This is a genomic window from Nonomuraea sp. NPDC059194 (assembly GCF_042754765.1).
Taxonomy (GTDB): domain Bacteria; phylum Actinomycetota; class Actinomycetes; order Streptosporangiales; family Streptosporangiaceae; genus Nonomuraea.
Genome location: NZ_JBHZBH010000006.1, coordinates 1 through 110,451 on the forward strand (window position 1 = coordinate 1; position 110,451 = coordinate 110,451).

Genomic DNA, 110,451 nt, shown 5'->3' on the forward strand with positions numbered 1-110,451 from the left:
GTCCCCCCAGAAGTCCCCCCAGAAGTCCCCCCAGAAGTCCCCCCAGAAGTCCCCCCTGAAGTGCCCCCTGAGATCTCCCCCGAAGCCGGGTCGTACGGTACCCGCACCGGACCAGACGGCGTCTCCACGATCCGCGACGGCAGTGGCCCCGACGGCGGGTCGAGCGGCGGCAGCAGGTGCGCGGGCGTCGAGTCCGACGGCGTCGGGATCGGCCCCGTCGAGCGCGGGGAGCCGCCGTGACTGGCCAGCATGCGTTCGAGCAGGTCGGCGACCTGCGCCGCGGTCATCCGTTCGGCCGGGTTCTTGCGCAGCAGCCCCTCGATGACCGGCAGCATGGCGCCGGCCCGCTGGGGCCTGATCGGCTCCTGCGTCAGCACCGCGCCGAGCACGGCGATCGCGTCGGGCCCCTCGTACGGCGGCCGCCCCTCCACGGCCGCGTAGAGGGTCGCCCCGAAGGACCACAGGTCGGCAGCCTGAGTGATGGGCTGTCCCGACAGCCGCTCCGGCGGAACGTAGGCGGGCGAGCCCATCAGCAGCCCCGTCTGCGTGATCGACACGTCGCCCTCGATGGCCGCGATGCCGAAGTCGGTCAGCACGACCCGGTCGGCGGTGAGCAGGACGTTGCCCGGCTTGACGTCACGGTGGAGTATCCCCGCCGCGTGCGCGTGCCTGAGCGCGTCGAGCACCCTGATGCCGATCTCGGCGGCCTGGACGACGGGCAGCGGGCCGCTCTGCCGTACGGCCTGCTCCAGCGACCACGCTCGGACCAGCTCCATCACGATCCATGGCCGCCCGTCCTCCTCGACCACGTCGTGGACGGTCACGATCCCCGGGTGGCCGAGGCGGGCGGCGGAGCGGGCCTCGCGCATCATGCGCCGGTGGGCCACCTGCTTGCCCGCGTGGTCGAGCCCGTAGGGAAGGATCAGCTCCTTCACCGCCACGGACCTGTCGAGCAGCACGTCGTGCGCGTGCCACACCATGCCCATGCCGCCCCTGCCCACCGGGGACAGCAGCTTGTACCTGCGTCCGATCAAACGACCCTGGCTCTCGGCGCCCCCCGGCACGCCAGGTCCCTCGGCAGGGACCTTTCCGAGCAAGCGGTCAGACATCTCCCGCCCCCTATTCCCTATGCCGAATTGCGAGGTTCGACACCATATCGGCATGCGATTAGTAAACGGAAGCCGACGTAATGAAACGGCCGGTTATGGCCAGGTGACGTGCGGGAACGCGAAAACAGCTAATTGATCACTTATCGAATGCGAGCGCGTTGAGCGCGGCAATGAAGGCCTCCGCGGGCGGACTCACCAGCCCGGCGCCCACTTGTCCCGTTCCCGGGATCTTGCCGGCGATGCCGGTGTTGACGACGGGAAGCAGCCCCGTCCTGGCGACGAGCGCCACGTCGATGCCCACGGGCGTGCCGCGGAAGCCGAGCCCGGGAATCTGGTAGGCGGGATGCTCGGCGAGCGTGATCTCGTACATCGAGCGGGTGGCCGTGATCGCGTCGCCGACCTCGCCGCCGACGAACCTGACGATGGCGGGCGCCCCGGCCATGGCGAAGCCGCCCAGCCCCGAGGTCTCGGTGATCGTCGAGTCGCCGATGTCGGGGTTGGCGTCGGCGGGGCCGTACGCGCCGAGATAGAGACCGTCGGGCACGCCCGCGGGCCCGGTGAACCAGCGCTCGCCCAGGCCGGAGACCTGCACGCCGAAGTCGGTGCCGTTGCGGGCCATGGCCACCACCAGCGAGGAGCCCGGCACGCCGCGGGCGGCGTCGGTGCTGACCTTGCAGGCGGCCATGGCGGGGTTGAGGAAGAAGTGGTCGTTGCCCCCGGCGAAGCGCAGCACCTCGGCCGCGCGCGTGGGCGCCGCCTCGACCAGCGCGGGCGCCAGCTCCCGCAGGAACAGCGAGGTGGCGGCGCGGTTGCGGTTGTGGAGCTCGTCGCCCATCTGCAGCGCCTGCGCGATGAGCGCGCGCAGGTCGATCGGGCCGCTGATCCGCAGCGCGTCGCGCAGGGCGGGGCCGAGCACCTCGCCCATCCAGCGCAGCCGTTCGAGCACCTCGGGGCCGTAGGCGCCGTAGCGCAGCACCTTGCCCAGGCCCTCGTTGAGCGAGCAGTAGGCGGTGCCGCCGTGCTCGGCGTCGCGCACCTCGAACACCCACATGGACGGGCTGACCACGCCCGCCATCGGACCGACCGTGCGGTGGTGGTGGCAGGAGTCGAGCGTGACCTCGCCCGCGGCCAGGGCGCGCTCGGCCTCCTCGACCGTGGTGGCCAGGCCTTCGAGCAGCATCGCGCCGATCAGCGCGCCGCGCATGGGCCCCGAGGCCCGCTCCCAGGTGATCGGCGGGCCCGCGTGCAGGAACGTCCCCCTGTCGAGGCCGAGCGCGTCGGCGGCCGGCCGTACGTCGACGAGCTGGGGGCGGGCGCTCAGCAGGCGGCCGACGGCGACCTCGTTGGCGGCGCTCCTGCGCGGGTCGGCCAGCACCGCGGCCAGCGCGGCGGCGGTGCCGGGCAGCGGGGGCCGCCAGTCGACCGCGGTCCTGGGTACGGCCTGGGCGTCCAGCGCCTCGCCGAGCAGGTCGGCGCCGACCGTGATGACGTGCGGATCGACGGGCAGCGGGCTCATGTGGCGCTCCCTGCGGCGTGACGTGCGGCGTGGGCGTTGGAGGTGAAGACGGCCGCGCCCGCCTCGTACAGCGCCGCGGCCTGGCGGCGCAGCCCCTGCGGGTCGCCCTCGGTGCCGACCAGGGCGATCACCACCTGGACGCCCCTGCCGGTCGCGGCCTCGATCGCGGGGGCCAGCCGCAGCGCAGGGTCGGGGTCGGCGCCGTGCCCGAGCACCACGTCCATCAGCGCCACCTCGCCCGGCTCGACCTTGGCGAGGGCTTCGAGCCTGAGCGTCGGGTCGATCATCGGGTGCGCCCTGCCCCTGGTGAACACGTCGTCGCCGTAGTCGACGAAGCCGCCGGGGGTGATCAGCGACGCCTCGGTGCACAGCGTGCCGCCGGAGTACAGGCCCCTGACGGGGCCGCGCGTGACCGGCCTGCTCCACGAGGGCCAGTCGGGCGGTTCGAGGCCGAGCGCGCGCAGCGCGCTCTCCGCTGCCGTGGTCAGGTCGCCGCCCGAGACGCCCAGCAGCGCCTGCACCACGGGCGTGCGCAGCTTGTCCACGACCTCCTGTACGGCACGCGCCACCTCGGGCGCGGGCGGCTTGGAGACCAGCACGATCAGCTCGGTCCCCGGATCGTCGTCGAGCCAGCGCAGCGCCCGCATCGCCGACAGCCCGCCCACCTGGGCGGACAGGTCTCTGCTCCCGACGCCGAGCACGTGGCTCACGCCGACCCCTGCCGCATCCAGCAGCGAGGTCACGTGCTGCGCCCCCGTACCGGAGGCGGCGACCACGCCGACGGCTCCTGGCCGCAGCACGTTGGCGAACCCCAGCCCGGCCCCGCCGATCACGGCGGTCCCGCAGTCGGGGCCCATGACGAGCCCGCCGCGCTCCTCTGCCAGCCGCTTGAGCAGCACCTCCTGCTCCACGGGCAGGTTGTCGCTGAAGATCATCACAGGCAGGCCCGCCTCGACGGCGTCGAGCGCCTCGGCGAAGGCGTGCTCGCCCGGCACGGAGACCAGCACCAGGTTCGCCTCCCCCGTCCTGGCCGCCGAGCGGGTGGTGCGCGGAGGGAAGTCCTCCGACGCCCGCGCGGGCGAGCGGCTCGACAGCTCGCCCAGCAGGCGGTCGAGCTCGCCCGTCGCGGCCGCCACGTCCCGCGCCCGCAGCGCCACCAGCAGCTCGGACCCTGAGGGCGCCGCCGAGGGCAGGTCGAAGCCCAGCTCCCTGGCCAGGTCGAGGTTGAGCGGCGTGGCCATGGCGACGACGGCCACCTCCACGCCCGGCGTCGTCATCAGCGCCTGGCTGACCCGCATCAGGCTCACCGAGTCGTGGTAGACGCCGGGGACCAGTTTCACCAGGGAGTTCATGAGTCCGCTCCGAGAGCCAGCACCGAGTCGAGGCCGATGCGCAGGCCCTGGGCGAGGTCGGCGCCCGAGGTGTGGCCCAGATGCAGCAGCCGTCTCAGCGCGGGCTCGATCGGCTGGGCGCCGGCGATGCCGCGCAGCACGCCGGTGACCTCGGGGCTGGCCTCTCCTCTGGCCGCGCAGTGCAGCAGCGTCGCCGAGATCGCGGTGGTGCGGGTGCCGGCGTCGAAGGTGACGGCGGCGGCCAGCCAGTCGGCCAGCCACACCGCCCGCTCGACCCGCGCGGCCGAGCCCAGGTGGCGCAGCGCCACCAGCAGGCCGGCGAGCACGTCGTCGCCGCTGGGGGTCAGGCCGGGCCCGAGGCCCACGAGTTGTTCGGCGGCGGTCACGGCGCGCACCAGCGATGCCTGCGCGCAGCCGGCCGCCAGCTGGGAGATGGCGGCGTTGTCCTCCAGGCCAGGTCGCCTGGAGGTCCTGGGCGACATCGCGGGCACGGCCTGGGCCAGCCGTTCGAGATCCACGCCGGGCAGCGCGGGCGCGGGGTCCCACCAGCGGCGGGCCCTGACCCGGTAGCGGCCCACCTCGATCACGCCGTCGCCGACGGCGGCCTCGTCGCCCACGTTCACCCGCGGCAGCTCGCCGGCCAGCAGCACCGAGTTGGGCAGCCTGGTCGCATCGCCGGTGATCATCGCGATCACGGAAGGCTCCAGCTGGGTCCGCACCTCCAGGTACACGCCCACGGACACCGTCGCCAGCACCCGCGCCGGCACCCTGGCCGACTCCAGCACAGGTCGGACGGCCGCGCTCGCCGCCCCCGTGAGGTGGATGCGCGGCTGGACCCTTCTCTGCGTGCCGAGCGTCATGGTCCCGACGGTAGAGCGGGGTTTCACCCCTCCGTACGGAGAAATGTGCCAACAGTCGGTCAAAAGGTTGGCTCTTCCTGACACACGGGTTCATCAGTCACAATCGCCTCATGGAGCCCCCTGTCCGCCTGGCCAGCACCGGAACGATCATCCACGGCGTCTCGGTGGGCGAGGTGCTGGGCGTCTCCACGCTCGCCAAGGCCACGCTGATCGCGGGGCGGTCCGGTCTCGACCGGATCGTCCAGCGGCTCAACGTGATGGAGGTCCCCGACATCCTGGCCTGGGTCAAGCCGCACGAGCTGCTGCTGACCACCGGCTACCCGCTGCGCAACACCCCCCAGTCGCTCGACCGCCTGGTCGCCGACCTCGACGAACGCGGCCTGGCGGCGCTGGCCATCAAGCTCGGCCGCTACGTCGACGAGCTGCCCGCCGAGATGGTCGCCCAGGCCGACAGGCTCGGCTTCCCGCTGATCGTGCTGCCCAACGACGTCGGCTTCGACGACATCCTCAACCAGGTGCTCACCGACATCCTCAACAGGCAGGCGGCCGTGCTCGTCCGCGCCGAGGAGGCGCACCGGGCGCTGGTCCAGGTGGTGCTGGCCGGAGGCGGGCTCGGCGAGGTGGCCACCGAGGTCGCGGCCCTGCTCGACGTGGCCGTCGCCGCCGTCGACGGCGCCGGCAGGGTGCTGGCCTGCGCGGGTCCGCCCGAGCACGTCGCCGCCCTGCGCCGTATGGCCGGTACGGCCGGCCGTACCGGCGAGGTCGTCTCGGTGCCGGTCGTGGCGGGCGGCCACCACCACGGCAGGATCGTCGCCCACAGCCCCGCGGGCCCGATCCGCGACAGCGACATCGGCATCCTGGAGCGCGCCGCCACCGTCGCCGCGCTCGTCATCACCAGGCAGGACGCGGTCAACGCGGTCGAGAGCAAGTACCGCGCCGACTTCCTGCGCGACGTGCTGACCGGCAGGGCGGGCTCGGCCGAGCGGATCGCCAACAGGTCGCGCGCCTTTGGCTGGGACCTCGAACGGCCGGTCACCGTCCTGGTCGCCGAGCTCGACCCCGAGTGCGACGAGCGCACCGCGCAGGACCGCCTGGTCGCCTCGTGGACCTCCGCCATGCGCCGCCACGATCCATGCGGCGCGGCCGCGGGCTTCTCCCACGAGGTGGTCGCCGTCGTCGACGCCCTCGTCGACAGCTCCAAGGTGGCCCGCGACGCGGCGGCGGCCTTCGCCGACGCCTCCTCCGTCGGCACCTTCTCCACCGGCACCAGCCGCAGCTGCCCCGGCGCCGACAGCCTGCCCGAGGCCTACGGCCAGGCGCTGAAGGCGGCACGGGTCGGCCGGCAGCTGCACGGCCCCGGCGCGGTCGCCCACTTCGACCAGCTCGGCGTCTACCGGCTGCTGTCGCTGGTCAACGACACCGCCGAGCTGCACGCCTTCGTGCGCGAGACGCTCGGCCCGCTGGCCGCCGACGACGACACCGAGAACGCCGACCTGCGCAGGACGCTGCAGGTGCTGCTGGAGACGAACCTGAACGTCGCAGAGACGGCCAGGCGCCTGCACTTCCACTACAACACGCTGCGCTACCGCATCGGCAAGCTCGAACGGCTGCTCGGCAACTTCACCGAGGACCCCCACCTGCGGCTCAACCTGACCCTGGCCCTGCACGTGCTGCGCATGCGGGGCATCTAGGCTGTCGTCCGTGGACCTGGACTTCGAGCTCAACTCCGACTACATCCCGCTGTGCGACCTGCTGAAATACTGCGGCGTCACCGAGACAGGGGGGATGGCCAAGCACCTGATCGCCGAGGGGATGGTGCTGGTCGACGGGGAGGTCGAGCTCCGCAAGACCTGCAAGATCAGGTCGGGGCAGGTCGTCAGCGGCGACGGGTTCACCATCCACGTGGCCTGACGTACCGAGCGCTCCCGCCCAGCCTCTAAGGTTCTCTCCGACATCTGGTAGGAGACATAACCGCAGGTTGGGAAGTGGTCCGATGGCGCTGGGGTGGAAGCTGCACGGCGAGGGGAAGGCGCTGGAGCCGGGCGAGGTGGTCAAGCCCGGCGAGCGGCTGACCTGGCCGCGCATGGTGGGCTTCGGCGCGCAGCACGTGATCGCGATGTTCGGCGCGACGTTCGTCTTCCCCCTGGTGATGGGCCTGGACGCGAACCTGGCCGTGATGATGTCGGGCGTCGCCACGATCATCTTCCTGTTGATCGTGAAGGGGAGGATCCCCAGCTACGTCGGATCGAGCGCCTCGTTCGTCGGCGCGGTCGTGGCGATCAGGGCCGCGGGCGGCGGCGACGGCACCGTGACGGGCGCGCTGCTGGCGGTCGGCGTCGTGCTCGGCCTGGCGGGCCTGGCGATCCACCTGCTGGGCGTGCGGATCATCCACCGCGTCTTCCCGCCGATCGTGACCGGCGGGGTCGTCATGCTGATCGGGTTCGGCATGGCCTACGTGGCGGCCGACGTCTACTGGCCGCAGGACCCGTGGGTGGCGCTCATCACGATGCTGGCGACGTTCGTGTTCATCGGCGTCCTGCGCGGCTTCCTCGGCCGGATCGGCGTGCTGCTCGGCCTGGTCTTCGGGTTCGTCCTGTCCTGGGTGTGGGACAGGACGGGCGGGCCGATCACCTCGCCCGGCGGCGACGGCAAGGTCACCGAGCACTTCAGGGTGAGCTTCGAGGCGGTCGCGCAGGCCGACTGGATCGGCCTGCCGACCCTGCACGGCCCCGTGTTCGAGGTGTCGGCGATCGTGCTGGTGCTGCCGGTGGTCATCGCGCTGATCGCGGAGAACGTCGGCCACGTCAAGGCCGTGGGCGAGATGACGGGCGCCGACGTCGACGCCTACATGGGGCGGGCGGTCATGGCTGACGGCGTCGGCACGGTCGTCTCGACCGCGGTCGGCGGCCCGGCCACGACCACCTACGCGGAGAACATCGGCGTCATGGCGGCCACCCGCGTCTACTCCACGGCCGCCTACTACGTGGCGGCCGTGATCGCGATCCTGTTCGGGCTGTGCCCGAAGTTCGGCGCGCTGGTGGCGGCCACCCCTGGCGGCGTGCTCGGCGGCGTGACGACCATCCTGTACGGCATGATCGGCCTGCTCGGCGCCAAGATCTGGATCGAGAACAAGGTCGACCTCAACGACCCCGTCAACCTGGTGCCGGTCGGCGCGGGCATCATCTGCGCCATCGGCCCCGTGGCCTTCCCCATGTCGGACACCTTCGCGCTCAGCGGCATCGCTCTTGGCACCATCGTCCTGCTGGCCGGCTACCACGGACTGCGCGCCGTCAACCGGAACTGACGACCCCGGTTGGGGTGGGGGTCTCCACGGCGGGGTACGGCGTGCGGTATCGGTTGGTCACCGAGGGCGCATGACCCGGCTTGCCGTACGGGATGACGAACGTTGGCAGATCATGCCGGTGAACGCCCGCCGGAGACGTCCTAATGTGCCCGCAACGGCCTGCGGGGCGGCCACCGAACCGATGGAGCGCGAACAGAGGGGCTCTCATGGTTTTGGGTTGGACGAAACACGGAGACGGCAAACATCTGGCCCCCGGAGAGGTCGTCAAGCCTGACGAGCGACTCTCCTGGCCCCGCATGGTGGGGTTCGGCGCGCAGCACGTGATCGCGATGTTCGGCGCGACGTTCGTGTTCCCGCTGGTCATGGGCCTCGACCCGAACGTCGCGATCATGATGTCCGGCGTCGCGACGATCCTGTTCCTACTGATCGTCAAGGGCAAGATCCCCAGCTACCTCGGCACCAGCGCCTCCTTCGTCGGCGGCGTGCTGGCGATCAGGGCGGCCTTCGGCGGCGACACGGCGGGCGTCGACGCCATCGTGACCGGCGCCATCCTCGTCGCGGGATTCGTGCTGTTCCTGGCCGGTGTGGCGATCCACGTGCTGGGCGTGCAGATCATCCACAAGATCTTCCCGCCGATCGTCACCGGCGCGGTGGTCATGCTGATCGGCTTCGGCCTCGCGTTCGTCGTCGCCGACGTCTACTGGCCGCAGGACCAGTGGATGGCGCTGGTCACGATGCTGATCACGTTCGTGGTGATCGTCGCGTTCAAGGGCTTCATCGGCCGGATCGGCATCCTCATCGGGCTGGTCGCCGGGTTCGTGCTGTCCTGGGCGGCCGACAAGGTCTTCGGGAACATCACCGCCTTCAACGCGGGCACCGGCAAGATCGACACCCATCCCCGGGTGAACCTCGACGCGGTCGCCCAGGCCGACTGGATCGGGCTGCCGAGCATGCACCTGCCCGACTTCAGGTTCTCCGCCGCGCTGCTGGTGCTGCCCGCGGTGATCGCGCTGATCGCCGAGAACATCGGCCACGTCAAGGCCGTCGGCGAGATGACCGGCACCGACGTCGACCCCTACATGGGCCGCGCGGTGGCCGCCGACGGCGTCGGCACGATGATCACCAGCGCGGTCGGCGGCTCGCCCACCACCACCTACGCCGAGAACATCGGCGTCATGGCCGCCACCCGCGTCTACTCCACGGCCGCCTACTACATCGCGGGCGTCATCGCGATCCTGTTCGGGCTGTGCCCGAAGTTCGGCGCGCTGGTCGCCGCCACGCCGGGCGGCGTGCTCGGCGGCGTCACCGTCATCCTCTACGGCATGATCGGTCTTCTCGGCGCCAAGATCTGGATCGAGAACAGGGTCGACTTCTCCGACCCCGTCAACATGGTCCCGATAGGCGCGGGCATCATCCTGGCGATCGGACCGGTCAAGCACGTGATCAGCAGCGAATTCGTTCTGGACGGCATCGCGCTCGGCACCATCGTGGTGGTGGGCGGCTACCACCTGCTGCGCGGGATCGCGGGCAGCCGAACACCGGCAGTGAGGGAGCGCACCGGGTGAAACCCGCCCCGTTCGTCTACCGTGCGCCCCGCGATCTCGGCGCGGCCCTCGAGGCCCTCGCCGAGGCGGGGGCGCACGGCAAGGTGCTGGCCGGGGGCCAGAGCCTGATCCCGCTGCTCAACATGCGCCTGGCCGCGCCCGAGCAGCTGATCGACATCAACCGGATTCAGGCCCTCGAACCCTTCGGGATCGAGGGGGCGGGCGTGCGCGTCGGCGCGCTGGCCCGCCACTCCCAGGTGGAGCGCTCGGAGGAGGTCGCGCTGGCGCAGCCGCTGCTGCGCCAGGCGCTCAAACTGGTGGCGCATCCGGTGATCCGCAACCGCGGCACCGTGGTCGGCAGCCTCGTGCACGCCGACCCCGCCGCCGAACTGCCCGCCGTGCTGGCACTGCTCGGCGGCACCGTACGGCTGGCCCGCCCCGAGGCCATGCGCGACGTGCCGGCCGGCGAGTTCTTCACCGGGCCGCTGGAGTCGGCGCTCGAGCCGGGCGAGCTGGCCGTCTCGGCCTTCTTCCCCGCGCTGCCCGAGCGGGCGGGCACCGCGTTCGTCGAGGTGGCCAGGCGGCACGGCGACTTCGCCCTCGCCGGTGTCGCCGCCCTCGTCGTGCTCGACGACGACCTGCGGGTGGCGAGCGCGAAGGTCGCGTGCGTCGGCGTCGGGCCCGTGCCGATCGTGGCCGACGTGAGCCAGGAGTGCGAGCGGCGGCCCGCCTCGACCGTCGACTGGGCGGGCGTGGCGCGGGCCGTACAGGACAGGACCGAACCGGACTCCGACATCCACGCGACCGCCGAGTACCGCAGGCACCTGGTCGGGGTGCTGGCGGTGCGGGCGCTGACAGAGGCGGCGAGAAATGCGGCATGACATCACGCTGGTCGTCAACGGCATCGCCCAACGGGTGAGCGTGCCCGCGCGCAGGCTGCTGTCCGACTGCCTGCGCCACGACCTCGGGCTGACCGGCACCCACGTGGGCTGCGAGCACGGCGTGTGCGGCTGCTGCACGGTGCTGCTGGACGGCGAGCCCGTGCGCTCGTGCCTGACGCTCGCCGTGACCGTGGACGGGAGAGAGATCACCACGGTCGAAGGGCTGGCGGGCCCCGACGGGATGTCGCCCGTGCAGCGGGCCTTCGCCGAGTGCCACGGGCTGCAGTGCGGCTTCTGCACCCCGGGCTTCCTCTGCACGGCCACCGCGCTGCTGAGGGACAACCCCGCGCCCACCGACGAGGAGGTCCTGGAGGGGATCTCCGGCAACCTGTGCAGGTGCACCGGCTACCAGAACATCATCAAGTCCGTCCACCGGGCGGCTGAGCTGATCGCGGAGGAGGAGGGCCGATGACGACGCGGCTGTTCGGCGAGCGGGTCCAGCGCAAGGAGGACCCCCGCCTGCTCACCGGGCAGGGCCGCTTCCTCGACGACCTCGGTCGCGACGCGCTGGCCGTCGCCTTCGTGCGCTCCCCGCATGCGCACGCCCGCATCCTCGATATCGACGTCTCAGGGGCGCTCGACATCGAGGGGCTGGTCGCCGTCTACACCTGGGAGGACCTGCCGGGCCGCGTCGCCGAGCCGCTCCCGCTGCTCATCCCGCATCCCGCGCTCACCCACGGCCGCACCGCCTACGCCCTGGCCAAGGAGTTCGTCAGACACGTCGGCGAGCCCGTCGTCATGGTCGTCGCCGAAGACCGCTACCTCGCCGAGGACGCCTGCGCCCGGATCGAGGTCCACTACGAGCTGCTCAAACCGGTCGTCGGCATCGAGGAGGCGGTCCAGGGCGCGGCGCTGGTCCACGACGACGTGCCCGGCAACGTCGGCGCCCACCTGGTGCAGGAGGTCCCGTCGCGGGCCGGGCAGCACGCCCGCGAGGCCATCGAGGCCGCCCCGCACACGCTGACCTTCCGGCTCGACATCGAGCGCAGCGCGTGCACCCCGCTGGAGGGGCGCGGCGTCCACGCCCGATGGGACGGCACCGACCTGCGCGTTTACTCCTCCACCCAGACCTCCACCAGCGTCAGGATGGCCATCGCCGCCAAGCTCGACCTGCCGCTCCCGCACGTCGAGGTGATCGCGCCCGACGTCGGCGGCGGCTTCGGCGTGAAGATCGTGCACCCGTGGCCTGAAGAGATCCTCGTGCCATGGGCCGCGATGCTGCTCGGCCGCGAGCTGAAGTGGACCGAGGACCGGCGCGAGCACTTCATCTCCTCCGCGCACGAGCGCGGCCAGGTGCAGCACGTGCGGGTCGGCTTCGACGACGAGGGCCACGTCCTCGGCCTGGACGTCACGATCCTGCACGACCACGGGGCGTACACGCCGTACGGGATCATCGTGCCGATCATCACCTCGACCCAGCTGCTCGGCCCCTACAAGATCGGCGCCTACCGGGTCGAGTTCAGCTCGATCTACACCAACACCGTGCAGGTCACGCCGTACCGGGGCGCGGGCCGCCCGCAGGGCGTCTTCTGCATGGAGCGGACCATGGACAAGATCGCCCAGTACCTCGGCAAGGACCGCACCGAGGTGCGGGCGGCCAACTTCATCCAGCCGGACGACTTCCCCTACGACCAGGGCATGATCTTCCAGGACGGCCGGCCGCTGATCTACGACAGCGGTGACTACCCCGCCATGCTGGCCATGCTGAAGGACCTCATCGGCTGGGACGACTTCGAGAAGCGGCCCGGCCTTGGCATCGGCATCGGCTGCTACGTCGAGGGCACCGGAGTGGGCCCCTACGAGGGCGGGCACGTGCAGGTCACCTCCGACGGGCGGGTGCACGTGTCCACCGGCCTCACCTCGCAGGGCCAGGGCCACGAGACGGTGTTCGCGCAGATCGCAGCCACCGAGCTCGGCGTGCCGATCGAGCGGGTCTCCGTGGTCACCGGCGACACCCGCAGGTTCGGGTACGCCGTGGGCACCTTCGCCTCCCGCGCCGCCGTCCTCAGCGGCAACGCGATCGCCCTGGCCTGCAGGAAGGTGCGCGACAAGGCGCTGCGGATCGCGGCAGAGGCGCTGGAGGCCGACCCGGGCGACCTGGAGATCACCGACGGGCTCGTCCACGTCGTCGGCGCGCCGTCGGCCGCCATCCCGCTGTCCACGGTCGCGGTGCTGTCCAACCCGCTGCGCTACTCCTTCGACGCCGAGACGGCCAAGGCGACGCAGTTCACCGGCGCCGCCGCCTACGACAAGCCGCCCGTGGCCGAGGGCGACGAGCCGGGCCTGGAGGGCCGCGACTACTACTCGCCGCTGCGCTCCACCTTCGCCGCCGGCATGCACGCCGCCATCGTCGAGACCGACCGGGACACCGCCGAGATCCGCATCCTGCGCTACGCCGTCGTCCACGACTGCGGCAAGCTCATCAACCCGATGATCGTCGAGGGGCAGATCCACGGCGGCGTCGCGCAGGGCGTCGGCGGGGCGCTGTACGAGCGGATGGCCTACGACTCCCACGGCCAGCTGCTCAACGCCTCGTTCATGGACTTCCTCATGCCGTATGCAACGGAGGTCCCGCACATCGAGACCGACCACCTGGAGACGCCTTCGCCACTCAACCCGCTGGGCCTGAAGGGCGCGGGCGAGGCGGGCGTCATCCCGGTCGCCGCCGTCATCGCCGGCGCGGTCGAGGACGCCGAGGGCCTGCCGATCGACCGGATGCCGATCTCGCCGTCGGAGCTGTTCCACCTAAGATCCGGTGGGTGAGCGAGCTACGAGCACCCGCGGCGGGCGCTGAACCTCGCCCACGGGGGCTGCGTACCTTCCGGCGTGATGACCTATCTCCGCACAGCGGCATTCGTGCTGGTGCTCGCGGCCTGCTCCCCGGGAGACGGCGGCTATGGCGCCGCCTCCGGGCCGATGACCGTCGAGCAACTGGCCGCCAAGGCCGGGTGCACGCCCCACATCCAGATCGACGCCCGCGAGCTCAGGCAGGGCCACTGCGAGACCGGCGACGGCGAGTTCTTTCTCACCACGTTCGCCACCCAGCAGGGCAAGGACGCCTGGATGGACACCGCGCCCGAGTACAACCCGCACCTGGTCGGCCCCCTCTGGACGGCCCTGTCCAGCAGGGCGGTGCTGGAGCGGGTGCAGCGCAGGCTTGGCGGTGACCTTCACCTGAAGGACCACAGGGTCAAGGGCTGAGCGGCTCCGGCAGGTCGCGCATCTTCCGCAGCGGCGACAGCAGCAGCGGGATCACCGCCAGCGGCATCAGCGCGCAGGCGATCCACAGCGCGGGCACCACGCCCAGGTGCTGGCCCAACGTGCCGCCGATGAGCGCGCCCAACGGCAGCGTGCCCCACACGATGAACCGCATCGTCGCGTTCATCCTGCCCAGCAGGTGGTCGGGAGTGATCGCCTGGCGGAAGCTGACCTGCGACACGTTGTAGACGACGATGCCCGCGCCGACGACGAACCAGGCGAAGGCGTACAGGCCGAGCCGCCAGCCCTGCGCGGCGAGCGGCACCAGTAGGACGAACGGCGTGGTGAGCAGGACCGACAGCCAGATCGTTCTGGCCGAGCCCACCCGCCTCGACATCGGGCCGACCAGTGCCGCGCCCGCCAGCCCGCCGACGCCCGCGACCGAGAACAGCAAGCCCATCATGCCCGGCGTGACGCCGACGACGTTGACGAGGAAGAGCACGGCGAGCGCGTTGTTCATCGCGTGTGCCAGGTTGGCGCTGGCCGTACAGGCGGCGATCATGCGCAGGATGGGGTGGCGCAGCACGAACGACAGGCCCTCGCCGATCTCCCTGACAAGGCCGCGCCGCTCGTCGCGGGCCGGGACGTCCCTGTCGGACCTGATGCCCGCCAGCAGCAGGCCCGACACCAGGAAGCTGACCGCGTCGACCAGGATCGCCACCGGCGCGGTGACGAGCTGCACCAGCCATCCGGCCGCGCCGGGACCCGCCACCTGCGCGCCCGAGCGGACGATCTCCAGCTTCGCGTTGCCCTCCACGATCTGCTCGCGCTCGACCAGCGACGGCAGATAGCTCTGGTAGGCGATGTCGAAGAACACGGTCGCCACGCTGACGCACAGGCCCACCACGTAGAGCTGCGGCATCGACAGCACGCCCAGCCACCACGCCACCGGCACCGAGGCCAGCAGGACGGCCCGCACCAGATCGCCGGTGATGAGGATCGGACGGCGGCGCAGCCGGTCCACCCACACCCCCGCGGGCAGGCCGATGAGCAGGAACGCGGCGGTCTCCGCCGCGACCAGCAGACCCATCTCGAACGGCGAGGCGCGCAGCGCCATCACCGCCACCAGCGGCAGCGCCACCATGCTGACCTGCGTGCCGACCTGGCTGATGGTGTCCGCGCCGAACAGGAGCAGGAAACCGCGTTGCCGTAAGAGACTCATCCCGGCATCCAACCAGACCGCCGAGCGACCTAGTGGCTCACCTGGGCGCGGGCGGGGGCGGCGATCCGCTTCCTGAACACCCAGTACGTCCAGCCCTGGTAGACCAGCACGAACGGCAGGACGGCCAGGCCGATCCAGGTCAGCACGCCGAGCGTGTACGGGCCCGAGGCGGCCTCGGCCAGCGTCAGCCCCGGCAGCGGCCTGGCCGCCAGCATCCCGAACAGCGCCGCCGAGGTCAGCACGATCGCGCCCGCCGTGGCGGCGAACGCCCAGCCCTCCCTGCGCCGCCAGATCAGCGAGCCGCCCGCGGCCAGGAGCGCCATGGCGCCGCCCGAGGCGAGCCACACCGGGAGGTCGCCGTCGCCGGGGACGGCCGACAGGGCGAAGCTCGCCAGCGGGATGACGGCGCAGGCGGCGCCCATGGCGGCGGCGCGGGCGCGCCGCCGTACCTGGCCCTCGGTTCTGAGCGCCAGGAACACCGCGCCGTGCAGCACCGCGACCGCCAGCGAGAACGCGCCGCCCACCAGGGCGGCCACGCCGCTGTTCAGCAGCACGTCGGCGAAGACGGCGCCCCAGAGGAAGGCGGGCAGCGCGCTGCCGACCAGGATGCCCACGTCGGCCCAGGCGCGGTCGGAGGCGTGCTCCAGCTTGCCGCGCCACTCCAGCGACACCCCGCGCACGATCAGCCCGGCCAGCACGAGCGTGAGCGGCAGGTAGAAGGAGCTGAGGAAACCGGCGTACCAGGCGGGGAAGGCGGCGAACATCGCGCCCACCGCGGTGATCAGCCAGACCTCGTTGCCGTCCCACACCGGGCCGATGGTCTGCAGGATCTGCTTGCGCTGCCCCTCGTTCCTGGCCAGGAACGGCGACAGCATGCCGACCCCGAAGTCGAAGCCTTCAAGGACGAAGTAGCCGGTCCAGAGGAAGGCGATGATGACGAACCACAATTCGATCACTGTGCTCTCCTCAGTACATGAGCGAGGGTTCGCGCACCGGCTCGCGGGCCGGCGCGGGAAGCTGTTCTGGACCCTTCTTGACGCTCCTGACCAGCAGGACGGCCTCGGCCACCGCGAGCACGCCGTACAGGAGGGTGAACAGCGTCAGCGACGTGGCCACCTCGGCCAGCGACACCCCGGGCGAGACGCTGGAGGCGGTCAGCAGCTCTCCGGCGACCGTCCACGGCTGCCGCCCGATCTCGCTGAGCAGCCAGCCCGCGATGACGGCCAGCAGCGGCAGCGGGAGCGCCAGCACCAGCGCCCTGGCGTACCACGGCGGCACCTGCCTGCGCCTGCGGGTCAGCCACAGGCCGAGCACCGACAGTGCCACGGCCGACAGGCCGAAGCTGATCATCACCCGGTAGGACCAGAAGACGACCTGCTGGTCGGGCCGGTAGTCGCCGGGGCCGAACTGCTTTTCCAGGCGACGCTGGATGTCCTCGGTGCCCTGGACGGTGGCCTCGAAGTCGTTGGCCGACAGGAAGCTGAGCAGCTTGGGGATCTCGATGCCGGGCAGCACGTGGAAGGGCGCGCCCTTGGTGTCGTGCGTCAGTCCCTCTGCGGCGGCCAGCTTCATCGGCTGCTGTTCGTACATGAGCTTGCCCGACATGTCGCCCGAGCCCGCCACGACGGCCCCGGCGATCGCGGTCATGACCAGCGCGCCGCGCAGCGGGCTCCTGAAGGTGGTGTCGCCTTTGAGCAGCCGGTAGCCGCTGACCGCCAGCACGAACCCGCCCGCCACGATGAAGCTCGTGGCGATCACGTGCGGCACCTGGGCGAGCGCGGTGGAGTTGGTCAGCACCGCCCACAGGTCGGTCATCCGCGCCTTGCCGTCCACCACCTCGTAGCCGACGGGGTGCTTCATCCACGCGTTGGCGGCGAGGATGAAGTAGGCGGACAGGTTCGAGCCGATCACCGCCGCCCAGATGGTGGCCAGATGGACGCGCTTCGGCAGCTTGTCCCACCCGAAGATCCACAGGCCCAGGAACGTCGACTCCATGAAGAAGGCGAGCAGCGCCTCCAGCGCCAGCGGGGCGCCGAAGACGTCGCCGACGAACACGGAGTACTCGCTCCAGTTCATGCCGAACTGGAACTCCTGCACGATGCCCGTCACCACGCCCATCGCGAAGTTGATCAGGAACAGCTTCCCGAAGAACTTCGTCAGGCGCAGGTAGTGCTCCTTGCCGGTGCGGTGCCAGGCGGTCTGGAGTCCGGCGACGAACACCCCGAGACCGATCGTCAACGGTACGAACAGAAAGTGGTAAACGGTGGTCACCCCGAACTGCCACCGTGCCAGGTCTAGCGCGTCCATTTTCCCCTCACGGGCTTGGAGCTCTACGAGTTGTAGTTCTACTAAAAGTAGTACTACGAGCTGTAGAGCAAAGCGACGGGGAGGTGCTGCGATCTTCGTCACAGACATGCTCAAGGGGTGCGAGGCCGCACACCTCGCACCCCTTGAGAGCCCCCTGGAGTTCCCCCCTCCGAGGTCAACGATCGCCGGTCGGGGGGCCGCCGCGCGTCACCCGTGCGGCTGATCCGCCCCTACTTCGCCCGGCGGAGGGCCGCCTTCAGATAGGCGTCCAGGTTGCCGAGCTCGTAGCCCCTGCGCCTGATCTTGGCGACCAGGATCGCGAAGTCCCTGGCCAGGTTGGGCCGGAAGTGCAGCAGCAGGATGTCGCCGGGGCGCAGCCGCTTGTCCGGCACCTGGTAGGCGATCTTCCCGCCCGGCTGCACGGTCGCCGTCCAGAGCAGCAGCGCCTCGATGCCGCACGCCTTGGCGGCCCGCAGGGTGTCGGCGCCGTAGTTGCCGAACGGCGGCCTGAACAGCGTCGGGCGGGCGCCGATGTGCTTGCGGATCAGCTTGGACGACCCGCAGATCTCGGCCTTCTGCGCGGTGTAGCCGAGCGTGCGGAGGTTGGGGTGGGTGAGGGTGTGGTTCTCGATCGGCACGCCCGCCTCGCGCAACTGCCGGACGTAGCCCCACTTGCCGCGGCCGACGTACTTGCCCTCGCCGCCCGCGGGATCGGGCGCGCCCAGCGCCTCCACCGCGTCGCGCGTGACGAACGCGGTGATCGGGATCCGCTGCTCGCGCACCTGCCTGACGAAGCCGGGATCCTGCTCCCAGCCGTCGTCGATGGTCAGGAACACCACCTTGCGCCTGGTGGGGATCGAGCTGATCACCGGCAGGACCGAGCCGTCCGAGGGGATCTCCTTCACCTCGCCGGGCCGGGGGAGCACGCCGGGCGGGCCCTCCTCTCGAGGCTGCGGCGCCGCCGTCGAGGCGGGCGGCGACGGCGGGGACCCGCGCTCCTGCGCTGCCGTACACCCTGCGACCAACGCGGCCGCCGTTATGCCCGCTGACACGCGCTTTGCCCCGAATCGCCCCCTGACCATGGGGCCCCATCCTGCCATGGATCTTGGGACATTCTCGGCGTGAGTTGCCATGAGGAAGGGGCCCGGTCCTGCCTAGAGTGGCCTTTGTGAAGGTCGCAGGCAGTGCGGTGCTCGGCATCGGCAGAGATCGTGTGTGGGACGCGCTCCAGGACCCGGCGGTGCTGGTGCGCACCATCCCGGGCTGTGAGCGCCTGGAGGAGACGGGCCCCGGCACCTACCGGATGACGGTCAGCGCCGGCGTCGCCTCGATCAAGGGTGTCTACCAGGGCGAGGTGGCGCTGTCGGAGCCGCTGCCACCCGAGCGCTTCGTGTTGCGGGCGCGCGGGCAGGGCGCGCCCGGAACAGTCGATGCCACCGTGGAGGTACGGCTGGCCGAGGTCGAGGGCGGCACCCGGATCGACTACGACGCCGAGGCGGTGGTCGGCGGGATGATCGGCGGGGTGGGGCAGCGGATGCTCGGCTCGGTCGCCAAGCGTACGGCGGGCGACTTCTTCAGCGCCGTCGAATCCCACCTGGTCGCGGGCGTCCCCGCCCTCGCGGGTCCTTCTCAGGGGCACGCGATCGCCGTCCCCGCCCAGGCGGCCCCCGTCGGCGTTGCGGGCCTCTCCGGCCCCGCCGTCGGAGATGCGGGCCCCGCCGTCGGCCCCGCGCACGGCATGGCGGCTACGCCCGAGCTCCGAAGTGCGACGTCAGGCCAGGTCTTCGAGCGGCCACGCCCGGAGAAGGCCCACACCGAGACCCGCCCGTGGGTCATGCTGGCCGCCTTCGGCATGGGCGCGGGCATCGCCCTGGGCAGCGCGGCGATCGGCTGGGTCCTGGGCCGAGCAGGCCGCCGCTGACACCCCCATCCGGCCCGGTGGCTCCTGGCCGGGTGGTCCTGCCGGTGCTCAGGCGGGGTCAGGCCGGGGCTGACGGCCCCTGATCGAGGTCTCGGGGTGCACTGGCCAGGTGCGGGACAGTTCCTCGGCCAGCGTCGCCGTCAGCGCCTCGACGTCGGCGCGCGCCGTCGCGTGCATCGCCTCCGCGACGATCAGGACGGCGCTCGTCGAGTCCCTGACGGCCGACAGGCCGCTCTGCCTGTTCGACCAGCGGCGGGCGTGCGCGCGCCCCTCCTCGTCGGCGAAGATCACCTCGCCGGGCTCGGGCCGCTCGGTCTGGCCGCCGAAGGTCAGGTAGGTCTCCTCCCCGCTCGCGTAGCGAACCTCCATGCTCCCCGCGACGTGGGCGCGGTCGAAGACCGCCACGGGGATCGCATACGCGAGCGAGATCGCGTTGCACAGGTCGATCAGCGGGTGGATGCGCGGCAGCGACCCCTCCTTCCTGAAGCGCCGCAACAGCGACTCCGACGCGCACCGGTACTGGGTCGGCTTCAGCCCCATCGCCGAAAAGGTGCGCCGCCAGGCCTGGATCTCGGGGAAGTCCGCCTCGGTGCCCGCCGCGAGCCGCTCCTTGGCGACGGCGGTGAACCTGTCAAGATCGGGCGTGGCGTCGGCGGTGATCCCGTCCGCGAGGAGCACGCCCGCCGCGAGTGCGGGGAAGTCCGCCCAGATCCGGGGCGCATGCTGGAAGTCCATGGGTGTTCCTAGAGGTCGACGAAACTCACCCGTCCACCTTGCCGCGACAATGGCCCGGTGAACAGGTCCAAACACGGCGCGTCCGACAGGTCCATAAGCACGGCTCCGACTTCCTTCAGCTGGACGTCGGCGACGCGCCCACGGGCGGCCTGTCCGACTGGCTGGCGCAGCGGCTCAGGCTCGCCATGGCCGACGGCCGCCTGCCCGCCGCGCTGGCCCGCGGGGTGAAGGTCCAGCCGCTGTCGTGGCACAGCCAGCGTCCTGGCTCGCAGGGGCTGGTCATGGGTTACGCCGCCAGGACGCCCGCGGAGATCGGCGAGGGTGTGGCGATCCTCGGCGACCTCCTGCGCCTCTAGACAGGCAACTAAATGGTTGCCTATTTTGTGGATGTGGACGCGGTGTTCAAAGCCCTCGCCGACGCGAGCCGCAGACAGCTGCTCGACCGGCTCAACGAGCGCAACGGGCAGACGCTGCTGGAGCTGACCGAGGGGCTCGACATGAGCAGGCAGGCCGTGAGCAAGCATCTGGCGCTGCTGGAGGCCGCCAACCTGGTCAGCACCGTGCGGCACGGCAGGGAGAAGCTGCACTACCTCAACCCCGTGCCCATCCACGAGCTCGCCGACCGCTGGATCGGCCGCTACGAACGACCCCGGCTGTCGATCCTGGCCCAACTCAAGCAATCGCTGGAGGAACCATCCATGAGCAAGCCCGAGTTCGTCTACGTGACCTACATCCAGACCACCGCGGACAAGCTCTACCAGGCCCTCACCGATCCCGAGATGATCAAGATCTACATGGGCGGCATGGGACCGGAGTCCACCTGGGAGATCGGCTCGCCGGTGCGGTGGAAGTCCAGCCCCGACGGGGAGTTCGAGGAGCTGGGCCAGCGGGTCCTGGAGGCCGAGCCGGGCAAGCGGCTGTCGTTCAGCTGGCACACGCTCCAGCCCATGCACCGTCAGCTGTTCGACTCCGACGAGGCGTTCGCCGAGGCGCTCAAGGAGCGGTCGCGGGTGACCTTCGAGATCGAGCCGGCCGAGGTGCCGGTGATGGGCATGAAGCTGACGATCATCCACGACGGCTTCGACAGCCCGGAGAGCAAGATGCTCGAGGGCACCAGCCTGGGCTGGATCATGATCCTGTCGGCGCTGAAGACCTTCCTGGAGGGCGGCAAGCTCGTCGCCGACCAGTGACCTGACCGCTCACGGGCCCGTCGTCCCCGCGCACTCGCGGGCGACAGGCCCGTGATGGATAAACCCGTGATAGATAGAGGGGCATGGGCAGACGGGCCGGGCGGCGCAGGCAGGACGTGCTCGAAGGGGCCGCGCGGGTGATCGCCGAGCGGGGCGCGGAGGCGACCAGGTTCGCCGACGTCGCCGAGGTGTCAGGAGTCCCGATCAGCACGCTGCAGTACTACTTCGGCAACCGTGAGGACCTGCTCGTCGCCGCCTTCCGCCACTCCGCGGACACCGACCTGGAGGCGGCCAGGCAGGGGCTGCACGGCCCGCCATGGGAACGGCTGGTCCACATCGCCCGGCACGTCGCGGGCGAGGAGGGCGGCGGCTGGCGGGTGTGGGTGGAGTCGTGGCGGTGGGCGCTGCGGGACGCGGAATGGCGGGGGGAGTTCCTGCGCGACTACGCGGCCTGGCGCGCCCTGCTGGCCGAGGTGATCGCCGACGGGCTCGCCGACGGCAGCTTCGCGGCGGCCGACGATCCGGTACGGCTGGCCAGCCAGGTGCTCGCGCTGCTCGACGGGCTCGGCATGCCCACGGCGCTGGCCGACCCGGCGCTGAAGGACCCCGAGGTGCTGACGGGAGCGCTGCGCAGGCTGCTGGCCGTGACGGGATGACCCGTCCCGGCCCGCGAGCCGTCCTTCAAAACCGCCCCGGCCCGCGAGCCGTCCTTCAGAGCCGCCCCGCTATCCGTGCATGCCGGAGACGGCGGGCTGCTGCTGGGTGATGCAGTGGATGCCGCCGCCGCCCGCGAAGATCTCCCTCGCGTCCACCAGCTCGACCGTGCGCGAGGGGAAGAGCTTGGCGAACAGCGCGGCGGCCTCCTGGTCGCGCGGGTCGTCGAAGGCGCACAGGATGACCGCGTCGTTGGCGAGGTAGTGGTTGATGTAGGAGTAGTCGACCGGCTCGCCGTCCACCTCCGTCACCGTGGGCGCCGGCACCTCGACGACCTCGAGCGCGCGGCCCCTGGCGTCGGTGAACGAGCGCAGCAGGGCGATGTTCTCGCGGCAGACCTCGTGGTCGGGGTGCGAGGGGTCGGGCTGGCTGTGCGCGACCACCAGGCCGGGGCGGACGAAGGCGGCGAAGACGTCGATGTGGCCGCGCGTGCCGTACTGGCCGTAGTCGGCGGTCAGCCCGCGCGGCATCCACAGGCACTTGTCCGCGCCGATGAACGCCTTCAGCTCCGCCTCGACCTGCTCGCGGGTCCAGCCGGGGTTGCGGAAGGGGTCGAGCTGGACGGTCTCCGTCAGCAGCACCGTCCCCTCGCCGTCCACGTGGATGCCACCGCCCTCGTTGACCATCGAGGAGGTGTACGGCACCGCCTCGGCCATCTCCGAGACGAGCGCGCCCACCTTGGAGTCGTTGTCCCAGCGGGCGAAGCTCTGCTGGCCCCAGCCGTTGAACACCCAGTTCGCCGTGGCGAGCCCGCCCTTGCCGTCCACCAGGAAGGTGGGGCCGCTGTCGCGCATCCACGCGTCGTCGATCGGCCGCTCGACCACGGTGATGCCGGGGTCGAGGCAGTAGCGGGCGTCGGCGCTCTCCCCGGTGTTGGCGACCATCACGACGGGCTCGTACCTGGCGATCGTGTCGGCCACCTGGCCCCACGCCCTGCGTGCGGCCTCCAGGTCGGTGAAGGTCGGGTTCTCGGTCGGGAAGGCCATCCAGGTGCGGGCGTGCGGCTCCCACTCGGCGGGCATCCGGTAGCCGTCGGCGGTAGGTGTCGCGGCAGGTGTCATGGTGAATCCTTCGCGCTGTCAGAGGAAGTAGAGGCGGCTGAGCGGGACCGACGAGGCGGGCTCGGTGCCGATGAGCTCGCCGTCGAGCGTGACCTGCCCGGTGCGCGGGTCGACCCTGACCTCGCCGAGTCGGTCGTTGCGCACCATCGAGGCCGGTCCGATCCCGCGCGTGCCGCGTACCGGCACCTGGCGGCGCCTGGTCGGCAGGGTCTGCGCGACCCCGCTGACGAAGGCGACCGACAGCTCGGCGGGCGTGGCGCCGTGCCCGCCGAACTGCGGGCCGTAAACCAGGGGCTGGCAGGAGTCGATGGAGGCGTTCGGGTCGCCGGTGACGCCCCACGCGGGAAAGCCCGCCTTGAGCACCAGATACGGCTTGGCGCCGAACGAGGCGGGGTTCCACAGCACGATGTCGGCCAGCTTGCCGACGCTGATCGAGCCGACCTCGTGCGACAGGCCGTGCGCGATCGCCGGGTTGATGGTCAGCTTGGCGATGAAGCGCAGCACGCGCGCGTTGTCCGCCTCACCGGTCGAGAACCGCGAGGCCAGCTGGAAGGTACGGCGGACCGTCTCGCCCGCGCGGCCCATGCCCTGCGCGTCGGAGGAGGTGATGCCGATGACGCCCAGGTCATGCAGGACGTTCTCAGCGCCCATCGTGCCGGCCCTGATCCGTTCGCGGGCGATGATCTGGTCGCTGGGCAGGTCGGGTTTGAGGCCGTGGGCGGCCACGATCATGTCGTAGTGCTCGCCGAGCGCGTCGCGGCCGAACGGCAGCGTGGGGTTGGTCGAGGAGCCGATCACGTTGGCGACGCCGGCCATGCGCAGCACGTTGGGGACGTGGCCGCCGCCGCAGCCCTCGATGTGGAAGGCGTGGATGGTCCTGCCCTCAAGCACGGCCAGCGTGTCCTCCACCGACAGGCACTCGTTCAGCCCGTCGGTGTGCAGCGCCACCTGCACGTCGTGCTCCTCGGCCACGCGCAGCGCGGTGTCGAGCGCCCTGGTGTGCGCGCCCATGTCCTCGTGCACCTTGAACCCGCAGGCCCCGCCCTCGACCAGCGCCTCCACCAGCGGATCGGCGACCGAGGACGAGCCGCGCGCCAGGAAGCCGATGTTGACCGGCCAGGCGTCGAAGGCGGCGAAGGCGTTGCGCAGCGCCCACGGCGAGTTGACGCCCACGCCCCAGACCGGGCCGAACTCCTGCCCGATGATCGTGGTCACGCCCGACGCCAGCGACGCCTCCATGATCCGCGGCGACATCAGGTGGACGTGCGTGTCGATCGCGCCCGCCGTGGCGATCAGCCCCTCGCCGGAGACGATCGTGGTGCCGGTGCCCACCACCACGTCCACGTCGTCGAGCGTGTCGGGGTTGCCGGCGCGGCCGATCGCGTGGATGCGCCCCTGGCGCACCCCGATCGACACCTTCCTGACCCCGAGCAGCGCGTCGATCACCAGCACGTTGCTGATCACCAGGTCGCAGGTCTCGCGGATGGAGGCGGCCTTCAGGTGCAGGCCGTCGCGGGCGGTCTTGGCGAACCCGGCGAGGAACTCCTCACCCGGCACCTGCGAGTCGTGCTCCACCTCGACGACCAGACCCGTGTCGCCGAGCCGTACCAGGTCGCCCGCGCGCGGCCCGTGCACCCCGATGTAGTCGTGCACTATGCCCCCTCGTATCCGCAGGCGCGCGCTCTGCGCAGCGCCTCCTCCTTGGCTCCGGGCGCGTCCAGCGGCCCGTCCACCAGACCCGCGAACCCGATCGCGGTACGGCCGCCGCCGATCGGCACCAACTCCACCTGGACCGTCGCTCCAGGGTCGAACCGCACGGTCGCGCCCGCGGGCACGTTGAGCCGCATGCCGTACCCCTCCTGCCGCGGGAAGCGAAGGCGCGGGTTGACCTCGAAGAAGTGGAAGTGGGAGGAGACGGAGATCGGCACCTCGGCGGTGTTGAGCACCTGGACGAGCACCGGTGACGACTGCTGCTCCCACGTGGACCTGGAGATGACCGCTCCGGGCGCGTCCTCGCCGAGCGAGCCGCCGCCCAGCGGGTCGGTGACCACCGCGAGCCTGCTGCCGTCGTCGAAGACCGCCTCGACCGTCACCTGGGTGACGATGTCGGCCACCCCGGGCAGCACGTCGCCGGGGCCCAGCACCGCCTGGCCTGCGGCGATGGCCTCGGCCAGCCTGGCCCCGTCTCTGGCCGCCTCGCACACCGTGTCGGCGATGAGCGCGGTCGCCTCGGGGACGTTCAGGCGCAGGCCGCGGGCCCGCCTGGCGCGGGCGAGCTGCGCGGCGGTGAAGAGCAGGAGCCGGTCCCGCTCGGTCGGCGTCAAGCGCACCAGTGCCTCCTTCGTTCGGTGCCCCGATGGCAACAGTGGAACATTCGCAGGTGGGAACCGCTGACGCGGGTGACCGTATCGTCATACAGGTTCGTCATACAAGCTGTTGGAAAAGGATCTCCCGGCGTAGCGTGGCTGGTATGCGGGAGGCACACGCTGAAGACGCAAGGACCGAGGCCCGACGAGTCATCTCCAACCTGCTCGGAGAGGAGCGGCCGACGGCGGTCGCGCTGATCGCCGACGCGCGCGCCGCGCTGGGCGAGGACCGCACCTCCCGATGTCTCGAACTGGCTCTCGGCGCGTCGCTGACCAGGCGGTCGGCCGAGCTGTCCTCCATCGCCGCGCTCGTGGTCGGCGTGCGCGAGCTGGGTCAGGGGTGGTGGGAGACCGAGCGGGGCGGCAAGCTGCCCGCCCCCCTCGAGGTGCTGCACACCGCCGCCGCGGTGGAGCCGTGGACCGACCTGACGGTGCTGGAGATGCTGGCCGCCTGGATCGCCGACGACGCGGCCGACGCGCTGTGGGGGCGGCCGGTGGCCGAGGTCGACCTGAACTCCTGGCAGGCCGAGGACCGCATCCTGCTGCCCGCCCGCGTCGAGCCAGGCCAGCGGCTCGTGGTCCACTTCGACGCGGGCGGCAGGCTCGACGCGCTGGTCACCAGGCGACCCGACGGCGAGCTCGGCTCCAACCTCGACTTCGCCTCGCTGCGCTACTCCAAGCCCGCCGAGGCGCAGTGGAGCTGGGGCGTGGCCGCCGGGCTCGGGCCGCACCGGCTGCCCGGCGAAGAGCCCGACCCCTACGCGCGGCCCGTCCCCGACGACGCGGTACGCATCCTGCGCGGCTGGGCGCTGCGGCACGGCGCCACGCACGAGCAGGTGGGCGAGTCGTGGACGAGCGTGGGCGACGTGGTGGCCGCGATCGAGCGGGTCGACTGGATGTGGCGCAGCGCCGAGTGGTTCGGCTGGTGGCGCGGCGCCTCGGCGCTGGTCGACGACTCGGGTTACCTTCCCCACAGGCTGGAAGAACTCGCCGCCGACTGATTGTTACGACGATTCGTGAAAGTTGAAATCTTTTCGGATGTCGTCTGCCCCTGGTGCTACATCGGGCACCGCCGTTTCGCTCGCGCCGTGGCGCGCTTCGCGGGCGAGGTCGAGGTGATCTACCGGCCCTTCGAGCTCAACCCCGGCGCCCCCGCCACGGGCGAGCCGCTGCTGGAGGCGCTGGAGCGCAAGTTCGGTGGCGACGTGGCGCAGATGACCGGGCAGGTGGCGGCCGTCGGCGCGCAGGAGGGCCTGGAGCTGCGCTTCGACCACGCGATCAGCGCCGGCACGTTCGAGGCGCACCGGATGATCGAGCTGGCCGCCCGCCAGGGCCTGGCCGAGGAGATGACCCACCGGCTGTTCGCCGCGCACTTCACCGACGGGCTCAACATCGGCGACGGCGAGGTGCTGGCCAAGCTGGCCGCCGAGGTGGGCGTCACCGACACCGGTGAGGCCGCCGCGGACGTGCGGGAACAACTCGCCAGGGCGCGGGAGCTCGGCATCACCAGCGTGCCGTTCTTCCTGTTCGAGGAACAGTTCGGGGTGTCGGGCGCGCAGTCGGAGGACACCTTCCTCGCCGCCCTCGAAGAGGTCGCCGAACGAACGGCCCGCTGACGGGTCCTCCCCGGGACCTCCCTGTGTCCCGGGGATTTACCAAGATCGACAGTCTCCGTCAAGTCGCGAATGTCAGTGACATGACGTCCGCCTCTCCTGTCCTGCCTACTGGAACCCACGGTCGAGTGACGCACACGACCCGCTGAAGCGCCGCGATCCCGCTCCCGCCCAGGGAAGCGAGAGGCGGCAGGACACGAGAGACCGCGGAGACAATCGAGATGATCGAGACACGGGGGCTGACCAAACGGTTCGGCGCGACCCTGGCAGTGGACGACCTGTCCGTCACGGTGAGATCCGGCACCATCACCGGCTTCCTGGGCCCCAACGGCTCGGGCAAGTCGACGACGATGCGCATGATCATGGGGCTGGATCGACCGACGTCGGGATCGGCCACCGTCAACGGCAGGCCGTACGAGAAGCTGCGTTATCCGCTGCGCGAGATCGGCGCGCTGCTTGACGCCGACGCCGCGCATCCCGGCAGGTCGGCTCACGACCACCTGCTGTGGCTGGCCCAGAGCAACGGCATCGGCCGTGCCAGGGTGACGGACGTGATCGACCTGGTGGGGCTCTCCCACGTGGCGCGCAAGCGCGTCGGCACGTTCTCCCTCGGGATGAAGCAGCGGCTGGGCATCGGGGCCGCGCTGCTCGGCGACCCGCAGATCCTGGTGCTCGACGAGCCGATGAACGGCCTGGACCCTGAGGGGATCCTGTGGGTCCGCACCCTCATGAGGTCGTTCGCCGCCCAGGGGCGGGCCGTCTTCGTCTCCAGCCATCTCATGAACGAGATGGAGGGAACCGCCGATCACGTCATCGTGATCGGCCAGGGGCGGCTCATCGCCGATGAGTCCATGGCGCGCTTCGTGGCGAGCCACTCGTCCGGGTCCGTCCACGTGCGCGCCCCGCTCGCGGCGGTGCTGCGTCCCGCCCTGGAGTCCGCGGGGGGACAGGTCAGGGCGGAATCCGACGGATCCCTGTCCGTCGTCGGGCTCTCCGCCTCCCGCGTCGGCGATCTCGCCCTGACGGCAGGGGTGGCGGTGCACGAACTCTGGACGCGCAACGACTCGCTCGAGGCCGTGTTCATGAAGTTGACGCAGGAAAGCGTCCAGTTCCGGGCGGGCTCGCCCATGTCCATGACCGGCGCATGACCGGTCCAGCCAACTGACGGGGGAAGTCATGGCTGTAACCACTCTTACGGCTCCCGCGGTCGGCCTCGCGCCGGCACGAGGCGGGTTCGGCAACGTGCTGCGCGCCGAATGGACCAAGTTCCGTTCGGCGCGATCGGTCCGCTGGTGTCTGGCGATCTTCGCGCTGCTCGCCATCGGCACGAGCGTCATCGGCGCGGTCGCCATGGCCGTGTCGGACTGGGGCGCCTCGACGAGCACCATGGGCCAGGCGGTGGCCGCGGTCCAGGTGGCGGCGGGATTCGGCGAGCTCGCGATCATGGTGCTGGGGGTCCTCGCGATCAGCGGCGAGTATCGTTCCGGGATGATCAAGGTTTCGCTGATGAGCGTTCCACGGCGCGGTCGCCTGCTGGCGGCCAAGATGGTGGTGTTCGCCGCGGCGACGCTGGTGACCACGCTCGTCGTGGTGGGGATCTGCTTCGCCGTCCAGCTCGCCGCGGGTGAGGTGCTCGGCAGCGTGACCGACCCCGGGGTGCTGCGCTCCCTGCTGGGCATGTGCGCCTACCTCACGGTGCTGGTCGTCCTCACGATGGCCGTCGGCGCGATCATTCGCCATACGGTGGGGATCATCGTCGCCATGCTCGGCCTGTTCTACCTCCTGCCTTCTTTCCTGGGCCTGGTACCGGGGGCCGAGAAGCTGGTCGAGGTCCTGCCGTTCATGGCGGGCATGCGGATCATCGACATGGCGGAGACCGCTCCCTGGGGCTGGTTCGCGCTCTACTGTGCCTGGACGATCGCGATGACCGGCCTCGCGCTCCTCGAGATGCGCAGGCGGGACGCATGACGTCGCCGCGCGGCAGGGGCGGGTTCGGCCTCCTCACCGCAGGCGCCGTCCTGCTGGGCCTGGCGGCCGCGGGATGCGCCACGGGGAAGACCGACGCCAGGCCGCCTTCCGTCCCGGCGGACGCCGGGGCGCTGCGGGGCTTCTACGAGCAGCGGATCGCCTGGAAGGCGTGCGAAGACGGATTCGAGTGCGGTCGCCTCGAGGTCCCGCTCGACTACGCCGATCCCGGCGGGGACACCATCACGCTGGCCGTAACGCGCAAGCCGGCCGCCGACCAGCGGCAGCGGATCGGCTCCCTGCTGCTCAACCCCGGCGGCCCAGGCGGTTCGGGAGTGGACTTCGCCCGCGGGTCCGGCGAGGCCCTCACCGACCGGCTGCGGGCCCGCTACGACATCGTGGGGTTCGACCCCAGGGGTGTCGGCAAGAGCGCGGCGATCCGCTGCGCTCCGGACGCGGCCGCCGCCTACGGCCGTCAGGTGCGGAACCCAAGGGCACGCGGCGAGCCGTCGGCGAGCGAGCGCGCCGACGAGCTCAAGAAGCTCGGGGCCGGTTGCCTGGCGCGGTCCGGCGAGCTGCTCGCCCATGTCTCGACCGCCGAGGCGGCCAAGGACATGGACGTGCTGCGCGGGGTGCTCGGCGACGCCCGGCTGCACTACCTGGGGTTCTCCTACGGGACGATGCTCGGCGCCGTCTACGCCGAGCTCTTCCCCGGCCGCGTCGGCAGGCTGGTCCTCGACAGCGCCGTCGATCCCAGAGTGTGGCCGACGGGCGCGTCGTCCATCATCCGGGCCCGCGGGTTCGAAGTGGCACTCGACTCCTTCCTGGCCGACTGCGCCACGCGCTCCGACTGCGCGCTGGGCACCGATCCCAAGGAGGCCAGGCGGCGCCTCGTCGGCCTGCTGGAGCGCATCGACCGCAGGCCGCTTCCCGGCGAAGGCCCGCAGACGGTCGACAAGGAGACGGCCGTCGCCCTCATCAGCGGCGCCCTGTACGACAAGAGCGCGTGGCCGCTCCTGCGGACCGCCTTCCAGCAGGCCATGAGCGGCAAGGGCGCCGCCCTGCTCGAGCTGGGCGACTCCCCGAGCGGGACGGACGACAACTCCGGGGAGGCCATGCTGTCGATCGTCTGCCTGGACGGGCCACCCGCCCTGACGTCGGCTCACCAGGTGGAGGCGCGGCTGCCGGCCTTCCGCAAGGCGGCTCCCGTCTTCGGGGAGAGGGTGGCGTGGGAGCAGCTGAGTTGCGCGTACTGGCCGGTCAAGCCGACCGGCAGGCCGCACGCCATCACGGCCAGGGGGGCGGCGCCGATCCTGGTCGTGGGCAACCTCAGGGACCCTGCCACGCCGTATGCGTGGTCGAAGGCGCTGGCCGGCCAGCTGTCGTCCGGTGTGCTGCTGACCCATGACGGCGATGGCCACGGCGCCTACGACAAGCGCGGCAACGCGTGCGTCAAGGATGCCGTCGACACCTACCTCATCGACGGCCGCCCGCCGGCCGACGGAGCGCGGTGCGGCTGAGATCACCGGCCTCTCCGACGTACGGCCCCTCGGACAGTGTCGTCCGAGGGGCCGTACGCATGTCACAGGCCCAGCGCGACCGCCAGCCGCGTAAGCTCCGCCTTGCTCGTGACCCCGAACTTCAGCCGGACCCTGCGAAGATAGGTGTCGATCGTGTGCAGGCTAACTCCCATGCGCCGGGCGGTCTGGGAGTAGGTGCGCCCGGCGGCGATGTGCCGCAGGGTTTCGGCCTCACGGGGAGCGAGGGGCGACTCGGCGTCGCCGGGCTGAAAGGGCGGGAGCATCTGATCACTTCCGGTGATCTCGGTGGCTTTCGACGTCGTACGGCTCGGGGCCGCGGGCTCCGCGGTGTGGCCGCATCACCCGTGACGGAAGGAAAGCCGGCTCCAGAGGGCCGGAATTCCTCCGGTTTGCGCTGTTAGGTGAGATTTGTAGTCACTGGTGGTTGTAAGTCGCTTTCGAGTTGCTTGCTGTCGCGCGGTGTCCCGCTCGGGATGGACCGCCGCCGTTTAAACGGAGCGCAATCGAACAATTACTCTCCGTATGAAGAGCTGGCCGCGCCAGAAAGGCGGCGTCATGCCCATGCCATCCGGGGCGCCCGTACTCGCCCTGGCCCTGCACCCGGTCGCCCTCGGCCCCGATCTCTCCCCTCGGCCGGGCTCCATCTGGCCCCCGTCGTGGCTCCCTCCGGTGCCGACAGGTACCTGGGTCGCGGTGTTGCTCGTGACGATGTCGACGCTCGCCGGCGCATGGCTGGCTCGCCGTAACGCCCAGAAGATCAGCGTGTGGCTGGCGGTGGCCTGCGCCCTGATGCTCATCACCGCCCTGACCGAGCTGCTGCCCGACGCCTGGCACGAGGCCCGTGAGTCCGGCACCCCGCTGTGGCTGCTCGGTCTTGCCGCCCTGCTCGGTTTCGTCGTCATCACCCTCCTCACCCGTGGAGGCTGCGGCCACTCCGGCGAGGAGGTCCGGGGGGGAAGGCACGCCCCGGGGCTGCACCGCCGCGTGAGCGGAGCCGTCGGCGGCGCCCTGTTCGGCGGGGTCGGCACCGCCGCCGCGCTCACCGCCCACCGCGTGATCGAGGGCGCGACCCTGGCGCTGGCCGCCTCGGTCGTGGTCGTCGCGGCCCTGATGGTCCATTCGGCCAGCGAGGGTCTCGCGCTGACCGCCCTGCTCGACCTGGCCCGCCGCCGCGCGGCGCCGTGGCTGGCGCTCTCGTGCCTGAGCCCCGCCCTGGGCGTCGTCCTGGCCACGCTCGCGCCGCTGCCGCCGCAGGTCGTGCCCCTGCTCCTGGCTCTGATCACCGGGGTGCTGCTGCGGACCGCGGTCGTCGGTCTCAGGCTGGCGGATACGGCGGGCGGCAGGCTGTCACGCCGCCATCTCCTGGTGGCCGCCACTGCCGTCCTGGCGACCACGGGACTGCTGACCGTCGCCCGCGGCGAGCTGGACGGCGGCCCTCCACCTGCTCCTGTGGCCGCTCCCGCGCCTCAAATCCAGGCGGGCGGGCTGCTACCGATTCCCCAGACGTTGCCCTCGACGAAGGCGCCCGAGTCCGGCGACGCACGGCTGCGGCAGGCTCTGGCCGACGGCCGCCTGGGCCTGGCCGACCTGCTGCGGCGCACCGACCGGACCACCACCGAGACCCGTGTCGGCCCGCTGCTGCGCGCGCTGCCAGGGCAGAGCGACGGCCAGGTCGGCAGACTCCTGAAGCGGGGCGGGATCACCGCGGAAGCGGGCCTGGGCGAGCTGACCCGAAACCAGCGCCGCTACCTGCTGCGAGCCTTCGCCCCGTCGTAGGGGGGCTGTAGGGCGGTGGTGGCTCTCAACGGGGAGGCTGGGCACGGCCACCACCGCACTGCCGGCCGCGACCAACGAGCCGGTCTCTGTCATTCTAGCTGACTCGTTGTGATCTCACATGTAAAGATCGGATCACAGCGCGATCTTTCTGGCTGATCGGATATCCATACCGTAAGATCCGGGAGATACATCCGATGTATCAGGAGGCCGTCAGGCTCGACAGCGGCGTAGCCAGCTGTCCCGAACGGTGGTGCCTGCGGCACAGCACCTGGTAGCGGACGTGGGAGGCGTCGGTGTCGCCGATCACCACCTGCTCGCCGCTGCGGGCCATCGTGCCGCCGACCACGCGGGCGTTCAGCAGTCCCGGACGGCCGCACCAGCACAGCACCTCCACCTGCAGCCTGCACACCTCGTCGGCCAGCTCGAACAGGCGCTGCGCGGCGGGGAACATCTGCGACCTGAAGTCGGAGGCCAGGCCGAAGGCGTAGACGTCCACCCCGTGCTCGTCAACCAGGTCGGCCAGCTGCTCGATCTGCTCGACGGTGTAGAAGCACGCCTCGTCGCAAATCAGGTAGTCGATCCTGTCGTGCGCGCCGACCAGCGAGACCAGATCGAGCGAGTCGTCCACCTCGATCGCCTCGAGGCCGAGCCCTATCCGACTGGTGACCTGCGCCCCTCCCGACCTGTCGTGCTTGGTCAGCACGAGCCCGCGCCTGCCCTGCCGTCCGTGGTTGTAGTTCATCTGCAGCGCCAGCGTGGACTTACCGCAGTCCATCGGGCCGAAGTAGAACTTCAGCACCGCGTCACGGGCGGCGGAGGGGACGGGAGAGAGCGCGGACAATTCGGTCACGGGCCGCTAGCTTACTGGTCATCGCCGGTGCCTACTTCGGCATCCAGGCCGGGCCGTCGAGCGTCCTCGGCAGCAGGAGACGCTGAAGAATCGCCGGTTGTTCGGCAGGTTTCGCTGGTCCCCGCAGGCGACCCCCCAGGTAGACACTGAACCCATGCGCATCGGAGTGGACACCGGCGGCACGTTCACCGACGTCGTCGCGATCGACGAGCGAACCGGCGAGATCTTCACGACCAAGACGCCCTCGACGCCCGCCAACCCGGCGGACGGCTTCATGGCCGGCATCGAGAAGGTGGGCGGCGGGCCGATCACCGGGCTCGTCCACGGGACGACCGTGGCGACCAACCAACTGCTCGAGGGCAGGATCGCCGACCTGGGCTTCGTGACGACCGAAGGGTTCGAGTTCATCCTGGAGATCGCCAGGCAGAGCGTGCCCGACGGCTACGGCAACTCCTACTTCTGGGTCAAACCGCCGAGGATCGTCCCCGTGCACAGGGTCAAGACGGTCGGCGGGCGGCTCGACCACCGGGGCGAGGAGGTCGGGCCGTTCGACGAACAGCAGGCGGCCCTGGTCGCCCGCTGGTTCAGGGAGCAGGGGATCACCGCCATCGGCGTGTGCTTCCTGCACTCCTACGCCAACCCCGCGCACGAGCTGCGCATGCGCGAGGTGCTCGAGAGGGAGCATCCCGAGGCGGTGGTGTCGCTGTCGAGCGACGTGCTTCGCGAGTACAGGGAGTACGAGCGGTCGGTCACCACGCTGGTCGACGCGGCGGTCAAGCCGACGATGCGGCGCTACATCGCCAACCTGTCCGAGCGGCTCGGCCTGCCGTACTCGGTGATGAAGTCGAACGGCGGCGTCCTGAGCGCCGCCGAGGTGGTGCACCAGCCGATCACCACCGTGCTGTCCGGGCCCGCGGCGGGCGCGCTGGGCGCGGCGCTGATCGCCTCCACCGCGGGGCGGCCCTCGGTGATCACGCTGGACGGCGGCGGCACCTCGACCGACGTGGCGGTGGTCGTGGAGGGCGAACCCTCGCTGACCACCGAGGGTTCGATCGGCCGCTACCCCTGCAAGATCCCCATGATCGACATCGTGACCGTGGGCGCGGGCGGCGGCTCCATCGCGTGGATCTCCCCCGAAGGGACGCTGAAGGTGGGCCCCAAGTCCGCCGGCGCCGACCCAGGCCCGCTCTGTTACGGCAGGGGCGGTGGCGACGTCACGGTCACCGACGCGCACGTCTTCCTCGGCCGCATCCCCCCGCACCTGCTCGGCGGGGAGATCCCGCTGGACCGCGAGGCCGCCACGCAGGGCATCGAGGCGCTGGCCGGCAAGCTCGGCCTCAGCCCCGAACGCGCCGCGACCGGCATCCTGGAGATCAGCGCGTTCAACCAGTGCAACGCGATCCGCCAGATCACCGTCAAACGCGGACTCGACGTGCGCGACTTCCCGCTCGTGACATTCGGCGGCTCGGGGCCGCTGCTGGCCTGCCGCCTCATCGACATCCTCGGGCTGCCCGCGGTGATCGTGCCGCCCGACCCCGGCAACGTCTCGGCGTTCGGGCTGCTCACCGTGGACGTCAAGAACGACTACGTCCGCACCTGCGTCACCCGCGAGCCCTCCGCCGACGTACTGGCCGGCATCCTCGCCGATCTGGAGGGCCAGGCGGTGGAGGCGCTCGACAGGGAGGGCTTCACCGCGCCCGTCTGCCAGCGCAGCGCCGACCTGCGCTACTACGGCCAGGCCTACGAGGTGCGCGTGCCCGCGCCCCCCGGGCCGCCCGACGCCGAGTGGCAGGCCGAGGTGGTCGCCCGCTTCCACGAGGCGCACGAGAAGCTCTACGGCTACGCCTACCGCGACGATCCCCGCCACGCGGTCGAATGGGTCAACCTGCGGGTGTCCGGCATCGGACCCATCACCCGCCCCACGATCCCGCCGCGGCCCGCTCGCAGCGGGCCCCTCGCCGAGCCCGCCGCCCGCCCCGTCTCCTTCGAGGACGACGGCTGGTCGTCGTGCCCCGTCCAGCCGCGCGCCACGCTGTTCGCGGGCGACGTGATCACCGGCCCGGCCGTCATCGAGGAGTACGGCTCGACGCTCCCGCTCCACCCCGGCTTCACCGCCGAGTGCGACGCCCACGGCAACCTGATCGTCCGCAAGGAAGGGACCGCCCAGTGACCGTCGACCCGATCCTCGTCGAGATCGTCGAGGGCACCCTCGCCTCCGTGGAGAAGGAGGTCGAGACCGCGATCGCGCGCACCGCGCGCTCCCCGATGATCCGCGACGCCCACGACTTCCGCGCCGGCATCCACGACGTCAGGCTGCGCAAGCTGACCGGGCGCTCCTACTCGGCGCTCGTCCAGCCGATCGTCCGCGACTTCCCCGTCGAGACCATGAACCCCGGCGACGTCTTCTTCCACAACGACGTCTACCTGTCCGAGGGCGGCATCGGTCACCTGCCCGACCTGTGCGTCACCGTCCCCGTCTTCCACGACGGCCAGGTCGTCGCGTTCGTGCAGGCCTTCGGCCACCACGACGACATCGGCGGCGCCGTACCGGGGAGCATGCCCTCCCACGCGCGCTCGGTCTTCGAGGAGGGGCTGATGGTCCCGCCGATCAAGCTGTGGGACCGCGGCGTGCCCAACGAGGCCGCGCTGCGGATCATGACCCGCAACTCCCGCATGCCCGACTCGCTCGCCGGCGACCTCGACGCCGAGTGCTCGGCCTGCCTGATGGGGGCGCGCAGGCTCGGAGAGCTGTTCGACAGGTACGGCAGAGCCGCGGTCGAGCAGTGCTTCGACGCGATCATCGACAACACGACCGAGACGTTCCGCAGGGAACTGCTGTCGAAGATCCCGCTCGGCACCTACGTCTGGGAGGACTACGCCGAGCACGACGGCGTCGACGAGCCCCGCCTGCACACCCAGCGGATCACGCTGACCAGGCTCGAAGACCGCCTGGTGATCGACTTCACCGGCACCTCGCCGCAGGCCAAGGGGCCGATCAACCACGCGGGCGACTACGCCGACGGGGTGTTCCTGAAGAAGTGGCTGGCCCCGATCCTGCGCAACCTGGCCGACACGCCCGCGCGGATGGCCGAACTGGACGTCAACGAGGGGGTCGTCCCGCTCATCGAGATGCGCTTCCCCGGCAAGGGGACGCTGCTGACGCCGATCTTCCCCGCCCCCACCAACGCCAGGACGTTCGTCATCCTGCGCCTGCTCGGCGTGCTGGCGGGGGTGCTGGCCAAGGCGACCGGCGGCAGGATGCCCGCCGACCAGGAGACGATCAGGTACACCGGCGTGTACGGCGAGGACGCGGACGGCGTGCCGTACCTGATGAGAGAGGTGCTCGGCGGCGGCTCGGGCGGGCGGTGGTACGCCGACGGCGAGGACACCATCCACGTCGTGCCCGACTCGCGCAACATCCCGGTGGAGTTCGCCGAGGCGCGCTGGCCGTTCAGGGTGGAGCGGCTCGGCCTGGCGGTCGATTCGGGCGGGCCCGGGCTGTTCAGGGGCGGGCTCGGCTACGACAAGCACATCAGGATGCTGCGCGACGCCTCCTACATGTCGATCGCGGACCGGTCGATCCTGTCGTGCTGGGGGGTCAACGGGGGGCTGGCGGGACGCCCGTTCACGGTCTCGGTGGCGGGGCGGGAGATGGAGGGCCTGGTCGACGACCACCCGGTGCGCGCCGGTGAGATCATCCGGATCCGCACGACGGGGGGCGGCGGCTGGGGCCCTCCCTACGACCGCGACCCGCTGACGGTCGCGGCGGACGTCCGCGACGGGAAGGTGTCGGTGGAGGGGGCCAGGCGGGACTACGGCGTGGTGCTGTCGGACGGCGTCGTGGACGAGGCGGCGACGTCGGCCCTGCGCGCGGGGCCGCGCGCCGAGCCGAGGCGCTTCTTCGACCGGGGGCCCGGATATCCCACGCTGGCGGACGGCCGCACCCACGCGGAGGTGGACGAACCCTAGCCTTGCCCGCGTCGGCCAACCCCCGTCGCGTGCCGGTCTTCTCACCCCCACAAGAGCTCAGCCGGTGACGATCAGTGGGGCCGTGCGGTGGGAATCCCTCCCCTCGAAAGAGGTCAGCCGGTGATGAGGGGTGGGGCCGTGCGGGTCCCAAGAGAGGTCAGCCCGGTGGCGACGAGTGGGGCCGTGCGCGTGGGGTTCTGGTCGTGAGGGCGGCGGCGAGGGCCGGGGTGTCATGATGGCGCACATTCCGGAGATGGAGGACGTTGTGCGCATTGCTCTGGCCGGGTTGGCCACCAGCCACCCCTACACCGACGCCCGCACCCTGGCCCGGCACGCCGAGCTCGTCGTATGGGAGCAGGACCCCGACCGGCTGCGGCGCTTCACCGACGAGCATCCCGGCGCCAAGGTGGCCGCCGGACTGGACGACCTGCTCGCAACCGGCCCCGACGGCGTCGTGCTCACCGTGCCGAACCCCCAGACCCCGGGCGCGCTGCGCGCCGTACTGGAAACCGGCGCCCCCGTGTTCGTGAACAAGCCCGCCGCCGCCACCCGCGCCCAGCTCGACGCCCTCGACCGCCTGGAGATCACCGACCGGGTGCTGTCGAGCTCGGTGCTCAGGTTCGCCCCCGCCTTCACCGCCGCCGAGGTCGATCCCGCGGCCGTCCTGTCCGTGCGCGCCACCGTCAGGCACGACGTCGGCCTCTGGGCGACCGGCTACAACCCGTGGCAGGACACCCCCGGCGAGGGCGGCGGCACCATGGTCACGATGGGCATCCACGGCGTCGAACTGCTCGTCGCCCTGCTCGGCCCCGACGTACGGCTGGCCGGAGCGGCGGGCGCCATCAGGCACTACGACGGCCTGCGCTCGGAGGACTGCGGCGTCATGGCGCTGCGCTGGGACAGCGGCGTCACCGGCGCCGTGGAGATCATCGGCGTCTCGGAGGCCGAGGCGTACACGGTGACCGTGCACACCCGCGAGGGCTCGCGGGACATCGTCATCGAGGGCGGCGACGACGTCCTGAAGGGGCTCGGCTACGAGGGCACCGTCGAGGCGTTCCTCGCGATGGTGGACGGCGCGCCGAGCCCCGTTCCGTGGGCCCAGACCAGGGCCGTCCTCGACGTGCTCGTCTCGGCCCGCGAGGCCGTACCGGCCTGACAGCTCCTCTCCCCATTGACAGGAAAAGACCCGCGAAGTTACGGTCTGGACCGTAAATGAGAGGAGTTCGGGGTGCGGACGGTAGTGGAGCTCGAAGAGCGGCTGGCGCGACCCAGTGAAGGACTCGTCGCCGACCTGGCCGGACTCGACGGCGACATCATGATCCTCGGCGCGGGCGGAAAGCTCGGCCCCAGCCTGGTCAGGCTGGCGCTCAACGCCACCAGGGGCGGCAGGCGGATCGTGGCCGTGTCGAGGTTCTCCGAGCCTGGCCTGGCCGACGCGCTCACCGAGGAGGGCGCCACGGTCGTCAGCGCCGACGTGGCCGACGAGCGGGCGCTGCGCGACCTGCCCGACGTGGAGAACGTGGTGTTCCTGGTCGGCGCGAAGTTCGGCACGCAGGGCGCCGAGCACGCCACCTGGTTCACCAACTCCTACCTGCCGGGGCGGGTCGCCGACCGGTTCAGGGACAGCAGGATCGCGGCGCTGTCGACCGGCAACGTCTACCCGCTGGTCCCGGTGACCGGCGGCGGCGCCACCGAGGAGACGCCCCCTGACCCGGTGGGGGAGTACGCGATGAGCTGCCTCGGCAGAGAGCGGGTGATGTCGCACTTCAGCGAGAAGTACGGCACGCGCCTGGCCCTCATCCGCCTCAACTACGCCGTCGAGATGCGCTACGGCGTGCTCGTCGACCTGGCGCAGAAGGTGCACGCGGGCGAGCCCGTGGACCTCTCGACCGGCATGGCCAACGTCGTGTGGCAGGGCTACGCCAACGAGGTGACGCTCCGCTCGCTGCTGCACGCGTCCGCGCCGCCGTTCGTGCTCAACCTGACCGGACCCGAGCTGATCTCGGTACGGCAGGCCGCGCTCGACCTCGGCAGGGCACTGGGCAAGCAGCCCGCGTTCACCGGCGAGGAGGCGCCCACCGCGCTGCTGTCCAACGCCGCCAGGTGTCACCGGCTGTTCGGCTACCCCGAGCTCACGCCCGCCGAGCTGATCGAGCTCACGGCCGCGTGGATCGCCGAGGGCGGCCCGCTGCTCGGCAGGCCGACGAAGTTCGAGCGCCGCGACGGCCGGTTCTGACCGCATGCTCATCGATCAAGGGGGAGGCGACGTGCTCGGCACGGCTCCAGAGGCTCACACGTCCGTGCGCGACCTGTTCAGACGCGGGCTGGTCATTCCCGCGCACCCGCTCGCGCTCGACGCCGGACGCAGGCTGGACGAGCGCCGCCAGCGGGCGCTGACCCGCTACTACGTGGACGCGGGCGCGGGCGGCCTGGCGGTGGGCGTGCACACCACGCAGTTCGCCATCCACGGCACCGAACTGCTGCCGCCCGTCCTGGAGCTGGCGGCCGAGACCGCCCGCGAGGCGGGCCGCGAGATCGTGCTGGTGGCGGGCGCGACGGGCCCGACCCACCAGGCGGTGGCGGAGGCGGAGCTGGCCAGGTCGCTCGGCTACCACATGGTGCTGCTCAGCCCCTACAGGGAGCTGGACGAGGACGCGCTGATCGAGCGCGCCCGCGCGGTCGGCGAGGTGCTGCCGGTCATCGGCTTCTACCTGCAGCCCGCGGTGGGCGGCCGCACGCTGTCACGCGAGTTCTGGACCGGGCTGGCGGCCGTCGAGTCGGTCGTCGGCATCAAGGTCGCGCCGTTCGACCGCTACCGCACGCTGGACGTGCTGCACGGCGTGGTCAGGGCGGGCAGGGCCGAGGAGGTGGCGCTCTACACGGGCAACGACGACCACATCCTGGCCGACCTCATCACCACCCACCGCGTCATCGTGGACGGCCGCCAGGTGGAGGTCGAGTTCGTCGGCGGGCTGCTCGGCCAGTGGGCGGTATGGGTGCGCAAGGCGGTCGAGCTGCTGGAGGAGGCCAAGCTGGCCCGCGCGGGCGACGACGCCGCCGTGCGCAGGCTGCTCGGGCTCGACGGCCACCTCACCGACGCCAACGCCGCCATCTTCGACTCCGCCAACGGCTTCCACGGCTGCATCCCCGGCATCCACGAGATCCTGCGCCGCCAGGGGCTGCTGGACGGCCGCTGGTGCCTCGACCCCGCCGAGGAGCTGTCGCCTGGACAGCTCGCCGAGATCGACCGCGTGTGGGCCGCCTACCCCTGGCTACGCGACGACGACTTCGTCGCCGAGGGCCTCGACCGGTGGCTCGCCTAGAGCGCGTCAGCCGGTAGGAGGGCCTGGACAGGTGGCCTGCCTAGAGCGTCAGCCGGTACAGGGTCAGCGGACGGCCGCTGGTCCCGCTGGTCAGGTTGCCAGTGCGCTCGGCCAGCCCCGCCAGCTCCAGCCGGTGCAGCATGCGGCGCGCCGTCCGCTGCTGCACCGCCAGCCGTTCGGCGATCTCCCTGGTGGTCAGCGGCTCGCCACCGGCCGCCTCGCGGGCCTCGAGCAGCTTCTCCAGCGTCGGCACCGACAGGCCCACCCGGCGCGCGATCACCGACAGGTTCTGCTCGCCCGCCGGGGTCGCGCTGACCGACTCCAGCACGATGTCGGTGTCGGCGCGCAGCGACAGCACGGCCGCCACCTCGCCGATGCGGCGGGCGCGGGCCAGCGCCCTGCGCGCCAGGCTCTCCGCCTCGGCGGCGCTGCGCCCCAGACCGAAGCCCACCCTCACGACCTGGTTGGGTACGGCGAGCCGCGCCAGCATCGGCAGCCCGGTGAAGTTGCCCGTGGCATCGGCCAGCGGCCCCCGCGTGGTGACGAGCAGATGGGTGCCGCCCCTGAAGGCGGCCAGCGTGCCGCCGAGCGCCGCCGCCTCGCGCAGCAGCCCCTCCTCGCTCCCGACCTCGATCAGGCCGAGCGCGATCTGCGCGTCCTCCTGCGCCTGGCCCTCCGCGGTCAGCAGGAGCTGGCGCAGCGCCACCCGCACCGAGTGCACCGACGGCGCCAGGCGCAGCACGTGCATGTCGTCGCGCAGCGCCTCGTGCACCGAGCTCAGGCAGGTGATCACCGCGTGGTCGCCGCCGCGCCGGTGGAAGGAGACCGCCTTCTTGGAGGTCATCTCGGGCCGGTAGGGGAGCGTGCGCACCTGGTCGGTGGGCAGCCCCGCCTCCTCGAACGTGGCGATGACGTCGGCGGCCGAGAGGGTGTCGATGGACAGGCGCGTGATGTCCTGGCCCTGGTGCTGGAGCCGTACCAGAGCGGTCAGCAGCGTCGCCCCGGAGTAGTCGACGAACGCGGCGGGCCTGGTGAGCGCGTCGGCGTCGCGGGCCAGCATGTACGGCACGATGCCGGTGAACAGCCAGCCCTCCACCGCGGCGGCGTGCGCCTCGACGATCGCGGGAGCCTGCGACTCGTGGTCGTAGTCGAGCCGCAGCGCGCTCACGCCCGGCTGCTCCTCGCAGGTGGCCGCGACGTCGTCGACCAGATCGTGCGGGCCGACGACCCCGATGACGATACCCACCCACGCCTCCCTGCGTTTCTACGGTTGCATTATTACGGTCAAGACCGAAAGGTTAACTCGTGACCCCGAAGTTTCCAACCATGGCAGACCCCGAGGGCCGCACGCTCGGCGACGAGGAGGTGGCCGCTCTCGAACGGGTGATCCGCTCGGGCATGCTCAACTCCGTCTGGGGGACCGAGGGCCGGGCGCTCGAGCGCGAGATGGCGGACCTGTACGGCTCCCGCCACGCGATCGCGTGCAGCTCCGGCACCGCGGCCCTCCATCTGTCGGTCGTGGCGGCGGCTCCCGACCCCGGAGACGAGATCATCGCCACGCCGATCACGGACTTCGGGACCGTGGCCCCCATCTTGGCGCAGAACGCGGTCCCTGTCTTCGCCGACGTGGACCCCGCTGACGGCAATCTCGACCCCGGCGCGGTGGCCGCGCTGATCGGGCCGCGCACCAGGGCCATCATGGCCGTCCACCTGTTCGGCGCCCCCGCGAAGGTCGACGAGCTGCGGGCGCTGGCCGACGAGCACGGCCTGATGCTGATCGAGGACACCGCCCAGGCCTGGCTCACCGAACTGCCCGGCGGGCGGTTCGCGGGCACCGTCGGCCAGGTCGGCGCCTTCAGCCTGCAGCAGTGGAAGCACATCACCTGCGGCGACGGCGGCCTGGTCATCACCCAGGACGACGCGCTGGCCCGCAGGATGCGCCTGTTCTCCGACAAGGGCTGGGACCGCGCCGCCGGACGCTCGCACGCCAGCCTCGGCCTCAACTACCGCATGACCGAGCTCCAGGCCGCCGTGGCCCGCGCCCAGCTGGCCAAGCTGCCGGGAGTCCTGGAGGCCAGGCGGCGCACCGCCGTACAGCTGCTGAAGGCCCTGCAGGGCCTGCCGGGAGTACGGCTGCCGCGCCCCGAGGGGCACGCCTGGTGGCTGTTCCCCCTCGTCCTGCCTGGCGGCGGGGCGGGGGAGCTGGCCGGGCAGCTGCGGGCGGCGGGGATTCCGGCACAGGCCGGTTACCTCGCCGAACCGCTGAACCGGGCGCCCGTCTGGAGCGGACCCATCTACGGCGGCTCGCCGTACCCGCTGGAGGGCTACGCGCCCAAAGCGTGCCCGGAGGCCGAGCGGCTGGTGGCCGAGACGCTGCTGGTCATCGACTGGAACGAGCACTACACCGACGAGCACGTCGCGCTCGTCGCCGAGCGGGTCACGGACTGGTCGTCGTCACGTTCGTGTATCGGGCATTGACCGGTCGTCTCCCCGCTCATTAGGTTTCGGTCAGGACCGGTATTCATGAAAGGAAGCCGCCGATGAGGAAGGTAGCGGCAGCCGGAATCGCGGCCGCCATGAGCGTCGTGATCGCCGGGTGCGGGTCCGGTGGCTCAGGCTCGTCGGACAAGAGCACGGTGACCCTCTGGATGTACCCCGTGATCGGGGACTCGGCCAAGAACCAGGCGTTCTGGGGCAAGGTCGAGAAGGACTTCGAGACCGCCAACCCCACGGTCGACGTCAAGATCGACCAGCAGCCCTGGGACGGCCGCCAGGAGAAGATCACAACGGCTCTCGCCTCCAGGACGGGCTTCGACCTGGTCGTGCTCGGACCCGACCAGATCCCGCAGTACGCCCAGCAGGGCACGCTCGAACCGGTGGACGACGTGATCGCCAAGGACAAGGCCGCCTACCTGCCCAACGCGCTCACCGCGCTGACGGTCGACGGCAAGCTCTACGGCGTCCCCATCTACCAGACGATCACCGCTCCCATCTACAACAAGAAGCTCTTCGCCGAGGCGGGCGTCACGGAGGTCCCCGACACCCTGGAGGAGCTGAAGGCGGCAGCGCCCAAGCTGGCCGCCAAGAAGATCGCCGTCCTCGACTACCCGGGCAAGCCCGAGATCTCGCTCAACCAGAGCTTCTACCCCATCCTGTGGGCCAACGGCGGCGCCGTCTTCGCCGCCGACGGCAAGACCGTCGCCTTCAACGGCCCCGAGGGCGTGGCGAGCCTGCAGTTCCTGCTCGACCTGAACGCCGCGGGCGGCCTGCCGGAGAACACCGCGAGCAAGGGCAACGACATCGAGGGCGGCACGCTGGCCGCGGGCAAGTCCGCGATGTACCACGCGGCCACCGCGCTCATGGCCACCCAGCTCGGCGCCGCGATCGGCGAGGAGAACGTGGGCGTCGGCCTGCCGCTCGAAGGCAGCAAGCGGGTCGCGTTCGGCATCCCCGGCGGGGTCGTGCTGGCCAAGCACTCCAAGAACCAGGAGGCGGCCAAGAAGGTCGCCGCCTACCTGTCCAGCCCAGCGGTGGCGGCCGAACTGGCCAAGGAGTCCGGCTTCTTCTCCGCGCGGACCGACGTGACGATCCCCGGCCAGAGCGAGGCGTCCAAGGAGTTCGCCAAGTCCCTGGAGTTCGCCTTCCCCGGCGACACCCACCCCAAGGCCCGCCAGGTGATGGCCATGATCGCCTCCCACATCCAGGCGGCGCTGCTGGGCAAGGAGGACGCCAAGACCGCCCTCGACGCGGCGGCGAAGGAGGCGAACGAGCTGCTGGCCAGCGGCAGCTGACACGGTGAGGGGCCTTCCCGAGGGAAGGCCCCGTTTTCCTGGAAAGGTGTGAACCCGGTGCGTCATCGCCTGCGTGACCCGGTCACGGGACTGCTGTTCGTCCTGCCCGTGCTCGTCCTCTTCCTGATCTTCCGGATCTTCCCCACGCTGGGCGCGGCGGGCATGAGCCTGACCAACTGGAACATCGGCGGGCAATGGGACGTCGTCGGCGCCGACAACTACGTCCGGCTGTGGAACGACCCGAACTTCTGGGCCAGCCTGCGCGTCACCCTGGTCTACTCGGCGATCTTCGTGCCGCTGACGGTAGCCGTCTCGCTCGGCACCGCGCTGCTCCTCAACGCGGTGATCTTCATGCGCGGCCTGTTCCGCAGCATGCTGTTTCTGCCGTACGTGACCAGCTTCGTGTTCGCGGGCATCATCTGGCGCTGGATCTACGAGTTCGACGGGCTGCTGAACGGCCTGCTCGCCAAGCTGGACCTCGGCCCGCTCCAGGTGCTGGAGGACTCGGCGCTGGTGCTGCCCGCGCTGGCGGTCGTCTCCTGCTGGAAGGGCTTCGGCTACTCGATGCTGATCCTGCTGGCGGGGCTGAAGGCCATCCCGGGCTCCTACCTGGAGGCCGCCACGGTCGACGGCGCCGGCCCGTGGCAGCGCTTCCGCAGCATCACGCTGCCGCTGCTCAAGCCCGCCCTGTTCTTCGTCCTCGTCATCGAGACGATCAGCTCGTTCCAGGTCTTCGACACCATCTACGTGATGACCGGCGGCGGGCCCGCCAAGGCCAGCTACACGCTCATCTACGGCATCTACGAGCGCGGCTTCAGGTTCTTCGAGTTCGGCTACGCCGCCACGTGGGGCATGGTGCTGTTCGTCATCGTGCTGGCCATCTCGCTCATCCAGCGCCGCTTCCTCGGCAGGGGGAACACATGACGCTCACCGCCACCCGCCCCGCCGCCACCACCGCCCCCGCCAGGGCGAAGCCCAGGCGGCCACGCGCGAGGTGGGCGCTGTTCGCGCTGCTCGCGCTCATGTCGCTGCTCACGGTCGCGCCCTTCATCGCGATGATCATCGTGGCGCTCAGCCCCAGGGGCGAACCCACCGTTCCCGTACGGTGGCCCGAGTCGCTGACCTTCGACAACATCACGCAGGTGCTGTCGGCGTCCGGGTTCGCCCAGTGGACGCTCAACTCGCTGATCTACTCGGCCGTCTCGGTGGTGGTCATCCTGGTCACCGCCTCGATGGCCGGATACGCCTTCGCCAAGAAGCGCTTCCCCGGCCGCGACGCCATGCTCTGGACGTTCCTCGCCACGATGATGGTGCCGTTCCAGGCGACGCTGATCCCCGTGTTCGTGCTCGTGTCCAACCTCGGCGGCGTCGACACCTTCTGGGGCCTCATCGTGCCGACCCTGGCCAACTCGCAGGCCGTCTTCCTGATGCGCCAGTTCATCCTCGGCCTGCCCGACGAACTGTTCGACGCGGCCAAGGTGGACGGCGCCTCCGAGCTGCGCGTCTACTGGACGATCGTCCTGCCGCTGACCAAACCGATCATGGCCACGCTGGGCGTGTTCGTGTTCCTGTGGCACTGGAACGACTTCCTGTGGCCGCTGGTCATGTCGCAGAGCGACGCGACCAGGACGCTGACGGTCGGCCTGACGATCCTGCGCACCGAGGAACTGCAGTGGTCGCTGGTCATGTCGTCGGCGGCCATCTCGGCCGTCCCCTGCCTGCTGGTGTTCTTCCTGCTGCAGCGGTACCTGGTCAACAGCATCGCGATGACCGGGCTGAAGTAGCTCCGGCCTTCACCGCGAAACGCCCGGAGTGGGAGCGATCACGCGGGAACGCCCTACGCTGGACGCCCCGAAACGTCCGGCGAGGGAGCGACCATGTGGGAACGCCGCGAAACATCCCGTGAGGCAGCGACCATGAGCACGGTGATCGACCCGCGGGCGGCCCGGCTGCGCGACCGCCTGCGCGGCGCGCTGGTGGCCGCCGCCGCGACCCCGATGACCCGCTCCGGCGAGGTGGACCCCGACCTCGCCGAACGCTACTACCGACGGCTCGTCGCCACCGGAGCCGACGCCCTCGCCGTGCTCGCCCACACCGGTCGCGGGCCGTACCTGCCCCCTGAGGTCAGGCGCGAGCTGATCGTGCGCGCCAGGCGCGCGGGCGTCCCCGTCGTCGTCGGCGTCGGCGGCTCCCCGGCCGCCCCCTCCGGTACGGCCCCGCACCCACGCGCCGCCCAGGCTCCGGGTCCCACGCCCCGGGAAGGCACGGGCATCGGGCCGGACCTCGCCCCGGACTCGGCCACCGGTCAGGAGCCGGGTCCCACGCCCGGGGAAGGCGCGAACCGGAAGTCGGGCGCCGTCTCGCATTCGGGCGTCGGCCGAGGCTCGGACCCTGGGCTTTGGGAGAGTGCGGGTGGTGCGGGACCACGGGAAGGCATGGATCGCGCGACACCCCCTGCGGCGGGCGAGGGGGCGGTCGAAAGGACCGTGGCGGACGCGCGGATGGCCGCCGAACTCGGCGCCGACGGCATCCTCGTGTTCCCCTCACCCGGCGACCGGCTGGCCGAGAACGACGCCGTGTGGCAGGCCACCGGACTGCCGATGATCGCCTTCGACCTGTACACCGCCCCGTGCCCGCCCGCCGTACTCACCGAGATCCTGCGCCACCCCGGCGTCGCGGGCCTCAAGACGGCGCTGCTGTCGGACGCCATGGGCTGCCAGGCGACGATCGCCATGACTCGCCAGGCGGGAAGGCTCGCGATCACTGGGGAGGACCGCATGTTCGGCCCCTCCCTGCTGTGGGGCGCCGAGGCCGCGCTCGTCGGCATCGCGGCGGCCTCGGTGGAGGCGACGGCCGCGGTGATGCGCGCCTTCGAGGGCGACGACCTGCGCGCCTTCGACAAGGCGTCGGCACGGCTCGACCGGCTGGCCACCGCGACGTTCACCGCGCCGATGGAAGGCTACGTCCAGCGCATGCTCTGGCTGGCCGCCGCCGAGGGGCTGATCCCCGAATCCCACGCCCACGACCCGTTCGGCCCTGACCTCCCCGAGACCGAACGCGCCGCCGTCCTCGCCGCTTCCGCCTGACAAGTAGTACCGCTGGTAGCATGGGTGGCATGAGTGAGCCTACTCAGAAGTATTCGATCACCATGCCGCGGGACGTCGCGGAAGCCGCACGTGCGCGCAGCGGCCCTTCCGGTCTGTCCGCCTACATCACCGCCGCCGTAGCCCGCCAGATCGAGCGGGACAACCTCAACGAACTCATCGCTGTCGCGGAGGCAGAACACGGTCCGATCACAGCAGAAGAGATCCAGGCGCGGCGGGAGCAGCTGCAGCGTGCCCGCGAGCAGCTGGGCTCGGGAACGGCCTCGGCGTGAAGCCGGTCCAGGCCACACCGGGTGGCACCCTCGTCCTGGACAGCGAAGGGCTCGCGAAGGCCGTACTCCGAGATCGGGAGCTGACCTCGTGGCTCGCCCTGGCCAAGGCGGACGACCTGCGCGTCATCACCAGCGCGGCCACCCTCGTCGAGGTGGTTCATCCGCGGATCAAGCAGCCCGCACTCGAATGGACCCTGTCCCGTGTCGTCGTGGAACCTGTCACGGAGCCCCTCGCGCGACAAGCGGCAGCGCTCCTTGCGAACGCGGGCCTGCACGGTCACAAGCACGCCATCGACGCCATGCTCTGTGCCACCGCTCTCGCCGCTCCAGGTCACGTCGTCGTGCTCACGTCTGACCCAGACGACCTCTCGGCGCTCTGCGGCGACCGGGCCGCCATCATCAAGATCTAGCTCTGAACGCCAGGTTTGGACGGCCAGCCCCCTGCATGAAGTTGGCCACGTTCGTGAGGCAATGGAAAGCGCATGCTCTGGCTGGCCGCCGCCGAAGGCCTGATTCCCACATCCCACGCCCACGACCCGTTCGGCCCTGACCTCCCCGAGACCGAACGCGCCACGGTGATCGCCGCATCCTCCTGAGCCGTTCAGGAACGACTCGTAGGCTCCATCAGGCCGGTATCAGGGAAAGGGGCGAAGATGTCGACTCAGGACGCAGCGGAGCCGACGGAGTTTCCGCACGTGATCGGCAATCCCGCCCGCCGCGCGCTGGCTCAGCACGGTTACACCCGATATGAGCAACTGACCAGCGTGACCGCTGCTGAGCTGCTGAAACTCCACGGGGTAGGACCCAAGGCCATCCGGATCCTCACGGAGGAACTGGCGGCCAGGGGCCTCGCCTTCGCCGGCACCTGAGCGTGTCCCGCCCCTGGCGGCCATGCGTTTCGGTCATCGGGCCCCTTGGGAATCGACGCCGTCGCGGCTCCTGGGTCGGCACGAGGATGGGCGCGTGGCGCGGTCGGTCCCGGTCGGGGGCAACCCCGTCGAGGTCGTCTTCCATGGGCTGGCCGCCTCAAGGTCTCCGTCAGCTGGAGGAGCTGGCAGATCCATGCCTCCAGGCTCGACGTGTCGGTCTTGTCCCGTCTTTGACGATCTCGGCCATGACAGTGCGGTTTCGGCTAGGTAGATCCCGGAAAGATTACGCACAGCAATGATCCGCTACTGACAGTTGTCAAGGAGGCTTGCCGTGATCAAATCAATCATCGCGATTCCGGTAATCGCCGCGGCAGCGGCCGTCATTCCCATGACGGCCAATGCGACCGTGGACCACCCGCCGGAGTTCCGGTTCGTCGAGATGACCGGGGCCCAGGAGGTTCCCGGTCCCGGCGATCCCGACGGTGTGGGGATCTTCGCCTGGAGGGCGACCGAGAGGTCGCTCTGCTACGTCATCACCGCCCACAACATCGACCCGGCGACCGCAGCGCACATCCACGAGGGCGCGGCAGGAGTGGCGGGTCCGATCGTGGTGGCGTTGAAGCCGCCCACCGAGGGCTTCGCCAGCGACTGCATCCGCGCCGTGCGGCGACAGAACCCCGACAATGCCGACACCACGCTGACCCGCGACGAGTTGAAGGCCATCGTCAAGAATCCGAGCCAGTTCTACACCAACGTCCACAACGCGGAGTTCCCGGATGGCGCCATCCGTGGCCAGCTCGCCGAGGAGGTCTAGAGGCGGCATCAGTGCGTGGCACTGAGAAAGGATGAGCACGGGCGTAGTAGAGAGCCGGTGACCTGTTCGCGACGGGTCACCGGCTCTCGCTCCTGGAGCTTGGCGGCACTCAGGAACCCCGGGCAACCGCCGGAGGAGCGGGCTTGGAACGGGAGAGGGCAGTCCCGGCCCACGGTCAGCTGTACGGCGAGATCGCGATCCGGACCAGGTTGCGCCCCTTGATGCCGTAGAGCGCCCGCTGCGAAGGGTCGATGTTGAGCTTCGACCCGCCGCCGAACCAGTCGCTCGCCAGTCCCGTCACGATCGTCTTCGCCGTCCACGACCTCAGGTTGATCCGGTAGACGGCGTCCACGTCGCTGGTGTACGCCGTGAACCCCGCGATGAGCAGGTCACCGCCCCTGCCGTTCACCTTGAGTGTGCGGGTGATCGCGCGGCGGCGCAGGTCGTACTCGAACAGCACGCCCGTGTTGGTGATCCCGTAGACCGCCAGGGGCGTGTGCTTGAGCCCCGTGATCGATGCGATGCCCGGCAGCGGCTCGATCTCCCACAGCTTCTCGCGCCTGCGCAGGTCGAAGGCGGCCAGGCGGGCCGTCGGCGTCACGGGAGGGGAGCCGAGGCCCTCCTGGGTGCTGGTGCCGAGGTAGACGACGCCGCGCAGCGCGGTCACCGAGGCGACGGTCTGGCGTTCCACGATCGGCCGGTAGGTGTCGACCTTGCCGCTGCGCGGGTCGTAGACGTCGAGGGCGCCGTTGGGGTGGCCGGGCTCGGACTGGGTGGGCATGACGATCAGGCCGGTGCGCCGGTCGTAGGTGAGGTCGCGCGGCCTGTCCTGGTTGTGTCCGGTGCGGAACAGCAGCTTGGCCTCGGGGTCGCCGATGCGGTGGGAGTAGAGCGCGGCCTGGGTGTAGACGCCCAGGTACGTGGTGTCCCTGACGGTGATCATGGTCTTCGGCTCGCCGGGGATGGAGAGCCTGGTGACCTTGCGGGTGGCCAGGTCGTGGATGTCGGCGCCGCTCTTGCCGCCGACGTAGACGTGCTCGCCGTCCGAGTGGACCGACATGGGGGCCTCGGCGGCGGCCCGGTAGCCGCGCTGCACGTGACTGAAATAGTCGATCTTGTTGGTGGTGGGGTCGTAGACGAAGACGCCGGGGTCCTGGATGCCGTAGATGCGCCCCTCGTGCTCCAGGATTCTGCTCGTCGCGGCCTCGAAGAACGGCACGCCGAGCACGTCGAGCCTGTCGGTGGCGATGTGGTAGCGGTAGAAGGTGCCGGACGGCCGTCCGGCGAAGTAGACCCAGCCGTCGTGGATGAGCACGGAGACGACGTACTTCTCGCCTGGCGCGGTCGCCTTGACGATCTTGTAGTTGGCCGGGTCGGCCTTCTCGACCACGACCAGTTCGGCCAGTGACAGCACGCCGCCCGCCACGTGCGTGTCCGAGCTCGCCATGCTCGACACCCAGTCGCGGTCGGCCAGTTCGGCGGGCAGCAGGTCGCGCTTCTCGCCGGTCTTCCTGTCGATGGCGATGAGGTGGGCGTTGGTGCCGACGCCCGCGTAGACGTGGTCGGCGTCGGCCTGGATGCTGCGCACGTACGCCTCGCCGGGCGCGGGCTGGCCGAGGTCGCGGCTGGCGCCCGTGGCGGGGTCGTACTCGACCACCCTGCCCGGCTCCGACATCCCCATGTAGACCTTGCCGTCGGGGGAGGCGGCCATCGTCCAGATGAAGTGGTCGGGGTATTCGGCGAGCTTGGTCGTCGTCCCCGTCAGCGTGTCGATCTTGTAGAGGTCGGACCTGGAGTGGGTGCCGACGTAGACGTCGGTGCCGACCTTGCACATGGCCCAGATGCCCACGCCGGTGGGGATCTCGAAGTGCCTGGTGATCGTGTCGGTGCCGAGGTCCCAGGCGCCCACGACGTTGGGCGACAGGCCCCGCGAGCCCAGGTAGAGCACATCGCCGACGAACTCGCCGTTGCCCAGCGGGCTGGCGACGCTCGCGGGACCGAGGTCGGTGAGGGTGCCCTCGGGCGGCCGGCTCGCGGCCGCCGCGGGGGTGGAAGGCAGGGTCGCAGCGGCGGCGGTGGACAGGGCAGCGGCCTGGAGGAATCGGCGGCGGGGGATCATACGCTCGCTCCCTTGTGAAGTTTTCGCCGCACGCTATAACGGCCTAGGCCGTAATGTCCAGACCGAAGAGTCGTACGGCATTGCGCCACGCCATGGCCTCGGCGACCGCAGGGGAGAGGTTCGCCGCCGCGACCGCCCCGAACGCCGAGGCGGGGTCGATGAGCGTGGAGTCGGTGCCGAACAGCAGCCGGTCCTGGTCGACGCCCGCCACCACCGCGGCGATCCGTCCCGCGGGCGCGTGGGAGTAGCACGGTTCGAGGTAGAGCCGGTCGCAGGCGGCCGCCGCCTCGATGGCGTGGCGGAAGCCGTCCGCCCCCATGTGCCCGGCGATCGCCCGCAGTCCCGGGGTGTCGAGGCACACCTGCGCCAGGTCGAGCACCGAACTACCCCAGGTGTGGACCAGGGCGGGCACGTCGCGGGAGGCCACCAGCGCCAGCGCCTCGCGCAACTGCGGAGAGGTCACGGGAGAGCCGGTGTAGTCGGTGTGGATCTTCACGCCGACGAAGCGCCCCGTGGGCAGGTACTCGTCGAGGTCGCGTTCGGCGTCGGCCAGGCGGCGCGGGTTGATCGTGACGTACCCGTAGTGCCGGTCGGTCCCGGCCAGCCAGGCGTCCAGCGCCCTGTTGCCGGACGCCGCGTCGTAGATGACCGCCTCGGTGGCCGACACGATCGACACGTCGATGCCGTAGCGGTCCATGGTGGCCCTGTTGGCCTCGGCCACGTCCATGGTGAAGAACCACGGGCCCCAGTGCGCGTGCACGTCGACGATCATCCGAGCAGCCTCCTCGCGTTGCCGCCCGCCACGGCGGCGATCTCATCGGGTTTCAGGCCGCTGGTCGCCAGCCGCAGCAGCGGGACGAGCGGTTCGTAGTGGGGGGTGCGGGAGCCGTACAGCAGCCGGTCCGCGGGGACGGACTCCAGTGCGTCGGGGGAGTTGAGCAGCCGCGTCGAGGTGTGGAAGCCCGGCTCGTCCGCAACGAGCACGAGGAAGTCGCCCAGGTGGTAGAAGTGCGTGTCGAGGAAGACGACCGTGGCGCCGAGCCCGGAGAACGGCTGCCAGAAGCGCCGCACGTCCCCGCCGGTCAGTACCACCAGGCCGAGCGCCGCCGCCCGCCTGGCGACGTGCCGCACGGAGGGGAAGCACGCCTCGACGCCCTGCTCGTCGGGGAAGAGCCTGACCGCCTTCACCCCGAGGGCGGCCAGCCGTTCCATCTCGCGCACCGAGCCGATGGGGTCGCGCAGGTCGAGCGCGCCCACCGGGACGGCGCCCTCCATGGCGAGCACCTCGGCGTTGCCCGAGCGCATATCGAACAGCGCGGCCCGCAACGACGCCACGGCCCCGGCCTGGATCCCGTGCTCGGCCAGCCGTCCCATGACCGCCTCAGGGGCGCCGGGCGGACCGTCCCTGTCGGGGTACGCGCCGACCAGCACGTCCACGTCGAGGGTCACCCTGAGCTCGCCGACCAGTTCGCGCGCGTCGAACGCCGTCACCATCGCCTCCATTGACTATTCGCGCCCAGAACATTACGGTCGGGGCCAAAATTGGGCAACAGTGGAGACGCTGTCAGGAAGGGGGCTGGCCATGCCGAAATTGTTGGACGCGCACCGCCTCATCGGGCCGGTGCCCTTCGACGACCTGCCGGAGGACCCGCGGCCCGAGATGGACCGCCTGGGCATCGACCGGGCCTGCGTGACCCACACGCTCAGCCTCTACTCCGACGCCCAGGCGGGCAACCAGGCGCTCTTCGCGCTCGACGACCCCCGGCTGGTCCCCGTGCCCGTCCTCGTCCCCGAGGCGTTCGCCGACCTGCCCGACTGGCGGGTCCCGATGATGCGGCTGTGCCCCGAACGGCACAGGTTCGACCTGACCGGGCCGGTCGCGCTGCGCTGGCTGGCCGAGCTCGGCACGATCGTCGCCGTCGACCTGGAGGAGACCTCGCCCGCCCAGTTGCTCACCCTCACCAGGCGGCTGCCCGGCCAGCGGATCCTGCTGCTCAACCCCGGCTACCGCAGGCTGCGCGCGATCGCCGAGCTGATGTCGGAGGCGCCCACCGTCTGGCTGGAGATGGGCACCGTCAACACCCAGCGCGCCGTCGAGTGGCTGGCCGAGCGCTTCGGCGCGCGCCGCCTGGTCTTCGGCACCGGCGCGCCGATCCTCGACGACTGCGGGCCCCGCTTCCTGCTCGACCACCTGGAGCTGCCCCGCGAGGACATCGCGCTCATCGCCACGGGAGGCGACCTGCTGTGATCCTCGACGCGCACGGCCACGTCGGCGCCTGGCCCGACTTCCTCATCCCCGACCCCACCGCCGAGGGTCTGGTCAGCCTCATGGACAAGCTCGGCATCGACGCCATGGGCATCAGCCACCTGCTCGGCGTCGGCCCCGACGCGGCCGCGGGCAACCGCCTGGCCTTCGAGATCGCCGAGCGGCACCCGGGCAGGTTCGGCGTCTGGCAGGTCTACAACCCCCACCACCGCACCCCGCTCGTCACCGAGGGCGTGTGGGGCGTCAAGATCCATCCCGACGTGCACCAGTGCCCGCTCGACGACCTGCGCTACGAGCCGGTGTGGGAGCTCGGCCTGCCGGTCCTGGCCCACGGGCAGACCGACTCCCCGTGGAGCGACCCCGCCCGGTTCGCGGTCGTGGCCGGCCGTCATCCCGGCGTGCCGCTGCTCATGGGACACACCGGGCTCTGGCCGTACGGCTTCGCCCGCGCCGCCCGCCTGGCGGCCGACCACCCGAACCTCTACCTGGAGACGTGCGGCTCGAAGATGACCGGCCGCTGGATCGCCAGGCTGGCCGAGCTGGCAGGCGCGGACCGGGTCGTGTTCGGCTCCGACTCCTGCTTCCTCGACCTGCGCGCCGGATACGGCCGCGTCGCCCTCGCGCCGCTCGCCGACGCCGACAGGGCGCTCATCCAGGGCGGCAACCTCGTCCGCATCCTTGGAGGTCTCGTGTGACCCTCGCCATCCACGGCGGCGCCCCCGTCCGCTCCACCCCGTGGCCCTCCTGGCCGCCGCCCATGGACGACGCGCAGCGCAAGCTGGTCACCGGCGTGCTGGAGAGCGGCCTGTGGGGCGCCACCCAGGGCGGCTCGGTCGTCGCCGACCTGACCGAGGCATTCGCCGCCCGCTCCGGCGTGCCGTACGGCGTGGCGGTGGGCAACGCCACGCTCGGCCTGTTCGCGGCGCTGCGCGGCCTCGGTGTCGGGCCCGGCGACGAGGTGATCGTGCCCGCCTACACCTTCGTCGCCTCGGCCACCTCGGTCCTGCTCACCGGCGCGACCCCCGTCATCGTCGACGTCGACCCGGTGGACCTGCACCTGTCGGCGGCGGCCACCGAGGCGGCGATCACCTCGAAGACCGTCGCGATCATGCCGGTCCACCTGGCGGGCAGTCCCGCCAACATGGACGCGTTCAACGCACTGGCCGCCCGCTACGGCCTGGTCGTCGTGGAGGACGCCGCCCAGGCCCACGGCGCCGCCTATCACGACCGCCCCGTCGGCGGCCTCGGCGACGCGGGCGTCTACAGCTTCCAGGCCAGCAAGGCGATGACCGCGGGGGAGGGCGGCCTGATCGTCTGCCGCGACGAGTCCGCCTACGAGGCGATCTGGTCGGTCTGCAACCTCGGCCGCAAGCTCGGCGGCCAGTGGTACGGTCACCCGACCGTCGGATGGAACCTGCGGCTGACCGAGATCCAGGCGGCCCTGCTGCTGCCGTGGCTCGACCGGCTGGAGGCCGAGATCGACCGGCGGGAGGCGTTCTGCGCCGCCCTCGACCTCGGCGACCTGCCGGTGCGTGCCGTACCGCGGCCGGAGGGGACCACCCGCGACTCGCGGCACCTGCTGATGCTCCGCTTCGAGCAGCCGGTCGACCGGGCCTTCCTGCTGGCGGCGATGGCGGCCGAGGGCGTGCCGCTGGACGCCGGGTACCCGCCGCTGGGCACGATGAGCGCGCTCACCGAGGCCGGCGCCCGCGCGCAGCCGTGCCCCGCCACACAGTCGGCCGCCGAGAGCGTCGTGTGGGTGCGCCAGTCGATGCTCATGGACGACCCCGCGCGCGCCGCGGACATCGCCGAGGCGCTCGCCAAGGTGCTGAAAGCCTGACCCTCCGGCGCGCCCGCCCACCTCAACGCCGTCGACCCGGCGACGGGCGCGGAGGTCGCCCGCGTCGACCTCGAGGGCGCCGCCGGGTCGTCGGATTCGCCAAGAAGCGCGGCCTGATCTTCTCCAACCCGACAACCGGGTTGAAGGGCCGCCCGGCGGACTTCGCCCTGCTCCCGATGGCCGATGAGGAGATTCGGGCCATCGAGCAACAGGTCGATGACCTCGCCGGACGAGTCATCATCGCCCTGGCCGCCGAGAACGCCACCCGCATCGGAGCCATCCGCCACCTGACGCTCGACGACCTCGACCTGGCTAACCGGCGAATCACCCTCGCCGGCCGCCGCCAGCGACTCGGCGACCTCAGCCATCGGGTACTCCGCCGCTGGCTCCGCCACCGTCGCGCCACCTGGCCGCACACCAACAACCCACACGTCCTCATCAGCGACAAGACCGCCCACGGCACCGGTCCGATCAGCCAACAATTCGTGACGGTGCGGATGAACCACATCGGATGCAGCGTCGACCGGATACGCAAGGACCGCATCCTCCACGAAGCTCTCGCCGGAGGGGCGGACCCGCTTCACCTGTCGCTGGTCTTCGGGATCTCCCACAGCACCGCCGCCAGATACTCCGCCGTCGCCGAGCACCTACTCGCCGACGAGCTCGATCAGGCACCCCAACTATGATCCTTTGGGTCATGACACCGGGTCTCCGATTTATCTTGCCTTATTGAACGTTCTGGCTGGTCGGCACGCTGATGCTCCGGGCCGCAGCCCACGCGAGCACCTGTGTCGCCAATCCAGCATGATCTGCGCCGACGGCCTGGAACACGGTCGTGATCAGCTCCCGGCCTTGCTCCGCGTCCGCCAGCGCGTCGTCGATCCACTCCTGCGGCGCGCCGCGCTCCTGCAGCCGGCGTTTCCGCTCGTCATCGGGGCAGTCCAGCAGGGCCCAGTGGATCGGCCCGTCCCATCGCACGAACGCGGGCACCTCGATGGCGTCGGGGATCGGACACATCAGCAGCACGGGATGACCAGCCCGGCGCACCATGGTCACGATGCGTCGCCACATCCGGTCGTAGGCCGGCCAAATCGGCGCTGCCTCCGGCTCCGCAATGGGCACACCGATCAGCTCGCCGTCCTCGAGTAGCTCGTCCATATCCATCACGACCAGCCCGTCCACCGCCTGGAGGAGGTGCGGTAGCAATGTCGTCTTGCCCGCGCCAGGCGCCCCCGCGAGCAGGTACAGGGGTGCATAAGTGCCCTTGAGACGATCTCCCATCCAGCCGATGGTAGCTAGCCGGACGTTGACTGCCATCTGGTTAAAGGACGGCCGGGATGCTGTAGGCGCGGGGAGAGATCCGCGCGACCACAGAGACTTCATCCCCCGGGTTCCTCACATGACTAACGTGCCTAACAACCCCCGAGTACTGGTCAGGCACGTTCGCGGACCGTTCACTTGCCCTACATGCCTCACGGCGGGCGCGCCACCGAAGCTGATCCGACGAACTCCCCGCATTTTCAGATCTCACCAACCAAACTTGCGGCTGTTCCCGATGAATACGCCTCAGTGTGGCTGAACTCACTGCGGACTGCCGGTAAGAATCGTGTCACCAGCCCCAAACGAGCGGGCGCTGGTACGGCTGGCGCCAGCCGTACCGTCAGATCCTCAACTGTGATCTTGTACAGAATCGATCGTCACGGACACCGGCTCTTACAGCGACATCGTGTTCGGGCTGCTGACCCTGGCCGGCTACAGCTACGCGCCTCAGCTGGCCGACCTGCCGGATCAGAAGATGTGGCGCACCCACAAGACGGCCGACTACGGGCCGTTCAACGACGTCGCCCGCGGCCGGATCAACCTCGCGAAGATCGAGCGGCACTGGGAGGACATCCTGCGGATCATCGGCTCCATCCACACCGGCGCCGTCCGCGCGCACGACGTGATCCGCATGCTGAGCCGCGACGGCAGCCCCACCCAGCTCGGCGACGCGATCGCCCACTACGGGCGGATCTCCAAGTCCCTGCACATCCTGCGCCTGGCCGACGAGCCCGACTACCGGCGGCAGATCAAGGCCTGCGAGTAGGAGCGGTACGGTGAACCGGGGTTACTGTCACATTTGTTGACGGTGCTCCATGATGGAGGCTCGCACCCGGCCTGACCTGATGTTGCCGGGAGGGGGGGACAACCGAGGTTGAAGGCCCATCGATGGCGGGACCGGTGTTGACCGCTGAGCAGAGGGCGCTGGCCTTGCTCAAGGCCGCGCAAGCGCGGACGGCGCGCAGCGAGCTGTTGGCCAAGGTCCGAGCCGGGACGGTCACCGCGGCGGAGGTGTTCGCCATGGCGCGCGACGATGATCTCGTCAAGAGGACGAGGGTCTCTCAGGTGCTGCGGGCGGTACCCGGTTGTGGGCCGGCCCGGGTCGCCGCGGTGATGGCGACGTGCGGGGTCGAGACGAAGCGACGTGTCGGCAGCCTGGGAGAAGCGCAGCGCGAGCGGAGCTCACCGCACTCGAGCGCTGGTGAGCGCGTGTCCCTCGGAGGTGGCGCCGGCCTGCTGCGGTGAATCGCTCTAGGCCGACGATCGCGGCTGGCCTTACGGTGTGGCCATGAGCGAGGACAAGCCGGAGTTCGGGTTCGGGGCGGCCGGTCGGCCGTTGTGGACGGTGCGCGATCGTGACGCTGAGGCCATCCGGGCCGTGCTGCGAGCGGCAGGACGGGTTTGTCGTGGAGGGCGACGGCGCGCCGTTCGTGATCGCCTACACCGGCGATGCCCAGGCCTGCGCTGGGGAACTGGCCCGGTATGAGGACGCACTGCTCACGGCCGGGTACCGGGTCGAGCTCGACCCCGTCGACGACCAGGTGCTACAGGTGTGGCCGCCCTCGTGACGGTGTGGGTCGGGGCGCGGATCAGGGTGTGGGTCACCGGCTGGTGGTAAGCGCGGCGAAGTCGGCGTGGGCGGCCTGGACGGCTTCAGGGTAGGCCTGCCGTTTGTCGTGCTCGGCCATGGCCCGGTAGATGCTGGCTACGCTGGGGCTGCGGCCTTTGCGTTTGCCGGTGGCGATGATCAGGTCGGGCTGGATCTGTTCGACGGACTCGCCGTTCGCGCGGCGGCGCAGCACGGTGTGCAGCATGTCGTGGTGATGGCCGGCGGGCGGCCGCCGTGCTTGCCCTTTCGGGCGGTGGCGTCGAGGCCTTCGAGAGTGGCTTCGCGGATGTTCTCGCGTTCGGTTTCGGCCATGGCGGCGATGAAGCCGAACCCCGACTTCGGTACTAATCGTCTGGGGCTTCTCCGCGGGCTCCAGCCGTACCACGACCGCCTTCGAGGTCGGCGTGTTGCTGACGTCGGCCACGCTGTCGAGCGGCACCAGCACGTTGGTCTCGGGATAGTAGGCGGCGGCCGAACCCGAGCTCGGCCAGGTCCGCCGGGTTGACCATGACGATGCGGCGCGAGCCCTTGATGCCCCGGTATCGGTCGTTGTCGGTGTAGGGGATGGTGTTCCACTGGTCGTGCGCGCGTAGGGTCTGCAGGATCAGGTGCCCGTCGGGCGCACTCAGGCTGGTGAAGTCGTTGGCGGTGAAGACCGCCTTGCCGTACCGAGTGTTGAAGGTCCGCTGGTTGACCGGCGCTCTACGCGGCCGTGCCGCAGCCGCTGATCGTCTTCATCGGCGTCGTCGAGCTGCTCGGCGGCATCGGCCTCATCCTCCCGGCGATGATCGGCGTCAGGCCCAGGCTCACGCCGCTCGCCGCCGCGGGCCTGGCCCTGACGATGCTCCTCGCGACCGGCTTCCACCTCGTCCGCGGCGAGTACGAGCTCATTCCCGCGAACCTGCTCCTCGGCGGCGTCTCGGCGTTCCTCGCGGTCGGGCGCTGGAACCTCAGGCCCACCGAGGCCTCGGCCCTGACCACCCCGCGCTTCCTCATGGCCCGGGGCGTCCTCGTCCTGACCGCGCTGCTGGTGTTCGCGCCGACCTGGTACACGATGACCCACACCCGGTTCTGACCCGGAGGTCAGCGGTTGGGGAAGGCGCCGACCAGGCCCCCGTCGACGACGAGGTCCTGGCCGGTGATGTAGGAGGCGTCGTCCGACGCCAGGAAGGCCACGGCCGCGGCGACCTCGGCGGCGTGGCCGATGGTCCCCAGCGGAACCATCGCCGCGTTGGCGCTGTCGGCCTCAGGGCCGGCGTTGGCGCTTCTGTACATCTCGGTGTCGATGTATCCCGGGCTGACCGAGTTGACGCGGATGCCGCGCGGGGCCAGGTCGGCCCCGAGGGTGCGGGCCAGGTTGTGGACGGCCGCCTTGGTCGCCGAGTACACCGAGGCGATCGGCAGACCGCGGTACAACGTCCACGAGGCGTTCAACACGATCGCGCCGCCCTCCCTAAGCAGCGGAAGCGCCTTCTGGACGGTGAAGAACACGCCCTTGAAGTTGACGTCGGTCGAGTGGTCGAAGTCGGCTTCCGTGAGATCGGCGCTGGGCTTGAAGACGCCGGTCCCGGCATTGGCGAAGACGGCGTCCAGGCCGCCGCGCCAGGTCTCCACGCGGCGCATGAGAAGGTCGAGGTCGGCCAGGTTCGCGGCGTCGGCGCGGACGGTCAGCAGGCGGGGACCCGCGTCGAGCTCGGCGGCCGCGTGGTCCAGCCGGGTCTCGTCCCTCCCGGTGATGACGACGTAGGCGCCCTCGTCGAGCAGGCGGCGGGCGGTGGCGAGTCCCATGCCGGAGGGCGCCGGTGATGAGGACGGTGCGGTTGGTGAAGCGTTCCATGACCGCCATCCTTCGCCGGCCGCCGAGAACCCGGCAGTGCGGGACGAACCTGGGTCTGCCACCACCACCCAGGTGGCGTCACCCGACCGCCACGCCCAGCAACGCGGCCACCTTCTCGCCGGTGTCCGTGCCGGACGACGGGGTGTGCAGCATCAGCCGGTGGCCGGGCAGGTCGGGAAGGGTCAGCGTGGTGTAGGCGAAGGTGAGCTCGCCCGCTTCGGGGTGGGCGACGGACTTCGTCCCACGCGTCGCGTCGCTGATGTCGTGTTCCGCCCAGATCTCGGCGAACTCGGGGCTGACAGCACACATGTCGGCGGCCAGCCGTCCGAACTCCGGGTCGTCGGGGTAGCGCGCGGCGTCGGCCCTGAACTGGCCGACGATGGCCTGCGCCGCGTCGCGCCAGTGGCACAGCGACGCGCGGTAGCGGGCGCTGGAGAAGAAGGTGACCAGGCAGTTGTGGTCGTCCTCGCCGTAACCGAAGACCACCTCGGCGGCCCGGTTGACGGCCACGAGGTTCCAGTGCCTGTCCATGAGATAGGCGGGATGCGGCAGCCACGAGTCGATCACCTGACGCAGCCCGTCGGGCACCTGCCGGCCCGTCACTGGGGGTAGCCGCGGCGGGTTCAGCCCGGCGAGCAGATAGAGGTGCTCGCGTTCTGCGGCGTCGAGGCGGAGCACGCGGGCGATCGCGTCCAGGACCTCGCCCGACACGTTGATCTCACGCCCCTGCTCCAGCCACGTGTACCAGGACACGCCGACCCCGGCGAGCACCGCGACCTCCTCCCGCCGCAGCCCCGGTGTACGGCGGGAGCGGACGTCACCCGCGGCCATGCCCACGTCGGCCGGGCTCACCCGCGCGCGCCGCGACCGCAGGAACTCCCGCATCTCGGCGGACCGCCTAGCCCGCGCCTCACCGGAGAGCTTCGTGATGTCCACGCGGCCATGCTAGCCATCGACGGCGATGTGCCTAATCGCCATAGCCACCCGCATCATGGGGCTAGGCAAGAGATGGTGACGATGGCAAGAGTCGGGCTGACGCCCGACGTGCTGACCAGGGCCGGGGCGGAGCTCGCCGACGAGGTCGGGTTCGACCAGGTGACCGTCGCCGCCGTCGCCAGGCGGTTCGACGTGAAGACCGCGAGCCTCTACTCGCACCTGAAGAGCTCGCACGACGTCAAGACCCGCATCGCCCTCCTCTCCCTGGAGGAACTCGCCGACCGGGTGGCCGACGCGGTGGCGGGGCGGGCGGGCAAGGACGCGCTCGCCGCGTTCGCGCAGGCCTACCGCACCTACGCCCGCGAGCATCCCGGCCGCTACGACGCCGCCCGCATGCGCCTCGTCGCCGAGACCGCCGTGGCCAGCGCCGGTGTACGGCACGCGCAGATGACCAGGGCGATCCTGCGCGCCTACGACATCGCCGAGCCCGACCAGACGCATGCCGTGCGCATGCTCAGCGACCAGAACCCTGATAGTCAGCGCGACGCCCTGGCCGAGGCCGGATGCGATCGGATCTTCGTCGACAAGGCATCGGGAAAGATCGATCGACGCCCCGAGCTGGCCAAGGCGCTGGACTACCTCAGGCCTGGCGACACCTTCGTCATTACCCGCCTGTCGCGTGCTGCCTGTTCGCTACGCCACCTGCTGGACTTGGCGGCACAGCTCCGCGAGCGCGAGGTCGACCTCCTAGTGCTCAAGCAGGGCATCGACACCTCCACTCCGGATGGACGCCTGCAGTTCCACATGTTCGGGGCGTTCGACGAGTTCCTCCGCGAACTCATCATCGAGGGCACCCTCGAAGGACTGGCCTCGGCCCGCGCGCGCGGTCGCGTCGGCGGGCGACCGGCGGCCCTGGATGCCCATGGTGTGGAGATGGCCCGCGCGCTGTACGAGATGAAGGGCGAGGACGGCAAACGTCGCTACACCATCCAGCAGATCGCCGACCGGCTCGGCGTCAGCCGCGCCACGATCTACCGCCATCTCGACCCCGCCAAGCCGGTCTCGGCGTAGGAGGAGCACGGTTGCCCCCGATCACCTACTACGGCGGCAAGGCCAAGCGTGGCCTCTTGCGCAGGCAGCAAGAAGGTCCTCGGAGGGGGCGTCGATTTCAATAATGCGGACGGAGCACTCCGGGCATCGCATCCCCACAACAGCATTCCCACAACAATGGACGGCCTGGCGGGGGTAAGCGAACAGCAGACGGGCGGCCCGGTGAATCTCAGGTATGGGCGATCTGCTCAAAGGTCGGTTAACCGGCCATGTCTTCGCGGCTGAGGCCGGTCCCCGTTCGGGCGGGACCGGCCTCAGTGCATTCGTGATCACTTTGCCGTCTGCTGAGAGGCCGCGATCCCGGTAAGGATGCGGCGCAAGCCAGACGAGAATTGTTCGGCCGGACTCAGGTCGGCGGACTCGGTCATGCGCGAGATCCGGGGATATGCACCGCTCTCGACGATCTTGCGCATGTAGGGGGCGACGTCGGCGCGCCACTCGTCCTCGGTCTGACCTGTGCGCCGCTGGGTCTCCTTCTCTGCGAGCTCGCGCATGACCGCGCCGCGCACGTAGTCCCTGATCAGTCCGACGGCCGAGCCCGCGTCGGCGATGTCGGAGGTCAGCGAGGCGGCCGCGGTGAGGGCGTGCTCCAGGCCGCGCAGCCAGTTGGGGCCGAGCGATGGTCGGGTCGCCAGCAGCGGGGCGAGCCAGGTGTGCCGCAGCCACAACTCGCGCTCGTGGTGGGCGTACGCCTCGAGGTCGGCGCGCCAGTCTCCCGTCAGCGGCACGTGGTCGTCCTGCACCGCGTCGGCCATGAGGTCGAGCAGGTCGTCGCGGCTGTCCACGTAACGGTAGAGCGAGGTCGTACCGGTCGACAGCTCGGCGGCGACGCGGCGCATCGACAGCGCGTCGAGCCCCTCGGCGTCGGCGATGGCGACGGACACGTCCACGATGCGCTCCACGCTCAGAGCCTGCCTTTTCGGCCGGTACGGCTCCCGCTCCCAGACAAGTGGCATGGACACGAGTCTACCGAAGTGGGTACAGTGTTCCCATGAATAGGCACACTGTATCCACGGACGTCTTGATCGCCGGCGGCGGATCCGTCGGGCTGATGCTCGCAGTGCTGCTGCGCCACCACGGCATCAAGCCCCTCGTCGTCGAGGAGAAGCCGGAGCTGTCGCACCACCCCAGGGCCACCGGCATCGGGCTGCGGTCGGTGGAGATCCTGCGCGAGGTCGGCCTGGATCAAGCGGTCAACGAAGCCGCGGTCGATTTGCGGGCGGGGAAGATCAGGGGGCGCACGCTCGCCGAGGCCGACTTCACCGAAGGCGTGGCGTGGAAGACGAGAGGCGCGACTGAGTTCACCTACACGCCGGCCCGGATCCGCGGCACCTGCGGACAGAATCGGTTCGACCGCGTATTGATCACCAAGGCGGGCGACGTGGAGTTCGGCGTGGAGCTTGACTCGTTCGAGCAGGACTCCGGCGGCGTCACGGCCACCCTGTCCGACGGGCGTGTGGTGCGGGCACGCTATCTGGTGGCGGCCGACGGTGTGCGCAGCCGGGTTCGGCAGATCCTCGGAATCGGCCTTACCGGTCCCGGTGTGATCGGTCAGGAGACGACGAGCGTCCTGTTCGGCGCTGATTTGCGTCCGCGCGAGCCGTTCGCTATGTGCAACATCGAGCATCCGGACGCGACCGGCCTGCTGGTGACTGTCGACGGCGAACGCGAGTGGGTCTTCCTCACCCGCCTCGACACGGAGCCGACTCCGGAACTCATCCGCACCGCGCTCGGCGACCCGTCGATCGAGGTGGAGATCCGCAGCGTGCTGACGTTCCGGGGGCGGGGCCAGGTGGCCGATCGCCTCTCCGTCGGGCGGGTCTTCCTGGTGGGCGACGCGGCGCACGCCATCCCCCCACTGGGCGCGTTCGGGCTGAACGCCGGCATCGCCGACACACACAATCTGGCGTGGAAGCTCGCGCACGTGCTGCGCGGTGAGGCCGGGCCCGAGCTGCTGGAGACTTACCACGCGGAGCGCCACCCGGTGGCCCTCATGACGATGGAGCAGGCGCACCTGCGCTTCAACGATCCGTCCCTGCACTGGGGGAAGGACATGGCGGAGGCGCGCAAGGCAGCGGGGGCGATCAACGCGCCGGTGGTGCACATGGGCTACCGGTACGGCGGCACAGAACTCCCCTCCACCGAGGACGTCGCCCTCAACCTCGACGGGTCGCCGGGATCCCGCCTGCCGCACATGTGGGTGGCCGACGGGGTGTCCACGCTAGATCTCGTCGGATCGCAGTGGTGCGTACTCACGGCCGATCCCGGCGTGGAGGCCGACGTTCCGGTGCACGTCGTGGACGGCTGGCCGTACGGGACGGTGCTGGTCCGCCCTGACGGTTTCGTGAGCCGTTCGTACGGCTAGCGCGCCGCCTTCGGACAGGTGGCGAGCATGTCGCGGGGATCCTTCTTCTCCTTCTTCGTGATCGTCAGGCCGTATCGGCTCTTGGCGGAGACCCAGATCGTCGCGTAGCGGCACCAGAACTCCTTTCTGCCAGCCTGCGACGGGACGTTGCCGCCACTACTGCTCAACGGCATGCCGGGTCCGCGTGCATCGGATAACGAAGCGATCGTGACCTACTCCGATCTGCCCGGTTGCGCGGCACCTCCGACCAGCGCCAGCCGCTTGGCGACGTCCAGCCGTACCTCGCCGTAGGGCTGGACGTGCTGCCAGAACAGCGGTGTCAGCCCGCGGTGGTCGGCGGGCTTGAGCAGCTTGGCCCATTCGGGATCGGCGAGGACGTCCTGGAGCATCAGCGTGTTGACGTATACGAGGGCGGCCTGCAGGATGCGCAGGCACAGGACGGTCATCTCCAGTTCCTCGCAATGGTTGGTGGCGATGTCGCCGCCCTTGCCGTAGAAGATGACGCTGTTGGCACCGTTGGACGACTCCACCACGTTGAGCCCTTCCTGGATCTCCCGCTGCAGTTCCCGGAGACGGAGGTAGCGGGCGACGAAAATGGTCTTCTGCGCACGGCCAACCTCCAACATGGCCTGGTAGGTCGGGTGGGAGGCGGACTCGGTGAACCGGCGCAGGATCGCCTCGGTGGAGGCGGTGCCCTGTTTGATCGCGGTCGCGTACTTGATCATCTGGTCGTAGTTCTGCTCGATCAGGTCCCAGCGGATCGGCCGGGTCATCGCCGGCGTAAGCCGGAGGTACAGGTCACTTTCTCCGCTCTCAACGCGGTAGAGCTTGACCTTGCTGATCTGCTTGATGCGCGGCAGCAGGTCGAAGCCCAGGAGCCTGGACACGCCGACCCCGATTTCCGTCTGGCCGTGGGAGTCCACATAGTTGCCCTCGACCTTCATCATGGTGCCGTGCCGTACCGCGCCCTCGATCATCGCGTGCACCTCGGAGGCCGAGGCACGCAACGTCTGGGAGTGCACGACCATCCTCCGGGTCACGGAAGGAGTGAGCGCCAACGACCCAGATCTCCTTGCACCGCAGGGCGTCACGCAGTGCCTGGAAGGTGACGATCTCGTACACCATCCGCACGATCCGCTTTCGCCCGCGCTTGTCGTTCTTGAACACCAGATCCTCCCAAGCGTCGGCGGTGCCGCGATGCTCGGGCACCGTCTCGCCGCGCGGGTAGTAGGTGGTGTTGCCCGCCTTGGCGCAGCGGCGGATCAACTCCAGCGCCCGGATCACCGGCCGGTAGGCGGTGTAGTTGTCTTGAACTCCAGCGTCTCCAACAGCGCGATCAGACCGCGGCGGTAGTGGTTGGTGTAGGAGGCACGCAGCGTAGTCTGCACCGTGGTCCTGTAGGCCGGGCCCTTGGTCTTGAACTCGTGGACCAGGTCCTTCAGCGTCTGCTCGCCGCCGGTAACAGCCGGGAAGATGACCGCGCGGACCGAATCGTCGGGATGGGCGAGGGCGTCACCTGTCAGCAGAGGCGGTAGGTGTAGAAGTTCTCGAACCGCGACAGGTACATGTGCCCGTCGGGGGCCCTTCAGCAGGATCGAGACCGGCCTGACGATGAGCGTCAGCGCCATCGTCGCCCTGTCGATCCGGTACGCCTTGCCCTGGACCTTGCCGTACAGCTTGCCGTCGGAGCCGAGCTCGATGTAGGTGTCGAGCAACACCTGGGTGGCGCTCTCCCACGGGTAGGTCTGGTGCTTGACGACGCGCAGGGCCCGGCCGGTGGCCGGGTCGAGCTCGAACAGCGCGTCGGGGCTCAGACCCCACAGCTTGCCCTGGTCGTCGAAGGTGATCGAGCCGAGCGCCAGGTCGCCCGCGACGGGCTTGGTCCGCCACTTCAGCGAGTCGGCCGCCACGTCGTAGGCGAAGGCCACGGCCGCGTCGTCCTGCGGGGCGCCGACGCCGCCGAAGGCCGAGGTGGTGCCGTAGATGACGCCGTCGCGGTAGGCCAGGCCGATGATGCTGTGCCCGGGGATGAGGTTGCGCTTGGTGACGCTCTTGCCAGTGACGGAATTGTAGAGGCCGAGCGCGCCGCCGACGGTGCCGATCTTGGGTACGGTGCCGAAGGCCAGCCAGTCGCCCGCGGAGATCATCGCGAACGGGCGGTCCTGCTCGTGCTCGGCCAGGTTGAGCAGCAGCTTGGGTTCGCTGCCCGTCCACTCGTAGATCCTGGCCCAGGGGTAGACGCCGAGGTAGAGCTTGCCCTGGTGGGTGACCATGCCTTCGCTCTGCCCGACGTTGGGCCAGAACTGCTTCTCGCCCGTGGCGGGGTCGTAGGCGGCCAGGCCGCCGGTGAAGAAGCCGCCGCCGTACACGCGGCCGTCGGGGCCGACGGCCATCGAGCGGATGCTGACGGGCTGCCCGGTGAGGGTGCCGTCGAGCAGCGTGCCCTTGCCGGTTTTGCGGTCGAAGTGCCAGATGCGTCCGGTCGAGCCGGTGCCGACCAGCGTGTGGCCGACCCAGCCGAGCGGCCTGGCCGCGCCGCCGCCGAAGTCGGTGAACCCGGTCCTGGCGATCGTCCCGGTCTTGAGGTCGTAGCTGACGAGCTCGTCGTTCTGGAAGAGGTAGACGTGGTGGCCGTGCCTGCCGCCGCCGACGGTCAGGCTGTCGACGTCCTCGACCACGTCCTTCCAGGTGCGGCTCTCGAGGTCGTAGACGCCCATGGGGTTGGTGTTGGTGGAGGTGGCGTACCTGATGAGCAGGTAGCGGCCGACGACGTCGAGGTCGTAGGCGTAGCCGTGGCCCTGGACGGGCGGGTCGACGACCTGCTTGGTCACCCCGTCGGCGCCGACGACCGCGACCTTCATGGTCTGGGCGCCGACGCCCGCGTAGATCGTGCCGTCGTCGCCGACGGCCAGGTCCCTGACGAACTGCTCGCCGGGGACGGGGCTGCCCAGGTCGGTGGTCTTGCCGGTGGCGGTGTCATGTCGGACGAGTCTGCCGTTGGGCGAGGTGCCGGCGTACAGCGACGCGCCGTCGGGGCTGGTGGCGACCGTCCACACGAAGGTTTCGCCGGGCGCGGCCATGCCCAGCTCGCTCACCTTGTCGGCGGCGGGTTCGTAGCGGTACAGCCTGCCCATGGCGCCCGCGGTGGCGTTGTAGCTGCCGACGTAGACCGAGTGGTCGGGGGCGACGGTGACCGCCCAGGAGCCGAGCGCGAGCGGCAGTGGGCGTTCGGCGATGAGGGCGCCGTCCCTGGCGTTCCTGACGCCCAGGACGGCGGGTCCCGAGGCGCTGGAGGTCACCGAGTAGACGCGGGGGCCGCCGGGATGGGTGGCGTCCATGGCGGTGCCCGCCGTGGTCGCGCCGGTGAGGGGGAGCGTGCCCAGGTTCGCGAACCCGCATCCGCTCGGGGCGCGGCGGATTCGGCCTGGACCGGAGTTGCGATGGGCAGGGCAACTAAGAGGGCCATCGCCAGAGTAATTCTGTGCCCAGCACTGCTCCAACGGAAGTCCGCAGCGCCAGGCCGCCGATCACTGCACAATGATCAGCATGAGCGACCCCCAGCGCATCATCGCGGTACGGCACGGCCAGAGCGAGGCCAACCTCGCCTACCGTGAGTCCGTCGGCATCCCCCTCGTCTACGAGCGTGAAGACCACGAGATCACCCTCACCGAGCTGGGCCGGTTACAGGCGGCGGCCCTGGGCGGGTTCCTGAAGTCGCTGCCCGAGCAGGAGGCGCCCGAGGTCGTCTGGTGCTCGCCGTACCTGAGGGCGCTGGACACCTGGAGCCTGGCCCATCAGGTGTGGGGAGCGGGACCGCTGCCGGTCAGGGTCGACGCGCGGCTGCGCGACAGGGAGTGGGGCGAGCTGCGCCACTACAACCTGACCGCCATCGAGCAGCGCTTTCCCGAGGAGGCGGCGCGCCTGCTGGCCGAGGGCGAGTACGGCTACCGCCCGCCGGGCGGCGAGTCGTTCGGCGACGTGGCGGTGCGGCTCAGGCACTTCCTCGGCGACCTGCGCGCCTCGGCCGAAGGGCGGCGGGTGCTGATCGTCGCGCACGACTCGGTGGTGCTGATCCTGCGCCACGTGATCGAGGAGTCGCCCGACACCGCGCTGGCCGGCGTCCACGTCCACGCGCCGATCATGAACGCCTCCGTCTCGACGTGGGCGGCGCGCGACGGCCGGCTCGAACTGCTGGCCTTCAACGAGGTGGGCCACCTGGACTAGGAGAAATCGAGGACGGCATCGGCCCGGCGCCTGGTGCCGTCCTCGGCGAACCACCGCTCCTCGGCCGCGAACCACTCCACCCATCGGGGTTCGAGCGCGAGCCCGTCGCGCTCCAGCACCCTGGCCATGCGCACCTCCCGAGGCGCCTCCACCCACACCCTGAAGGACACCGGCGCGCCACGGCGGGCCGTACCGACGCCTTCGATGACCAGCACGGGCGCGACGGGCACGGCCACCTCCTCGGCGTAGAGCCCGCGCGCCCAGTCGTAGCGGCGGAAGGCGCCGGGCCGCCCCTCGCTCAGCGGGCGCAGCACCCGCTCCTCCAGCGCGGCGAACCACGGCCCAGGACCCTCCTCCCACGGCACGGGGAAGTCGTCGCTGTGCACCACCTGCGCGCCGAGCGCGGGCCCCAGCCGCTCGGCGAACGTCGTCTTGCCCGACCCGGCCGGCCCGTCGACCGCGACGACGCGGGTGCGGCCGCAGGAAGGCGGACGCGCCATGATGCGTTTCACCAGGTGATCCATTCGTCCGATCCTGTCATGGTGGAACAGGGACCTGACTGTCGGGCGACGGCTCTCGCCTGAAAGGCTGGTAAGGCCATAAGCTCGGCGTCCACCACTGGAGGTTGATCTTGCGCGGACCCCTTGGCGACATCGTCGTCCTCGATCTGTCGCGGGCCCTGGCCGGCCCGCACGCCGCCCAGATGCTCGGCGACCTCGGCGCCAAGGTGATCAAGGTCGAACATCCCGAGGGCGGCGACGAGTCACGCGGCTGGGGGCCGCCGTTCGCCGGCCCCGACCACGACATCTCCACCTACTTCCTGGCGGCCAACCGCAACAAGCAGTCCATCGCCGTCGACCTGAAGTCCGAGGACGGCAGGCGGCTCATCGAGCGCCTGGTACGGCAGAGCGACGTCCTGATCGAGAACTTCCGCACCGGCGTGCTCGACCGGCTCGGCTTCCCCGTCGAGCGCCTGCACGAGCTCAACCCGCGCCTGGTGGTGCTGTCCATCACCGGCTTCGGCCACGACGGCCCCGAGGGCGGCAGACCGGGCTACGACCAGATCGCCCAGGGCGAGGCGGGCCTGATGTCGCTGACCGGCCCGTCACCCGACGAGCCGTACCGGGTGGGCGCCTCGATCGCCGACCTGCTGGCGGGCATCCACGGCGCCTACGGCGTGGTCGCCGCCCTCTACGAGCGTGAGCGCACCGGCAGGGGCGAGGTGGTGCGCACCTCGCTGCTGGCCGCGGTGACGGGCGTGCACTCCTACCACGGCACCGCGTGGACCGTCGGCGGGCAGGTGCCCGTGGCGGGCGGCAACCACCACGCCTCGATCGCCCCCTACGGCGCCTTCCACTGCGCCGACGGGATGTTGCAGATCGCCGTCGCCAACGACTCCCAGTGGCGCAAGGTGGCCGTCTTGCTGGACATCGACCCCGATGACGCGAAGTATGCGACGAACAGGCAGCGGTTCACGCACAGGGATGAGCTGATCGGCGAGATGGAGAAGGCGCTGGCCCGCCACGACCGGGCGCACTGGCTGGCCGTGCTGGCCGAGCTCGGCGTGCCCGCTGGCGCCATCCGCACGCTCGACGAGGTCTACGCCTGGGACCAGACCCGCTCGCAGGGGCTGGTCGTGGAGGTGGACCATCCGGTGCTCGGCCGGATCGAGCTGCCGGGGCCGCCGCTGCGCTTCGACGGCGCCGAGCCGTTCGAGCACACCCCGCCGCCCGCCCTCGGACAGGACGGCGAGGCCGTACTTTCGTGGTTGGCGGAACGGGAACGGTGATCGGCGCGTCAACTTTGCAGCACTGGACGACAGCAGGGGAGCAGTGGTGAGCCGGCCGGACGCGCGCACTCTCATCGAGACGGTCCTCGACCGGGGATCGTGGAAGTCGTGGGACACGCCGCCCGCCGACCCCGCCAGGCCCGGCTCCTCCTACGCCGAGGAGCTGGCCGCCGCCCGCGCCAAGAGCGGCTACGACGAGTCGGTGATCACCGGCGAGGGGTCGGTCGACGGGCACAGGGTGGCCATCGTGGCCTGCGAGTTCTCCTTCATGGCGGGCTCCATCGGGGTGGCCGCGGCCGAGCGGCTCGTGCGGGCGGTCGAGCGGGCCACCCGTGAGGGGCTGCCGCTGCTGGCCTCGCCCGCCTCCGGCGGCACCCGCATGCAGGAGGGCGCGCTCGCCTTCACCCAGATGGTCAAGATCACGGCGGCGGTCCAGCTGCACCGCGAGGCGGGCCTGCCGTACATCGTCTATCTGCGCCATCCGACGACCGGCGGGGTGTTCGCCAGCTGGGGTTCGCTCGGGCACGTGACGGCGGCCGAGCCGGGGGCGCTCATCGGGTTCCTGGGGCCGCGGGTGTTCGAGTCGCTGCACGGCTACGCCTTCCCCGAGGGCGTCCAGGTGGCCGAGAACCTGTTCACGCACGGCCTGGTCGACGCCGTGGTCTCGGCGCAAGACGCGCGCGCCATCGCGATCAGGGCGCTGACCGTCCTCACCGCGGGCAGGAACGGGCTGGTGAAGGGGCCCGAGCCCGAGGAAGAGCTGCGTCCGGTGGAGGCGTGGGACGCCATCACCCGCTCGCGCCGCGACGACCGTCCCGGCATCCGCACCCTGCTCAAGCTCGCCGCCTCCGACGTCACCCCGCTGAACGGCACCGGCGAGGGCGAGGCCGACCCCGGCCTGCTGCTGGCTCTGGCCAGGTTCGGTACGGCTCCGGCCGTCGTCCTCGGCCAGGACCGGCGCACGCAGCGCGCCACGGGCCCGTTCGGCCCGGCAGGGCTGCGCGTGGCCAGACGCGGCATGCGCCTGGCCGCCGAGCTCGGCCTGCCGCTGGTCACGGTGATCGACACGGCGGGCGCCGCCCTGTCCAAGGCGGCCGAGGAGGGCGGCCTGGCCGCCGAGATCGCCCGCTCGCTGACCGACCTGGTCATGCTCGACGCGCCGACCGTGTGCCTGCTGCTCGGCGAGGGGGCGGGCGGCGGCGCGCTGGCCCTGCTGCCCGCCGACAGGGTGCTGGCCGCCCAGCACGCGTGGCTGTCGCCGCTGCCGCCCGAGGGCGCCTCGGCGATCCTCTACCGCAGCGTCGACTTCGCCCCCGAGATCGCCCAGGCGCAGGGCGTGCGCGCCACCGACCTGCGCCGTAACGGGATCGTGGACCGGGTCATCCCCGAGCGGCCCGACGCCGCCTACGAGCCGAGGGCCTTCTGCGAGCGGGTGGCCAGGGCGCTGGAGTTCGAGATCGCGGGCCTGCTGGAAACGCCCCAGGCGGACAGGTTGCCTGCCCGCCTGGCGCGCTACCGCTCGCTCGGGATCTAGCGCCGCCAGATCTCCTTGCCTGCGGCGTCGTAGCCGACGACGCTCGCGTCCACACTCGCCTTCGTCGTGCGGGCGGAGAACAGAGTGAGGCCGAGACCCCACGGGTCGGCCGACATGGTCGCGGTCACCCGGGAGCCGTCGTCGAAGACCAACTCGACCTTGGCCGTCTTCACGACCGCGTATCCCGCCAGGACGCCGTCGCCGAAGCTGTAGGTGGCATCGTCGATCTTGTGCTTCTCGGTGATGAAGCGCCCGTTGTCCGTCCAGATGATCAGGCAGCCGTCCTGGTGGGTCACGGTGGCCCCGGTCCCCAGTGCGGCGGCCGGTCCGACGGGCGGGGAGACCGAGCACTTGTCAGGCGCGCTGCCGCCGACCGTGGCGACCGTGTCCTGCTCGGCGTTCCGCAGGGCGAACCGCTCCGAGCCGCCGCGGTTGGGCACGACCCAGATCTTCAACGGGGCGCCCGAGGGCGTGTACACGGTGCCGCGGGTGCCGGCCTTCACCGCCTCCACCTGGGTGACCTCGGATCCCGCCACGCCGATCGCGCTCTTGCCGAGGTCGGGCAGGCGCTCGGCGTCTCCCGCCGCGACCGGCTGGAAGGCGTCGCAGGTGGTCTTGCCCGCGATCGAGCGGCACAGCCCGTCCCAGGTCCTGCCGTCGGCGAGCGTCACCTTGCTGAACCACACCTTCGCCGCGCCGATGGTGACGACCTCGCCGATGGGCGGGTGCGGGTCCCAGGCGGGCTTGTCGGCGGGGTGGTCCTCGCGCCACAGCTCCTTGCCGCCGGAGTCGTAGCCGACGAGGCTGAAGCCCTCCAGGTAGAGGTCGCCGGAGACGGGCTCCTCACCGGCGAACAGCCGTACGCCGAACTTCCACGGGTCCTGCTTGACCGCCGCCCTGAGCACCTTGCCGTCCTTGCGGATCAGCTCGACCTTCGCGGTGTCCTGGCGGGCGATGCCGAACCAGCGACCGCCGTTGACCCGCAGGTCGACGTCCATCGGCTTGCCGCCCATGTTGCGCAACAGCTCCTTGGCGCTGTGGTTCAGCCCCAGCTCGCGACCGTCGAGGCTCCAGATGAGCGTCCTGTCGGGCGTCTTGTGAGGCCGCACGCTCAGCCCGGCGACCTTCGTCGCGTCGCCCGCGGGCTCACCCTGCTCGGCCTCGGGCGGCATCGCGAAGGGTCTGGCGACCCGCGACAGGAGCCTGCCGTCGGTGGCGGCGAACTCGTAGGCGGTGACCTGGTCCGTAGCAGGGACGACGACCGTCCAGATCTTGAAGGGCGCGCCGGAGGGCCGCTGGACGGCTCCGGCGACGCGCGTCCCCTTCTTGGTCACCGCCGTCACCGTGGCGACGTCCAGGCGCGTGCCGCCGTAGTCGAGCACGCTCTCGCGCAGAGGCACGGACTGCGTCGTCCCCTCGAACCAGCCGGCGCTCTTCATCGCCTGGGCCCCGACGTTGCCGCCGCAAACGGTGTGGGTGGCGGCCTCGCCCGCGTACTGCACGGCCCGGCAGAAGACGAGCAGCCCCTTGTGGTCGGTGGCGTACCACAGGCCCATCGGCCGGTTCTCGGCCGGGTTGTCGATGACCAGCTCCTGGCCCACCGGCGTCGGCTTCGGCGGCGAAGCCGTGACCGTCTGCCTGTCCAGGCCCCCGTTGAGCAGGACAGGCACGAGCACGGCCACCAGGGCGACCGGCAGGGCCGCCAGGATGACGGGCCACGCCCACCGGCGGCGTCCGGCCCGCTGCTGGACCTTCGTCCACGCCGTCGGGCTCGCCTCGTACGTCGCGGCGCGGGCGTCGAGCGCGTCGCGCAGCCGCTCTTCCAGGTCGTTCACAGCTTCCCCCTCAGCGCCGCCAGACCCCTGCTGGCGTGGGTCTTGACCGAACCGGGCGACACGCCCATGGCGTCGGCGATCTCTCGTTCGGACAGGTCGAGCCAGTAGCGCAGGATCAGCGCCTCCCGCTGGCGGCGCGGCAGCGTGTCGAGGGCCGCGAGCAGCTCACGGTGCTCCTCGGCCACGATGACGGCGTGCTCGCTGCTGCGGGCGTGCTCGGGGGGTTCGGGACGGCGCAGCCGGATGATGCGCAGATGCCGCAGCCGGTTACGCGTCAGGTTGCAGACGGTCGAGCGCAGGTAGCCGAGCGCCGCGGCGTCGTCGCGCAGGCGGCGGGTGTGCAGCCTGGCGAACGCCTCCTGGGCGATGTCCTCGGGGTCGTCCGCGCCCAGCAGTCCGGCCAGCCGTACCAGGGAGTGGTACTGGCCGGCGAACAGCTCCGCGAAGGTCGGAGCCGTGGGCGCCATGGTGGGTGTTTCCATCACGTATCAGAGACACCCGTGGACGCGCCAGGTTGACCGGAGGCGCCGGAGAATTCGTCGTTACTCGACCGGCAGGCGTTCCACGCGGATCGAGAAGACCTCCTCGCGCGGCACGACCACCTCATAGGCCCCATGGTCGACCATCCAGTAGCCGAGCGCCTCGGCCTTCATGCCGCTGTGGCCCGTGTAGGCGATGTGGAGGCCGTCGTCGTCCTCGTCGAGGACGACGCAGGGCTCGCCGCCGAACGCGCCGACCGTGCGCACGAGCACCAGCCACTCCAGCTCGGAGCGGTCCACCGTTTTACGCCAGTAGCCCGAGGCCGCCTCGAAGCCCTCCAGCTCCTCCTCGCTGAACAGCACGACCTCGTCGCTGTCGGGCCCGATCGCCGCCGGATGGGTGCGGCCCCTGTGCCGGGCGACGAACCCCGACGCCACGGGAACGATCGCGTCGCTCATGCCGCCGGCCGCCAGGTGAGCCCGTCGTAGCCGGCGAAGGGCCGCTCGCCCCTGTCGCTGACATGCACGATCTCCGCCCCCGCCGGGATGGGCATCGGGGTGGTGTGGAACTGCGGGACCACGTGCTCGCGCGAGGTGGTGAACCCGTTGCCGGCGAACGGCGGCGCGTCGCTCCAGTCGCCGCCCATGTGCGGCCCGTACGGCACCGCGTAGGTGTCGACGTCGCGCGCGTACCAGCGCATCACGTACAGCTCGGGCACCCGCGCGTTCAGCTCCGATCCCTCGAAGGCCAGGTCGAGCCCCAGAAATAAGGCGCGCGGCGTGGTCAGCCGCACGCAGTCCTGCACCCGGTAGACGTAGCCGGAGATGACCGTGCGCTTTCCCGAGAGGTAGGGCACGAGCAGCCGAGGCGGCACCACCTTCTGCATCTGCGTCCTACGCTCGTTCACGACACCACTTTACGATCTCTTCAGCACTCCGATGAGCAACGCGGGCTTATGGTCGCGCCCGCTTCGGCCTTCGTTGGCTCGTCCCTCGCTCTCTCCGGCCGAGCTCCTGCGCTCCGGCTACGGTCAGGTCAGTCTCGCCACACCCAGCACCCTGTGCTCCAGGCACGGCAGCGTGGCGCGGGCGGAGACGGTCAGCTCGGGGTCGAGGTCGACCACCTGCACCGCGGGTGCGCTACCCAGATCGGCGCGGACCACGCCCAGCGGGTCGACCAGCATGCTGCGCCCGACACCGAATCCGTCGCTCGACTCGGCGGGGTTGGCCGCCTGGCCGACGGCGGCCGTCCACATCGTGTTCTCCAGCGCCCTGGCCCGCACGAGCGTGATCCAGTGGTCCTCCTTCAGCGGCCCTGAGCTCCAGGCGGCGATGACGGCGAACAGCTCGGCGCCCCGGTCGACCAGCGCTCTGGCCAGCTCGGGGAAGCGCAGGTCGTAGCAGGTGATGAGGCCGACGCGGAGCCCGGCGAGCTCGACCACGGTCGGCTCGGAGCCCGGCGCGACCAGCTCCGACTCGCGCGCGCCGAAGGAGTCGAACAGATGGATCTTCCGGTAGGCGGCCTGGATAGCGCCCGAGGAGTCGAGGGCGACGGCGGTGTTGTGGACGCGGCCTTCGCCCGGCTCGAAGACGCCGGCGATCACGGCCACGCCGTGCCGGCGGGCCGCCTCGGCCAAGCCTGTGACGAAGGGGCCGTCCAGCGGCTCGGCCAGGTCGGTGATCCGCTTGCCGTACCGGGTGAGGGTGGCCTCGGGGAAGATCGCGAGGTCGGCGCCCTCGGCCTTGGCGATCGCCTCTTCGGCCCGCGCCAGGTTGACGGCGGGGTCGGGGGAGACGGGCAGCTGGCACAGCGCGATTCTGGTCACGCGGTCGAGCCTATGCCCGGCTGGAACCCGGCGGCCAGATCACCCGCACGGGCATCCCGGCCCGCTCGGCCATGGCCACCACCTCGGCGGTGCCGCCGCGTCCGCGTCCGGTCGCGCCGTCCCACACCGCGACCAGCTCGTCGGCCTCGGCGAGCATCGCCTCGGCCGCCGCGAGGTAGGCGGGCACCCCCGCCTGGTCGAAGGGCAGCTCGACGACCTGGGCGGCCTTGCCGAGCAGCATGTCGTAGGTGTGGCGGGCGTCGGCGGGCAGGCTTTCCCTGTAGTGGTGGGCGGGCAGGACGGCGTGCAGTTCGCCGCCGGCGGCGATCGTCTCGGCGGCGAAGATCTGGTCGCTGCCCTCGGCCAGGCAGGACACGCCGACCAGGTCGGGGCCCGCGGCCGTCAGCTCCTCGCGCAGGGCCTGGCCGACCAGCTCGACGGTGCGCGGCGTGAGCTCGCGGTGACCTGTCACGGCCAACCTCGTCATCGGGTCCTCACCACCTGGAAACCGGCCAGTGCCAGGATGCGGGGCAGGTTCCTGACCGTGTCGCGGTCCTTCTCCTGCGCGGCCGCTGACAAAGTGGACCAGTCTCCTATGTCGGGATGCGTCTTTTTCTCATCATCCCTCAGCGGTCCGTGAGACCACCCGCGGGTCATCATCATCCGTACCCAGCGCACGTGCTCCATCTCGGCCAGGAGCTCGATCTCCTCCTTGGTGAAGGCGAAGCCGAGATCGGGGTCGACGCGCGGGCCGAGCGCGCAGCCGACCTCCTTCAGCTTCCTGCCGACGTCCTCGGCCAGCAGCCGGTTGGACTCCCGCTTGTCCTCCGCCAGCTCCTCCCACGGCACCAGCGAGGGGTTGACCGCCGTCCGCCCGCCCCTGGCCCGCTGGTCGGCCAGGTAGTGGTTGTGCGCAGCCTTCGCGAGCGTCTCCACCAGGTCCTCGGCGATCAGCGCGGGATCGCCGGCCGCGTCGGTGACGGGGAAGACCCTGAGCGCGCCGTCCAGCCCTTCCAGCAGGCTGGAGTCGAAGGCGGCTGCGTGGTCGACGCGGACGACCAGCGAGCCTGGCCCGCCGCCCCACAGGCGCGGCGAGGTGAGCGCCACCTTCAGCGCGAGGTCCTGGTCGGGGTAGCAGACGTAGACGCGGCGCGAGGGCTGCGGCAGCACCTCGGGCAGGCTCACCTGCTCGGGCTCCAGGTCGATCGCCTCGAGGTCGCAGGCCGTCAGCAACTGGTCGTGCCTGGCGCACAGGGCCGTCACCGTGCTCGTCGCGGCCGCGTCGACGACGGTGATGGGCAGCGGCCCGAGCTCCGGCGCGTGCAGGCGCCAGTGCCTGGCCAGCTCCAGCAGCAGGGTACGGCCGAAGGTGCCGAGGCCGATGACCATGACGGGGTCGGCCGTGGTGGGTGGGTCGTTGTGCAGCAGCACGCGGGCCGCGAGCGTGTCGGGGTTGAAGAAGTCCAGGTGCAGCCCCGTCGGCCTGGTCAGGCCCAGCCGCCTGGCCCGCAGCGCGGCGCACATGTCGGGGTCGGCGATGAGCCCGTAGGCGGCCAGCGGGCGGGTCCTGGGCCGCGGCAGGGCGTGCGCGGCCAGCGCGATCGCGGTGTTGGTGGCGCTGTCGCTCTCGCACGCGTACAGGACGGCGGCGCGCTCGACGCCCGCGGCGCGCAGCACGGACGGGTCGCGCGGGTCGCCCTCGACGTGCAGGACGCCGCGGTCGGCGTTGGGGGTGGGGGCGATCTGCACCACGCCGCGGCCGGCCGTACGCAGGCGGTTGGTCAGCACGGCCGCGATCGGGCCGGTGCCGCAGACGACCGCGTGGCCGCGCGAACGGCGGGCGCGCAGCCGGCGGATCTCGGTGGAGAACAGCAGCAGCAGACCGGCGACCAGTGCGTAGATCGTCGCGGCGGGGGCGGTGAAGCGGGCCACCTCCAGCGTCCATCCCAGCGGCGCGTGGTCGACGTCGAAAGGCGCGGGATCCAGGACGAACAGTTGCAGCGAGTAGTAGACCAGATCGAAGGCGGAGGCCTGCGGGAGATAGGCGCCGAAACCCACCAGGCCGAGCACGAAAGACGTCACCACGAGTACGGCAAAGGACAGCCGTAATGCCATTCCGCCACGATATTTTCGCCATCTTTGAAAGTCCAGTCGCCTGTCGTGTATTCATGTCTGCATGGACCCCGTCAATGCGTTTCTCGCCTGGTCCACCGAGGCTGAAGGCTCCGAGTCGGTCATCAGGGCGGTCCAGTCGGTGAAGGCGCAGCTGGCCGAGCGCCACTACGACGTCTACGACTGGAGCGAGCAGCCGCACAGTCGCAACATCGGCATCGAGATCCAGGAGCAGATCCGCAGGTCGGACATTCTCATCCTGGAAGGAAGTACGGTTCGCCCCAATCTGGCATTTGAAGTCGGATTTGCGCGAGCGCTGGATTTGCCCGTCGTCGTCATCAAGCAGGAGGGCACCCACGAGCTGCCCGAAGACTTCGGCGCCCCCCGTTACCTCAACTATCCGAGCGCGAGCAGCGACGCCGGATTCGGCAAATTCGAGACCGATTTCGGCAGGCTGCTCGACCGGCTGGAGACCGAGTCGCTCAGCCCGGGACACCGCGCCCTGCGCCGCAAGCTGACCCAGCTGCACGGCGGCCTGCAGGCCGTCCTCAGCAACCACGACGCCGACCACCCGCAGCTCCACCTGCGCAGCGGCTGGCTGGAGGCGCTGGCCTCCGAGGTGCGCAACTCCGGCCCGTCCAACCTCGTCACCGACGCCGACTACTACTCCCACTGCTTCGCCGAACTGCGCGACTGGAACGACGGCCCGATCAGGGCCATCGCCGACCTGACCGACAACACCGAGACGTTCTGGCAGAGCGACCTGGAGCACCCCGAGCTGATGAGCTCCCAGGTCACCGAGCGGATCTTCCTCATCGACTGGCGACTGTTCTTCCAGGGGGAGGCGCAGCTGTCGCGCCACATGTCCATGTGGCGCGACCACCTCGGCAGCCTGTCGGGCAGCGGCTACGAGGTCTACGTGGCCGCCGTCGACGACGTCGGGCTCGGCGTGCGCCACCCGTTCGGCGACACCGCCGTCGGCGCCCACCTGCTGCTGCTGCACCCCGACTGCATCGGCGGCTACCGGCGCAGGCTCGAAAGCGACTTCGGCGAGCGCCGCATGCTCCACATCGAGCGCGACCGCCACCGCTTCAACCTGGCCAGCCGCTACTACGAGGCGGTCAAGGCGCGGGCGGTGCGCTTCGACCCCAACCACGACTTCCACACGCTCAAGCGCGAATGGCTGGGCAAGCTGGAGATCGGCAGGTGGGACGAGCACTGGACCTTGCGCACCGAGCACCGCTCACCGGCCTACTTTGACCGCTACGACCAGCACATCCGCACCTGGATCCCGATGTACGACGATCTGATCCAGGACTGCTCGGCCACCGTCGCCAGCGAGATCCTGCGCATCTTCCAGGAGATCGACATGTCGGTCTCCGTCCTGGAGATCGGCTACGGCACCGGCAGCCTCACCGCCGCGATCGTGCCGTGGATCCGCACCCTGTGCGAGCCGTTCGAGCAGCTCGGCCAGCTCTACCCGGTCGACAGCTACCGCGCCATGGACCGCGCGGTGCAGATGCGCAAGCTCGCCCACGGCAAGATCGGCGCCGACCTCAACCGCTGGGTCCGCCTGCTGAACAAGACCGCGTGGGACGACGTCGAGGACAACATCACCTACAACGTCATCTTCGGCTCGCTGGTCACCCACTTCCTGCTCGGCCAGAACCCCACCGAACAGTCGGTCGACGCCTTCTTCGCCGAGTGCGCCAAGCGCCTCGAACCCGGCGGCAGCCTCGTCTTCTCCGACTGCTTCGCCCCCGAGGAGGAGAGAGACCGGCTGGGGGCGGTGGCCGCCTGGCGCGGCTGGATGATCGACAACGGCCTGTCGGAGGAGTACGCGGACGCCTACCTGGCGGGCAACCAGGACATGGTCAACGCCGTCTCCGTCGCCCGCGTGACCGCCGGAGCCGAGCGCCACGGCCTGCGCCTGGTCAAGGAGAAGCTGGTCGGCTCCACGCAGATGTTCCGCCTGCTGGTGTTCCGCTCCGCGCGCTGAGCGCCGCGACGTAGGCCAGCGCCTGCGCCCGCGCGCACGCGGCCACGGCCTCGTCGGGCGGCAGGAACCGCGGATCGTGCAGCCCGGCGTGGGTGAAGCCGGGCGCGCCGCCGAGCCCGACGAAGGCCATCAGCGTGGGCCGCGCGGTGCCGTAGTGGGCGAAGTCGTCGCCGCCGCAGGAGTGCCAGGCGGGCGCGAGGGCGAACCCGGCCGCCGCCGCCCTGCGCCTGGCGGCCTCGGCCAGCGCCGGGTCGTTGACCAGCGGCGGCTCGCTCTTGGTGAAGGTCAGCCGCGCCGTGCACCCGTGGGCGGCGGCCACGTGCTCGGCGCACTCCCGTACTGCCAGCCGCAGCTCGTGCTGGTCGGCCGGGTCCAGCGCGCGGACGGTGACCAGCGCGTGCCCCGCGCCGGGGATCACGTTCTCGGCCGTTCCCGCGTGGACGGCCCCGACCGTGAGCGTCGCCCCGTGAACCGGGTCGATCCGCCGCCCCACCAGCCCGTGCAACGCCACCACCAGCTGGGAGAGCGCCAGCACCGGGTCCCTCGTGCGGTGCGGGTAGGCGGCGTGCCCGCCGCGCCCCTCGACGTCGATCCTGATCGCGTCGGCGGCCGCGTTGACCGTGCCGGGATCGGCGCCGATCGTCCCCCACGGCAGATCCGGGTGGACGTGCACGGCCACCACCGACTCCACCGCCTCCGCCTCCAGCTCGCCGTCGCGCAGCAGCGCCACGGCGCCCGAGGGATGCCGCTCCTCGCACGGCTGGAAGATCGCCACCAGCGGCGCGGGCAGCTCCGTCCTGCGCGCCGCCCGCACCAGCGCCACCAGCGCGGCCAGATGGACGTCGTGGCCGCAGGCGTGCATGTGCCCGTTGGCCGAGGCGAACGCCGCCCCGGTCCGCTCGGTCAGCGGCAGCCCGTCCAGCTCGGCCCTGACGCCGATCGCCGGCTCGCCGTCCCGCCCGACCCTGACGAGCATCCCGGTGCCCGCCACGACCCTGTGCGGAAGCGGCAGGTGCTCGGCGATGACGGCGCAGGTCTCCGCCTCGGCGCCCCCCGGTTCGGGTACGGCATGCAGCCGGTGACGCAGGCGGATCGCGTCGGGCAGCTCGTCGTCCAGCAGGCGAAGCAGGGCGCTTAACGTCACGAACGGAGTATGGGCCGGTTCTCCACGCGTTTCCACCAGGTGAGCATCCGCCACACCCATTCGAGCGGGCCGTACCTGAACCTGGACAGCCACCACCAGCTGAACAGTAGCTGCGCGACCAGCGTCGCCCCTGCCACCGCCAGCACCGGCCAGCGCATCGGGGCGGTCAGCGCGATGACCACGGTGCCGGAGACGTAGTTCGTCAGCGCCATCTTCCCCATCGGCTCCAGCCACCGGGGCCGCGCCCACAGCACCAGCAGGGAGTAGGCGGCGGCGCCCGCGAGGCCCGCCGTCACGTAGATCCACCACTGGCCCGTCATCGGATAGATCCAGGTCAGCACCGCCGAGACGGCCGCCGACACCACCAGCCCCGGCAGCAGCCACCGGCGTCCTGGCCGCAGCTCCATCAGAGCCATGCCGATCAGGAAGAGGCCCGGGATGATCAGGATGCCGCCGCCCACCCAGACGCCCCACGCGAGCGCCGCCACCCCGAGCACCAGGATCGGCCAGCCGCCCGACAGGAACGAGACGGGCAGCAGCACGCCGATCCCGAACACCGCGTAGTAGGTCAGCACCTCACCTGGGTACCAGGTGCGCTGGATCAGCCCGAACACCAGCAGCCACAGCAGCCTGCGCAGCAGCACCCACCGGGAGGCGCTCTCCAGCACCAGCGCGAAGCTGATGCCGAACAGCAGCGAGAAGATCGGGTAGAAGCGGCCCTGGAGGAACGTCTCGACCCACCACTCGTTCTTCGGGCCCTCGGTGTGCTGCCAGGTGTTGACCAGCATGATCCCGCACACCGCGAAACCGCGGAGCGCGTCGAGCTCTCTGATGCGCGTCACAGGAACCAGGACCACCACCATACGAGGAAACCGGCCGCGATCACGGTGGCCAGGATGTCAGCCGGGTGATCAGGTCTCGAGACTAATAGTCTGGCCTCGTGAGCGATCCCCTTGTTTCCCGAATGCGACAGTTCGGCACGACGATCTTCGCCGAGATGAGCGCGCTGGCCGTACGGACCGGGTCGATCAACCTGGGGCAGGGGTTCCCCGACACCGACGGCCCGCCCGCGATGCTCGACCGCGCGGTGCAGGCCATCAGGTCGGGCGCCAACCAGTACCCACCGGGACCCGGCGTGCCCGAGCTGCGGCAGGCCGTGGCCGAGCACCGGCTGCGCCACTACGGCCTCACCTACGATCCCGACGGCGAGGTGCTGGTCACCGTCGGGGCCACCGAGGCGATCGCGGCCTCGGTGCTGGCGCTGTGCGAGGCGGGCGACGAGGTGATCGCCTTCGAGCCCTACTACGACTCCTACGCCGCCTCGATCGCGCTGGCGGGGGCCAGCCTGGTCGCGGTCACCCTGCGGCCGGTGGAGGGGCGCTTCACCTTCGACCCCGACGAGCTGCGCGCCGCCGTCACGCCGCGCACCAGGGCGATCCTGGTCAACTCGCCGCACAACCCGACGGGCACCGTGTTCACCGCCGAGGAGCTGGCGTTCATCGCCGGGCTGTGCCAGGAGCGCGACCTGGTGGCGATCACCGACGAGGTGTACGAGCATCTGACCTTCGACGGCGTCGAGCACATCCCCCTGGCCACGCTGCCCGGCATGCGCGAGCGCACGGTGATGATCGCCTCGGCGGGCAAGACGTTCTCGGTGACGGGCTGGAAGACCGGCTGGGTGTGCGCGCCGCCGGAGCTGGTGCGGGCCGTCCAGACGGTCAAGCAGTTCCTGACCTTCACCGCCAACGGGCCCTGGCAGCTCGCCGTGGCGTACGGCCTGCGTGAGGAGCTGGCCTGGGTCGCCGACCTGCGAGCGGGTCTCGAAGGCAAGCGCGACCGGCTGATGAGCGGGCTGGCTGCGGCGGGGTTCGACGTGCTGAAGCCCGCCGGCACCTACTTCGTGCAGACCGACATCAGGCCGCTGGGCTTCACCGACGGCCTGGAGCTGACCAGGCGGCTGCCCGAGCTGGCCGGGGTGGTGGCGATCCCGACCCAGGTCTTCTACGACCACCCCGAGCGGGGCAGCCACTTCGTCAGGTTCGCCTTCTGTAAGAAGGACGAGGTCATCGACGAGGCGGTGACCAGGCTCAAACGCCTCGGGTGATAGTGGTATACCGTTACGCGCATGGAGATCCTCGTGGTCAACCCCAACCGCGTCGACGGCTGCACCCGGCTGATCCACACGGCGGCGCGCGCCGCCGCCGCACCCGGCACGAACGTCACCACGCTCGCGCCGCGGCGCGGGCCCGTCGAGCTGACCGGGCAGTGCGAGGTGCTGTTCAGCGCGGTCGGCGTCCTCGAACTGATCGCGGAGACCCCGGCCGACGCGGTGGTGATGGCGGGGTTCGGCGAGCCGGGCAAGGAGGCGGCGCAGGAGCTCACCGCCGCTCCCGTCCTCGACATCACCGAGTGCGGGCCGCTGCTGGCCCGCACGCTCGGCGCCCGCTACACGATCGTCACCTCCACCGCCGCCGCGGTGCCGATCGTCGAGGACCGGCTGCGCGCGCTGCGGCTCGACGCGGCCTGCGCCGGCGTCCTGGCATCGGGCCAGAGCGTGCCCGACCTGGTCGACCATCGGCAGGCGGCGACGAAGGCGGTCGTCGACACCGTGCGCAGGGCCGGGACCGAGGTCGTCGTGCTGGGCTGCGGCGGCATGGCGGGGCTGGCCGCGTTGGTGGCCGCGGCCACCGGCAAGATCGTCGTGGACGGCGTGAGCGCCGCGATCAAGCTGGCCGAGTCGCTGGGCGCGCTCGGCCTCACCCACGCGCGCGCCACACGCCCGCCCGTCACCGGATGGCCGTTCGACGACTGAAAGCCGCGCCACGGGTCAGGAGATCACCTTCACCGGCAGCTTCCGCTGCCTGATCGCGCCGCGCACCGCCTTGGCCAGCTGCGCGTACTCCGCGGACCGGGCCGAGCTCGCCCGGTAGGCCATGCCGATGGTCCTGCCGGGCGCGGGAGCGGCGAACCTGCGCAGTGCCAGCCGTACCCGCTTGCCCGTCTCCACCGGCACCGCCGACTCCGGCAGCAGCGTCACCCCGAGCCCGCCCGCGACCAGTTGCACGAGCGTCGGCAGGCTGGTGGCGTAGGTGGTCGCGGTGGCGCGCGCGCCCACCTCCCTGCACACGTCGATCGCCTGCTCGCGCAGGCAGTGGCCCTGGTTGAGCAGCACGATGTCGAGCCCCTTCAGTGCCGACCTGCGCAGTGGCGCCTCCTCGCCCGCCAGCGGATGCCCCTCTGGTACGGCCAGCAGGAAGTCCTCGTCGTAGAGCGGCTCCTCCACCAGCCCGCTCGTCTCGGTCGGCAGCGCCAGCAGTACCAGGTCGAGCCTGCCCTCCCGCACCTCCTCGAGGATCGTCTCGGTCTTGGCCTCGTGGACGGTCAGCTTCAGGTGCGGGAAGCGCCTGGCGAACATCGGCAGCAGCGCCGGCAGCACGTACGGCGCGACCGTCGGGATCACGCCCAGGTGCGCCGGCCCGCTGAACGGCTCGCGGTTGCGCGCCACCTCGCCCACCAGGTCGTCGACCGCGGCCAGCACCCGCGTGGCGTGCGCCGCCACCCGCTCGCCCGCCGGGGTCAGCAGCACCTTGCGGGTGGTCCGTTCGAGCAGCTGTGTGTCGAGGATCTCCTCCAGCGCGGACACCGAGCCCGACAGCGCGGGCTGGCTCATCTTGAGCGCGGTGGCGGCCTCCCGGAAGTGCAGATGCTCGGCTACAGCGAGGAATGCCCGCAGCTGAGCGATGGTGGGAGTGGGCTCACTGATAGGAATCACCTCTCAGATTGGTCCGACTGCTCGATTTCTCGTATCAATGCTAGGTGCGGCAACCTGGAGGCACTGACAACGACGTCTTACAAGGAGACATTCACGTGCTCACCGTTGGTGACAAGTTCCCCGAGTACGAGCTCACCGCCTGCGTCGACCTCGACCCCGAGAAGGCGTTCACGGAGATCAACCACAAGACCTACGAGGGCAAGTGGCGCGTGGTGTTCTTCTGGCCGAAGGACTTCACCTTCGTGTGTCCCACCGAGATCGCCGAGTTCGGCCGCCTCAACGAGGACTTCGCCGACCGTGACGCGCAGGTGCTCGGCGTCTCCGTCGACTCGGAGTTCGTCCACCACGCCTGGCGCAAGGACCACGAGGACCTGCGCGACCTGCCGTTCCCGATGCTGAGCGACATCAAGCGCGAGCTGTCGTCCGAGCTCGGCGTCCTCGGCGAGGACGGCGTCGCCCAGCGCGCTACCTTCATCGTCGACCCGAACAACGAGATCCAGTTCGCGATGGTGACCGCCGGTTCGGTCGGCCGCAACGTCAAGGAGGTCCTGCGGGTCCTCGACGCCCTGCAGTCCGACGAGCTGTGCCCCTGCAACTGGAACAAGGGCGAGAAGGGCCTCGACGCGAAGGCGCTGCTGGGCGCATGAGCGAGCGAAGCGAGCGCAGGGAACACTGCATCCTGATGCTCGTGCGACCGACGAAGGAGGGCGCATGAGCATCGACACTTTGAAGGCCGCGCTGCCCGACTACGCCAAGGACACCAAGCTCAACCTGGGCTCGGTCACGACGACCTCGTCGCTGACCGACCAGCAGCTGTGGGGCACGGTCCTGGCGTGCGCGCTGGCCACCAGGTCGGCCCGGGTCATCGCCGAGGTGTCGCAGGAGGCCACCGGCAACCTGTCGGCCGAGGCCGTCAAGGCGGCCAAGTCCGCCGCCTCGATCATGGCGATGAACAACGTCTACTACCGCGCCACCCACCTGATCGGCGACGAGCAGTACAGCACGATGCCGGCCAGGCTGCGCATGACCGTCATCGGCAACCCGGGCGTCGACAAGGTCGACTTCGAGCTGTGGTGCCTGGCGGTCTCCGCGATCAACGGCTGCGGGCGCTGCCTGGAGTCGCACGAGCAGGTGCTGCGCGGCGCGGGCATGCCGCGCGAGCAGATCCAGGAGGCGCTGCGGATCGCCGCCGTCGTCAACGCGACGGCGGCGACGCTGGAGGCCGAGGCCGCCCTCGCGACGGTCTGACCCGCCTTCCCCGAAAGGGCGCCCCTCAGGCGAGGGGCGCCCTTTCGGCGTCGCACCCTACGACCGCCGGTCGGCTCGCCGGAAGCCCCTCGACCGGTGCGGCCGTCCCTCGGCCTTTCTGGGAACGTCTCGGCCGACGAGGGCCGTCCCCCGACCCGCCGGGAACCGCCTGACCGGTGCGGGCCGATCCGTCAGGACTCCAGGAACTCCTCGACCGCGGCCGTGAACTCCTCGGGCGCCGCGGAGTGGATCAGGTGCCCCGCGTCGATGGTGACGAGCTTCGCGCCGGGGATCAGGCCGGCCAGCGGCGTGGCGTCGATATGGCTGGACGGCCCGCCCGCCAGCACCAGCGTGGGCGCGGTGACGCGCTTGAGCCCTTCCGCCCACGCCGGGTCGGGGGAGACGATCTGCCGCTCGGTCTCGACCATCATGGGCGAGTCGTCCTCCAGCGGCGGCCGGTCGACCGGCAGCGGCGCCGGCGGATCCTCCAGCACCAGGACCGAGACCAGGTCGGGGTAGTTCATCGCCAGGTGGTAGGCGACCACGCCGCCGAGCGAGTGACCGATCAGCACCGCCTGCTCGACGCCGAGCGCCCTGAGCAGCGCCACGATGTCCTCGGCCATGTCGGGCAGCTCGTAGGTGGCCGGGTGCTCGCTCGCGCCGTGGCCGCGCAGGTCGGGCGCGATCACGTGGTAGCGCTCGGCGAAGCGGCGGGTGTAGAGGTTCCAGTGGTTGTGGTCGGCGGTACGGCCGTGCAGCAGGACCATCGTGGGGGAGGCGGGGTCACCCTCCTCGCGGTAGACGAGGTCGATGCCGTTGACGTGTGCGGTGCGAATCACGCCCGTGAGGCTACCCTCGCCCGCGAATGCCCGTCGTGCGGGGACCTCGCGAGGGTGCGGGTCGTGCGGGGCCCTCCCGAGCCGGCCGTCACGCCGCTCGAGGTGACGGGCCGCGAGGCGTGAACGCGCTGCGGCGGCACCGCTGGCCGCTGGCCCTTACCGTCGACAAGGCGGGTGCGAGAGAACCGCGTCAGCAGGCAGATCGCGGACAATCCCGCCAAGGCGAGCACTGCTTGGATCAGTACTACCCAGGCGATCATGAGAGCTCCCAACCGGCGTGACGAATATCTCTTAAGACTGTTTACAGTACAGAGCCCAAACTCGGAAGCGGGCAAAGCCCTAGTAAAGCCCCAAACCGGGGCATTTGCCTAGGGGTGTGCCCGACCCAAAAGCCACGCTCCACGCCATGCCGAGCGGCCCATCATGGGCAAAGGTTGCCAATGAACGGCCTCCACGGCCTGGGTAGCGTCGCGACCGTGGGTGAAAGGGTACTCATCGCGCTCGGCGGCAACGCCATGACGGCCCCCGACGGCAGCGCCTCGCCACGCGACCAGCAGGCCGCGGTCGAGGCGGCGATGCGGCAGGTCAGGGCGCTCATCGAGGCGGGCCGCGAGGTCGTGCTGACCCATGGCAACGGCCCGCAGGTCGGCAACCTGCTGCTGAAGAACCAGCTGGCCGCCTCGGTCGTGCCGCCGGTGCCGCTCGACTGGTGCGGCGCGCAGACGCAGGCCACCATCGGCACGCTCGTCATGAACGCGCTGGGCGGCAGGACCGCCACCGTCGTCAGCCGCACCCTGGTCGACGCGCGCGACCCCGCCTTCGAGGACCCGGTCAAGCCGATCGGGCGCTACTTCACCGAGGCGGAGGCGCACAGGTTCGAAAAGCTCGGGCAGAGCTGGCGGCGCTTCGAGCGCGGCTGGCGGCGCGTGGTCGCCTCACCCGAGCCGCTGGAGATCCTCGACGCGGACGCCGCGACCGCGCTGATCGCCGCGGGGTTCACCGTCGTGGCCGCGGGCGGCGGGGGAGTGCCCGTCGTACGGCAGGCAGACGGCTCGCTGACCGGCGTGGAGGCGGTCGTCGACAAGGACCTGGCGGCGGCGCTGCTCGCGCGTGCCGTACACGCGGAGGTTCTGATCATCGCGACCGACGTGCCGAACGCCGTCGTCGGGTACGGCGGGCCCGACCCGAGGCCGATCGGCCGGATCTCCGCCGACGAGCTGCGTGTCCTGCACGCCGCCGGGCACTTCGCCGGGGGGAGCATGGGACCGAAGGTGGAAGCGGCCCTGCGCTTCGTCGCAGGCGGGGGCAGGCAGGCCGTGATCACCTCGCTGGAGCACATCGCGAACGCCGATGTCGGTACGAGAGTGGAGAGATAGATGCCGGAACCGATCGAAGTGCGCAAGGTCGCCATCGAGAGCGTGACCGACGCCTCAGGGCTGGAGAAGCTCATCGACGACGGGGTCATCGAGGCGCACAGGGTGCTCGCGGTGATCGGCAAGACCGAGGGCAACGGCGGCGTCAACGACTACACCCGCATCCTGGCCGACACGGCCTTCCGCGGGGTGCTGGCCAGGAAGGGACATCCCGCGCCCGAGAGCGTGCCCCTGGTGTGGTCGGGCGGCACCGACGGCGTGCTCAGCCCGCACGCCACGATCTTCGCCACCACCGCGAACGCCCCCGCCACCGACGAGCCGAGGGTGTCGGTCGGCGTGGCGATGAGCGACGTCATCCTGCCCGAGGACATCGGCAGGCCCGCCATGGTCGAGAAGGTCGCTGCAGGAGTGCGGGAGGCGATGAAGGTCGCCGGGATCGACGACCCGCGTGACGTCCACTACGTCCAGACCAAGACCCCGCTGCTCACGCTGGCCACCATCACCGACGCCAAGAACCGCGGCAAGGACACCGCCATCGAGGAGACGGGCCCCTCCATGGACCTGTCGAACTCCACCACCGCGCTCGGCATCGCCGTCGCGCTCGGCGAGATCGAGATGCCGTCCGCCGACCAGATCCACCGCGACCTGTCCCTCTACAGCAGCGTCGCCTCCTGCTCCAGCGGCGTCGAGCTGGACAGGGCGCAGATCGTCGTCGTCGGCAACGTGCGCGGCATCGGCGGGCGCTACCGCATCGGACACAGCGTCATGAAGGACGCCCTCGACGCCGACGGCATCTGGGAGGCCATCCGCGACTCCGGCATCGCGCTGCCGGAGCGTCCGCACCCCTCCGACCTGGGCGAGCGTCTCGTCAACGTCTTCATGAAGTGCGAGGCCGACCCCTCGGGACGGGTGCGCGGACGGCGCAACATCATGCTCGACGACTCCGACGTGCACTGGCACCGGCAGATCAAGGCCACGGTCGGCGGCGTCGCCGCCTCGGTCACCGGCGATCCCGCCGTGTTCGTGTCCGTCGCCGCGGTCCACCAGGGCCCGTCGGGCGGCGGCCCGGTCGCCGCGATCGCCGACCTGTCCTGATCCCGTACGGCCCAGCGGCCCGGCTCCCGGAAACCCCGGCGGCCGGGCCGTTCGTCAGCGGCCTTCGAGGTGGTCGATGTTGGCCACGTCGGCCGGATCGACGCTGGGCGCGCCCGCGAACCACGCGTCGAGGATCTCGGCCAGCAACGGCTCGGAGACCACGCGCAGGCTCAGGGCGAGCACGTTCGCGTCGTTCCACCTGCGCGCGCCGTCGGCGGTGTAGGCGTCGGCGCACAGCGCCGCCCTGACACCGGGCACCTTGTTGGCCGCGATCGAGGCCCCGGTGCCCGTCCAGCAGCACACGACGGCCTGCTCGGCTCTGCCCTCCGCCACATCGCGTGACGCCGCCTCGCTGGCCCAGGCCCAGTCGTCGCGCTCGGTCTCGTCGAGCGCGCCGTGCGCGATCACCTCGTGTCCGCGTTCGCGCAACCGCGCCACGAGCGTCGCGGCCACCCCGTCGAGGCTGTCGGCCGCCACCGCGATCCGCATGACTCAATCCACTTCAGTCCACTTCGGCGCTGCCGTTCACCCTGAGCTTACGGCGGGCGCGCTCGTAGAAGGTCGTCGTGCCGAGCCGTACCACCCGGGCCGCGCCCGACACGGCGGACACGGTCACGTGGTCGCCGGGGGACAGGTGGCCCATCACCCTGCCGTCGACCTCCACGGCCAGCGTGCCGCTCGCGGGCAGCAGCTCCAGCGTGACCTTCTCGTTGGCCGACAGCATCACCGCCCTGTTGAACGCCGAGTGCGCCGCCGCGGGGATCACGAGCAGTCCCTCGACCAGGGGTGAGACGATCGGTCCGCCGGCCGAGAAGCTGTAGGCGGTCGAGCCCGTCGAGGTGGCCATGATGACCGCGTCGGCCGCGTAGCGCACGAACGGGTGCCCCTCGACGGCCACGCCCACCGCGGCGATCCCGTCGCCGGGGATCCGCACCAGCGCGATGTCGTTGAAGGCGGTGACCTCGTGCCCGTCCTTCAACGTCGTCCGCACCGCCATGCGCGGCTCCACGGTGTAACGGTGCTCGTCGATGGCCGACAGGGTCTCGGGCAGCTCGTTCACGTCGATCTCGGCGAGGAAGCCGAGCTTGCCGAGGTTGACGCCGAGGATCGGCGTCTGAAGCCCCGCGATCAGCCGCATCGTGCGCAGCATCGTGCCGTCGCCGCCCAGGCTGACCAGCAGGTCGGCGCGCTTGCACAGCTCGTCGGGCTCGACCGCGATCGCGCTGCAGTGGATGCGGTCCACCTCCTCGGGCAGGCCGAGCACCGTCACACCTCTGGCGGTGGCCCACGACAGGATCGTCTGGATCGCCGTCTCGGAGTCGCGTCGCGGGTGCAGAACCAGACCAACCGTCCCGATCATGCCCATGCGCCTCACTGTACGCGGCTCAGCTCAGGGGGTTGGGAACTGCTTCGGATTGAGTGTTCATAAGTATCAATTTGCTAACCATGAGCGATGTATGATCACGCCTTGTGAACCTGACGGAATGGGCGCGAGCACAGGGGATCGCCCTTCGTACCGCCTACCGTTGGTTCCGTGAGGGCACGTTGCCGGTCCCTGCGGAACGCGTGGGGCCGCGCACGATCCTGGTCAACCTCGACGCGAACACCTCACCGTCTGTGACCGGTGGCCTGGGCTTGTACGCCCGCGTCTCGTCACCCGACCAGAAGGCCGACTTGGAACGTCGGCTCGTCCGGTTGTCTCAGTGGGCAGCAAAGGCCGGGCATCGGGTGGTGCGGCTCGAATCCGAGATCGCCTCCGGGATGAACGGCTCCCGCGCGAAGGCCCGTCGCCTGTTGGCCGATCCGCAGGTGGCCACGGTCGTGGTCGAGCACCGGGAGCCGCTTGGCCGGATGAACACCGAACTCGCGGACAACCGCGTCCGCAAGGCCCTGGAAGCCGCGGCGGCCGATGACTGAGCCGAACAAAAAGCAGTTGCGCGCCATCGACGCGCCGTTCGTCGCCCTCGGGCCGTCCGGGGTGGCGATACGCGACCGGCTCAAGCACCTCACGCCGCAGGATGAGAAGGTCCTCCGGCTGGTAGGTGATCACCTGGGCTGCCTGGCGTCCCGTGATCTCAAGCAGCGTTGTGCGGATGGTCTGGAGCACTGCGCGGACACGTGGGCGGCCCGTAAGCGGGACCTGACCGCCGAGTCCTCCTCCCGGTGGGCCGGTTCGATCACCAAGGCGAGCCACGATCAGTGGGCGCTGTCGCGCCGCTGCCAGGCCGCGCACATCGATAGCCTCGAAGCTGGTGTCCGTACGCTGAGGCACCGGCTCTGCCAGCCCATCGGAGCGAAGGCAACCAAGCGGGCGCCGGGCGGATACCGCTCCGAGCACGAGTGGTTCATGAAGTCGCGCCGTCTGGCAGCGCTTGAGTGCCGGCTGGAGCGGGAGCGGGCTGAGCGTGAGGCCGGTATTGTGCACGTGGTGCGCGGCGGTCGCCGTCTGCTGGGCACCCGGCACAACCTCGCCAAAGCCCAGCTCGATGAGCAGGAGTGGCGGCAGCGGTGGGAGGCGGAGCGCTGGTTCCTCCAGGCGGACGGCGAGAGCGGGAAGCGGTACGGCAACGAAACCCTCCGCGTTACCCCCGAAGGCGAAGTGTCGATCAAGCTGCCCGCCCCGCTCGCTCACCTGGCCAACGCCCGCAACGGACGCTACGTCCTGTCCGCCCGTGTCGCCTTCGCGCACCGGGCCGAGGAGTGGGCCGACCGGATCAGCGCGAACCGTGCTGTGGCCTACCGCATCCACTACGACGTTCCCCGTGGTCGCTGGTACCTCAACGCGTCCTGGCAACGCCCGGTCGTCAAGACGGTCCCGCTGGAGGCGGCCCGCGCCAAGGGCATGGTCGGTGTCGATACGAACGCCGACCACTTCGCGGCCTACCGGCTCGACGCCTGCGGCAACCCGGTCGGCGACCCGCACCGCTTCTTCTACGACCTGTCCGGCACCGCTCCCCATCGGGACGCGCAGATCCGGCATGCCATCACCCGGCTCCTGCACTGGGCCGAAGGTGCCGGTGTGGCTGCGATCGGTATCGAGGACCTGGACTTCACCGCCGAGAAGACCCGCGAGAAGCACGGCCGTAACAAGCGGTTCCGGCAGCTCATCTCCGGCATGCCCACCGGCAGGCTCAAGGCGCGGCTGGTGTCGATGGCGGCTGAGATGGATGTGTCCATCGTGGCCGTTGATCCGGCGTATACGTCGACGTGGGGTGCGCAGCATTGGCAGAAGCCGATGAGCGCGCCCCGCCGGAAGACCACCCGGCACGATGCCGCGAGCATCGCGATCGGACGACGCGCCCTCGGGCACCCGATCCGGCGACGGACGACACCGCCCCAGCATCACCAGAGCGATGGTGCTGGGTATCGGACCGTCCAGGCCGATCGTGGTACCCGGGGGCGTGAGGAAACCCGCCGCCCCGTCACGGACCGTGCACACGATGCACGTGCCCGGACGGGGAACATCCAAGGAACGCGGGCGACCAGCGCATCCAAAACCGTTCGGGATGCGTGCAGTGCCGGGCAGCGGGTCCAAGACCCACTCCTGATCACTGACGAGGAACGGTCTCCACCCAGGATCCGCCGGTAGTCTCGTGGGTTGTGCCGAGCATTCCCCAGCCCCTGGTCCCAGGTGACGACGGCAGCGCCGACGCCGCCGTCGCCGCCGCGCTGGCCGCTTTCTCCTCGGGGACGGCCGACGCCACCGCCGTCCTGTCGGCGTTGAGCGGCTCCAGGCTGCTGGTGCCCGTGGTGGCGCTGCTGACCGAGTCCGAGGTGGGCGAGCACGGGCTCAGGCAGGAGAAGGAGAGCGAGATGGCGCTCCCCAAGCTCGTCGGCAAGGACGGCAGGGAAGCGGTGATCGCCTTCACCGGCGTCGAGGCGCTCACCAGGTGGCGGCCCGACGCGCGGCCGATCCAGGCGACGACGCTGCAGGTCTGCCAGGCGGCCGTGCACGAGAACGCGGCAGCGGTGGTGGTCGACGTGGCGGGGCCGGTGCCGTTCGTCATCGAGGGCGGCGTGCTGGAGGCGATGGCCGCCGTCGAGTCGGGCACCCTCGACCGCGTGGGCCCCTCGGTGACCGTGGCCCGCTTCGCCGAGGAGCCCGCTCCCCGGCGCCGCCGGTTCCCGTGGTCACGCCGCCCCTGATCGGGTTCGCTTCTCCGAAGTGGTCACGCCGCTCCTGATCGGGTTCGCTTCTCCGAAGAAGGCGGCCCACCATCCCGATGTGACGGCGAGAACTCCTGAGCTGGAGTGGCGTGCTGGACGGGCGCCCGCGCGGTGACCACGGTGGCCGTTGCGTGCGGGAGCCGTACCGGAAACTCCTGACAGCGGCCGCCGCGGCCCGCGAGGATGGGCGGATGGTGGTCTGGGCCGCGCTGGCGGGGTTCGTCGCGGGCGTCCTCGCCCGCGCGCTCGCCGCGGGCTTCGCGGCCGACCCCGCCGACACCCGCGCCGAGGCACGGCGCGCGCTCACAGGCCTCCTCCAACAGACGGCCCGCGGCCTCCAAGCACGCGGTGCTCCGGCGGTCGAGGTGGCGACGGCGGCGGCGTTCGCGCTGCTCGCCTGGCGCATGGACGCGGCCTACCTGCCCGCGCTCCTCTACGCCGCCACGGCGGGCGCCGCGCTCTGCGTGATCGACTGGCGCACCCGGCGGCTGCCCGACGCGATCACCCTGCCCTCCTACCCGGTCCTCGCCCTCCTCCTGCTGCCCACCGGCCGGCTGCCCGAGGCGCTGCTCGGCGGCCTGGCCCTGTTCGTCCTGTACGGCGTGCTGTGGTTCGCCAGACCTGCCGCCATGGGCCTCGGGGACGTCAAACTGGCCGGGCTCATCGGCATGGCCGCCTGCGCGGTGAGCTGGAACGCGTGGATCGCCGCGGCGCTCGCGGGCCAGGTGCTCGGCGCGCTCTACGCCATCACCCTCCTTGTCACGAAAAAAGCGGAAAAGTCGACAGAGTTCCCCTTCGGCCCCTTCATGCTCGTCGGAGCGCTCTGTCTCGCCTGGTGAGCCATGGCGATCCCACCGCTCCGCACATGGAAGACTTGTCAGCATGTTGCGCTGGTTGACCGCCGGAGAGTCCCACGGCCCCGAACTCGTCGCCATCCTCGAAGGCCTGCCCGCGGGTGTGGAGGTGACCACGGCCGCCATCGACGAGGCGCTGCGTCGTCGCCGCCTCGGTTATGGCCGCGGCGCGCGCATGAAGTTCGAGGAGGACAAGGTCTCCATCGTCGGCGGCCTGCGTCACGGGCGCACCCTCGGCAGCCCCGTCGCCATCCGCGTCGGCAACACCGAGTGGCCCAAGTGGGAGAAGGTCATGGCGGCCGACCCCGTCGACCCCGCCGAGCTGGAGGGCATGGCCCGCAACGCGCCGCGCTCGCGCCCCAGGCCCGGCCACGCCGACCTGGCCGGCATGCAGAAGTACGGCTTCGACGACGCCCGCCCCGTGCTCGACAGGGCCAGCGCCCGTGAGACCGCCGCCAGAGTCGCGCTCGGCGAGGTCGCCAAGCGCTTCCTCAAGCAGGCGCTCGGCGTCGAGATCTTCAGCCACGTCGTGTCGATCGGCGCCGCGCGGTCGCCCGGCACCGTCTTCCCCGTCCCCGCCGACCTGGCCGCCATCGATGCCGACCCCGTGCGCTGCATCGACCCCGAGGGCAGCGCCGCCATGGTCGCCGAGATCGACAAGGCCCACAAGGAGGGCGACACGCTCGGCGGCGTCGTCGAGGTCCTCGCCTACGGCCTGCCGCCCGGCCTCGGCAGCTACACCCACTGGGACCGCCGCCTCGACGCCCGCCTGGCCGCCGCCCTCATGGGCATCCAGGCGATCAAGGGCGTGGGCGTCGGCGACGGCTTCGAGACCGCCAGGCGTCCCGGCTCCCGCGCCCACGACGAGATCGAGTACACCACCGACGACGGCGTCAAGCGCATCACCAACCGCGCCGGCGGCGTCGAGGGCGGCATGACCAACGGCGAGGTCCTGCGCGTCAGCGCCGCGATGAAGCCGATCTCCACCGTCCCGAGGGCGCTGGCCACGATCGACGTCAAGACCGGCGAGGCGGCCAAGGCCCACCACGAGCGCTCCGACGTCTGCGCGGTGCCCGCCGCCGGCATCGTGGCCGAGGCCATGGTGGCGCTGGTGCTGGCCGACGCGGCCCTCGAGAAGTTCGGCGGCGACTCCGTCGAGGAAGTCGCCCGCAACCTGTCCGGCTACCTCTCATCCATGGTGATCAAATGACCAAGGTCGTGCTGATCGGCCCTCCAGGGTCGGGCAAGACGACACTCGGCCGCCTGCTCGCGCAGCGGCTCGGCGTCGCCTTCCGTGACACCGACACCGACGTCGAGTCGGTCGCGGGCAAGCCCGTGAGCGACATCTTCATCGAGGACGGCGAGGCGCGCTTCCGCGAGCTCGAGCACGAGGCCGTCCGCCTCGCCCTCGCCGAGCACGACGGAGTCCTGTCGCTCGGCGGCGGCGCCATCCTGCACGAGGGCACTCAGGCGCTGCTCGACGGGCACCACGTCGTCTACCTCGAAGTCGGGCTCGCCGACGCCGTCCAGCGCGTCGGCCTCGGCTCGGCCCGCCCGCTGCTGGTCCTCAACCCGCGCAGCCAGCTGAAGAAGCTCATGGACGAGCGCCGCCCCGTCTACGAGCGGCTCGCCGTGCTGACTGTGGTGACCGACAAGCGCGACCCCGAGGACCTCGTCGAGGAGATCGTGAAGGGGCTGCCGGCATGAGCGCCACCCGCATCACCGTTCGCGGCGACCACCCCTACGACGTCGTCATCGGCACCGGCGTGCTGGGCGAGCTGCCCGGCCTGATCGGCGAGGGCGTCCGCACCGTCGCCGTCGTCCACCCCGCCACGCTGCCCGAGATCTCCCGCCCCGTGTGCGGGGCGCTGGAAGAGGCCGGCTACGACGTGGTCTCGCTGCCCGTCCCCGACGGCGAGGCGGCCAAGTCCGTCGAGGTTGCCGCCCAGCTCTGGTCGGCTTTCGGCCGGTACGGCATCAGCCGCTCCGACGCCGTCGTCGGCGTGGGCGGCGGCGCCACCACCGACCTGGCGGGGTTCGTCGCCGCCACCTGGCTGCGCGGCGTCAAGGTCGTCATGGTCCCCACCACGCTGCTGGCGATGGTCGACGCGGCGGTCGGCGGCAAGAACGGCATCGACACCCCCGAGGGCAAGAACCTCGTCGGCACCTTCCTACCGCCCGCCGGCGTCCTCTGCGACCTGGCGACACTGCCGTCCATGCCGCGCGAAGACTACGTCGCGGGCCTGGCGGAGATCATCAAGGGTGGCTTCATCGCCGACCCGACCATCCTCATGCTGGTCGAGGACGACCCCGACGGGGCCACCAGGCCCGAGGGCGAGCACACCCGCCAGCTGATCGAACGCAAGATCCAGGTCAAGGCCGACGTCGTCGGCTCCGACCTGCGCGAGGCGGGCCTGCGCGAGATCCTCAACTACGGCCACACCCTCGCCCACGCCATCGAACGCGCCGAGCACTACCAGATCCGCCACGGCGAGGCCGTCGCCATCGGCATGGTCTACGCCGCCGAGCTGTCGCGCCTGGCGGGCCGCGCCGACCTGGTGGAGCGCACCCGCTCCATCCTCACCTCGGTGGGCCTGCCCACCGCCTACCGCAAGGACGCCTGGCCCGAGCTGCGCGACCACATGCGGCTCGACAAGAAGAACCGCGGCGCCAAGCAGCGCTTCGTCGTCCTCGACGGTCTGGCCAAGCCCGGCAGGCTCGAGGACCCGGCCGAGGAGTTGCTGGAGGCCGCCTACCGCGAGGTGGCGCGATGATCTACGTGCTCAACGGCCCCAACCTGTCGCGCCTCGGCACCCGCGAGCCTGACGTCTACGGCGCGGAGACCTTCGAGGACCTGCGCGCGCTGTGTGTCGCGACCGGGCGCGAGCTCGGCCTCCACGTCGAGGTGCGCCAGACCGACGACGAGGCCGAGCTGGTCGGCTGGATCCACGAGGCGGCCGACGGCAAGATCCCCGTCGTGCTCAACCCGGCCGCCTTCACCCACTACTCCTACGCCCTGCGCGACGCCCTCGCCCAGCGCACCGCGCCGCTGATCGAGGTGCACATCTCCAACCCGGCCGCGCGCGAGGAGTTCAGGCACACCTCCGTCGTGGCCGCCGTCGCCACCGGCACCATCGCCGGGTTCGGCCTCCAGTCCTACGTGCTGGCCCTGCGCGCGATGGCGGACCTGGTGCGATGACTCGCTACCGCTCCTTCGTCGCGCTCGGCGACAGCTTCACCGAAGGGCTCAACGACCCGGGCGCCGACGGCTGCTTCCGCGGCTGGGCCGACCGGGTCGCCGAACGGCTGGCCGAGCTGGAGCCCGACTTCCATTACGCCAACCTCGCCGTGCGCGGCAAGCTCATCGACCAGATCGTCGCCGAGCAGGTTCCCCTGGCCGTGGCGATGAAGCCCGACCTGATCAGCTTCTGCGCGGGCGGCAACGACCTGCTCAGACCGGGCAGCGACCCCGACCGCATGGCCAAGAAGCTCGCCGGCGCCGTCGCCGAGCTGCGCGCCACCGGCGCCGAGGTGCTGCTGTTCACCGGCGTCGACCCGCGCGACACGCCGCTGATGCGGCGCATGCGCGGCAAGTTCGCCACCTTCTACCTGCACCTGCGCTCCATCGCCGACCTGTACGGCTGCCGCGTCGTCGACCTGTGGTCGATGCAGGCGATCCGCGACTGGCGGGCGTGGAGCGACGACCGGCTCCACATGAACGAGGACGGACACCGGCTGGTGGCCGCGAGAGTGCTCGACGTGCTCGACGTGCCGTGCGACGACTCCTGGCGCAAGGACTGGCCCGCCCGCACGGTCGACCCCAGGATCAAGCGCCGCGAGGACGCCCGCTGGGTGCGGGAGTTCCTGGTCCCGTGGGTGAACCGCCGCCTGCGCGGCACCTCCTCCGGCGACGGCCTCGACCCCAAGCGCCCCGACCTCCAACGCTGGAACCTCCCCTAGCCCTAGCCCACCGGCCCCCACCGACCCGGCATCGCCCGGCCGCGGTCCACGCCCGGCCCGCCCCCCGGTCCACGCCCGACCTGCCAGGCCCGACCCGCCAGGCCCGCCCCCGGTCCACGCCCACCGGCCCGTGCCCGCCTGATGCCGCGTCCACTCGCCCGCCGCCGCTCCCGCATGATGTCCGCTTGGCGCCGGTGCCGTGCTCCGCCCGCCGTACCGCCCGCCATGGGCCGTCCTACGCCAGATCACAGGACTCCGCCTAGATAAGAGTCGTTCCGCTAGATCCCGTCTAGCGATGATCTAGCGCCTCCTTCATGAGAGGAGGTGCCGGGATGAAAGAGGCTACGGCCCCGCTGCGGATGGCGGTGATCATCGGCAGCACACGCGAGGGCCGGGTCGGCGACAGCATCGGCCGTTGGTTCGCCGCGCACGCCGCGCGCCGTGACGACCTCGACGTCTCGGTCCTCGACCTGGCCGGCTACACCTTCCCCTCAACCTTCCCAGCAGTGCCCACCCCCGCCATGCGGGCGTTCTCAGCCGCGGTGGCTACGGCGGAGGCCTTCGTCGTCGTCACACCCGAGTACAACCGCAGCTTCCCCGCCTCCCTCAAACAGGCGATCGACTTCGCCTACGACGAGTGGCAGGCCAAACCGGTCGGGTTCGTCTCCTACGGGGCCGGATCCAGCGGCCTGTACGCCATGGAGCAGCTACGAACGGTGTTCATCGGCCTGCATGCCGTGACAGTGCGTGATGGAGTCGGGGTCGATCTGCTCGACGGCGGCGTGGACGACCGCTGCATGCCGTACGACACGGACGAACGCGAGCAGGCCATCACCACCATGCTCGACCAGCTCCTGTGGTGGGGCCTCGCGCTGCGGACCGCGCGCGCCGCCCGCCCCTTCGCCTCGTGAACCACCCCACGCACAGCACCCCAAGACCAACCTCGTGAAGAAAGCGACGCCATCATGACAGAGCTAGCCATCGAAACATCCGGCCTGGTCAAGACGTTCGGCGACAACCGCGCCGTCGACGGCCTCGACCTGGCCGTCCCCGCCGGCATCGTGTACGGCGTGCTCGGCCCCAACGGAGCCGGCAAGACCACCGCCGTCCGCATGCTCGCCACGCTCCTGCGTCCCGACGGCGGCCAGGCCAAGGTCTTCGGCCACGACGTCAGGCGCGAGGCCGACGCCGTACGCACCAGAGTGAGCTTGACCGGGCAGTACGCCTCCGTTGACGAGGACCTCACGGGCATGGAGAACCTCGTCCTGCTCGCCCGGCTGCTCGGCCACCGCAAGCCGGCCGCGAGGGACAGGGCGGGCGAGCTGCTGGAGGCGTTCGGTCTCACCGAGGCCGCCGACCGCCTGGTCAAGAACTACTCGGGCGGCATGCGCCGCAGGCTCGACATCTCGGCCAGCATTCTCAACACCCCTGACCTGCTCTTCCTCGACGAGCCCACGACCGGGCTCGACCCGCGCAGCCGTAACCAGGTGTGGGACATCATCCGCATCGTCGTCGCCCACGGCACCACCGTGCTCCTGACCACCCAGTACCTCGAGGAGGCCGACCGGCTCGCCAGCCGCATCGCGGTCATCGACCACGGCAAGGTCATCGCCGAGGGCACGCCCGGCCAGCTGAAGTCCTCCATCGGAGCGGGCGCGGTCCACGTGCGGCTGCGCGACGCCGCCCAGCGCCCCGAGGCCGAACGGGTCCTGTCTTCGGCGCTCGCCACCCAGGTCTACCTCGAAGCCGACCCCGTCGCGCTGACCGCGCGCGTCGCCGGCAACGACGACGGCGAGCGCGTCGCCGCCGAGCGGGCCTCGCTGGCCCTGGCGGAGCTCGCCCGCGCCGGGATCGTCGTCGACGACTTCTCCCTCGGCCAGCCCAGCCTGGACGAGGTCTTCCTCGCCCTCACCGACCGTCCCGCCACCGAGAAGGAGATCGCAGCATGAGCACCGACACCTCCACCGCCTACGTTCCCGTGGCCGAGACGCTCGGCACCGTGCTCGCTCCCGCCGCCCGCCCGCCGCGCCCGAGCGCGTTGTCGGCGTCGATGACGTTCGGCTGGCGGGCGATGCTGAAGATCAAGCACGTTCCCGAGCAGCTCTTCGACGTCACCGCGTTCCCGATCATGATGACGCTGATGTTCACCTTCCTGTTCGGCGGCGCCCTCGCGGGCTCGCCAGGGCAGTACCTGCAGTTCGTGTTGCCCGGCATCATGGTGCAGAGCGTCGTGATGATCACGATGTACACCGGCATCGAGGTCAACAAGGACATCGAACGGGGCGTGTTCGACCGCTTCAGATCGCTGCCCATGTGGCGGCCCGCGCCCATGGTCGGCTACCTGCTGGGCGACGTGCTCCGCTATGTGATGGCCTCGACCGTCATCTTCGTCGTCGGCCTGATCCTCGGCTTCCGCCCCGGCGGCGGCATCGCGGGCGCCGCGGCGGGAATCGCGGTGCTGGTCGGCTTCTCGTTCGCGTTCTCGTGGCTCTGGACGATGCTCGGACTGCTCCTGCGCAGCGAGAAGTCGGTGATGGGGTGGAGCATGATGGTGCTGTTCCCGCTCACGTTCCTCAGCAACGTCTTCGTCAACCCCGACACGATGCCGGGCTGGCTGCAGGTGTTCGTCGTGCACATCAACCCGATCAGCCACCTGGTCGCCGCGGTTCGCTCCCTGATGGGCGGCACGGCCGACTTCGGCGAGCTGGGCTGGGTGGCCGTGGCGAGCCTCCTGCTCATCGCGGTGTTCGGCTCCCTGACCATGCGCCTGTACAACCGTAAGTAGGCTCGACTTCCCCTCGCGCGGGTCCGGCACCCACAGGGGGCACCGGACAGAATGGGCACCCTTAGGGTGCCCATTTTGCGTCGATCGTCTTGTCTGTGAGGGTGACAACGCAGGTCGCCGTGTGGGTCGACCTGGAGCCGGAATCCGTCGAACAGCTTTCTCAAGAGGTCTTTTGGGAACGCGATCGAGGTCCACACTGCCGGTGGGGAGCGCGTCGAGGAGTCCTGCTGAGGTCTTCGAGTCGCCTTCTCTTGGGCATGCGCTGCTGGATGTCTATGGCGAGGTCTCCGGTGGGAATGTCGGTTGAGCTTGAGTGTGCGGATAAGCCGGACACGGTGGGCGCCAGCGCCTGACGTCGTTTGTGTGCTGACGCGTCTCGCGTTCGCCGGCCTTGAGCCGACAGCTGTTGGCCGCCACCTTCGCCACACAGCCACCCCGGTCCACCACCGACACGCCTGCATCAAGCCCACACTCATGCCAGCCTGCGATCCACCTCGCACACCCGGCATCTGCCTCGACTCACGCTTGATCAAGTAGCGTGAACGCGCACGCCTGATCATGGACCCCCACTCCCGATGAGGAGTAACGCGTGACACCGCGAACCGAAGGTGCCAAATTCGCCATCGCCATCGTCCTCTACATCATCGGGTGGGCCGCCGTCATCATCTGCGGCATCTGGTTCGTCACCGCCTGCGCCTCCGCCAACTTCGGCAGCGACTGCGACGGCCAGACCATGAAACAAGGCGACACCTGCGTAGAAATGCGAAGCGGCGACGAGACCAGCTTCGAAGAAGGGCAGGACATAGTGGCGCGCGGTCAGACAGAGATGATGGTCACCGGCGCCGGGTTTCTGATCGGCCTGGGCATGATCTTCGTTGGTAACCGGCTAGGCGACGACTGAGCTTCTGTATTAACAAACCGCCTGATCCGCACAGCCGTTGGCAGTTCTCCCAGCACGTAGGAGAGCGTGGCGAGATCTGCCGGTGGCGTGGTGAGGTCGGTCCGAATTCCCGACCTGTGCCACGTGGCGTTCCTGACCTCCGGATGGATGGCCGAGGCTGCGAGATGGCGACCGAACTCGATGACAGCCCGCCCCGACCTCGCCTACATCCCATTCCGCGACGCCCCAACCGTCGATTTCGCGCTCCTCTGGCTGACCGCCAGCCATAGCGTGCGTTCGTCCAGACCATCCTCGCGGTCGCCGGCGAGCCCAGCGGAGAGGCCCCGACCCGCCGTCCCGACACTGGAAAATGATTCAGGATGGGACCCTGGCACGGGACTTCGAGCGTCGCAGGAGAAGGGGAAGCTCATGGACAGCAGCCGGCATCTCCCGGCCCCGCGTATGTGGTAGCCCGGTCAGGGCCCTCGCCTCGGCAGGTCCGGCCCCTCCAGCGTCGAACCCGCACCGCGACCCATTGTGTGAGTAGCGATCCAGCTACGGTCAGACGCCCTCCCGCGTGCGCCTGCGGGAGAACACGGAGGCGAGCGGCCGGCCCATGCATGCGGGACCTTCACAGATAGACGCGCAGTACGTCTCGGAGGCGTTGTTCGGAATCTGGGTTGCCGCCGCTGGCGTCGCTGTTGAAGGGCTCGCTGGTCATGCCGCGGGCCGGCCCGGCTGACTCCACGGCGGCGGCTCGGCGAGGGCGCGCAGCGCTTCACGGGAGTTGCGCCCCGCCCCGGCTGAGACCTCGGCGCCGTCCTGATCGCGGGCGATGGCCACCACGAGGCCTTCCACGGGATCGTGGGAGAGCGCGATGGTGTGGCCGCCGACCAGCAATGCATCGGCGGTCGGATGGTCTGAGGGAGCGGCCCTGTCGAGCAAGACATGGGCCGCGACCAGGCCGGCGACCGGGGTGCGGTGGCGGCCCAGCAGCACGGGCTCTCCGTGCGGCTCGGCGACCTGGCGTACGAGGTCGCCGAGCTTGGACCGCGCCGTCGACACCGGCACGAGGGGCAGGCCGCTCCACACCCCGCCCACCTTCGACAGCGGCACCAGCCCGGCCCACTGCCAGCGCTCTCGGGTGATCATGACAGTGCCGCCATTCCTGGCCTCCTCCACGAGCGAGGCCCAGCGGGCGCGGGCGTCTTCGACGGAGAAGGGGACACCGAGCAGCGCCACGCGTTCGTCGTACGACAGCCGTTCCGTGTTGATCATTCGGAGATCGTAAGGCACCTTACGGAATTTTGCCAGGCCGTGGCCAGCGCCGTCTACTCGCCGCGGCGCCGGGCACACCGTCACCGTCCTTGTCCTCGCCCCGTACTGGACCACCGGCCGGCGGATGCGGGACTCCTCCCTGACCTCCCCCGTCGCGGTCATCCGTCCCCCGGTCACCCGCGGGGGAGTACGGCATGAGGATCATCGTCGCGCCCGCGCACTGGCGGCGATCCGGTCCTACGGAGTGGCGTGCTCAGCAAGCCGGTGGCCGTTCATCAGTGGCCATGCTCCCTATACGTAGCATCCGGGTGTCGGGCCGGTCCGGCAACGTCCAAGGACGATCGGACCGGGTCGGCACAGGGGCAACCCCTGGCGAAATGCCCCCAAAAGGCGCATATTTCGCGGAAGCCTCCGTGCGTGCCCCCGGTTAGACATTGAGTACCAATCCATCAGTGTGCCGGTGCACACCCGGCACACATCATGACTAACCGGGGGACGCAATGTCCATTATGCGCTATTTGCTGCCTGCGCCCGCTCCGTACGCGCTGGATCCGCCGGGCCCGCGAGGCGGCGGGCCCTCGAACGCGGCCAAGCGTGGCCGCGCGCGCCGTCGTCGTCGCTGAACGCTTGACATCAGGCACCCTCGCCGGCAGCCGGCGGGGGTGCCGTGCGCCGGGGGAAGAAGAGGAGGCGTAAGCGCACCTGCTCCTGCCAGGGGGACAGCGGGCCCGTCCCTCGCAGCGCCTCAACCGGCCAGGAAGGGCAGACGGCCGTGGCCATTCCGGCGGCCCTCCCCGCTTACCCACCTACAAGGGCGGCTGCACGTTTCCTGGACTACAAGCCGACCTACTCCGTGGTGGAGGTACGGGCAGGCATTACTGAACCTTTGCGTGCCGGGCCGGTGGCCCAGGTTCGGGCCACACCATCGTGACACTGCACACCACCGGCACCAATCGAACGTCCACTCGTTCCATTCGCTTCACCAGCTCCGATCATGAGGCTGCTCGCGCGGCTCAGGAACTCGTCTCGGCGGCATCTGCCGTTGAGCGTCTGGCTGGCCGCCGCCGACACGGAGACCATCGCCTCCTGCCCGGCGGGCTGCTGTGTCCCGGTGAGCGGCTCGCCGGCTCGCCATCTCGTGTCCATCTTGGATGAGAGGACAGCCGGCATCGCCCGCATCGACGCGGTCGGCCGATCGTTCCGTCCAGCAATCCCATTCCGCTGCCCCGGTGACGAACGCCAGCGGCATCGAATGCCCTAGGCGGGCCACGGCTCCTGCGTGGAAGTCTCAACCGCTACGGGGCGCGGGCTGAGGCTGACGGGGCATGGTGGGTCATGCGCCGGGTGCGGCGACGGCTTCGGTGGGGAGGTGGCGCGACAGGCGAAGGACTGTCAGGGCGGCCAGGGCAACCAAGAACGCCAGGATCAGCCACAACATGGTCGGCTCGACGGACAGGAGGGCGGAGAACCCGGCAGGGGCGAAGACCGCCGCGATGGCCCAGGTTTGCTGGTAGATGGCCAGGTAGCGGCCGCGCAGGGTAGGTGGGGCGGTTCCGGCGGCGAGGGCCCAGGAAGGGGTGGTGTGCAGGAGTTCACCCAGGGTGAGGATGAGCGTGGCGGCGACCAGGGCAGCGATGCGTGCGCTGCCGTGTGGAAGCAAGGGCGCGGCGGCGAAGGCCGCACAGGCTGCCATCATCACCGTGCCGCTCAAAGCCATCGCGTGGGTACGGCGGGCGTGCCGCTGCCAGCGGCGCACGGGGAGTTGACCGGCCGCCGCCAGGACGGTGTTGGATGTGTACAGGATGCCCAGGAGAACCGGCGAGGCGCCGAGGACTGTGACCGCGTAGATCGGCATGGCCACGGGGAGAATCAGGTGGATCAGGGTGTAGGCCTGCTCCGCCGCTACCAGCCTGAGGAACGGGCGGTCCGCGAGGACCTGGCGGTAGCCGCCGGAGTGGCGGACAGGCGGGCTCGTCGGAGCCTGGCGTCCCGACAGGATCAGGCATCCGGTCGCGACGACGAAGCTGACGGCGTTCACCAGGGCGATGAGGACGAACCCGGCGCTGTCGGCAAGGGCGACCGCTCCTGCCGACAGCAGGCCGCCCAGGCCGAAGGCGACATTGCGTGCGGTGGCCATGAGGGTGTACAGGCGGTCGCGGGCCGGGCCCTCCGCCAGGTCGGAGATGTAGCTCCCCGAGGCCGGGTAGTAGGCGCGATCGCCGACCGCGATCGCCGCGGCGACGCCGATGAGCGGGCCGAAGCCGTCTACGATCGGGTAGGCGGCGAAGCCTAGCGCCCGCACCACGTAGGTGCCCATCAGTACCCGGCGCGCGTCGAAACGGTCGATCAGGATCCCGGCCGCCGGGTTGGCGGCCAGCCCCACCAGCGCGGCCACGGTCATGCCGAGCCCCACGGTCGTCAGGGGCAGACCGGTCACCTGATGAATGAACAACAGCGTCAATGGCATGTAGAGGCCGCTGCCGAGCGCATCGACGAACATCCCGACCAGGAACGGGCGTGCGCCGAGGACGCGGGTGGGAGAGGTGACCATGGCGATCAGTGTGGCCACACCCCTGGCGGGATTGAATCGGACCATGGTCCTACGTCCCTCGGCCAGTCGCCGGGTGGATCCGAACGCTCCCTGGCGTCCTGCGGCGGTTGAACCGCGAGCCGTCCCGCACGGGCCCTTCCGGGTGAGCCGCGCGGACGGGGGCGCCTGCTGGGCCGGGACATTGAACCAGAGCACCGCGGTTCCTACGCGGGCACCGGCCTCGCCCTCCAGTTCGGCCAGCGCGGCGCTGGTGCGCCAGGCGCTCGGCGTCGCCGAGTTCGTCGAACCACATGGTGCCGTTGATGGTGCGTCGTCGGATCCGACGCGTCGCCCCTGACTCATCCCCGCCAGCGCCCCAGGAGTGCTGCTGGTACCACCAGGTGAACCGCCTGGCCGCCAAGGTCGCGGTTCATCTGGTCCGAGACTGGTGCATTCTGCACGTCGAACCCCTGCACGGCGAACTACCAGCGAGAACGCGCCTTCGCCAGGATGAAGGCATGAGTTCGACGTCACTCCCTACCGCATCGAGATCTCCCAGGCGGACCTGGACGACCTGCAGACGCGGCTCGATCTGGCCCGCTTCACCGACGCCTACGGCGTGAATGTCCAGCACGTCAGACGGCTGGTCGACCACCGGAGAAACGGCTACGACTGGCGAGCGGCTGGGTCGAGCTGATGGTGCGGCTCGGCCGATCGGGCTCGCCGCGGCCAAGGGCGACTTCGCCTCCATCAGGCGCTTCGCCGAACGCGACCACAAGAACGCGACCGCAAGAACGCGACCACAAGAACGCGACCACAAGAACATCGTGCAGTGGCACACCTACGAGAGCGGCGGGCACTACGCCGCGCACATGACATCCACCGTCTACGCGGATGACGTCCGCGAGTTCTTCATGAAGGTGACCGGATGAGACCTTTCGTCATCGACATCCCGCAGGCCGACCTCGACGATCTTCAGGAGCGGCTGAGCCGTACCCGCTGGCCTGCCGTGCTGCCCGGCGCGGAGTGGAGCAGGGGAGTGCCTGTGCCCTATCTCCAGGACCTGGTGGCCCACTGGCAGGACGGCTACCAGTGGCGGGACTGGGAGCGGCGGTTGAACGCCTTCCCGCAGTTCGTCGACGAGATCGACGGTCAGCCCGTGCACTTCTTCCACGTGCGCTCCGCCAACGAGGACGCTCTCCCGCTGATCATCACGCACAGCTGGCCGAACTCGGTCGCCGAGTTCCTGAACGTCCTGGGCCCGCTCGCCGAGACCTTTCACGTGGTCGCGCCCTCGCTGCCCGGATTCGGGTTCTCCCCGTTCCCCGAGCCCGCCGACGAGCGGCGGTGGAACATCGAGCGGGTGGCCCGTACCTGGGCCGAGCTGATGCGCAGGCTCGGCTACGAGAAGTACGGCGCGCATGGCAACGACGCGGGCGCGTTGGTCTCGCCCCAGCTCGGGGCCCTGTTTCCCGAGCACGTGGTGGGAGTGCACATCACGGGCGGGGTCGGCATGCCCACCGGTGCCCCTGGCGAGCTGGACGGACTGTCGGAGGAGGAGCGGGCGAGCGTGGCCTGGGTGGCCGACATGCTGGCAGGATCGGGCGGCAGCGGCTACGCGCCCTACCTGGCCGCCAGGCCGCAGACGCTCAGCTTCGGCTGGTCCGACTCGCCGGTCGCGCAATTGGCCTATCTCGTGGAGCGGTTCAGGGAGTTCGACGGCTGGCAGCCGGATGACGAGCCGATCGAGCGTGACCTGGTGCTCACCAACGCCAGCCTGTACTGGCTGACGAACACCGGTGGGTCGTCGTCGTGGACGTACTACGAGAATGCCGCCGGCATGCCGATCGACCAGAGCGCGGTGCCGACCGGGGTCTCCCACGGCGGCTCGTCGGCCTTCCGCCGGCTGGCCGAGCGAGGCAACGACATCGTCCACTGGGAGGATCTCGACCATCCCAGCCACATGCTGGCGATGGCGGCGCCCGAGCCGCTGGTGGCCGACATCCGTCGCTTCTTCGCGGCACTGTCCTAGCGGGGGACGGACGCGACCAGGGTGAACGTGCCGTCGCCCTGGTCGCCCGCCGAGAACGAGCCGCCCGCCGCCTCGACCCTGGTCGCCAGATTGGCCAGCCCGCTGCCCGTCGCCGGTACGGCCTCCGCCACGCCGTCGTTGGCGACGCGCAGCCGTACCTCATGCCCGTCGTTCTCGACCGAGATCGTGCACGACCGCGCGGCCGAGTGCCTGACGACGTTCGTCACGGCCTCGCGAAGGACGGTGGCGAGCACAGGGTGCTCCTCCGGGTCGGCGGCGTCCACCCGGAGGTCCACGCCTGCGGAGGCGAGCAGCGCGCGGGCGGAGTCGATCTCCTTCGGCAGGCTCAGCACAGCGCCCTCCGAGGTGATCGAGCGCACGTCCGCGAGGGCTCGCACCGCCAGCGGGCCTACCTCCCGCAGCAGGTCCTCCGCCTTGCCTGGGTCGTCGTCGAGCACGCGAAGACCCAGCTCGGCCTTGAGCGTGATGGCCGACAGGGTGAAGCCGAGCAGGTCGTGCACGTCCCTGGCCAGCCGGAGCCGCTCGGCGATCACGGCGTTCCTGGCGATCTGCCCGCGGAGCGCACGTAGGCGCGCGGCCGCCTCGGGGAGGCGGTTGAACGCGAACACGCCTATGGCCGTGACGAGCACCGACGCGGTCTGGTAGAGCGCATAGCCGCCGACTTCCGGGTAGAGCCGCAGCACCTGCCCTGCGCCGATGGCGAAGACCCCGACGATGGGCACCGACCAGCGGGCGGGCAGCCACAGCAGCGTGTTGGCCACGGCTAGGCCCAGCAGAGCCGACATCGTGCCCTGCCCCACATACACGGTGGCCGCGCCGGTGATCAGGATCTGGGCCGGGAGCGTCCAGCGCCAGGCTGCGGGAGCCGAGGCCCGGGGAACGCCGTGGTAGAGCTGGAGCGCGGCGGCCGATATCGCGACGACCAGGGCGACAGCCCGGTCTGACTGATCAGCGGTGTCCATCTCCGCGACGTTGTTGAGCACGATGATCGAGAAGCCGGCGGTCATCGCGATCATGAACCAGCGCGCGAGCCCGGTCGAGACGTCAGGAAGGTCGGCCTGGTGGGCCGGCACGGGGTCCCCGCGGACGGCGGCGACCCCCCGAGCCTCCGCCGCCGCCTCTCGTGAGATCCGTGCCATGTCGACGAGCACGTCGGCGGACACGGGAGCCCGACGCGACAGCGTCATGATGCGGGAGAGCCGGGTGCCGATGGCCCTGCGGAGGTCGGCTGCCGCGCGCAGGCGCTCGTCCGCCACCTTCAGTTCGGCGAGCTGCCGGTTGGCCGTGTGCGTCTCGGCCAGCAGGACGGCCAGCCGTACCAGCGCGAAGAGCGTGAGCCCGGTGTTCAGGTCGATGATCGTGAAGCTGGCGACGGCGAAGAAGCCCGGCCCGTGGAGTACGGCCGCAACCAGCGTGTCGGCGGCTATCACCCCCGCGAACAGCAACCATCCCGCAGGGCCCGCGAAGGTCAGCGGCATCGCCGCGGCCAGTGGCCCTGCGATCGGTCCCCACAGCATCGCGAACGGCACGTAGGCGCCGAAGGTCACGGCTGCCAGGACGGGTATGGCCCAGCGCCTGCGCATGGCCGCCACGGCGAAGAGCGCGGCGACGGACACGATGAGGCCAAGGCCGATCGCCGAGGTGAGCGGCGAGGACCGTTCCGAGAGGCGGGCCATGACCTGGAAGATGGTGAATCGCGCCGGAACGAGCAGGGCGATGTACCCGAACACCAGCGCCCAGCCGATCCACGGCCGTCCACTCGCGTCCTTGACCGTCACGTGCGCTTTGTATCACGCCTAGCATGCAACCTGTGATTCGTGTGCTGGTGGCGGAGGATGTCCGGATACTCCGCGAGGCGCTGGTCGCTCTGCTCGGCTACGAGGAGGGCATCGAGGTCGTCGCCGAAGTGGACTCGGGCGACGCGATCGTGCGCGCGGCGCTGGAACACCGGCCCGACGTCGCGGTGCTCGACATCGAGCTGCCCGCGCTCGACGGGCTGGCCGCCGCCGCCGACCTGCACGAGCGGCTGCCCGAATGTCGCGTGCT

At 70.7% G+C, this 110,451-nt stretch carries 111 protein-coding genes and 3 pseudogenes (1 of these 114 only partly in view); 70 read left to right on the forward strand and 44 right to left on the reverse strand.

All coding sequences use genetic code 11. The features are described 5' to 3' along the window. From ACFXJ8_RS10400 to ACFXJ8_RS10415, 4 genes are all read right to left on the reverse strand, one after another. The coding region (locus tag ACFXJ8_RS10400) for a serine/threonine-protein kinase (protein ID WP_379643557.1) at positions 1-1,109 on the reverse strand (1,109 nt) is incomplete at its 3' end. Positions 1,110-1,245: 136 nt separating this feature from the next. After that, positions 1,246-2,625, reverse strand: a complete 1,380-nt coding sequence (locus ACFXJ8_RS10405; RefSeq protein WP_379643558.1) for a DUF1116 domain-containing protein — start codon at positions 2,623-2,625, stop codon at positions 1,246-1,248. Continuing rightward, a complete protein-coding gene (locus ACFXJ8_RS10410) occupies positions 2,622-3,977 on the reverse strand; it encodes an FdrA family protein (RefSeq protein ID WP_379643559.1) in 1,356 nt (451 codons plus the stop codon). The genes ACFXJ8_RS10405 and ACFXJ8_RS10410 overlap by 4 nt, the downstream gene beginning before the upstream one ends. Next, positions 3,974-4,837, reverse strand: coding sequence for a DUF2877 domain-containing protein (locus tag ACFXJ8_RS10415; protein ID WP_379643560.1), 864 nt, complete (start codon positions 4,835-4,837; stop codon positions 3,974-3,976). The genes ACFXJ8_RS10410 and ACFXJ8_RS10415 overlap by 4 nt, the downstream gene beginning before the upstream one ends. A gap of 110 nt (positions 4,838-4,947) precedes the next feature. Here ACFXJ8_RS10415 and ACFXJ8_RS10420 point away from each other — a divergent pair, with 110 nt between their 5' ends. From ACFXJ8_RS10420 to ACFXJ8_RS10455, 8 genes are all read left to right on the forward strand, one after another. Then, positions 4,948-6,528, forward strand: coding sequence for a PucR family transcriptional regulator (locus tag ACFXJ8_RS10420; protein ID WP_379643561.1), 1,581 nt, complete (start codon positions 4,948-4,950; stop codon positions 6,526-6,528). Positions 6,529-6,538: 10 nt separating this feature from the next. After that, positions 6,539-6,748, forward strand: coding sequence for an RNA-binding S4 domain-containing protein (locus ACFXJ8_RS10425; RefSeq protein ID WP_358141505.1), 210 nt, complete (start codon positions 6,539-6,541; stop codon positions 6,746-6,748). Positions 6,749-6,830: 82 nt separating this feature from the next. Beyond that, positions 6,831-8,141: a uracil-xanthine permease family protein gene (locus ACFXJ8_RS10430; protein WP_379643562.1), complete on the forward strand. Its 1,311-nt coding sequence runs from the start codon at positions 6,831-6,833 to the stop codon at positions 8,139-8,141. A gap of 206 nt (positions 8,142-8,347) precedes the next feature. Then, positions 8,348-9,706, forward strand: coding sequence for a uracil-xanthine permease family protein (locus ACFXJ8_RS10435; RefSeq protein ID WP_379643563.1), 1,359 nt, complete (start codon positions 8,348-8,350; stop codon positions 9,704-9,706). Further along, positions 9,703-10,566, forward strand: a complete 864-nt coding sequence (locus ACFXJ8_RS10440) for an FAD binding domain-containing protein (protein ID WP_379643564.1) — start codon at positions 9,703-9,705, stop codon at positions 10,564-10,566. The genes ACFXJ8_RS10435 and ACFXJ8_RS10440 overlap by 4 nt, the downstream gene beginning before the upstream one ends. Then, complete coding sequence (locus ACFXJ8_RS10445) at positions 10,556-11,038, forward strand: (2Fe-2S)-binding protein (protein ID WP_379643565.1); 483 nt, start codon at positions 10,556-10,558, stop codon at positions 11,036-11,038. Before ACFXJ8_RS10440 ends, ACFXJ8_RS10445 begins: the two co-directional genes overlap by 11 nt. Then, complete coding sequence (gene cutA / locus ACFXJ8_RS10450; RefSeq protein WP_379643566.1) at positions 11,035-13,389, forward strand: aerobic carbon-monoxide dehydrogenase large subunit; 2,355 nt, start codon at positions 11,035-11,037, stop codon at positions 13,387-13,389. Before ACFXJ8_RS10445 ends, cutA begins: the two co-directional genes overlap by 4 nt. Positions 13,390-13,455: 66 nt before the next feature. Then, positions 13,456-13,827: a hypothetical protein gene (locus ACFXJ8_RS10455; protein WP_379643567.1), complete on the forward strand. Its 372-nt coding sequence runs from the start codon at positions 13,456-13,458 to the stop codon at positions 13,825-13,827. On the opposite strand, the gene ACFXJ8_RS10460 is transcribed toward ACFXJ8_RS10455, so the two are convergent. From ACFXJ8_RS10460 to ACFXJ8_RS10475, 4 genes are all read right to left on the reverse strand, one after another. Beyond that, positions 13,817-15,046 carry an MFS transporter gene (locus ACFXJ8_RS10460; RefSeq protein ID WP_379643568.1) on the reverse strand — a complete coding sequence of 410 codons (1,230 nt, stop codon included), beginning with the start codon at positions 15,044-15,046 and terminating at the stop codon, positions 13,817-13,819. The two genes, ACFXJ8_RS10455 and ACFXJ8_RS10460, sit on opposite strands and share 11 nt — an antisense overlap. A gap of 29 nt (positions 15,047-15,075) precedes the next feature. Further along, on the reverse strand, positions 15,076-16,002 hold the full coding sequence (cydB, locus tag ACFXJ8_RS10465) for a cytochrome d ubiquinol oxidase subunit II (RefSeq protein WP_379643569.1): 927 nt from the start codon (positions 16,000-16,002) through the stop codon (positions 15,076-15,078). A 10-nt stretch (positions 16,003-16,012) separates the two neighbouring features. Next, positions 16,013-17,353: a cytochrome ubiquinol oxidase subunit I gene (locus ACFXJ8_RS10470; RefSeq protein WP_379643570.1), complete on the reverse strand. Its 1,341-nt coding sequence runs from the start codon at positions 17,351-17,353 to the stop codon at positions 16,013-16,015. A 230-nt stretch (positions 17,354-17,583) separates the two neighbouring features. After that, positions 17,584-18,279 (reverse strand): polysaccharide deacetylase family protein, encoded by a 696-nt coding sequence (locus ACFXJ8_RS10475; protein ID WP_379643571.1) that lies wholly within the window; start codon positions 18,277-18,279, stop codon positions 17,584-17,586. A gap of 242 nt (positions 18,280-18,521) precedes the next feature. Between ACFXJ8_RS10475 and ACFXJ8_RS10480 the strand changes: the two genes are divergently transcribed. Beyond that, positions 18,522-19,274, forward strand: coding sequence for a carbon monoxide dehydrogenase subunit G (locus ACFXJ8_RS10480; RefSeq protein ID WP_379643572.1), 753 nt, complete (start codon positions 18,522-18,524; stop codon positions 19,272-19,274). Positions 19,275-19,322: 48 nt separating this feature from the next. Here ACFXJ8_RS10480 and ACFXJ8_RS10485 read toward each other — a convergent pair whose 3' ends face one another. Further along, positions 19,323-20,009: a B3/4 domain-containing protein gene (locus ACFXJ8_RS10485; protein WP_379643573.1), complete on the reverse strand. Its 687-nt coding sequence runs from the start codon at positions 20,007-20,009 to the stop codon at positions 19,323-19,325. Positions 20,010-20,047: 38 nt separating this feature from the next. Here ACFXJ8_RS10485 and ACFXJ8_RS10490 point away from each other — a divergent pair, with 38 nt between their 5' ends. The 3 genes from ACFXJ8_RS10490 to ACFXJ8_RS10500 all read left to right on the forward strand — a co-directional run bounded on the left by ACFXJ8_RS10490 (position 20,048) and on the right by ACFXJ8_RS10500 (position 21,855). After that, positions 20,048-20,365, forward strand: coding sequence for a hypothetical protein (locus tag ACFXJ8_RS10490; protein WP_379643574.1), 318 nt, complete (start codon positions 20,048-20,050; stop codon positions 20,363-20,365). A 33-nt stretch (positions 20,366-20,398) separates the two neighbouring features. Next, the gene (locus tag ACFXJ8_RS10495; RefSeq protein ID WP_379643575.1) at positions 20,399-21,199 is read left to right on the forward strand and encodes an ArsR/SmtB family transcription factor; all 801 of its coding nucleotides are present in this window, start codon (positions 20,399-20,401) and stop codon (positions 21,197-21,199) included. A gap of 83 nt (positions 21,200-21,282) precedes the next feature. Beyond that, positions 21,283-21,855 (forward strand): TetR/AcrR family transcriptional regulator, encoded by a 573-nt coding sequence (locus tag ACFXJ8_RS10500; RefSeq protein WP_379643576.1) that lies wholly within the window; start codon positions 21,283-21,285, stop codon positions 21,853-21,855. Positions 21,856-21,924: 69 nt separating this feature from the next. Here ACFXJ8_RS10500 and ACFXJ8_RS10505 read toward each other — a convergent pair whose 3' ends face one another. Genes ACFXJ8_RS10505 through ureA form a run of 3 tightly spaced genes read right to left on the reverse strand, consistent with a single transcriptional unit; the run spans position 21,925 to position 25,304 of the window. Then, the gene (locus ACFXJ8_RS10505) at positions 21,925-22,974 is read right to left on the reverse strand and encodes an agmatine/peptidylarginine deiminase (RefSeq protein ID WP_379643577.1); all 1,050 of its coding nucleotides are present in this window, start codon (positions 22,972-22,974) and stop codon (positions 21,925-21,927) included. 18 nt (positions 22,975-22,992) lie between these two features. After that, positions 22,993-24,627 carry an urease subunit alpha gene (locus ACFXJ8_RS10510; RefSeq protein ID WP_379643578.1) on the reverse strand — a complete coding sequence of 545 codons (1,635 nt, stop codon included), beginning with the start codon at positions 24,625-24,627 and terminating at the stop codon, positions 22,993-22,995. Then, positions 24,627-25,304: an urease subunit gamma gene (ureA, locus tag ACFXJ8_RS10515; protein WP_379643579.1), complete on the reverse strand. Its 678-nt coding sequence runs from the start codon at positions 25,302-25,304 to the stop codon at positions 24,627-24,629. The genes ACFXJ8_RS10510 and ureA overlap by 1 nt, the downstream gene beginning before the upstream one ends. A 140-nt stretch (positions 25,305-25,444) precedes the next feature. Between ureA and ACFXJ8_RS10520 the strand changes: the two genes are divergently transcribed. From ACFXJ8_RS10520 to ACFXJ8_RS10540, 5 genes are all read left to right on the forward strand, one after another. Further along, on the forward strand, positions 25,445-26,341 hold the full coding sequence (locus ACFXJ8_RS10520) for a hypothetical protein (protein ID WP_379643580.1): 897 nt from the start codon (positions 25,445-25,447) through the stop codon (positions 26,339-26,341). Between the two features lie 15 nt (positions 26,342-26,356). Further along, entirely contained in the window at positions 26,357-26,956 is a 600-nt protein-coding gene (locus ACFXJ8_RS10525; protein WP_379643581.1) for a DsbA family protein, read from the forward strand. A gap of 218 nt (positions 26,957-27,174) precedes the next feature. Beyond that, positions 27,175-28,101, forward strand: coding sequence for an ABC transporter ATP-binding protein (locus tag ACFXJ8_RS10530; protein ID WP_379643582.1), 927 nt, complete (start codon positions 27,175-27,177; stop codon positions 28,099-28,101). Between the two features lie 28 nt (positions 28,102-28,129). Then, the gene (locus tag ACFXJ8_RS10535) at positions 28,130-28,921 is read left to right on the forward strand and encodes an ABC transporter permease (protein ID WP_379643583.1); all 792 of its coding nucleotides are present in this window, start codon (positions 28,130-28,132) and stop codon (positions 28,919-28,921) included. Continuing rightward, complete coding sequence (locus tag ACFXJ8_RS10540) at positions 28,918-30,438, forward strand: alpha/beta hydrolase (protein WP_379643584.1); 1,521 nt, start codon at positions 28,918-28,920, stop codon at positions 30,436-30,438. Before ACFXJ8_RS10535 ends, ACFXJ8_RS10540 begins: the two co-directional genes overlap by 4 nt. 62 nt (positions 30,439-30,500) lie before the next feature. Here the strand turns inward: ACFXJ8_RS10540 and ACFXJ8_RS10545 are convergent, their stop codons facing one another. Continuing rightward, positions 30,501-30,722, reverse strand: coding sequence for a response regulator transcription factor (locus ACFXJ8_RS10545; protein WP_379643585.1), 222 nt, complete (start codon positions 30,720-30,722; stop codon positions 30,501-30,503). 292 nt (positions 30,723-31,014) lie between these two features. Here ACFXJ8_RS10545 and ACFXJ8_RS10550 point away from each other — a divergent pair, with 292 nt between their 5' ends. After that, complete coding sequence (locus ACFXJ8_RS10550) at positions 31,015-32,235, forward strand: hypothetical protein (protein WP_379643586.1); 1,221 nt, start codon at positions 31,015-31,017, stop codon at positions 32,233-32,235. 199 nt (positions 32,236-32,434) lie between these two features. Here the strand turns inward: ACFXJ8_RS10550 and ACFXJ8_RS10555 are convergent, their stop codons facing one another. Further along, positions 32,435-33,085: a thymidine kinase gene (locus ACFXJ8_RS10555; RefSeq protein WP_379643587.1), complete on the reverse strand. Its 651-nt coding sequence runs from the start codon at positions 33,083-33,085 to the stop codon at positions 32,435-32,437. Between the two features lie 154 nt (positions 33,086-33,239). Between ACFXJ8_RS10555 and ACFXJ8_RS10560 the strand changes: the two genes are divergently transcribed. The 5 genes from ACFXJ8_RS10560 to ACFXJ8_RS10580 all read left to right on the forward strand — a co-directional run bounded on the left by ACFXJ8_RS10560 (position 33,240) and on the right by ACFXJ8_RS10580 (position 40,377). Further along, complete coding sequence (locus tag ACFXJ8_RS10560; RefSeq protein ID WP_379643588.1) at positions 33,240-35,255, forward strand: hydantoinase/oxoprolinase family protein; 2,016 nt, start codon at positions 33,240-33,242, stop codon at positions 35,253-35,255. Next, positions 35,252-37,054 carry a hydantoinase B/oxoprolinase family protein gene (locus ACFXJ8_RS10565; protein ID WP_379643589.1) on the forward strand — a complete coding sequence of 601 codons (1,803 nt, stop codon included), beginning with the start codon at positions 35,252-35,254 and terminating at the stop codon, positions 37,052-37,054. The genes ACFXJ8_RS10560 and ACFXJ8_RS10565 overlap by 4 nt, the downstream gene beginning before the upstream one ends. 265 nt (positions 37,055-37,319) lie before the next feature. Then, positions 37,320-38,210 (forward strand): Gfo/Idh/MocA family protein, encoded by an 891-nt coding sequence (locus tag ACFXJ8_RS10570; protein ID WP_379643590.1) that lies wholly within the window; start codon positions 37,320-37,322, stop codon positions 38,208-38,210. Between the two features lie 72 nt (positions 38,211-38,282). Beyond that, positions 38,283-39,290 (forward strand): NAD-dependent epimerase/dehydratase family protein, encoded by a 1,008-nt coding sequence (locus ACFXJ8_RS10575; RefSeq protein ID WP_379643591.1) that lies wholly within the window; start codon positions 38,283-38,285, stop codon positions 39,288-39,290. A 4-nt stretch (positions 39,291-39,294) separates the two neighbouring features. After that, positions 39,295-40,377: a dihydrodipicolinate synthase family protein gene (locus tag ACFXJ8_RS10580; RefSeq protein WP_379643592.1), complete on the forward strand. Its 1,083-nt coding sequence runs from the start codon at positions 39,295-39,297 to the stop codon at positions 40,375-40,377. Positions 40,378-40,417: 40 nt separating this feature from the next. Here the strand turns inward: ACFXJ8_RS10580 and ACFXJ8_RS10585 are convergent, their stop codons facing one another. Further along, a complete protein-coding gene (locus ACFXJ8_RS10585) occupies positions 40,418-41,623 on the reverse strand; it encodes a hypothetical protein (RefSeq protein ID WP_379643593.1) in 1,206 nt (401 codons plus the stop codon). Between the two features lie 80 nt (positions 41,624-41,703). On the opposite strand from ACFXJ8_RS10585, the gene ACFXJ8_RS10590 reads away from it, so the two are divergent. From ACFXJ8_RS10590 to ACFXJ8_RS10630, 9 genes are all read left to right on the forward strand, one after another. Further along, positions 41,704-42,855, forward strand: coding sequence for a DegT/DnrJ/EryC1/StrS family aminotransferase (locus tag ACFXJ8_RS10590; protein WP_379643594.1), 1,152 nt, complete (start codon positions 41,704-41,706; stop codon positions 42,853-42,855). A gap of 62 nt (positions 42,856-42,917) precedes the next feature. Continuing rightward, a complete protein-coding gene (locus tag ACFXJ8_RS10595) occupies positions 42,918-44,168 on the forward strand; it encodes an ABC transporter substrate-binding protein (RefSeq protein WP_379643595.1) in 1,251 nt (416 codons plus the stop codon). Between the two features lie 57 nt (positions 44,169-44,225). Further along, positions 44,226-45,092 carry a carbohydrate ABC transporter permease gene (locus ACFXJ8_RS10600; protein ID WP_379643596.1) on the forward strand — a complete coding sequence of 289 codons (867 nt, stop codon included), beginning with the start codon at positions 44,226-44,228 and terminating at the stop codon, positions 45,090-45,092. Beyond that, the gene (locus tag ACFXJ8_RS10605) at positions 45,089-45,952 is read left to right on the forward strand and encodes a carbohydrate ABC transporter permease (RefSeq protein WP_379643597.1); all 864 of its coding nucleotides are present in this window, start codon (positions 45,089-45,091) and stop codon (positions 45,950-45,952) included. Before ACFXJ8_RS10600 ends, ACFXJ8_RS10605 begins: the two co-directional genes overlap by 4 nt. A gap of 132 nt (positions 45,953-46,084) precedes the next feature. Further along, a complete protein-coding gene (locus ACFXJ8_RS10610; protein WP_379643598.1) occupies positions 46,085-47,254 on the forward strand; it encodes a dihydrodipicolinate synthase family protein in 1,170 nt (389 codons plus the stop codon). A 29-nt stretch (positions 47,255-47,283) separates the two neighbouring features. Continuing rightward, a complete protein-coding gene (locus tag ACFXJ8_RS10615; RefSeq protein ID WP_379643599.1) occupies positions 47,284-47,544 on the forward strand; it encodes a CopG family transcriptional regulator in 261 nt (86 codons plus the stop codon). Further along, entirely contained in the window at positions 47,541-47,954 is a 414-nt protein-coding gene (locus ACFXJ8_RS10620) for a PIN domain-containing protein (protein ID WP_379643600.1), read from the forward strand. Before ACFXJ8_RS10615 ends, ACFXJ8_RS10620 begins: the two co-directional genes overlap by 4 nt. 243 nt (positions 47,955-48,197) lie before the next feature. Then, the gene (locus ACFXJ8_RS10625; RefSeq protein WP_379643601.1) at positions 48,198-48,413 is read left to right on the forward strand and encodes a hypothetical protein; all 216 of its coding nucleotides are present in this window, start codon (positions 48,198-48,200) and stop codon (positions 48,411-48,413) included. Positions 48,414-48,744: 331 nt separating this feature from the next. After that, positions 48,745-49,227 (forward strand): CHRD domain-containing protein, encoded by a 483-nt coding sequence (locus tag ACFXJ8_RS10630; RefSeq protein WP_379643602.1) that lies wholly within the window; start codon positions 48,745-48,747, stop codon positions 49,225-49,227. 175 nt (positions 49,228-49,402) lie between these two features. Here the strand turns inward: ACFXJ8_RS10630 and ACFXJ8_RS10635 are convergent, their stop codons facing one another. Genes ACFXJ8_RS10635 through ACFXJ8_RS10645 form a run of 3 tightly spaced genes read right to left on the reverse strand, consistent with a single transcriptional unit; the run spans position 49,403 to position 52,837 of the window. After that, positions 49,403-51,346 (reverse strand): hypothetical protein, encoded by a 1,944-nt coding sequence (locus tag ACFXJ8_RS10635; RefSeq protein ID WP_379643603.1) that lies wholly within the window; start codon positions 51,344-51,346, stop codon positions 49,403-49,405. Positions 51,347-51,389: 43 nt separating this feature from the next. Beyond that, positions 51,390-52,118, reverse strand: a complete 729-nt coding sequence (locus ACFXJ8_RS10640) for an amidohydrolase family protein (protein ID WP_379643604.1) — start codon at positions 52,116-52,118, stop codon at positions 51,390-51,392. Next, positions 52,115-52,837: an amidohydrolase family protein gene (locus tag ACFXJ8_RS10645; RefSeq protein WP_379643605.1), complete on the reverse strand. Its 723-nt coding sequence runs from the start codon at positions 52,835-52,837 to the stop codon at positions 52,115-52,117. The genes ACFXJ8_RS10640 and ACFXJ8_RS10645 overlap by 4 nt, the downstream gene beginning before the upstream one ends. A gap of 91 nt (positions 52,838-52,928) precedes the next feature. Here ACFXJ8_RS10645 and ACFXJ8_RS10650 point away from each other — a divergent pair, with 91 nt between their 5' ends. The 4 genes from ACFXJ8_RS10650 (at position 52,929) to ACFXJ8_RS10665 (ending at position 56,138) form a co-directional block, all read left to right on the forward strand. After that, positions 52,929-53,594: an amidohydrolase family protein gene (locus ACFXJ8_RS10650; protein WP_379643606.1), complete on the forward strand. Its 666-nt coding sequence runs from the start codon at positions 52,929-52,931 to the stop codon at positions 53,592-53,594. After that, positions 53,591-54,307 carry an amidohydrolase family protein gene (locus ACFXJ8_RS10655; RefSeq protein WP_379643607.1) on the forward strand — a complete coding sequence of 239 codons (717 nt, stop codon included), beginning with the start codon at positions 53,591-53,593 and terminating at the stop codon, positions 54,305-54,307. Before ACFXJ8_RS10650 ends, ACFXJ8_RS10655 begins: the two co-directional genes overlap by 4 nt. Beyond that, positions 54,304-55,452 (forward strand): DegT/DnrJ/EryC1/StrS family aminotransferase, encoded by a 1,149-nt coding sequence (locus tag ACFXJ8_RS10660; protein ID WP_379643608.1) that lies wholly within the window; start codon positions 54,304-54,306, stop codon positions 55,450-55,452. The genes ACFXJ8_RS10655 and ACFXJ8_RS10660 overlap by 4 nt, the downstream gene beginning before the upstream one ends. A gap of 176 nt (positions 55,453-55,628) precedes the next feature. Further along, on the forward strand, positions 55,629-56,138 hold the full coding sequence (locus ACFXJ8_RS10665) for a hypothetical protein (protein WP_379643609.1): 510 nt from the start codon (positions 55,629-55,631) through the stop codon (positions 56,136-56,138). A gap of 40 nt (positions 56,139-56,178) precedes the next feature. Here the strand turns inward: ACFXJ8_RS10665 and ACFXJ8_RS10670 are convergent, their stop codons facing one another. Beyond that, on the reverse strand, positions 56,179-56,733 hold the full coding sequence (locus ACFXJ8_RS10670) for an AAA family ATPase (protein ID WP_379643610.1): 555 nt from the start codon (positions 56,731-56,733) through the stop codon (positions 56,179-56,181). Between the two features lie 412 nt (positions 56,734-57,145). Between ACFXJ8_RS10670 and ACFXJ8_RS10675 the strand changes: the two genes are divergently transcribed. The 3 genes from ACFXJ8_RS10675 (at position 57,146) to ACFXJ8_RS10685 (ending at position 58,340) form a co-directional block, all read left to right on the forward strand. After that, positions 57,146-57,538, forward strand: a complete 393-nt coding sequence (locus ACFXJ8_RS10675) for a Tn3 family transposase (protein ID WP_379643804.1) — start codon at positions 57,146-57,148, stop codon at positions 57,536-57,538. A 122-nt stretch (positions 57,539-57,660) separates the two neighbouring features. Next, positions 57,661-58,017 (forward strand): integration host factor, actinobacterial type, encoded by a 357-nt coding sequence (gene mihF, locus ACFXJ8_RS10680; RefSeq protein WP_379643611.1) that lies wholly within the window; start codon positions 57,661-57,663, stop codon positions 58,015-58,017. Positions 58,018-58,127: 110 nt separating this feature from the next. Beyond that, positions 58,128-58,340, forward strand: a complete 213-nt coding sequence (locus ACFXJ8_RS10685) for a hypothetical protein (protein WP_379643612.1) — start codon at positions 58,128-58,130, stop codon at positions 58,338-58,340. A 33-nt stretch (positions 58,341-58,373) separates the two neighbouring features. Here the strand turns inward: ACFXJ8_RS10685 and ACFXJ8_RS10690 are convergent, their stop codons facing one another. Further along, complete coding sequence (locus ACFXJ8_RS10690) at positions 58,374-58,586, reverse strand: hypothetical protein (RefSeq protein WP_379643613.1); 213 nt, start codon at positions 58,584-58,586, stop codon at positions 58,374-58,376. Between the two features lie 159 nt (positions 58,587-58,745). Continuing rightward, a pseudogene (locus ACFXJ8_RS10695) lies at positions 58,746-59,082 on the reverse strand (hypothetical protein); the annotation flags it as partial. 11 nt (positions 59,083-59,093) lie between these two features. On the opposite strand from ACFXJ8_RS10695, the gene ACFXJ8_RS10700 reads away from it, so the two are divergent. Next, on the forward strand, positions 59,094-59,456 hold the full coding sequence (locus ACFXJ8_RS10700) for a DoxX family protein (RefSeq protein WP_379643614.1): 363 nt from the start codon (positions 59,094-59,096) through the stop codon (positions 59,454-59,456). An 8-nt stretch (positions 59,457-59,464) separates the two neighbouring features. Here ACFXJ8_RS10700 and ACFXJ8_RS10705 read toward each other — a convergent pair whose 3' ends face one another. Both ACFXJ8_RS10705 and ACFXJ8_RS10710 read right to left on the reverse strand, forming a co-directional pair. Then, entirely contained in the window at positions 59,465-60,169 is a 705-nt protein-coding gene (locus ACFXJ8_RS10705; RefSeq protein WP_379643615.1) for an SDR family NAD(P)-dependent oxidoreductase, read from the reverse strand. Positions 60,170-60,296: 127 nt separating this feature from the next. Further along, positions 60,297-61,154, reverse strand: a complete 858-nt coding sequence (locus ACFXJ8_RS10710; protein WP_379643616.1) for a helix-turn-helix transcriptional regulator — start codon at positions 61,152-61,154, stop codon at positions 60,297-60,299. 81 nt (positions 61,155-61,235) lie between these two features. Here ACFXJ8_RS10710 and ACFXJ8_RS10715 point away from each other — a divergent pair. Together ACFXJ8_RS10715 and ACFXJ8_RS10720 are read left to right on the forward strand one after the other, a co-directional pair. Further along, positions 61,236-61,670 (forward strand): annotated as a pseudogene (locus ACFXJ8_RS10715) (TetR/AcrR family transcriptional regulator); the annotation flags it as partial. 15 nt (positions 61,671-61,685) lie between these two features. Continuing rightward, positions 61,686-62,225 (forward strand): annotated as a pseudogene (locus ACFXJ8_RS10720) (recombinase family protein); the annotation flags it as partial. A gap of 308 nt (positions 62,226-62,533) precedes the next feature. Here the strand turns inward: ACFXJ8_RS10720 and ACFXJ8_RS10725 are convergent. Continuing rightward, positions 62,534-63,220: a TetR/AcrR family transcriptional regulator gene (locus tag ACFXJ8_RS10725; protein ID WP_379643617.1), complete on the reverse strand. Its 687-nt coding sequence runs from the start codon at positions 63,218-63,220 to the stop codon at positions 62,534-62,536. A 35-nt stretch (positions 63,221-63,255) separates the two neighbouring features. On the opposite strand from ACFXJ8_RS10725, the gene ACFXJ8_RS10730 reads away from it, so the two are divergent. Further along, positions 63,256-64,629: an FAD-dependent monooxygenase gene (locus ACFXJ8_RS10730; protein ID WP_379643618.1), complete on the forward strand. Its 1,374-nt coding sequence runs from the start codon at positions 63,256-63,258 to the stop codon at positions 64,627-64,629. On the opposite strand, the gene ACFXJ8_RS10735 is transcribed toward ACFXJ8_RS10730, so the two are convergent. The 3 genes from ACFXJ8_RS10735 to ACFXJ8_RS10745 form a co-directional block, all read right to left on the reverse strand. Beyond that, entirely contained in the window at positions 64,626-64,802 is a 177-nt protein-coding gene (locus tag ACFXJ8_RS10735; protein ID WP_379643619.1) for a hypothetical protein, read from the reverse strand. The two genes, ACFXJ8_RS10730 and ACFXJ8_RS10735, sit on opposite strands and share 4 nt — an antisense overlap. 39 nt (positions 64,803-64,841) lie before the next feature. Further along, complete coding sequence (locus ACFXJ8_RS10740) at positions 64,842-65,720, reverse strand: Tn3 family transposase (RefSeq protein ID WP_379643620.1); 879 nt, start codon at positions 65,718-65,720, stop codon at positions 64,842-64,844. Between the two features lie 189 nt (positions 65,721-65,909). Next, positions 65,910-67,967, reverse strand: a complete 2,058-nt coding sequence (locus tag ACFXJ8_RS10745; RefSeq protein ID WP_379643621.1) for a hypothetical protein — start codon at positions 67,965-67,967, stop codon at positions 65,910-65,912. Positions 67,968-68,175: 208 nt separating this feature from the next. Between ACFXJ8_RS10745 and ACFXJ8_RS10750 the strand changes: the two genes are divergently transcribed. Further along, complete coding sequence (locus tag ACFXJ8_RS10750; RefSeq protein WP_379643622.1) at positions 68,176-68,853, forward strand: histidine phosphatase family protein; 678 nt, start codon at positions 68,176-68,178, stop codon at positions 68,851-68,853. On the opposite strand, the gene ACFXJ8_RS10755 is transcribed toward ACFXJ8_RS10750, so the two are convergent. Then, on the reverse strand, positions 68,850-69,377 hold the full coding sequence (locus ACFXJ8_RS10755) for a uridine kinase (RefSeq protein WP_379643623.1): 528 nt from the start codon (positions 69,375-69,377) through the stop codon (positions 68,850-68,852). The genes ACFXJ8_RS10750 and ACFXJ8_RS10755 overlap by 4 nt on opposite strands. A 107-nt stretch (positions 69,378-69,484) precedes the next feature. On the opposite strand from ACFXJ8_RS10755, the gene ACFXJ8_RS10760 reads away from it, so the two are divergent. Together ACFXJ8_RS10760 and ACFXJ8_RS10765 are read left to right on the forward strand one after the other, a co-directional pair. Continuing rightward, on the forward strand, positions 69,485-70,642 hold the full coding sequence (locus ACFXJ8_RS10760) for a CaiB/BaiF CoA transferase family protein (RefSeq protein ID WP_379643624.1): 1,158 nt from the start codon (positions 69,485-69,487) through the stop codon (positions 70,640-70,642). 43 nt (positions 70,643-70,685) lie between these two features. Then, positions 70,686-72,176, forward strand: coding sequence for a carboxyl transferase domain-containing protein (locus ACFXJ8_RS10765; protein ID WP_379643625.1), 1,491 nt, complete (start codon positions 70,686-70,688; stop codon positions 72,174-72,176). On the opposite strand, the gene ACFXJ8_RS10770 is transcribed toward ACFXJ8_RS10765, so the two are convergent. The 7 genes from ACFXJ8_RS10770 to ACFXJ8_RS10800 all read right to left on the reverse strand — a co-directional run bounded on the left by ACFXJ8_RS10770 (position 72,173) and on the right by ACFXJ8_RS10800 (position 78,431). Next, complete coding sequence (locus ACFXJ8_RS10770) at positions 72,173-74,011, reverse strand: hypothetical protein (protein ID WP_379643626.1); 1,839 nt, start codon at positions 74,009-74,011, stop codon at positions 72,173-72,175. The genes ACFXJ8_RS10765 and ACFXJ8_RS10770 overlap by 4 nt on opposite strands. Next, positions 74,008-74,478 carry a sigma-70 family RNA polymerase sigma factor gene (locus ACFXJ8_RS10775; protein ID WP_379643627.1) on the reverse strand — a complete coding sequence of 157 codons (471 nt, stop codon included), beginning with the start codon at positions 74,476-74,478 and terminating at the stop codon, positions 74,008-74,010. The genes ACFXJ8_RS10770 and ACFXJ8_RS10775 overlap by 4 nt, the downstream gene beginning before the upstream one ends. A 75-nt stretch (positions 74,479-74,553) precedes the next feature. Further along, entirely contained in the window at positions 74,554-74,949 is a 396-nt protein-coding gene (locus ACFXJ8_RS10780) for a hypothetical protein (protein WP_379643628.1), read from the reverse strand. After that, on the reverse strand, positions 74,946-75,398 hold the full coding sequence (locus tag ACFXJ8_RS10785; protein ID WP_379643629.1) for a hypothetical protein: 453 nt from the start codon (positions 75,396-75,398) through the stop codon (positions 74,946-74,948). The genes ACFXJ8_RS10780 and ACFXJ8_RS10785 overlap by 4 nt, the downstream gene beginning before the upstream one ends. Positions 75,399-75,521: 123 nt before the next feature. Continuing rightward, positions 75,522-76,316 (reverse strand): carbon-nitrogen hydrolase family protein, encoded by a 795-nt coding sequence (locus ACFXJ8_RS10790; protein WP_379643630.1) that lies wholly within the window; start codon positions 76,314-76,316, stop codon positions 75,522-75,524. 10 nt (positions 76,317-76,326) lie between these two features. Next, a complete protein-coding gene (locus ACFXJ8_RS10795; RefSeq protein WP_379643631.1) occupies positions 76,327-76,803 on the reverse strand; it encodes a hypothetical protein in 477 nt (158 codons plus the stop codon). Next, complete coding sequence (locus tag ACFXJ8_RS10800) at positions 76,800-78,431, reverse strand: RyR domain-containing protein (RefSeq protein ID WP_379643632.1); 1,632 nt, start codon at positions 78,429-78,431, stop codon at positions 76,800-76,802. The genes ACFXJ8_RS10795 and ACFXJ8_RS10800 overlap by 4 nt, the downstream gene beginning before the upstream one ends. A gap of 61 nt (positions 78,432-78,492) precedes the next feature. Between ACFXJ8_RS10800 and ACFXJ8_RS10805 the strand changes: the two genes are divergently transcribed. Further along, on the forward strand, positions 78,493-80,427 hold the full coding sequence (locus ACFXJ8_RS10805; protein WP_379643633.1) for a hypothetical protein: 1,935 nt from the start codon (positions 78,493-78,495) through the stop codon (positions 80,425-80,427). Here the strand turns inward: ACFXJ8_RS10805 and ACFXJ8_RS10810 are convergent. Next, positions 80,363-81,571, reverse strand: a complete 1,209-nt coding sequence (locus ACFXJ8_RS10810) for a M20 family metallopeptidase (protein WP_379643634.1) — start codon at positions 81,569-81,571, stop codon at positions 80,363-80,365. The genes ACFXJ8_RS10805 and ACFXJ8_RS10810 overlap by 65 nt on opposite strands. Then, complete coding sequence (locus ACFXJ8_RS10815) at positions 81,568-82,413, reverse strand: DUF418 domain-containing protein (protein ID WP_379643635.1); 846 nt, start codon at positions 82,411-82,413, stop codon at positions 81,568-81,570. Before ACFXJ8_RS10815 ends, ACFXJ8_RS10810 begins: the two co-directional genes overlap by 4 nt. 98 nt (positions 82,414-82,511) lie before the next feature. On the opposite strand from ACFXJ8_RS10815, the gene ACFXJ8_RS10820 reads away from it, so the two are divergent. Both ACFXJ8_RS10820 and ACFXJ8_RS10825 read left to right on the forward strand, forming a co-directional pair. Continuing rightward, positions 82,512-83,675 carry a pyridoxal phosphate-dependent aminotransferase gene (locus ACFXJ8_RS10820; protein WP_379643636.1) on the forward strand — a complete coding sequence of 388 codons (1,164 nt, stop codon included), beginning with the start codon at positions 82,512-82,514 and terminating at the stop codon, positions 83,673-83,675. Between the two features lie 21 nt (positions 83,676-83,696). After that, positions 83,697-84,383, forward strand: a complete 687-nt coding sequence (locus ACFXJ8_RS10825; RefSeq protein ID WP_379643637.1) for an aspartate/glutamate racemase family protein — start codon at positions 83,697-83,699, stop codon at positions 84,381-84,383. Positions 84,384-84,398: 15 nt separating this feature from the next. On the opposite strand, the gene ACFXJ8_RS10830 is transcribed toward ACFXJ8_RS10825, so the two are convergent. Beyond that, positions 84,399-85,343 (reverse strand): LysR substrate-binding domain-containing protein, encoded by a 945-nt coding sequence (locus ACFXJ8_RS10830; protein ID WP_379643638.1) that lies wholly within the window; start codon positions 85,341-85,343, stop codon positions 84,399-84,401. Between the two features lie 95 nt (positions 85,344-85,438). Between ACFXJ8_RS10830 and ACFXJ8_RS10835 the strand changes: the two genes are divergently transcribed. Both ACFXJ8_RS10835 and ACFXJ8_RS10840 read left to right on the forward strand, forming a co-directional pair. Next, positions 85,439-85,990: a peroxiredoxin gene (locus tag ACFXJ8_RS10835; protein ID WP_379643639.1), complete on the forward strand. Its 552-nt coding sequence runs from the start codon at positions 85,439-85,441 to the stop codon at positions 85,988-85,990. A gap of 64 nt (positions 85,991-86,054) precedes the next feature. Continuing rightward, positions 86,055-86,591: a carboxymuconolactone decarboxylase family protein gene (locus ACFXJ8_RS10840; protein WP_379643640.1), complete on the forward strand. Its 537-nt coding sequence runs from the start codon at positions 86,055-86,057 to the stop codon at positions 86,589-86,591. A gap of 191 nt (positions 86,592-86,782) precedes the next feature. Here ACFXJ8_RS10840 and ACFXJ8_RS10845 read toward each other — a convergent pair whose 3' ends face one another. Continuing rightward, positions 86,783-87,430 carry an alpha/beta fold hydrolase gene (locus ACFXJ8_RS10845; protein ID WP_379643641.1) on the reverse strand — a complete coding sequence of 216 codons (648 nt, stop codon included), beginning with the start codon at positions 87,428-87,430 and terminating at the stop codon, positions 86,783-86,785. A 476-nt stretch (positions 87,431-87,906) separates the two neighbouring features. On the opposite strand from ACFXJ8_RS10845, the gene ACFXJ8_RS10850 reads away from it, so the two are divergent. Together ACFXJ8_RS10850 and ACFXJ8_RS10855 are read left to right on the forward strand one after the other, a co-directional pair. Next, positions 87,907-88,806 carry a carbamate kinase gene (locus tag ACFXJ8_RS10850; protein WP_379643642.1) on the forward strand — a complete coding sequence of 300 codons (900 nt, stop codon included), beginning with the start codon at positions 87,907-87,909 and terminating at the stop codon, positions 88,804-88,806. Next, positions 88,807-89,898 carry a ring-opening amidohydrolase gene (locus tag ACFXJ8_RS10855; protein WP_379643643.1) on the forward strand — a complete coding sequence of 364 codons (1,092 nt, stop codon included), beginning with the start codon at positions 88,807-88,809 and terminating at the stop codon, positions 89,896-89,898. Between the two features lie 54 nt (positions 89,899-89,952). Here ACFXJ8_RS10855 and ACFXJ8_RS10860 read toward each other — a convergent pair whose 3' ends face one another. After that, a complete protein-coding gene (locus tag ACFXJ8_RS10860; protein WP_379643644.1) occupies positions 89,953-90,387 on the reverse strand; it encodes an RpiB/LacA/LacB family sugar-phosphate isomerase in 435 nt (144 codons plus the stop codon). A gap of 13 nt (positions 90,388-90,400) precedes the next feature. Continuing rightward, positions 90,401-91,264: an NAD(+)/NADH kinase gene (locus ACFXJ8_RS10865; protein ID WP_379643645.1), complete on the reverse strand. Its 864-nt coding sequence runs from the start codon at positions 91,262-91,264 to the stop codon at positions 90,401-90,403. Between the two features lie 104 nt (positions 91,265-91,368). Here ACFXJ8_RS10865 and ACFXJ8_RS10870 point away from each other — a divergent pair, with 104 nt between their 5' ends. The 13 genes from ACFXJ8_RS10870 (at position 91,369) to ACFXJ8_RS10930 (ending at position 102,565) form a co-directional block, all read left to right on the forward strand. Continuing rightward, positions 91,369-91,815, forward strand: coding sequence for a recombinase family protein (locus tag ACFXJ8_RS10870; RefSeq protein WP_379643646.1), 447 nt, complete (start codon positions 91,369-91,371; stop codon positions 91,813-91,815). Beyond that, positions 91,808-93,487: an IS200/IS605 family accessory protein TnpB-related protein gene (locus tag ACFXJ8_RS10875; protein ID WP_379643647.1), complete on the forward strand. Its 1,680-nt coding sequence runs from the start codon at positions 91,808-91,810 to the stop codon at positions 93,485-93,487. Before ACFXJ8_RS10870 ends, ACFXJ8_RS10875 begins: the two co-directional genes overlap by 8 nt. A gap of 11 nt (positions 93,488-93,498) precedes the next feature. Further along, a complete protein-coding gene (locus ACFXJ8_RS10880; protein WP_379643648.1) occupies positions 93,499-94,044 on the forward strand; it encodes an SseB family protein in 546 nt (181 codons plus the stop codon). Between the two features lie 152 nt (positions 94,045-94,196). Then, entirely contained in the window at positions 94,197-94,904 is a 708-nt protein-coding gene (locus tag ACFXJ8_RS10885; RefSeq protein ID WP_379643649.1) for a prepilin peptidase, read from the forward strand. A gap of 43 nt (positions 94,905-94,947) precedes the next feature. Continuing rightward, complete coding sequence (gene aroC / locus ACFXJ8_RS10890) at positions 94,948-96,129, forward strand: chorismate synthase (RefSeq protein ID WP_379643650.1); 1,182 nt, start codon at positions 94,948-94,950, stop codon at positions 96,127-96,129. After that, complete coding sequence (locus ACFXJ8_RS10895) at positions 96,126-96,626, forward strand: shikimate kinase (RefSeq protein ID WP_379643651.1); 501 nt, start codon at positions 96,126-96,128, stop codon at positions 96,624-96,626. The genes aroC and ACFXJ8_RS10895 overlap by 4 nt, the downstream gene beginning before the upstream one ends. After that, positions 96,623-97,693, forward strand: coding sequence for a 3-dehydroquinate synthase (gene aroB / locus ACFXJ8_RS10900; protein ID WP_379643652.1), 1,071 nt, complete (start codon positions 96,623-96,625; stop codon positions 97,691-97,693). The genes ACFXJ8_RS10895 and aroB overlap by 4 nt, the downstream gene beginning before the upstream one ends. Next, on the forward strand, positions 97,690-98,118 hold the full coding sequence (aroQ, locus tag ACFXJ8_RS10905) for a type II 3-dehydroquinate dehydratase (RefSeq protein ID WP_379643653.1): 429 nt from the start codon (positions 97,690-97,692) through the stop codon (positions 98,116-98,118). Before aroB ends, aroQ begins: the two co-directional genes overlap by 4 nt. Further along, positions 98,115-98,879 (forward strand): SGNH/GDSL hydrolase family protein, encoded by a 765-nt coding sequence (locus ACFXJ8_RS10910; protein ID WP_379643654.1) that lies wholly within the window; start codon positions 98,115-98,117, stop codon positions 98,877-98,879. Before aroQ ends, ACFXJ8_RS10910 begins: the two co-directional genes overlap by 4 nt. A gap of 332 nt (positions 98,880-99,211) precedes the next feature. After that, the gene (locus ACFXJ8_RS10915; RefSeq protein ID WP_379643655.1) at positions 99,212-99,790 is read left to right on the forward strand and encodes an NADPH-dependent FMN reductase; all 579 of its coding nucleotides are present in this window, start codon (positions 99,212-99,214) and stop codon (positions 99,788-99,790) included. A gap of 54 nt (positions 99,791-99,844) precedes the next feature. Beyond that, a complete protein-coding gene (locus ACFXJ8_RS10920; protein WP_379643656.1) occupies positions 99,845-100,828 on the forward strand; it encodes an ATP-binding cassette domain-containing protein in 984 nt (327 codons plus the stop codon). Then, positions 100,825-101,664 (forward strand): ABC transporter permease, encoded by an 840-nt coding sequence (locus ACFXJ8_RS10925; RefSeq protein ID WP_379643657.1) that lies wholly within the window; start codon positions 100,825-100,827, stop codon positions 101,662-101,664. Before ACFXJ8_RS10920 ends, ACFXJ8_RS10925 begins: the two co-directional genes overlap by 4 nt. 589 nt (positions 101,665-102,253) lie before the next feature. Beyond that, the gene (locus tag ACFXJ8_RS10930; protein ID WP_379643658.1) at positions 102,254-102,565 is read left to right on the forward strand and encodes a hypothetical protein; all 312 of its coding nucleotides are present in this window, start codon (positions 102,254-102,256) and stop codon (positions 102,563-102,565) included. A 696-nt stretch (positions 102,566-103,261) separates the two neighbouring features. Here the strand turns inward: ACFXJ8_RS10930 and ACFXJ8_RS10935 are convergent. Together ACFXJ8_RS10935 and ACFXJ8_RS10940 are read right to left on the reverse strand one after the other, a co-directional pair. Next, entirely contained in the window at positions 103,262-103,822 is a 561-nt protein-coding gene (locus ACFXJ8_RS10935) for a hypothetical protein (protein WP_379643659.1), read from the reverse strand. A gap of 1,333 nt (positions 103,823-105,155) precedes the next feature. Further along, positions 105,156-106,418: an MFS transporter gene (locus tag ACFXJ8_RS10940; protein WP_379643660.1), complete on the reverse strand. Its 1,263-nt coding sequence runs from the start codon at positions 106,416-106,418 to the stop codon at positions 105,156-105,158. Positions 106,419-106,896: 478 nt separating this feature from the next. On the opposite strand from ACFXJ8_RS10940, the gene ACFXJ8_RS10945 reads away from it, so the two are divergent. The 3 genes from ACFXJ8_RS10945 to ACFXJ8_RS10955 are packed head-to-tail and all read left to right on the forward strand — an operon-like array spanning position 106,897 to position 108,384. Then, a complete protein-coding gene (locus tag ACFXJ8_RS10945) occupies positions 106,897-107,049 on the forward strand; it encodes an epoxide hydrolase N-terminal domain-containing protein (protein ID WP_379643805.1) in 153 nt (50 codons plus the stop codon). Beyond that, on the forward strand, positions 106,976-107,284 hold the full coding sequence (locus tag ACFXJ8_RS10950; RefSeq protein ID WP_379643661.1) for a hypothetical protein: 309 nt from the start codon (positions 106,976-106,978) through the stop codon (positions 107,282-107,284). Before ACFXJ8_RS10945 ends, ACFXJ8_RS10950 begins: the two co-directional genes overlap by 74 nt. Continuing rightward, complete coding sequence (locus ACFXJ8_RS10955; RefSeq protein ID WP_379643662.1) at positions 107,281-108,384, forward strand: epoxide hydrolase family protein; 1,104 nt, start codon at positions 107,281-107,283, stop codon at positions 108,382-108,384. Before ACFXJ8_RS10950 ends, ACFXJ8_RS10955 begins: the two co-directional genes overlap by 4 nt. Here ACFXJ8_RS10955 and ACFXJ8_RS10960 read toward each other — a convergent pair. After that, positions 108,381-110,183: a sensor histidine kinase gene (locus ACFXJ8_RS10960; RefSeq protein ID WP_379643663.1), complete on the reverse strand. Its 1,803-nt coding sequence runs from the start codon at positions 110,181-110,183 to the stop codon at positions 108,381-108,383. The two genes, ACFXJ8_RS10955 and ACFXJ8_RS10960, sit on opposite strands and share 4 nt — an antisense overlap. A gap of 32 nt (positions 110,184-110,215) precedes the next feature. On the opposite strand from ACFXJ8_RS10960, the gene ACFXJ8_RS10965 reads away from it, so the two are divergent. Continuing rightward, a protein-coding gene (locus ACFXJ8_RS10965; protein WP_379643664.1) for a DNA-binding response regulator crosses the window boundary here: on the forward strand, positions 110,216-110,451 show its start. Its footprint extends 370 nt past the window's final position; only the first 236 of its 606 coding nucleotides appear in the window; the start codon lies at positions 110,216-110,218; its stop codon lies beyond the right edge, outside the window.

Excerpts from the sequence above, each read along its gene's own strand:
- ACFXJ8_RS10405 (WP_379643558.1), bottom strand. The coding sequence starts at position 2,625 with ATGAGCCCGCTGCCCGTCGATCCGCACGTCATCACGGTCGGCGCCGAC.
- ACFXJ8_RS10410 (WP_379643559.1), bottom strand. The coding sequence starts at position 3,977 with ATGAACTCCCTGGTGAAACTGGTCCCCGGCGTCTACCACGACTCGGTG.
- ACFXJ8_RS10415 (WP_379643560.1), bottom strand. The coding sequence starts at position 4,837 with ATGACGCTCGGCACGCAGAGAAGGGTCCAGCCGCGCATCCACCTCACG.
- ACFXJ8_RS10420 (WP_379643561.1), top strand. The coding sequence starts at position 4,948 with ATGGAGCCCCCTGTCCGCCTGGCCAGCACCGGAACGATCATCCACGGC.
- ACFXJ8_RS10430 (WP_379643562.1), top strand. The coding sequence starts at position 6,831 with ATGGCGCTGGGGTGGAAGCTGCACGGCGAGGGGAAGGCGCTGGAGCCG.
- ACFXJ8_RS10435 (WP_379643563.1), top strand. The coding sequence starts at position 8,348 with ATGGTTTTGGGTTGGACGAAACACGGAGACGGCAAACATCTGGCCCCC.
- ACFXJ8_RS10445 (WP_379643565.1), top strand. The coding sequence starts at position 10,556 with ATGCGGCATGACATCACGCTGGTCGTCAACGGCATCGCCCAACGGGTG.
- cutA (WP_379643566.1), top strand. The coding sequence starts at position 11,035 with ATGACGACGCGGCTGTTCGGCGAGCGGGTCCAGCGCAAGGAGGACCCC.
- ACFXJ8_RS10455 (WP_379643567.1), top strand. The coding sequence starts at position 13,456 with ATGACCTATCTCCGCACAGCGGCATTCGTGCTGGTGCTCGCGGCCTGC.
- ACFXJ8_RS10460 (WP_379643568.1), bottom strand. The coding sequence starts at position 15,046 with ATGAGTCTCTTACGGCAACGCGGTTTCCTGCTCCTGTTCGGCGCGGAC.
- ACFXJ8_RS10470 (WP_379643570.1), bottom strand. The coding sequence starts at position 17,353 with ATGGACGCGCTAGACCTGGCACGGTGGCAGTTCGGGGTGACCACCGTT.
- ACFXJ8_RS10485 (WP_379643573.1), bottom strand. The coding sequence starts at position 20,009 with ATGGACTTCCAGCATGCGCCCCGGATCTGGGCGGACTTCCCCGCACTC.
- ACFXJ8_RS10500 (WP_379643576.1), top strand. The coding sequence starts at position 21,283 with ATGGGCAGACGGGCCGGGCGGCGCAGGCAGGACGTGCTCGAAGGGGCC.
- ACFXJ8_RS10505 (WP_379643577.1), bottom strand. The coding sequence starts at position 22,974 with ATGACACCTGCCGCGACACCTACCGCCGACGGCTACCGGATGCCCGCC.
- ACFXJ8_RS10520 (WP_379643580.1), top strand. The coding sequence starts at position 25,445 with ATGCGGGAGGCACACGCTGAAGACGCAAGGACCGAGGCCCGACGAGTC.
- ACFXJ8_RS10530 (WP_379643582.1), top strand. The coding sequence starts at position 27,175 with ATGATCGAGACACGGGGGCTGACCAAACGGTTCGGCGCGACCCTGGCA.
- ACFXJ8_RS10535 (WP_379643583.1), top strand. The coding sequence starts at position 28,130 with ATGGCTGTAACCACTCTTACGGCTCCCGCGGTCGGCCTCGCGCCGGCA.
- ACFXJ8_RS10540 (WP_379643584.1), top strand. The coding sequence starts at position 28,918 with ATGACGTCGCCGCGCGGCAGGGGCGGGTTCGGCCTCCTCACCGCAGGC.
- ACFXJ8_RS10545 (WP_379643585.1), bottom strand. The coding sequence starts at position 30,722 with ATGCTCCCGCCCTTTCAGCCCGGCGACGCCGAGTCGCCCCTCGCTCCC.
- ACFXJ8_RS10550 (WP_379643586.1), top strand. The coding sequence starts at position 31,015 with ATGCCCATGCCATCCGGGGCGCCCGTACTCGCCCTGGCCCTGCACCCG.
- ACFXJ8_RS10560 (WP_379643588.1), top strand. The coding sequence starts at position 33,240 with ATGCGCATCGGAGTGGACACCGGCGGCACGTTCACCGACGTCGTCGCG.
- ACFXJ8_RS10580 (WP_379643592.1), top strand. The coding sequence starts at position 39,295 with ATGCTCATCGATCAAGGGGGAGGCGACGTGCTCGGCACGGCTCCAGAG.
- ACFXJ8_RS10590 (WP_379643594.1), top strand. The coding sequence starts at position 41,704 with ATGGCAGACCCCGAGGGCCGCACGCTCGGCGACGAGGAGGTGGCCGCT.
- ACFXJ8_RS10595 (WP_379643595.1), top strand. The coding sequence starts at position 42,918 with ATGAGGAAGGTAGCGGCAGCCGGAATCGCGGCCGCCATGAGCGTCGTG.
- ACFXJ8_RS10605 (WP_379643597.1), top strand. The coding sequence starts at position 45,089 with ATGACGCTCACCGCCACCCGCCCCGCCGCCACCACCGCCCCCGCCAGG.
- ACFXJ8_RS10610 (WP_379643598.1), top strand. The coding sequence starts at position 46,085 with ATGAGCACGGTGATCGACCCGCGGGCGGCCCGGCTGCGCGACCGCCTG.
- ACFXJ8_RS10615 (WP_379643599.1), top strand. The coding sequence starts at position 47,284 with ATGAGTGAGCCTACTCAGAAGTATTCGATCACCATGCCGCGGGACGTC.
- ACFXJ8_RS10625 (WP_379643601.1), top strand. The coding sequence starts at position 48,198 with ATGTCGACTCAGGACGCAGCGGAGCCGACGGAGTTTCCGCACGTGATC.
- ACFXJ8_RS10635 (WP_379643603.1), bottom strand. The coding sequence starts at position 51,346 with ATGATCCCCCGCCGCCGATTCCTCCAGGCCGCTGCCCTGTCCACCGCC.
- ACFXJ8_RS10640 (WP_379643604.1), bottom strand. The coding sequence starts at position 52,118 with ATGATCGTCGACGTGCACGCGCACTGGGGCCCGTGGTTCTTCACCATG.
- ACFXJ8_RS10650 (WP_379643606.1), top strand. The coding sequence starts at position 52,929 with ATGCCGAAATTGTTGGACGCGCACCGCCTCATCGGGCCGGTGCCCTTC.
- ACFXJ8_RS10665 (WP_379643609.1), top strand. The coding sequence starts at position 55,629 with ATGGCCGATGAGGAGATTCGGGCCATCGAGCAACAGGTCGATGACCTC.
- ACFXJ8_RS10670 (WP_379643610.1), bottom strand. The coding sequence starts at position 56,733 with ATGGGAGATCGTCTCAAGGGCACTTATGCACCCCTGTACCTGCTCGCG.
- mihF (WP_379643611.1), top strand. The coding sequence starts at position 57,661 with ATGGCGGGACCGGTGTTGACCGCTGAGCAGAGGGCGCTGGCCTTGCTC.
- ACFXJ8_RS10690 (WP_379643613.1), bottom strand. The coding sequence starts at position 58,586 with ATGCTGCACACCGTGCTGCGCCGCCGCGCGAACGGCGAGTCCGTCGAA.
- ACFXJ8_RS10705 (WP_379643615.1), bottom strand. The coding sequence starts at position 60,169 with ATGGGACTCGCCACCGCCCGCCGCCTGCTCGACGAGGGCGCCTACGTC.
- ACFXJ8_RS10725 (WP_379643617.1), bottom strand. The coding sequence starts at position 63,220 with ATGCCACTTGTCTGGGAGCGGGAGCCGTACCGGCCGAAAAGGCAGGCT.
- ACFXJ8_RS10730 (WP_379643618.1), top strand. The coding sequence starts at position 63,256 with ATGAATAGGCACACTGTATCCACGGACGTCTTGATCGCCGGCGGCGGA.
- ACFXJ8_RS10735 (WP_379643619.1), bottom strand. The coding sequence starts at position 64,802 with ATGCCGTTGAGCAGTAGTGGCGGCAACGTCCCGTCGCAGGCTGGCAGA.
- ACFXJ8_RS10745 (WP_379643621.1), bottom strand. The coding sequence starts at position 67,967 with ATGGACGCCACCCATCCCGGCGGCCCCCGCGTCTACTCGGTGACCTCC.
- ACFXJ8_RS10750 (WP_379643622.1), top strand. The coding sequence starts at position 68,176 with ATGAGCGACCCCCAGCGCATCATCGCGGTACGGCACGGCCAGAGCGAG.
- ACFXJ8_RS10755 (WP_379643623.1), bottom strand. The coding sequence starts at position 69,377 with ATGGATCACCTGGTGAAACGCATCATGGCGCGTCCGCCTTCCTGCGGC.
- ACFXJ8_RS10775 (WP_379643627.1), bottom strand. The coding sequence starts at position 74,478 with ATGGCGCCCACGGCTCCGACCTTCGCGGAGCTGTTCGCCGGCCAGTAC.
- ACFXJ8_RS10780 (WP_379643628.1), bottom strand. The coding sequence starts at position 74,949 with ATGAGCGACGCGATCGTTCCCGTGGCGTCGGGGTTCGTCGCCCGGCAC.
- ACFXJ8_RS10795 (WP_379643631.1), bottom strand. The coding sequence starts at position 76,803 with ATGACGAGGTTGGCCGTGACAGGTCACCGCGAGCTCACGCCGCGCACC.
- ACFXJ8_RS10800 (WP_379643632.1), bottom strand. The coding sequence starts at position 78,431 with ATGGCATTACGGCTGTCCTTTGCCGTACTCGTGGTGACGTCTTTCGTG.
- ACFXJ8_RS10805 (WP_379643633.1), top strand. The coding sequence starts at position 78,493 with ATGGACCCCGTCAATGCGTTTCTCGCCTGGTCCACCGAGGCTGAAGGC.
- ACFXJ8_RS10825 (WP_379643637.1), top strand. The coding sequence starts at position 83,697 with ATGGAGATCCTCGTGGTCAACCCCAACCGCGTCGACGGCTGCACCCGG.
- ACFXJ8_RS10840 (WP_379643640.1), top strand. The coding sequence starts at position 86,055 with ATGAGCATCGACACTTTGAAGGCCGCGCTGCCCGACTACGCCAAGGAC.
- ACFXJ8_RS10855 (WP_379643643.1), top strand. The coding sequence starts at position 88,807 with ATGCCGGAACCGATCGAAGTGCGCAAGGTCGCCATCGAGAGCGTGACC.
- ACFXJ8_RS10860 (WP_379643644.1), bottom strand. The coding sequence starts at position 90,387 with ATGCGGATCGCGGTGGCGGCCGACAGCCTCGACGGGGTGGCCGCGACG.
- ACFXJ8_RS10865 (WP_379643645.1), bottom strand. The coding sequence starts at position 91,264 with ATGGGCATGATCGGGACGGTTGGTCTGGTTCTGCACCCGCGACGCGAC.
- ACFXJ8_RS10875 (WP_379643647.1), top strand. The coding sequence starts at position 91,808 with ATGACTGAGCCGAACAAAAAGCAGTTGCGCGCCATCGACGCGCCGTTC.
- aroC (WP_379643650.1), top strand. The coding sequence starts at position 94,948 with ATGTTGCGCTGGTTGACCGCCGGAGAGTCCCACGGCCCCGAACTCGTC.
- ACFXJ8_RS10895 (WP_379643651.1), top strand. The coding sequence starts at position 96,126 with ATGACCAAGGTCGTGCTGATCGGCCCTCCAGGGTCGGGCAAGACGACA.
- aroB (WP_379643652.1), top strand. The coding sequence starts at position 96,623 with ATGAGCGCCACCCGCATCACCGTTCGCGGCGACCACCCCTACGACGTC.
- aroQ (WP_379643653.1), top strand. The coding sequence starts at position 97,690 with ATGATCTACGTGCTCAACGGCCCCAACCTGTCGCGCCTCGGCACCCGC.
- ACFXJ8_RS10910 (WP_379643654.1), top strand. The coding sequence starts at position 98,115 with ATGACTCGCTACCGCTCCTTCGTCGCGCTCGGCGACAGCTTCACCGAA.
- ACFXJ8_RS10915 (WP_379643655.1), top strand. The coding sequence starts at position 99,212 with ATGAAAGAGGCTACGGCCCCGCTGCGGATGGCGGTGATCATCGGCAGC.
- ACFXJ8_RS10920 (WP_379643656.1), top strand. The coding sequence starts at position 99,845 with ATGACAGAGCTAGCCATCGAAACATCCGGCCTGGTCAAGACGTTCGGC.
- ACFXJ8_RS10925 (WP_379643657.1), top strand. The coding sequence starts at position 100,825 with ATGAGCACCGACACCTCCACCGCCTACGTTCCCGTGGCCGAGACGCTC.
- ACFXJ8_RS10935 (WP_379643659.1), bottom strand. The coding sequence starts at position 103,822 with ATGATCAACACGGAACGGCTGTCGTACGACGAACGCGTGGCGCTGCTC.
- ACFXJ8_RS10940 (WP_379643660.1), bottom strand. The coding sequence starts at position 106,418 with ATGGTCCGATTCAATCCCGCCAGGGGTGTGGCCACACTGATCGCCATG.
- ACFXJ8_RS10950 (WP_379643661.1), top strand. The coding sequence starts at position 106,976 with ATGTCCAGCACGTCAGACGGCTGGTCGACCACCGGAGAAACGGCTACG.
- ACFXJ8_RS10955 (WP_379643662.1), top strand. The coding sequence starts at position 107,281 with ATGAGACCTTTCGTCATCGACATCCCGCAGGCCGACCTCGACGATCTT.